Source organism: Halomonas litopenaei (assembly GCF_003045775.1).
Lineage (GTDB): Bacteria > Pseudomonadota > Gammaproteobacteria > Pseudomonadales > Halomonadaceae > Halomonas > Halomonas litopenaei.
This window is the reverse complement of the sequence record NZ_PXNS01000005.1, coordinates 1-114,204: the sequence shown is the minus strand read 5'-3', so window position 1 is coordinate 114,204 and position 114,204 is coordinate 1. Positions and strand designations below refer to the sequence as shown.

The following is a 114,204-nucleotide window of genomic DNA, read 5'->3' as shown; positions in this document are numbered from 1 at the left end:
ACGACATGGGCTGCCAGGCGCTGATGATCGAACGCCTCGAGCGCCTGGGCTTCAACATCGAGTCGCTGCCCTTCGGCGAAGTGGAAAACTTCTGGGCGGTGCACGGTCACCACGGCCCGGTGCTGGCCTTCGCCGGCCACACCGACGTGGTACCCACCGGACCCGAGCACCAGTGGCAGACCCCGCCCTTTGCCCCGATCATCGATGACGACGGCATGCTGCGCGGTCGCGGCGCCGCCGACATGAAAGGCAGTCTGGCCGCCATGGTCACGGCGGTGGAGCGCTTTGTCAGCGCCCACCCCGATCACCCCGGACGCATCGCCTTTCTGATCACCGCCGACGAGGAAGGCCCGGCGGTGGATGGCACTCGTGCGGTGGTCGAGCACCTGCGCGAGCGCAACGAACGCCTCGACTACTGCATCGTCGGCGAGCCCTCTTCCACCGAGCGCCTGGGCGACGTGATCAAGAACGGCCGGCGCGGCTCGCTGGGCGGCGTACTCAAGGTCCGCGGCATCCAGGGCCACGTGGCCTATCCTCACCTGGCGCGTAACCCGATTCACCAGATCGCACCGGCGCTGGACGCCCTCGCCAACGAACACTGGGATGCCGGCAACGACTGCTTTCCTGCCACCAGCTTCCAGATCTCGAACCTGCGCGCCGGCACCGGTGCCACCAATGTGATCCCGGGCGAGGTCGAGGCCACCTTCAACTTCCGTTTCTCCACCGAGACCACCGATGCCGAGTTGCGCGAGCGCACCGAGGCCATCCTGCGAGGCTTCGACCTGGACTTCGAGATCGACTGGACGCTCAACGGCCAGCCCTTCCTGACCCGCGAAGGGGCGCTGGTCGACGCCGCCGTGGCCGGCGTCCGCGACGTCACCGGCACCACCCCGGTGCTGTCCACCTCCGGCGGTACTTCCGACGGTCGCTTCATCGCCACGCTAGGCGCCCAGGTGGTGGAACTTGGCCCGCTCAACGCCACCATCCACAAGGTCGACGAGCGCGTGCGCGCCGCAGACCTGGATGACCTGAGCCGGGTCTACGAAGCCATCCTGACGCGGCTGTTCGCCGACGCAAGGAGCTGAAGTGATGACCGAGCGCTACCCGGATATCGAGATCTATCTTGGCGAGGCCAGCGCCGAGCGCATCGGCGAGTGGCTCGGCGCCACCCTGAATGCCCCGCCGCTGACCCCCTGCGGCAAGCTCAAGTGGCGCACCGAAGGTCACCTCGATGGTGCCGACATTCCCGTGTTGCTGGTCGGCAAGGCCGCCGATGGCTTCGCCAGCCTTTGGCTCGACAGCGGCCAGTCCCCCTGGCCCACCGACGCCGACTTCGCCAGGGCCGCCGCCCTGGCGCTGGACTGCGAGGTGCGCTGCTCGCTGGGCGGCTGGCAGCCCGGCGACGACCCCGACCGCTTCCTGCAGGTGTTACCCGACGGCAGCGAATCGGCCATCGACTGGCCCGACTCGGGACACTGACGAGGCACTCCCAGTTTGGCCCTGAGCCGGGCACTGAAACGGGCGCAGAGGCAGACCCGCGGCGCCACAAACGACAACGCCCCGCACTAGGCGGGGCGTCGTGGCAATGGCGAGAGCATCGCGCTCAGGTGATGACGGTGACGTCGTCGGCCTGCAGGCCGCGCTCGTTCTCGATCACGTAGTAGCGTACTCTCTGGCCTTCGGCCAGGGTGCGATGGCCCCGGCCGCGGATGGCACGGAAGTGAACAAAGACGTCCTCGCCCCCGTCACGGGTGATGAAGCCGTAGCCCTTGTTGACATTGAACCACTTGACCTCGCCGATCTCGCGATCGTCATCCTCGACCTCGGCCAGGTTGACCAGCCTTGGCGTCAGGGCATTGAGGGCCAGGGTGGCTACCAGCAACACGCCAAAGACCGCTCCGGCAGCGGCAAGGTAGCCATGCAGCAGTGCCTCCTCGGCGATGGCGCCGTGCAACTCCTCGACGGACAGCCCGGTCACCAGGCTGACGGCAAGAGCAATCAGCAGCGGTGCAGGCGCGGCCAACAGCAGACTGATCACACAACAACGAACGAATACCCTTTTTTTCATGGACGTGAAAAACTCTCTTCTTATGGTGAAAACAGGTGGAATGACCATGGGATCCGCGGCCATGCACGATACACAGACGAGATCCTTCCGCCACGACTTCTCGAAAAAAGCCCAAGGCAGGCAGTTGACACGATGAACAGTGACACACCGCAACATGAGTCTATCACGGGTATTGACAAGTCGTCCGCCGATCTAGCAAAGCGTGTCGAAGAACTGGAGAGCCGTCTGGCCTACCAGGAACACTGGCTGGACAGCCTGGACGCCACCATCGCCGGCCAGGAGCGCCGAATGATGGAGCTGGAACGCATCAATCGCCTGATGCAGGAAAGGCTACGCGAACTGGCGGCCAGCAACGACCGCGGACTGGGCGATGCCCCCGGCCCCGAGGACGAGTTGCCGCCACACTATTGAGGCCCGGCCCGGCGGACAGGACAGTACTGCTCCGCCGCTGCCCCCCCCCCCCGGCGGATGCCATCAACAAGAACACCGCCAGGCAAATGCCTGGCGATGTTTTTTGTATCAGATCGATATCGATAGTGCCGGCGGAGGCAGTGATATCGCGCCTGACGATAGCGTCAGTCGAGGCTGTCCAGGTAGCGCTCCACGTCCAGCGCCGCCATGCAGCCGCTGCCAGCGGAGGTGATCGCCTGACGATAGACGTGATCCATGACGTCGCCGGCGGCGAACACACCGGGCACGCTGGTGGCGGTGGCGTTGCCCTCGAGGCCTGACTTGACCTTGATATAGCCGCCTGCCATCTCGAGCTGGCCCTCGAAGATGCCGGTGTTGGGGCTATGACCGATGGCGATGAACACGCCGGGTGCAGTGATCTCGCGGGTCGAACCGTCCTCGACCGCCTTGAGCCGCGCACCGGTGACCCCGGTGTTGTCCCCCAGCACCTCGTCCAGGGTGTGGTTCCAGATCAGTTCGACGTTGCCGTTCTCGGCTTTCTCGAACAGCTTGTCCTGCAGAATCTTCTCCGCCCTGAGGCTGTCGCGGCGGTGCACCAGGGTGACCTTGGAGGCGATATTGGACAGGTAAAGCGCCTCTTCCACGGCGGTGTTGCCGCCGCCCACCACGATCACTTCCTGGTTGCGATAGAAGAAGCCATCGCAGGTGGCGCAGGCCGATACGCCTTGGCCCATGAACTGCTGCTCCGAGGGCAGCCCCAGGTAGCGCGCACTGGCCCCGGTAGCGATGATCAGGGCGTCGCAGGTGTAGGTGCCGTTGTCGCCCTTCAAGGTGAAGGGACGTTCGCGCAGTTCCACCTCGTGGATATGGTCGAACAGCACCTCGGTATCGAATCGCTCGGCGTGACGGCGCATGCGCTCCATCAGCTCCGGCCCCTGGACGCCGGCGTCGTCACCTGGCCAGTTGTCCACGTCGGTGGTGGTGGTCAACTGACCGCCTGTCTGCATGCCGGTGATCAACAGCGGCTTGAGATTGGCCCGCGCAGCGTAGACCGCCGCACTGTAGCCGGCAGGCCCCGAGCCCAGGATGATCAGACGTTCGTGGCGCACTTCGCTCATGGCTACCTCACAAGACTAACTTGACTAAGCCGGGGGCTCCCCTGGGGGGCCGCGACGCTAAAGGAAAATGGATTCGATGATGACGGCGACGCAGCGTCGTCATGAGCCAATCCACCCGAAACTCGGGTCAACAGGATGCTGTCTGCCGCGCAAGGGTCTGTCGCGACTGGCCAGCACACCAGCATGCCGAGGATATACGCAACGGGGCGGCCAGGCCGCCCCGTCGTGACACTGCTCGGGCTGTCCCGAGTCGGCTCACCTGGCGGTGAGCGCTGGCAGCGTCTTACAGCTCGCTGGAGTGAGTACCCAGGTACTTGGCGACACCTTCAGCGGTATCCTTCATGCCTTCCTGGCCTTCGTCCCAGCCAGCCGGGCAGACTTCGCCGTGCTTCTGGTGGTGCTGCAGGGCCTTGACCATACGCACCATCTCATCGACGTTGCGGCCCAGCGGCAGGTTGTTGACCACCTGATGCTGCACCACGCCATCCTCGTCGATCAGGAAGGAGGCGCGCAGGGCGACACCGGCTTCCGGATGCTCGATGCCGTACGCCTGGGTGATCTCGTGCTTGACGTCGGCCACGATCGGGAAGCCGACCTCACCGATACCACCGGCGTCCGGGCTGGTCTTGCGCCAGGCGTAGTGGGTGAACTGGGAATCGATGGAGACACCGATCACCTCGACACCCAGATCCTTGAACTGCGCCAGACGGTTGTCATGGGCGATGATCTCGGACGGGCACACGAAGGTGAAGTCCAGCGGCCAGAAGAACAGCACGCGCAGCTTGCCGTTGCTGTCGGACAGCTTGAAGTTCTCGACGATTTCGCCGTTGCCGGTGACGGCGGCGGCTTCGAAATCGGGAGCTTGACGTCCTACCAGTACGCTCATGAAAGTCTCCTTGGAGTAGTGAAACGTGAGGGTTCAAGAATCAGGGGCAAATACCGGATGTCACCCTAGGCCAGCGAACCACACCGGGCCAATCGACCTGGGCCATCGACCCGATAGTCGCCGGCTATTGTCACCCGACGGCGATGACGTCGCAATGACGCCGTCATCGACATCCGCCAGGCTCGAATGAGATCGTTACGCGGCCCACAGCGGCGCATGACACTTCCATCACATGAGCCCTGTCACATGACCTCGTCATCATCGCCGGCGGCCACCGAGACGATATCCTCGGTCACCGCATCCACCTCGATACGGTAGTGGATCGGCGCACAGCACTGGGGGCAGTCTTCCCAGGTCTCGTGGCTGCCCTGGGAGGTGTCCACCACCAGCTCGATATGGGCATCGCAGTAGGGGCAATCAAGCGGCCAGCTCGGCAGCGTCTGTTCGTGCACGATGCACCTCCCCTCTGGTCGCGATCGACGTGAACCTTCACCATGGGGGTGACCCGACAGCCTTTCAAGGCGTGATCCGGCATCCGTTTACACGTCAACGGTTGAAGAACACAACTATGATGACCAAGTACCACTACTAGTACCACCAAGGGATCGATATTGGCCCCGCGCCGATCCCAGCGAACCTGGACCGTTCGATTCAATGCCTCAGGAGGACAGCATGAGTAGCGATTCCCTACCGGATACCCGTCGCACGCTAGATGTAGGCGGGACTCAGTACGACTTCTACAGCCTGGCCCAGGCTGCCGAGGACCTTGGCGATATTCAGCGTCTGCCGATGACGCTCAAGGTACTGCTGGAAAACCAGCTACGCTTTGCCGACGATGAGAGCGTGTCCAGAGACGACCTTCAGGCGCTGGTGGACTGGCAGAAGGAAGGCCGCTCGGACCGCGAGATCGGCTACCGTCCCGCCCGCGTGCTGATGCAGGACTTCACCGGCGTGCCGGGGGTGGTCGACCTGGCCTCGATGCGTGCCGCGGTGGAGAAACTCGGTGAGCAACCGTCGAAGATCAACCCGCTGTCACCGGTCGATCTGGTCATCGACCACTCGGTGATGGTCGACAAGTACGGCGACCCGTCCGCCTTCAAGGACAACGTGGCGCTGGAGATGGAGCGCAACCGCGAGCGCTACGAGTTCCTGCGCTGGGGCCAGCAGGCCTTCGACAACTTCCGCGTGGTGCCGCCGGGCACCGGCATCTGCCACCAGGTCAACCTGGAGTACCTGGGCAAGACGGTGTGGACCCGGGAAGAGGACGGCAAGACCCTGGCCTACCCGGATACCCTGGTCGGCACCGACTCCCACACCACCATGATCAACGGCCTCGGCGTACTCGGCTGGGGTGTCGGCGGTATCGAGGCCGAGGCCGCCATGCTCGGCCAACCGGTGTCGATGCTGATCCCCGAGGTCATCGGCTTCAAGCTGACCGGCAAGCTCAGAGAAGGCATCACCGCCACCGACCTGGTACTCACCGTCACCGAGATGCTGCGCAAGAAAGGCGTGGTCGGGAAGTTCGTCGAGTTCTACGGCGACGGCCTCAAGGACCTGCCCCTGGCCGACCGCGCCACCATCGCCAACATGGCCCCGGAGTACGGCGCCACCTGCGGCTTCTTCCCGGTGGACGACGAGACCTTGAACTACATGCGTCTGTCCGGCCGCGACGACGACCAGATCGCCCTGGTCGAGGCCTACTCCAAGGAGCAGGGCCTGTGGCGCGAACCCGGCCACGAGCCGATCTTCAGCGACACCCTGGGACTCGACATGGGTGACGTCGAGGCCAGCCTCGCCGGTCCCAAGCGGCCCCAGGACCGTGTCGCCCTGAGCCAGCTCGCCACCACCTTCGAAAAACTGATGGAGGACGAGGGCAAGTCGGCCAAGGACAGCCGCGACGACAAGATGGGCTCCGAGGGCGGCCAGACCGCGGTCGGCGTCGAGCGCAGCTATCGTCACGCCGACAGCCAGGACGTCAACTACAAGGGCGAGGACTTCAGCCTGGACCCCGGCGCGGTGGTCATCGCTGCCATCACCTCGTGCACCAACACCTCGAACCCCAGCGTGATGATGGCTGCAGGCCTCTTGGCCCGCAAGGCCAAGGAGAAGGGCCTGGCGACCAAGCCCTGGGTCAAGACCTCGCTGGCTCCCGGCTCCAAGGTGGTCACCGAATACCTGGCCGCCGCCGGCCTGCAGGACGACCTCAACGCCCTGGGCTTCAATCTGGTGGGCTATGGCTGCACCACCTGCATCGGCAACTCGGGCCCGCTGCCCGAGCCGATCGAGGATGCGGTCAAGACCGGCGACCTGACGGTGGCCTCGGTACTGTCCGGCAACCGCAACTTCGAAGGCCGGGTGCACCCGCTGGTGAAGACCAACTGGTTGGCCTCACCGCCCCTGGTGGTGGCCTTCGCCCTGGCCGGCAATGTGCGCTGCGACCTGGACAATGACCCCATCGGTGAAGGTAGCGACGGCGAGCCGGTCTACCTCAAGGACATCTGGCCCACCCAGGCCGAGGTCGCCGAGGCGGTGGAGAAGGTCAACACCGAGATGTTCCGCAAGGAATACGCCGCGGTGTTCGACGGCGACGAGGTGTGGAAGGCCATCAAGGTGCCGGAAAGCGAGGTCTACGAGTGGGACGACAACTCGACCTACATCCAGCACCCGCCCTTCTTCGAGGGCATGGGCAAGGAGCCGTCCAAGGTCGAGGACGTCAAGGACGCCCATGTACTGGCCATGCTCGGCGACAGCGTGACCACCGACCACATCTCGCCGGCCGGCGCGATCAAGCCCGACAGCCCGGCGGGCCGCTACCTGCAGGAGAACGGCGTCAAGCCGGTGGACTTCAACTCCTACGGCTCGCGGCGCGGCAACCACGAGGTGATGATGCGCGGCACCTTCGCCAACGTGCGCATCCAGAACGAGATGCTCGATGGCGTGGTCGGTGGCGAGACTCGCCACGTGCCCAGCGGCGAACAGATGGCGATCTACGACGCCGCCATGAAGTACCAGGAGGAAGGCACCCCCCTGGTGGTGGTGGCCGGCAAGGAGTACGGCACCGGCTCCTCCCGCGACTGGGCGGCCAAGGGCACCCTGCTGCTCGGCGTGCGCGCCGTGCTGGCAGAGTCCTACGAGCGCATCCACCGCTCCAACCTGATCGGCATGGGCGTGGTACCGCTGCAGTTCCCCGAAGGAGAGGATCGCAAGTCACTCGGCATGACCGGCGACGAGACGGTCTCCATCGAGGGCCTCGACAGCCTCGAGCCGGGCGGCAAGGTCAAGGTGACCATCAAGGGCGACAAGGGTGAGAAGACCCTCGACGCCCTGTGTCGCATCGACACCGCCAACGAGCTCGAGTACTACCGCCACGGCGGCATCCTGCACTATGTGCTGCGCAAGATGATCGGCGCCGCCTGATCACCCGGCGGGCCCAGGCCCGCCACACAGACGGCCGGCGCATCGCACTGGCCGTCACACCGAGACCTCGCCCACCGGCGAGGTCTTTTTTTGTGCGAATCTTGTTTTCTACTCCATCTACAGACCCTTCAGCGCAGCGCTTGAGCGACCGCATCTATTGCTACCCGCCTGTGTTGCTACCCGACTGCGCCTCACGCCAGCAAATAAAAACCCCGCCTTGTGGCGGGGTTCAGTGATCGCTTGAGCGCGCAGACGCCTAGAAGGCGCGGCGACGATAGTCGCGATAGTTGGGCATCCAGCAGCTCTTTTCGATGTCGCGGCGCAGCTTGGTACCGTCGCTCTTGAGCGCCACGCCCTCGTGCTGGGCCTGGGCCGCCACGTCGAAGGCGATCGACTTGGAGATATCGCGGATGCGCGACAGCGCCGGCAGCATGGCACCCTCGCCCTCCTTGACGATCGGTGCCTCCCGGGCCAGAGCCCGTGAGGCCGCCATCAGCATCGCATCGGTGACGCGGCGTGCACCGCTTGCCACCACCCCGAGGCCGATCCCCGGGAAGATGTAGGCGTTGTTGCACTGGGCGATGGGAATGCGACGACCATTGATCTCGACCGGGGCGAAGGGACTGCCGGTGGCCACCAGGGCGTCGCCGTTGGTCCACTCGAGCACGTCGGAGGGGATCGCTTCGGCCCGAGAAGTGGGGTTGGACAGCGGCATGATCAGCGGCATCTTGCAGTTGGCGTGCATCGCCTTGACCACCGCCTCGGTGAAGATACCCTTCTGGCCACAGACGCCGAGCAGCACCGTCGGCTGAACCTGCTTGACCACCTCGAGCAGGTCCTGACCTTCCCAGCCCTCGACCATACCGGCCGGGTGGGCAAGGCGGCGCTGGAAGTCACGCAGCCAGGTCTGGTCGTCCGTCACCAGGCCCTCGCGATCGACCATGTAGACCCGCTCGCGGGCCTGGGACTCGGTCAGGCCTTCGGCCATCATCGCCACCACCACCATCTCGGCGATGCCGCAGCCGGCGGAGCCGGCGCCGACGAACACTACCCGCTGACGGGCCATGCCCTCTCCACGTGCCTGGCAGGCCGCCATCAGTGTGCCGACGCAGACCGCAGCGGTGCCCTGGACGTCATCATTGAAGCAGCATAGCTCGTCGCGATAGCGCTCCAGCAGCGGCATGGCGTTGGCCTGGGCAAAGTCCTCGAACTGCAGCAGTACCTTGGGCCAGCGCCGCTTCACCGCCTGCATGAAGGCATCGATGAACTCGTCGTATTCTTCCTGGCTGATACGCGGGTGGCGCCAGCCCATGTAGCGCGGGTCGTCCAGCAACTGCTGGTTGTTGGTACCGACGTCGAGCATTATCGGCAGAGTATTGGCCGGGCTGATGCCGCCACAGGCGGTGTACAGCGACAGCTTGCCAATGGGGATGCCCATGCCGCCGATGCCCTGGTCACCGAGGCCGAGGATGCGCTCGCCGTCGGTGACCACGATCACCTTGACGTTGTCCTTGGTGGCGCTGCGCAGGATGTCGTCCATGTACTCGCGGTCGGGGTAGGAGATGAACAGCCCCCGGTGGTTGCGATAGATATTGGAGAACTCCTCACAGGCCTTGCCGACCGTGGGGGTGTAGATGATCGGCAGCATCTCCTCGAGATGCTCGGAGACGAGGCGGAAGAACAGCGTCTCGTTGTCGTCCTGGATCGCCCGCAGGTAGATATGGCGGTCCAGGTCATTCTGGCACTGCTGGTACTGGTGATAGGCACGCTCGACCTGTTCGTCGATGGTCTCGACGTTCTGCGGCAAGAGGCCGATCAGGTTGAACTGCAGGCGCTCCTTCTGGGTGAAGGCGCTGCCCTTGTTGAGCAGCGGCATCTCCAGCAGAGAGGGTCCAGCGTAGGGAATATAGAGGGGACGCTTGGGTTCTGTGCTCATCTCTCGTCTCGTTTGGTGACTCGGTCAAGGGACTCTGGCGAGTCCGGGCACTCTTCTCGGTACCCTTGGGGAAACACTGACGACATCGCCCGTGCGCGATGCACCGGGCTCAGGCGGCGCCTGCCTGACAAGGCGTTATACCATTCTTCCTTTGTGCCCACTCTAGCACGCCGTCGAGAAAGCCCCGCAAAAGCGGGCCCTCAACGCAGGGCCCATGCGCACTTTAGCTCAGACAAGAGCGACTCGACGATGAGACGCGTAGGAAACGGCTCAAACGAAGCGACCAAGCCCCGCGGCGACACGCAGTCGATCCATCAGCGGAGCAGCCTCGGCACGAGCACGCTCGGCCCCTTGAAGCAGCACCGTCTCGATATGGCCCGGATCTTCCATCAGCGCCTGGTAACGCTCACGCGGGGCGCGCAGCTGTTCGTTGAGGTGTTCGAAGACCCGGTTCTTGGCGTCCCCCCAGCCGATGCCCGCGGCGTAGTCATCACGCATGGCCTGGGTTTCCTCGGCGCTGGCGAAGGCCGAATAGATCTGGAACAGGGTGCAGGTGTCGGGATCCTTGGGCTCGCCGGGCTCCAGCGAGTTGGTCTTGATCTTGCGCACCAGCTTGAGCAGCTTCTTTTCCGGCACGAACAGCGGGATGGTGTTGTTGTAGCTCTTGGACATCTTGCGACCGTCGAGGCCACCCAATACCTGGACCCGCTCGTCCACCACCGCCTCGGGCAGGGTGAAGAAGTCACCCTTGTAGAGATGATTGAAGCGCCCGGCCATGTCTCGGGCCATCTCGATATGCTGGATCTGGTCGCGTCCCACCGGCACCTTGTTGGCCTGGAACATCAGGATGTCGGCGGCCATCAGCACCGGATAGCCGAACAGACCCATGGTGACACCCTTGTCCGGATCCTGGTTGCCGGCTTCGTCGTTCTCCGCCACCGCCGCCTTGTAGGCGTGGGCGCGGTTCATCAGGCCCTTGGCACAGACGCAGGACAGCATCCAGGTCAGCTCGGGAATCTCGGGGATATCGGACTGGCGATAGAAGATGGCGTTGTCGGTGTCCAGCCCCAGCGCCATCCAGGTCGCGGCGATCTCGAGGCGCGACTGCTGGACCCGCTGCGGGTCCTGACACTTGATCAGCGCGTGCAGATCGGCGAGGAAGTAGTAGGACTGCACGTTGGGATCGAGGCTGGCCTCGATCGCCGGCTTGATGGCCCCGACGTAGTTGCCCAGATGGGGGGTACCGGTGGTGGTGATACCGGTCAGCACCCGGGTCTTGTCGGAAGCGGTGGTCGTTGCGGACATGGACGGCACTCTAGTATCGGCAAATGCCCGCTATGGTAACGCCAAGGCCTGTGGATGGCGACCGGGGCGACAGCGCCGCCCCGGCCGACCCTTGGCCAATCACATCAGCCGAGCACACTCTCCACGCTGATCACCGGCAGCGAGAAGGCCTCCCCTACGGCTGCGTAGGTGAGCTGGCCGTCATGGACATTGAGACCGGCGGCGAAGTGACGATCCTCACCGAGCGCCCGACGCCAGCCCTTGTCGGCCAGCGCCACCACAAACGGCTGGGTGGCGTTGGTCAGGGCCTGGGTCGAGGTGCGCGCCACCGCACCCGGCATGTTGGCGACACAATAGTGCACGACGCCGTCCACCACGTAGGTCGGCTCGGCATGGGTGGTGGGCCTGGAGGTCTCGAAGCAACCGCCCTGATCGATGGCCACGTCCACCAGCACCGCCCCCGGCTTCATTTCCGACAGCATGGCGCGGTTGATCAGCTTGGGCGCCGCCGCCCCCGGGACCAGCACCGCCCCGATGATCAGGTCCGATTCGCGCACCGCTTCTTCCAGTGCGTCGGCGCAGGAAAACACCGTCTTCATGCGCCCCTGGTAGCGATCATCCAGGGTCTCGAGGCGCGGGATCGACTTGTCCAGCACGCTGACATCGGCGCCCAGCCCCAACGCCATGCGGGCGGCGTTCTCGCCGACCACGCCACCGCCGATCACGGTAACCTTGGCAGGCGGCACCCCAGGCACCCCGGGCAGCAATACACCCGCACCGCCCTGGGCCTTTTCGAGACTGTGGGCACCGGCCTGCACGGCCATGCGTCCGGCCACGGTGCTCATCGGCGCCAACAGGGGTAGTCCGCCCTGAGGCGCGGTGATGGTCTCGTAGGCGATGCAGGTCGCGCCGCTGTCCAGAAGCCCCTTGGTCAGGGTTTCTTCGGCGGCCAGATGCAGGTAGGTGAACAGGGTGTGCTGGGGGCGCAGCCGGGCCACCTCTTCGGGCTGGGGCTCCTTGACCTTGAGGATCAACTCGGCGCCATCGAACAGCGCGTCCACGTCGGCCTCGATGGTGGCACCGGCAGCTTGATAGGCCTCGTCGGCAAAACCGGCGCCCTCACCCGCACCGGCCTGCACAACCACCGCGTGGCCACGCTCGGTCAGCTCCCGCGCACCACTGGGGGTCAGGGCGACGCGGTACTCATGGTTCTTGATTTCCTTGGGGACGGCGATCTGCATGGCGACTCTCCCATCGATTCGTACAACAGATTTTTTATCGTCACCCACAGTGAAGCACAGGAATTTTTTGCCAATAAACCCCCGGCGAAAAAACGGAAAGATCAGAAAACTTCACCCTCAAAGACCTTTGAACTTTCTTCCCAGGCCCCTAAAAACAGCAAGACACACCAGGGCGTGACGCCTTGCGGGCAACACGCCGAGGAACAAGACCTCAAAGGTGAAGAGCGTCATCGGGGGAACCAGCGCCGCTGATCGTGGTGACGTCCCCCCACCTTGGCCCCGCAGCGGGTGAGCCAGCACCCCCGGCCGCCTGGTGCTGCGTCTCGCCGCCCAGAGGCCATCCGCCTATCCTCGAACCAGAGCGCCGGGCTAGAAAGAGTTCTGGATCCGCCTATAGCCTTCCACCAGGCTATTGTTGGTGCGGGCCACGTCTTCGGAAAAGGCAGAGTCCTGAACCGTTACGCGGGACAGGGTGTCCAGATCGGTCCCGGGGCCAATCCGCTCGGTGGACGGCACATAGAAGTCGTCGGGAAGGTCGCAACCATCCACCACGGCGTTATGGCGCACCACCGCGCCCTTGCCGATGGTGCAGTTGAACAGCACGCTGTTGAAACCGATAAAGGCGCTCTCTCCTACCACGCAGGGACCGTGCACGATGGCCCGATGCGCAATCGACGTACGCTGACCGATGGTTACCGCCGCGCCGGACTTGGAGTGGATGACGACACCGTCCTGGATATTGGAGTGGGCGCCGATGATCATCGGCTCCATCTTGCCATCGGCATCGACCTCATCGGCGCGAATGACCGCGTAGGGGCCGATGAAGACATTCTCCTCGACGATCACCCGCCCACAGAGAATGGCCGTGGGATCGACAAAGGCGCTGGGGTGGACAACCGGCAAATCGCCGTAGGGATTCTTGCGAATCATTCATGCTTCCTTGATTGAGATTCCTGCAAATCAGATAGTGATCGTCGCCCGGCGTGGTCGGCATGGGCGAATCTCGATACGACATACGCCACCGCCTTCGCTGAGTCGGTTGGATCATCCGTGGACAAGCCCACCGCGCAGGCACTCGTCCGGACTCAGCATCCTGGGGCGGTCATCACGGTCACAAGAGGTGGATGCCTACAGGCGCCGCTACTTCCGCGTCCTGGCGAAGTGATGTTCTCTCTGTTCCTGGCGCTGCTTGGCTTCGAGACACAGACGCGCCGTGGGCCGGTGCAACAGCCGTGGCAGGCCGATGGGAACGCCGGTCTCCTCGCAGTAGCCGTACTCACCCGTCTCGACGCGCTTCAAGGCGCTGGCAATATTGCCCAGCAAGCGGGTTTCTCTGTCGGCCTGGCGAAGCTGCAGCTGAAGCTCTTCCTCCTGGGCTGCCTGATCCAGGTCGTCACTCGACCTTTCGCGGGCCGACATGCGCAGGCGAACCTCCTGCAACCGCTCTTCGACCAGCGCCCGTTCCTGCAGCAACCGGCGTCGAAAGAACGCCAGTTGCTCACCGTTCATGTAGTCGTCGTCCGGCATCTCGAGAAGATGCGCTGCGTCATCCATCGTTGGCATCTCACCGCTCCTCCCGCCACGCCGATTGCACAAGGCGTCTGAGACCATCACACTCGCATAAATGTTATGTTATAACATTTCTTTGAGGTGGCACAATACACCCGCAAATCCTGCCTCCCAGGGTCACCTCGCTGAGGCGGTCGTTGACCACGTCGCCATCCACGTCCACCAGGCTGGCCCTCCCGCCTCTACCTCGTGGTCCAAAGTGCTGCAGTTCTTCCATGAACCCAGGGAGTCTTTAGACGCATTCAGGAACAAAGTGCGACCTATCACACCCAGGGTCAGGACAAAAAAGCTGCCAGTATTGAGATTCGCCAACTCGACACCCAGGGTGTCAGAAAATTGCCGGAAGGGGTGGAGGCCAGCTGTGTACGCTCAGGTCGGTGTGGTCAGGTCCCTGTCGTCAGGACGTTATCGTCAGCTTTCCGCGACCAGGGCGCCGCCGTAGGCGCTGACGAATTCGGGAGGAAGACGGCGGGGACGGCCGCTTGAGAGAGCGATGCAGGCGTAGCGGGTACGTGCACGCAGCAGGGTGACACCATCCTGCGGGCGTATCAGTTGAAAGCGGCGGGTCAGGGTCAGGCGCGAATCGCAGGCGACGATCCAGGTGGCCATGGCCAGGCGTTCGCCCTCGAAACCCGGCGCCAGATAGTCGAGTTCGTGACGGTGCACCGCCATGGCGCGATCCAGCGCCCGGTAGTGTTCCAGGGTCAGACCCAGCTGGCCGGAGTGCTCCCAGCTGGCCTGTTCCACCCAGCGCAGGTACTGGGCGTTGTTGACGTGGCCATAGTGGTCGATGGCCTCGGGCGCCACCAGGATGTCGATCACGAAGGGCCGGGGCAGATCCCAGTCGAAGGCACCGTGTTCAGCGGTCATGATCGTCCTCCTTGCGGCCACCGCAGTTCCAGCAGGTATCGAAGGCCCCTTCGAGCTCCTCGCCGCAGGCCCGGCAGCGCCAGGCGCTGTCCGGCGCTGGCTCCTCGAGCGCCTGTTTCACCAGCGCTTCGGCTCGCTCACGGTTGTGCTCGGCGACCCACACCTGGGGCTCGCACTCCAGCGGCGGCAGCTCCCCGGCGCCACCGCCGAGGGTCATGTTGCGCAGTTCGCAGGGGATCCCGGCGGCGTCGAGCAGGTTGCGCACGTGGCCCACCAGCAGGGCGTTGCCGTGGGCAAAGATCAGGGTCCAGGGAACCTCGGTCATGGTGTCTTCCTTGGCGCGGGCTTGCCCAGGCACGATGTGACACTTCCATCGCCCGAGGCAAGCCCCTGCGCCTTTTTCGGCCCAGCGTGTTCGGCCCAGCCTGTTCAGCCACGGCGAGTCACGTCGCGCCTATCTAGCTCATGCCTTGTTCAATCGCGCCTTGCTCAGTCGCGAAAGACGCGCACACCGAGCGCCTTGAGGTAGGCGGTTTCGGGAATCGCCGGGTGCACCGGGTGATCAGGTCCCTGGTGGCCCTGGAAAAGGATCTGTCCCTGTCGATCCTGGTGACGTACCGCACCGCGCACCACGTCGACCAGGCGATCCTGTGCCAGGTGCATGGAGCAGGAGGCGGACAGCAGCAGGCCGTCGCGGCCCAGCAGGCGCATGGCGTCGCGATTGAGTCGGGCGTAGGCACGCTCGCCGTTGGCGATATCCTTGCGCCTCTTGATGAAGGCCGGCGGATCGAGCACGATCACGTCGAACTTCTCGCCGTCGGCCTTGAGCGCCGCCAGCGCCTCGAAGGCGTCGCCGTGACCCACAGCGACCCGCTCGTGCTGGCCGTTGAGCGCGGCGTTCTCGGCGACGCGATCCAGCGCCGACTCGCTGGCATCCACGCACAGCACTTCGCTGGCGCCATGGGCCGCCGCCTGCACGCCCCAGCCACCGACGTAGCTGAACAGGTCCAGCACCCGCTTGCCGGCCACCCGCTGATTGAGCCAGGCGCGATTGATGCGGTGGTCGTAGAACCAGCCGGTCTTCTGGCCGTCGAGCACGGGGGCGGCGAACTGCACGCCGTTCTCTTCCAGCAGCACCTGCTCCGGCAGCTCGCCCTTGACCACCTCTACCACCTCGCTGAGGCCTTCCTGACGACGACCACTGGTGTCGTTGCGCAGCACCACACAGGCAGGGGACAGCACCTTGTCGAGTGCGTCGAGCAGCTCGTCCTTCACCGCTTCCATGCCGGCGGTGTTGAGCTGGACTACCAGCACCTCGGCGTAGCGGTCGATGACCAGCCCCGGCAGCAGATCGGCCTCGCCATGGACCAGGCGGTAGAAGGGCTTGTCGAACAGGCTCTGGCGCAGCGCCAGGGCCTGATTCAGGCGATGTACCAGCAGCGAGCGATCCAGCCGCATGCTCGGGTCACGCGAGACGATGCGGGCGCAGATCAGCGAGTTGGGATTGACGTAGGCCAGACCCATGGGCTTGCCATTGGCGGCCTCGACGATGACCTGCTCACCGACTTCGAGCCCCTTGAGCGGCGTCTCGGCGATGTCGATCTCGTTGGAATACAGCCACAGGTGGCCGGACTTGAGGCGACGATCGGCGTTCTTTTTCAGGCGCAGCGGACGAGTCACGGTGATCACTCTCTCTACGGAAACTAAATGAATAATTGGGCGAGCCCTTCAAGCATCGACAGGACTAACGTTGGCAACGAGGGCAAAACACACTGGCACGCTGCCCCAGAGTCACGTGCTTCAGCTCACCGCCACAACGGCGGCAGGGTGCGCCGGCACGCCCATAGACGTTGAGGCGCTGGGCGAAGTAGCCGGGTTCGCCGGTGCCGCTGACGAAGTCGCGCAGGGTGGTGCCGCCCTGGGTGATGGCCGCGGCCAGCACCTCCTTGGCGGCGGCGGCCAGGCGATCGTAGCGCTCGCGTCCGATGCGACCGGCAGCCCGGCGCGGATCGATACCGGCCAGAAACAGCGCTTCGCTGGCGTAGATGTTGCCCACCCCGACGACCACGGCGTTGTCCATCAAGAACGGCTTCACCGCCGCCTGGCGCCCCCGCGACAGGGCGTACAGCCGGGCGCCGTCGAAGGCCTGCGACAACGGCTCGGGGCCTAGCCGCGACAAGCGGGTATCGTGGGCCTCGTCGTCCCGGAGCCAGTCGACGAAGCCGAAACGACGCGGGTCGTGATAGCGCAGGATGACGCCGTCCTCGAGCACCAGGTCCACATGGTCGTGCTTCCTGGGCAGCTCACCGAGGCGGGCAATACGCAGGCTACCGGACATGCCCAGGTGCCACAGCAGGGTGCCCTTTTCGCGCACTCTGCCGTCGTCCGGCCGGGACGCGGCCGTGCCGGTGCCCTCGGTGCTGGCGACCGTCTCGCCGTTCTCGACGCTCTCACCGCCCTCGCCACACAGCACCGGCAGCAGCAGGTACTTGGCGCGACGGCGAATCTCGCCGAAGCGGGCGCCGATCAGACGATCGGCGAGATCCTCAGGCACCGGCACCCGCAGGCGCGACTGGCGCACCAGCACCTCACGGATCTCGCGCCCTTGTACGTGGGGGGCGATGCCGCGTCGGGTGGTCTCGACTTCGGGAAGCTCGGGCATGGCACACCTGGGGCCTGGAGTTAGAGCGGCGAGCAGCGAGCGACATCACGCCATCGCCCAGGGCCGCTGACAGGGACATACGCAAGAACCCGACCTCGGGGCCGGGTTCTCGGTGACAGGCGACAACTCGCCTGCGGTGGAAGCGAGATCAAGCCTTACTTGATCTTGGCTTCCTTGTACATCACGTGCTTGCGAACCACCGGATCGAACTTCTTCATTTCCATCTTGTCCGGAGTGTTACGCTTGTTCTTGTCGGTGGTGTAGAAGTGGCCGGTACCGGCGCTGGACACCAGACGAATCTTGTCACGCATGAGACTTCTCCCAGTTTGCCGCCTGGTACGCGTCGTGCACACCAGGCCAGTCATTCAAGTCGGCGGAGGCCGTTCGCTCAGGCGAACCAGTGGGCTCCCGAGGACGTCATCCTTAGATGGCGTCGCCGCGCTTACGGATATCGCTGAGCACCTCTTCGATGCCCTTCTTGTCGATGATGCGCATGCCCTTGGAGGAAACACGCAGGGTCACGAAACGCTTTTCGGACTCGACCCAGAAGCGATGGCTGTGAAGGTTCGGCAAGAAACGACGACGGGTCTTGCGCTGGGAGTGTGAAACGTTGTTACCAGTCACCGGGCGCTTGCCGGTAACCTGACATACTTTGGACATGAGAGCCTCCAACCGCGTGGCGAGTTGTTCAAAACCTGTCGGGCAAACCGGGAAGGGCGAGAACCGAAGGGATGTGTCGCAGACTGGCCGCGCGGTGCCGGCGAAAGTCCGCATTCATCATGCCCTCAGCAACCTCGAGCCCTGTCATGAGCCCCGTGCTTTTGACCCAAGGGAATTCAAAGGGTGCACTTTATACCAGACCCTGCCTCCATGGGCAAGGGATACACCAACGTTCGCCAGGTCGCTCGCTCACGGCCCGTGTCGAGGTGCTCGAAACGGCTCCGCTGCGTCGACGGCGATGACGTGACGTGTTCGGGTAGAGAGTCGCCCGGCCAGGACGCGATAGGATCGAGACGATCCTCGCCCCGCCTGGGCCAGCTCTCTTTGCGCGCGGCGCATTATACCCAACCTCGCTCGGCAAATGACACCACTTCTGCGTCTCCCACCACAAAATGATCCAGTACACGGATATCGAACAGGCCCAGCGCCTCTTTCAGGCGATCGGTGATACGCCGGTCGGCATCACTGGGCTCGGCCACCCCGGAGGGATGGTTGTGGCACAGGATCAAGGCGCCCGCCCCCAGCGCCAGGGCACGTTTGGCCACCTCACGCGGGTACACCGAGGCGCTGTCCAGGGTGCCGCGAAACAGCACCTCGAAGCGGATCACCCGATGCTGGGCGTCGAGAAACAGTGCGGCGAAGGCCTCGTGGTCCAGATGACGAAGCTGAGCGGAAAGAAAGGTCCTGACCCGCGCGGGAGAATTCAGCGCCTGACCCCGCTCCAGATGGCTCGCCAGATGACGGCGCGACATCTCCTGGGCGGCCTGCAGCTGAACGAAGGTGGCAAGCCCCAGGCCACGCTGGGCACAGACCTCCTGCTGATGCGCCTCGAGCAGGGCACGCAGTCCGCCGAAGGCACCCAGTACGTCCCGTGCCAGGTCCACCGCGGAGCGTCCTGCCACCCCGACCCGCAGCACAATCGCCAGCAGCTCGGCGTCGGATAGCGCGGTGGGCCCCAGCGCCAGCAGCTTCTCGCGAGGGCGTTCGCCCTCTGGCCAGTCTCGTATCGACATCCCTGTCTCCTGCTCCGTTTCTCGTCACGCCCTGTCGTCACATCCTCTCGACACGCTCTGTCATCACACCCAGCCACCACATCCTCTTCTCACACCCAGCCGCCACATCCTCTTCTCACACCCTCTTGTCACATCCTACCCTCACGCCCTGTCGGCGAGCGCCGACATACCCGTTGAGTCTAGTGCGGTCTGCCTGATCTGGAGCCAGGGTGCGCGGCTACGCATGATCCGGTACCGGTGGTAAGGTAGAGGGCTGACTCTGGCTGCGGACTTTTTTCATGTTGCACGCTCCCTCCTCTTCCGGTTGCGGCCTGACCGGCTCAGGCCCCGGCGGCCTTCGCCCCGGGCAGCGAGTTGTGCTGGGCATCAGCGCCGGTATTGCCGCCTACAAGAGCGCCTCTCTGGCCCGACTGCTGGTGCAGGCGGGTTGCGAGGTGCAGGTAGTGATGACAGAGGGAGCCCAGGCCTTCATCACGCCGCTGACGCTGCAGGCGCTGACCGGACGCGCGGTACGCACCTCGCTGCTGGACCCCGACGCCGAGCTCGGCATGGGTCATATCGAACTCGCCCGCTGGGCCGATCTTATTCTGATCGCCCCCGCCACCGCCGACCTGATGGCGCGCCTGGCCCAGGGCATGGCCGACGATCTGTTGACCACCGCTTGCCTGGCCAGCGACGCCCGGCGGATGCTGGCCCCGGCGATGAACCAGGCCATGTGGCGCCATCCGGCGACCCAGCGCAACGCCGCCCGGCTGGTCGAGGATGGATGGGCCCTGCTGGGGCCCGACCAGGGCGACCAGGCCTGTGGCGACGTCGGCCCGGGACGCATGATGGAACCGGAGGCCATTCTCGGCGCCCTGCTGGATGCCGGCTCTCCCTCCACGCCCCGGACAGCGACAGGCGTCGTGGGAGAGAAAGGCGAAGCAGTGCCCCCGGACGCAGACCTTCATGTGGTGATCACCGCCGGCCCCACCCGGGAGCCGCTGGATCCGGTGCGCTACCTGTCCAATCACAGCTCCGGCAAGATGGGTTTCGCCCTGGCCGAAGCAGCCCGGGACAGTGGCGCCCGTGTCACCCTGATCGCCGGTCCCGTCAGTCTGCCGACACCCCCGGGCGTTGCCCGCCACGACATAGAAACCGCGGAAGAACTGCTCGCCGCAGCCGAAGGGCTGATGGATGGCTGCGACATCTTCATCGGCTGCGCGGCGGTGGCGGACTATCGCGCCGAGGCCCCGGCAGAACACAAGATAAAGAAGCGCGATGACGACGACGGTCTTACCCTGAAGCTGGTCAAGAATCCCGACATCATCGCCACCCTGGCTGCCCGCGATCCGCGTCCGCTGATGGTCGGCTTCGCCGCTGAGACCCGCGACGTGGTGCGCTACGCCGAGGGCAAGCTCGCGCGCAAGGGGCTCGACATGATCGTCGCCAACGACGTCTCCCGGGAGGGACTCGGCTTCGGCTCGGACCGCAATGCCGCAACCCTGGTGTGGCGCGACGGCGAGTCTCTCGCCCGCCGCGAAGAGACCGACCAGGACAAGGCCAGCCTGGCCCAGGCCATCATCGCCCAGGCCCGAGCCTGCCTCGAGGCGCGACGTCAGACGGTGCGGCCGAACCCGCGCTGAGCCACGACACCACTTATTTATCAGGAAGCCTGTCTGGCTGCCCAAGACCAAGGACCTTTCATGCACGACACTGCCTCGCGCCCTCGCCTCGCCGTCAAGATCCTCGATGAACGGATCAAGGAGCGCATGCCCCGCTACGCCACCGACGGCTCGGCCGGGATGGACCTTCACGCCCTGCTCGACGCGCCGCTGACGCTGGCCCCCGGGGATTGCGAACTGGTCCGCACCGGGCTCTCGATCCATATCGCCGATCCGGGCCTGGCCGGCATGATCCTGCCCCGCTCGGGGCTTGGCCACAAACACGGCATCGTGCTCGGCAACCTGGTCGGCCTGATCGACTCCGACTACCAGGGCGAACTGATGGTGTCGGTGTGGAACCGATCGACCACCGCCTTCACCCTCGAGCCCTTCGAACGTCTGGCCCAGTACGTGCTGGTACCGGTGGTCCAGGCCGAGCTGGAAGTGGTCGAGGACTTTTCCGAGAGCCTTCGCGGCGGCGGCGGTTTCGGCAGCTCCGGACGCCACTGACGCCCCAGGTTCGACTACCCGTTCATTCAAGCGCCACGTCAAAAGGACAGGACCCTCACATGACTCAAGTCCCCTCCACGATCTTTCGTGCCTACGATATTCGAGGCGTCGTCGACGAGACTCTGACCGAAGCCGGGGTCGAGGCGATCGGCCAGGCCATCGGCAGCGAAGCCCAGGCCCGCGGCGAATCCCGTGTGGTGGTGGCCCGCGACGGGCGACTCTCCGGCCCGCGCCTGATCAAGGCCCTGACACGCGGCCTCACCGCCAGCGGCTGTGACGTGGTCGACATCGGCATGGTGCCGACGCCGGTGCTGTACTTTGCCACCCACACCCTGGAAGGCACCCGCTCCGGGGTCATGCTGACCGGCAGCCACAACCCGCCGGACTACAACGGCCTGAAGATGGTGCTGGGGGGCGAGACGCTCTCTGGCGAGGCGATCACCGCGCTCTACACTCGCCTTCAGAACGGCGATCTGCGCGAAGGCCAGGGCCAGGTGTCCGAGCACGATGTGCGTGACGCCTACCTGAAGCGCATCCTCGAAGACGTCTCGCTGTCGGGCTCGATCAAGGCGGTGGTGGACTGCGGCAACGGTGTGGCCGGTGAACTGGGCCCGCGCCTGGTCGAACAGCTCGGTGCCGACACCGTGCCGCTGTTCGAGGACATCGACGGCAACTTCCCCAACCACCACCCGGACCCCGGCAAGCCGGAGAACCTCAAGGACCTGATCCACGCGGTGGCCGAGCACGGCGCCGACATCGGTCTGGCCTTCGACGGTGACGGCGACCGCCTCGGCGTGATCACCCCCAAGGGGCGCCTGATCTACCCCGACCACCTGCTGATGGCGTTCGCCGAGGACATGCTCGGTCGCAATCCGGACGCCCGGGTGATCTTCGACGTCAAGTGCACCGGCAAGCTGATCGAGGTGATCGAGAAGGCCGGCGGCACGCCGGAGATGTGGCGCACCGGCCACTCCCTGATCAAGGCACGGATGAAGGAAACCGGCGCCCTGCTGGCCGGCGAGATGAGCGGCCATATCTTCTTCAAGGAACGCTGGTACGGCTTCGACGACGGCCTTTATGGTGCCGCCCGCCTGCTCGAGATCCTGTCGCGCTTCGACGGCGACGCCGACACCTTCTTCGATCGCTATCCGCAGAACCTGAGCACCCCGGAGATCAACATCGAGGTCACCGACGAGACCAAGTTCGACCTGGTCGCGCGCCTGGCCCGGGAAGGTGACTTCGGTGACGAAGGCGTCAAGACCACCCTGGACGGCATCCGCGTGGACTACCCGGATGGCTGGGGTCTGTGCCGCGCGTCCAATACCACACCGATGCTGGTGCTGCGCTTCGAGGGTAACGACGCCGCCGCGCTAGAGCGCATTCGCGATCGCTTCGCCGAGGCGCTGGCCGACGTGGACGCCTCGCTCACCCTACCCAACTGACGTGCAGGAGACATGACGCCCATGAGCGAACAGGCACGCGATCCGCGCCTGGTGGTGGAGGTCCTCTCCGAGGCCCTCCCCTATATCCAGAAATTTTCCGGCAAGACCGTGGTGGTCAAGTATGGCGGCAACGCCATGACCGAGGACGCCCTGATCGACTCCTTCGCCCGGGACATGGTGCTGATGAAGGAAGTCGGCATCAATCCGGTGGTGGTCCACGGCGGCGGCCCCCAGATCGGTGATCTGCTGGCCAAGCTCAACATCGAGTCGCGCTTTGTCGGTGGCATGCGTGTCACCGACGCCGAGACCATGGACGTGGTCGAGATGGTGCTCGGCGGACTGGTCAACAAGGATATCGTCAACCAGATCAATCAGTGCGGCGGCAAGGCCATCGGCCTGACCGGCAAGGATGGCGCCCAGATCCGCGCGCGCCAGCTCAAGGTCGAGCACCAGAGCCCTGAAATGACGGCGCCCGAGATCATCGACATCGGCCATGTGGGCGAAGTGGAACACGTCTCCACCGACCTGATCGAAATGCTCGCCGCCCGGGATTTCATTCCCGTGATCGCCCCCATCGGGGTCGACGGCGAGGGTCGCAGCTACAATATCAATGCGGATCTGGTGGCCGGCAAGGTGGCCGAGGCACTCGGCGCCGAGAAGCTGATGCTGCTGACCAACGTGGCCGGGTTGATGAACCGCGACGGTGAGGTGATGACGGGACTTTCCACCGCTCAGGTCGACGAATTGATCGCCGACGGCACCATCCACGGTGGTATGCTGCCGAAGATCCGCTGCGCCCTCGACGCGGTCAAGGACGGGGTCGTCAGCGCCCATATCGTCGATGGCCGGGTGCCCCACGCCACCCTGCTGGAGATCTTCACCAACGCGGGTGTCGGCACCCTGATCACCAACGAATCGCCCAACTGAAGCACCCGTACCAGGGCGATACGAAAGCGACACGATAGCGACGCAAGGAAGTGCGAACCGGGCACAAGCTCCGGACGCAAGGGAACTCGCCCGCCGGCGCCCCGGCGGGCCATCAACGACAAAAGAATTCGATATCATGACGCAGGAAAAGACCCCAAGTCGGCGGGACCAGATACTGCAGGCGCTGGCCCTGATGCTGGAAGAAGACAGCGGCAAGCGCATCACCATCGCCGCCCTGGCGCGCCAGGTCGGCGTCTCGGAGGCAGCGCTCTACCGCCACTTCCCGAGCAAGGCCAGGATGTACGAGGGCCTGATCAGCTTTATCGAGGAGACCCTGTTCGAGCGCATCACGCGCATCCTCGACGAGCAGCAGGAGGCGCTGCCGCGCTGCCATCAGATCATGACCCTGGTGCTGGCCTTCACCGAAAAGAACCCGGGCCTGTCGCGGCTGTTGGGCGGCGACGTGCTGACCGGCGAGACGGCGCGACTGAGGCAGCGTATCCACCAGCTGTTCGAGCGGCTGGATACCCAGTTCAAGCAGGTACTACGCGAGGCGGAGCTGCGCGAGGGTCGCCGGCTGGCGATGCCGGCCAGCGCCGGCGCCAACCTGCTGACCGCCCAGATCGAGGGACGCATCGCCCAGTACGTGCGCAGCGACTACCGCCACCGCCCCACCGAGCACTGGGAAGACCAGTGGCCGGCACTGTCGTCACACCTGCTGAGAGACAGCGCCATCCCCGCCTGAGCAAACGACGCCCGCGTGGCAGGTCACGTGGCAAGCTGCAAGACAAGGTGTCGATGGGGGAGTCAGCTCCCCCATCCCTTCGCTGCCCCTTCGGCGCCGCTCGCTGGCACGATCGACAGCGGCCTTTCGCTCGCTACCAGCTGCCGGTGTTCTCCATCGAGGCCCAGGGCTCGGCGGGTTCCAGGGCGTCGCCCTTCTGCAGCAGTTCCACCGAAATGCCGTCCGGGCTCCTGACGAAGGCCATATGGCCGTCACGGGGGGGCCGGTTGATGGTCACACCGTTGTCCATGAGCTTCTGACACAGGGCGTAGATGTCATCGACGCGATAGGCCAGGTGGCCAAAGTTGCGTCCGCCCTGGTACTCCTCCGGGTCCCAGTTCCAGGTCAGCTCGAGCTCCGGCGCGTTGAGCTGGCTCGAGCGCTCCTCGTCCTCTGGCGCCGCCAGGAACACCAGGGTAAAGCGTCCCTTGTCGTTGTCTTTGCGACGCACCTCCTTGAGGCCCAGCAGGTCGCAATAGAAGTGCAGAGAGGCGTCGAGGTCGCTGACACGCACCATGGTGTGTAGAAATTGCATTCGGGTCTCCTCGGAGTTCAGGGGTAGGCCGCGTCTGCTGCGCGAGCTTAAGGGTAACGGGCCACTACCTTGGCGCGGCCATCGTCGACTGTAAAGCCGAGCACCGCGTAGTCATCGAGGCGACCGGTCTCCATCCCGGGCGAGCCGTGGGGCATGCCCGGCACCGCCAGACCATCGATGTCCGGCGACGCCTCCAGCAGCCAGGCCACCTGCTCGGCGGGGACATGGCCCTCGATCAGGTAACGCCTGCCGGCATCATTGGTCAGGGTAGCGGTATGACAGGACGCCAACGCCTGGGGAACCCCCAGGCGCTGCTTGATCGACGCCATGTCGGGGCTGTCGTGAAGACGCACCTCGAAGCCGGCCTCACGCATGTGCTCGGCCCAGGCGCTGCAGCAGCCGCAGTGAGGATCCTTGTGCATGTCCAGGCCGGCGGCCAGTGCAAGCGGGCTGAAGACACCCATGAGAGCGGCACCCAGGGCGCGAGAAAGACGTGTCATCGCGTATGATCTCCTGACGGAAAAAGAGAAGGACAGGCCTCAGGATCGCAGAATCGCGCCATCAAGGGTATGCCGAGTCGGTACCCTTTTGTCGTAGCGCAGGTCGGTCCCAGGGAATCGAGACACCTTACCAACAAGAGCAAGCCGCATGAGCGAGTACTGCGACCTGGCCCCGGGGCATCCGCTGCACGGGCCCTACCATGACAGCGAATACGGGTTCCCGATCCGAGGCGAGTCCGACCTGTTCGAGCGCCTGGCACTCGAGATCAATCAGGCCGGTCTGTCGTGGCTTACGGTGCTGAAGAAGCGCGAGGGCTTCAAGCGCGCCTTCGACGGCTTCGACGTCGATCGGGTCGCCGCCTACGACGACGACGATCGGGCACGTCTGCTGGCCGACGCCGACATCATTCGTCACCGCCTGAAGATCGAGGCGGTGATCCACAACGCCCGGGTGATCCAGGCCATGCGGGAGTCCCACGGCGGCTTTCAGGCCTGGCTGGATGCCCACCACCCGCGTGAACACGCGGACTGGGTGAAGCTGTTCAAGCGTCACTTTCGCTTTACCGGCCCGGAGATCGTCAAGGAGTTCCTGATGAGCGCGGGCTACCTGGCCGGCGCCCACCGTGACGACTGCCCGGTGCAGGCCCGAGTACTGGCGGCGGCGCCACCATGGACTCGCTGACCCAGGCCGCCCTCGGCGCGGCCCTGGGAGGCGCGGTTCTGGGCCGTCACCTGGGCCGCAAGTCATTGCTCGCCGGCGCGGTGGTCGGCAGCCTGCCGGACCTGGACGTGCTGATCGACTACGGCGACGCCGTGGCCAACGTCACCTACCACCGTGGCTTCAGTCATTCGCTCTTCGTATTGACGGGGCTCTCGCTGGTGCTGGCCGGGCTAGCTCAGCGACTGGCCGAGCGACTGGCCGAGCGTCGGGCCAGACGCCCTGCACAGGGACTGGGCTTGAGCTTAAGCCCGGCCCAGGGCCTGGGCTTGCAACACCTTGGCTTGTTGCGCTGGTGGCTGTTCTTCTGGCTGTGCCTGGTGACCCATCCGCTGCTGGACTCGCTGACCACCTACGGCACCCAGCTGTGGTGGCCACTCGAGGTCACCGCGCCCAGCGCTACCCCGCTGGTGTTCATCATCGACCCGGCCTACACCCTGGCCTTGCTGGTCGCTCTGGTGATCGCACTGTGGCGTGGCCATCGGCCAGCGACCTTGCAACGCGCCGCCAGCTGGGGCCTGGTGATCTCGACGCTGTACCTGCTGCTGGCGCTGGGCGCGCGCGGCTGGGTCGATGCCAGGGCCGACGAGGCGCTCGACCGAGTGGACATAGCCGAGGCACCGCGCCTGATCCAGCCGGCGCCCTTCTCGATCCTGCTGTGGCGGGTCACCGCCGTGGACGGCGATCGCCACGCCGAGACGCTGATCGGCCTGCTCGACGGAGATACCCGCCCGGTCGTCGAACTGTTTCGACGCGGTACCGAACTCGAGGCTGCCGCCCTGGCGCTCGACAGCGGTCGCCGCCTGGCCTGGTTCGCTGGCCCCTTTGTGCGCTACGAGGTGGAGCGCAAGGGAGACGCCGAACGTCTGCTGGCCACCGACCTGCGCCTGGGCTTTCCCGGCTTCCATCCGTTTCGCTTCGCACTGGCGCAACACCAGGATGGCGACTGGCGCGCCCTGGAACCGACCCAGCAACTGCCGATGAGCGCAAGCCAGCGCCCCATGGGGCAATTGTTCGAGCGCATGCTGTCACCACAGCCCGCGCTGTGTGTCGCTGACTTCGTCGATTCCCGCTGGCAGCTGGGCGCAGGCGACGACTGCGACGCTCGCTGACACCCGGCCGGGTGTCGGCCTCTTCCCTGAGCAACGATCACCATACGCAAGCCGCCGTGGCCAGGGCCACGGCGGCTTGCGAATCAGTGTCTTCAGACGTCGGGCGCGGCTTACAGCCTGGCGATCAGCGCCTCGATCTCGGCGTGGGCAGTGGTGAGGGCCGCTTCCTTGTGTTCGTCACCCATGCTGAGCCCTTCGGCAAACACCGTCTCGACCTCATTGATGCCGATCAGGCCCAGCATATGGCGCAGGTGCGGTGTCTGGGTATCCAGAGCACTACCGGCGTACTGACCGCCGCGAGCGCCCAGCACGATGGCACGCTTGCCCTCGAGCAGCCCCACCGGGCCATTCTCGGTGTAGCGGAAGCTCTTGCCCGCGCGCAGGATACGGTCGAACCAGGCCTTGAGCTGGGAGGGAATGCCCAGGTTATAAAGCGGCACGGCGAGCACCAGCACGTCGTGGGCCTCGAGCTCGGCGAGACGCTCATCGGAGCGCGTCGCCAGCTCGCGCTGTGCCTCGCTGCGCTCTGCGTCCGCCACCTGCCAGCTGGACAGCTCGTCGAGGCCCAGGTGTGGCAGGTCGTCGGCGACCACGTCGCGATGGGTGATCTCGATATCGTCACGCTGGCGCGCCAGGCGCTCGAAGTGGCGTGCCAGCTGGGTGGACTGGCCCTGGTCGGCGAGGATGGATGAGGTGACAAGCAGTACGCGGGTCATGGCGAGTTCCTGTGGAAGATGATGTCTGCGCACAGTTTACCGCCAACAAAATCGACGAAAAGCGAATAAATCTCGGAATATCTTTCGATAAAAACGAATAAAGCGCCGCTCGGCGCTTTATTCGCGTGTGCTGGCTACACAAGCCAAGGACGCTTTCGTCGGCTTGCCAAGCGCGTCCACGTCGCCCCCCGTCAGGGCGCGATGCCCTGCCCACACCCCTGCAGCTGACGTCCGTTGACGTTCAAGGTGACCTGGGCCGGCCAGGGCGTGCCCGCCATATCATCGAAGCAGGCACCGGCCTCGATGCGCAACTCGAAGGGCGCATCGGCGCGGCCGCTTTCCAGGATCACTCGACCGGCACCGTTGTCCAGGGTGGTGACGCGATAGGGCAGGCTCACTTCACGCTCGCCGTAGTCCAGACTCATGTCGATGCGCGGCACGTCATTGGCCAGTTCGAGGTGCCAGCCTGGCTCGTTGCCCCGGGCCAGGAACATCACCCCGGGCTTGTCGCTGCGCCGTAGGGAGTCGCGGCGGGTACGGGCCTCGCACTCGAGCCGACCGCGGGAGCTCTTGATCACCGCCCGATCACCAATGATATGGGCGCTGAGTTCCCCTCGCTGGTAACGCTCGCCCTGGTCCACCACCGCCTGGGGCAACTGCTCGGCACCGTGGGTGGTCCACAACCTGAGCGAATCCTCCTGGGTCGCCGAGACCATGTCCTGACTCGGCGAACAGCGCCAGCCAACGAAGGTAGCGCCATCACCGACAAAGTAGGCAGAGGGCAGCAGCGGCGCCTTCTGCTCCACCGGCGCATCGGTAAAGGAACCGCGCCGCTCCGCGCGATCGGTCTGCTCGCTGGCAGGACCGGGAGCGCTGGTAGTGGCGCACCCCACCAGTCCACTCAGCATCACGACAAGGAGGGGTGAGACGACAGCGGGACGACACATGACAGGCTCCTTCGATCACGACATCAGTACGATTCCGTGGCCCCGCCAGGTGCCGTCTGGCGTGTCCCTGTCGGGGCCTACTGGCGAAGCTTACCAGCCACATCGTCAAAAGGCGCGGCTCTGCCACCATGGGATCGCCCCCTCGCACAATCGACGAACTTTCAACCGCGCTTCCCGGCGTCATGGGCCCTCTAGTGCGGCTCGGTCGTCAGGCGTGGCGTCGACGCAGCTCCTTGGCGGCCTGGACCATATTGGCCAGCGCCGGTGTCACCTCCTCCCACTGACGGGTCTTGAGGCCGCAGTCCGGGTTGACCCACAGCCGCTCCAGCGAGATGCGCTCGGCGGCCTTTTCCATCAGCGCCACCATCCAGTCCACCTCGGGCAGGTTCGGTGAATGGATGTCGTAGACCCCCGGTCCGATCTCGTTGGGATAGTCGAAGTCACGGAAGGCGTCGAGCAACTCCATGTCGGAGCGCGAGGTCTCGATGGTGATGACGTCGGCGTCCAGCTCGGCGATGGAGGCGATGATGTCGTTGAACTCGGAGTAGCACATGTGGGTGTGGATCTGGGTCGCGTCCGCTACACAGCTGGCCGACAGGCGGAACGCCTCCACCGCCCAGTCCAGATACTCCTGCCACTCGGCCTTGCGCAGCGGCAGACCTTCCCGCAGCGCCGGCTCGTCGATCTGGATGGCGCGAATGCCCGCCGCCTCCAGGTCACACACCTCGTCACGCAGTGCCAGGGCGATCTGGCGGCAGGTGGTCGCGCGAGGCTGGTCATCGCGCACGAAGGCCCACTGCAGCATGGTCACCGGGCCGGTCAGCATGCCCATCATCGGCGCCCCGGTCAGCGACTGGGCGTAGCGGCTCCACTCCACCGTCATCGGTGCAGGACGGCTCACGTCGCCGAACAGGATCGGTGGCTTGACGCAGCGTGACCCATAGCTCTGTACCCAGCCGAAGCGGGTGAAGGCGTAACCGTCGAGCTGCTCACCGAAGTACTCGACCATGTCGTTACGCTCGGCCTCGCCGTGGACCAGCATGTCCAAGCCCAGCTCTTCCTGCAGCCGCACCGCCTGGGCGATCTCCTCGCGCATCCTGGTGTGGTAGTCGTCAGCGGACAGGCGTCCTGCCTTGTGGTCACGACGGGCAGCGCGAATCTCAGCGGTCTGGGGGAAGGAGCCGATGGTGGTGGTCGGAAACAGCGGCAGTCCGAGGGCGCGACGCTGCTGCTCGGCGCGCTGCAGATAGGGGCTCGGGCGCTGGCTGTCGGCCTCGCCAAGCGCCGCCAGGCGTGCACCGACCTCGGGACGATGAATGCGTGGCGACTCACGCCGCGAGGCAATCGCCTGCACGCAAGCCGCCAGCAGCGCCTCGTCTTCGGGTCGCACCCGGCCAGCGAGCAGTCTTGCCAGGGTCACGGTCTCGTCGAGCTTCTGGCGAGCGAAGGCCAGCCAGCTTCTGAACTCGGCGTCGAGCTCGGTCTCGCGCTCCAGGTCCACCGGCACATGCAGCAGCGAGCAGCTGGGGGCGATCCACAGACGCTCGCCCAGACGGCTGGCGGCGTTGGTCCACTGATCGCGCAGGGCAGCCAGGTCGGCGCGCCAGATGTTGCGTCCGTCGATGACGCCCAGCGACAGCACCTTGTGAGGCAGCAGACGGTCGACCACCGTCTCGACCTCCTGTGGGGCACGCACGGCGTCCAGGTGCAGCCCCGCCACCGGCAGATTGACCGCCAGGGTCAGGTTGTCGCCGAGGCCGCCGAAGTAGTTGGCCACCAGCAGCTTGACCCCCGACCCCTGCAGATGATGGTAGGCACGTTCGAAGGCTACCTTCCAGTCGCCGGGCAGGTCCTGGGCCAGGGCCGGCTCGTCGAGCTGCACCCACTCCACACCCAGCTTGGCGAGTCTGGCGAACACCTCGGCGTAGACCGCCAGCACACCATCGAGCAGCGCCAGACGATCGAAGGACGACTCGCCCCGCTCCTTGCCGAGCCACAGCCAGGTCAGCGGCCCGACCAGCGCCACCTTGACCGCGTGCCCCTGCTGCTGCGCCTCGACGACCTCGTCGAACAGCCGCGTGCTGGCCAGGCGGAAGTCCTGACCCTGGTGCAGTTCCGGTACCAGATAGTGGTAGTTGGTATCGAAGTACTTGGTCATCTCGCAGGCGGCAGCGGGTTCTCCGCTGGGTGCGCGGCCCCGGGCCATGCGAAAGGCGGTGTCCAGATCGACTTCACCACGCTCGAGCTCGGCCTTGGCAGCAAAACGCGCCGGCACGGCACCCAGCAGCAGCGACACGTTTAACACCTGGTCATAGAAGGCGAAGTCGCCCACCGTCACCAGGTCCAGTCCCGCCTCGCGCTGATCCTGCCAGTGACGCTTGCGCAACTCGCGACCGGTCGCCTCCAGGCTGGCCCGATCGGCGTCGCCCTTCCAGTAGGCTTCGGTGGCGCGCTTGAGCTCGCGGTCGGCACCGATGCGGGGATACCCCAGAATATGAGAAAAAGTCATGGTGATTCACCTTGATCATGAATGATACGACGAAGTGTCGCTGGCATCCGAAGGGTGAATCAAACTAAACTTCTTAATCTTTACTATGAAAGAAGCTCACGATAATGCTCGAACTCCGTCATCTGCGCACTCTGATAGCGCTGCGCGACGCCGGCTCCCTGGTGGAGGCCGCCGAACGGGTCCACCTGACCCAGTCGGCGCTGTCCCACCAGCTCAAGGATCTGGAGGAGCGTCTGGGCGGGCCACTGTTCCTGCGCAAGACCCGGCCGGTGGAGTTCACCCGGGCCGGGCTGCGCCTCTTGAACCTGGCCGAACAGATCCTGCCCCAGGTGCGCATGGCCGAGCGTGACCTGGCGCGCCTGGCCGGCAACGAGCAGGGCCGCCTGCACATGGCGATCGAGTGTCATAGCTGCTTTCAGTGGCTGATGCCCACCGTGGATCACTTCCGCGACCATTGGCCGGAGGTCGAGATCGACATCCCCGGCGGCCACCACTTCGATCCGCTGCCGGCGCTGGCCCGCGAGCAGCTCGATCTGGTGATCACCGCCGACCCCCAACCCCTGCCCGGCGTTCACTACGAGCCGCTGTTTCGCTACGAAGGCCTGCTCGCCGTGGCGCGTCAGCATGCCCTGGCCGGGCGCTCCCACGTCTCGCCCCAGGATCTGGCCGACCTGACCCTGATCACCTACCCGGTGGAACGTTCGCGTCTGGATGTGTTCACCCAGTTCCTCGACCCGGCCGGCGTCACCCCCAGGGAGGTGCGCACCGCCGAACTGACGATCATGATGATGCAACTGGTGGCCAGCGGTCGCGGAGTCTGTGCGCTGCCCAATTGGGCACTGACCGAGTACCTGGAGCGGGACTACGTCAAGGCCGTCGCGCTGGGCGAGGATGGTGTCTGGAGCACGCTCTTCGCCGCCATCCGCGAAGACACCCGGGAAGCCCCCTGGATGGTGGACTTTCTGCGCACCGCGCGGGAGACGTCCTTTGCGGTGCTGGAAGGGATCAAGCCGGCCTGAGCAGGAAACATCGTCGAGGCGCTGAACGAATCAGGACCGCCCGAAACAGGGGCCGTTCACCGGCATTCAGGTTGGCCCGCGGGCAGATTCTCAGACCCGGCGGGGGATGATCAGCGAGAAGCGCGCGCCCTTCAGGCCGGGACTCTCGTCCACGCTGACGGTGCCGCCGTGCCAGGCCATCACCTTCTGCACGATGGACAGCCCCAGCCCGTAGCCGCCGGAGCGGCGGGTTCGGCTGTCGTCCAGGCGGGCGAAGGGCTTGAAGATATCCTGGCGCGCCTCCGGCGGCACCCCTTCCCCATCGTCCTCCACGTCGACCCGCACCTGGTTGGGTTCGTCGAGCAGGCTGACCTTGACCCGGGTGCGGGCGTGGCGGCAGGCGTTGGCCACCAGGTTCTGGGTGGCCCGTTGCAGATAGCGGGAATCGGCGTGGACCTCGATCTCCGGCCCCGCGGTCAGACGCACGTCAAGATTGCCGTGCAATGGCATCAGGGAGTCGATCACCCGCTCGCAGATGTCACGCAGCTCCACCGGTTCGGGGGAAGCTTCGACACCATGGATGGTCTCGCTATCGAGGCGCGCATAGGTGAGGATTTCGTCGATCAGATCGTCGAGTTCATCGATGTCGCTGTCGACCCCCTGCAACTGGCGCCTGACCAGGGCATCCTCGGACATGTCCTCGACCATCTGCACCGCAAAGCGAATCCTCGCCACCGGCGTCCTGAGTTCGTGGGACACTGCCCGGATCATGTCCTGCTGGGCCCGCAACAACGACTGCACCTGGGAGGCCATGCCGTTGAAGGCCATGCCGACACGCCCGAGAAAGTCGCCGCTCTCGACCTTGACCCGGGTATCGAGGCGACCGCTGGCAAGCCGGGTGGCGGCCATCTCAAGTCGCGCCATGCGCGCCTCGATACCCCGCACGATCAGGTAGATGACGATCGCCAGTGCGCCCATCAGCAGCACCAGCATCGACGCCAACAGCGCCGGCGGAAGCGCCTCGTAGCTGGCCATCGGCCCTACCGTCAGCCAGAAGGGGGCTTCGCCAGGCGGCGTCACCTGCATGAACAGCACCACCGACCAGTGCTCGGGCAGTAGCTGCATCATCACCTCGCCACCGGCCAGGCGGTTGCGCTGACGTGGCTCGAGGATATCCGGAGGGGACTGGCTGATCGATACCGGCAGGTCGCCGCGGGTCATGCTGTCGATGCTCGCCTGGCGCTCCCCCGCCGGCAGGCTGGCGAGCCATTCCCCGCTGAGCTGGGTCAGGCCCCGCAACTGGCGCTCCGACATGCCGGACAGCGACACCTGCAGGACCGCGCCACCGGCGGGCATCAGCCGCCAGAAGCGCCACTCATGGGGACTGTCACGCCCGACCAGCACGCCGCCGCGCTGCAGTCGAAGACGGGTGAAGTAGCTCGGCGACAGCGACGACAGGGGCACGATCGACATCGACATGTCCAGCGCCTCGGACTTCTCGGCCATCCACTCACGCCGCTCGCCCCGCGGCATGCTGTCGATCATCGTCGCCAACAGGTGCATGGGCGCCTCGGCCAGCTGTTCGCGATAGTGCTCGATGCGCACCTTGTCGATCAGCGTCATGCCCACCATCGCCACGCCGAGCGCCAGCACCAGGGTCGCCGCCAGCATGACGTAGACCCGCAGGAAGGTACTGTCGGCCAGAGCGCGACGCATGGGTTCAGCTGTCCTTCACGAACAGATAGCCCTTGCTCCTGACCGTCTTGATGCGGTGCGGATGATGGGGGTCATCGCCTATCTTGGGCCGAATCCGCGACACCCGCACGTCGATGGAGCGGTCCTGGCCGTCGTAGCGGATGCCGCGCAACTGGGAAAAGATTTCTTCGCGGGTCAGCACCCGACCGGCGTGGCTGGCCAGCAGCCACAAAAGGTCGAACTCGGCGCTGGTCAGATCGATACGCTCGCCCTTGAGCCAGGCCTCGCGGGTGGCGTTGTCGATTTCCAGGTCCTGGAACGTCAAGCGGCTTTCGCCACTGACCTCGGCTCCGTCGAGACGACGCAGCAGGGCACGCATGCGTGCCAGCAGTACCCTCGGCTGCACCGGCTTCGGCACATAATCGTCGGCGCCCATCTCGAGCCCCAGGACCTGATCCATGTCGTCAGTCCGCGCGGTCAGCATCAGGATCGGACCACCGTAGTCGCTGCGAACACGACGACAGATCGACAGGCCATCCTCGCCCGGCAGCATCAGATCCAGAATCACCAGATCCGGCTGCAGCGACAGAATACGATCGACGCCGCGACCGCCGTCATCCTCCAGGCTCACTCGGAAGCCGTTGGCTTCGAGGTAGTCCCGCGTCAGACCAGCGAGACGCTCATCATCTTCGATGATAAGTACGTGATCCTGTTCTCGTTGCTCTGAACGTTCTTCCATAGGGGGTCTCATTCCTTTTGGCGAATGCCGGGCATTATCCAACCTGGCCGAATGACTGGTGCTGAGCAATGTCACACGCGATAACACAAGGATACCCGAATTTTGCGCTGTCGCCTGCCCTCGCCCTGATGCGCATCAAGGCCGCCACCACGGCGCCCACGCCGGTTGTGCCCAGTTGCCCCCTTGATGACCACACCTCATCCACAGACTTATCCACTTGATGACGGGCAAGAAGCACACTATCTTGTGTCCGAATATCCAGAGAGACACCACATCATGTGTCTCTAGCAATATCACAGAAGCCTGTCAACTGCCTCTTTCTCGCAGTTGGTCACGCCTGTTTTCACGACTTTTCTACCTCATAGGGAGCCTCGGCGCCATGGATACCCTCGCTAGCCCGGACCGACCGTCCGTCTCCGTCACCGCCCCCGACACGCTGCGCGTGATCAAGCGCACCGGGGACGTGGTGCCCTTCGACGCCGGCAAGATCGCCGTGGCCATCAGCAAGGCATTCATCGCCGTCGAGGGGGACAATGCCGCCACCTCTAGCCGGGTCCGTGACTTCGTCAAGGAATCCGCCGAGGCCATCGAGCAGACCTTTGCCCGTCGCCTGGCCGACGGTGGCACCGTGCACATCGAGGATATTCAGGACCAGGTAGAGCTGGCGCTGATGCGCAGCGGCGAGCAGAAGGTCGCACGCGCCTACGTGCTTTACCGCGAGGAACACGCCCGCGCCCGCGAGGAAAGCGGCATCGAGAAGCCGCACCCGACCCTCAACGTCACCGCCGCCGACGGCAGCCGTCGTCCGCTGGACCTGGGGCGTATCGAGACCCTGGTGTTCGACGCCTGCGAAGGCCTCGAGAACGTCGACCCCAACAAGATCGTCCAGGACTCGCTGAAGAACCTGTACGACGGTGTGACCATCGATGGCGTGTCCCAGGCGCTGATGATGACCGCTCGCACGCTGGTCGAGAAGGACCCGAACTACACCTACGTCACCGCTCGTCTGCTGCAGGACAACCTGCGCCGCGAGGCGCTGTCATTCCTCGACGTGGCCGAGGACGCCACCTACGGCGACATGGCCGAGCTCTACAAGCCGGCCTTCGTGCGCTACGTCGAGCGCGGCATCGAGTTCGAACAGCTCGACCCCGAGCTTGCCAACTTCGACCTGGAACGTCTGGGCGAGGCGCTCGACCACAGCCGCGACAACCAGTTCACCTACCTGGGCCTGCAGACCCTGTACGACCGCTACTTCATCCACCGCGATGACGTGCGCTACGAGCTGCCCCAGGTGATGTTCATGCGCGTGGCCATGGGCCTTGCGCTGAACGAGGACGACCGCGAGACGCGGGCCATCGAGTTCTACGAGCTGCTCTCCAGCTTCGACTACATGGCCTCCACCCCGACCCTGTTCAACGCGGGCACCGTGCGCAGCCAGCTCTCCAGCTGCTACCTGACCACCGTGCCGGATGACCTCGAGAGCATCTACGGCGCGATCCGCGACAACGCCATGCTGTCCAAGTGGGCCGGCGGCCTCGGCAACGACTGGACCCCGGTGCGTGCGCTGGGCTCCTACATCAAGGGCACCAACGGCAAGTCCCAGGGTGTGGTCCCCTTCCTCAAGGTGGTCAACGACACCGCCGTCGCGGTCAACCAGGGCGGCAAGCGCAAGGGTGCCGTCTGCGCCTACCTCGAGACCTGGCACCTGGATGTCGAGGAATTCCTCGAGCTGCGCAAGAACACCGGCGATGACCGTCGTCGTACCCATGACATGAACACCGCCAACTGGGTGCCGGACCTGTTCATGAAGCGGGTGTTCAATGACGAGGAGTGGACCCTGTTCTCGCCGTCCACCTGCCCGGACCTGCATGACCTGTACGGCGTGGCCTTCGAGAAGCGCTATGCCGAGTACGAGGAGATGACCCGCAACGGTCAGCTCAAGCTGTTCAAGCGGGTCAAGGCCAAGGACCTGTGGCGCAAGATGCTGTCGATGCTGTTCGAGACCGGCCATCCCTGGATCACCTTCAAGGATGCCTGCAACATTCGCAGCCCCCAGAGCCACGCCGGCGTGGTCCACAGCTCCAACCTGTGCACCGAGATCACCCTCAACACCTCGCCCGACGAGATCGCGGTGTGCAACCTGGGCTCGATCAACCTGGCGCAGCACGTGGTCGACGGCGAGCTCGACAACGACAAGCTCAAGAAGACCGTGCGCACCGCGGTGCGGATGCTCGACAACGTCATCGACATCAACTATTACGCGGTGCCCCAGGCGCGCAACTCCAACTTCAAGCACCGCCCGGTGGGCCTGGGCCTGATGGGCTTCCAGGACGCGCTGTACGCCCAGGGCATCGCCTACGCCAGCGGCGAGGCGGTGGCCTTTGCCGACCGCTCCATGGAGCTGATCAGCTACCACGCCATCGAGGCCTCCAGCGACCTGGCCGCCGAGCGCGGACGCTACGAGAGCTTCGAGGGCTCGCTGTGGAGCCAGGGCGTGCTGCCGATCGACTCTGTCGACAAGCTCAAGGCCGAGCGTGGCGAGCAGTACATCGAGGTCGACACCAGCCAGACCCAGGACTGGGATCGCATCCGTGACAAGGTGCGCAGCCAGGGCATGCGCAACTCCAACGTGATGGCCATCGCCCCCACCGCGACCATCTCGAACATCTGCGGCGTGACCCAGTCGATCGAGCCGACCTATCAGAACCTGTTCGTGAAATCGAACCTGTCCGGCGAGTTCACCGTGGTCAACTCCTGGATGGTCAACGACCTCAAGGAACGCGGCCTGTGGGACGAGGTCATGATCAACGACCTCAAGTACTACGACGGCAGCGTCCAGCCCATCGACCGCATCCCGGACGACCTCAAGGCCAAGTACGCCACCGCCTTCGAGGTCGAGCCCAAGTGGTTGGTCGAAGCCGCCGCACGGCGCCAGAAGTGGATCGACCAGGCCCAGTCGCTGAACCTCTACATCCAGGGCGTGTCCGGCAAGAAGCTCGACGTGACCTACCGCATGGCGTGGTTCCGTGGCCTCAAGACCACCTACTACCTGCGCGCCCTCGGCGCCACCTCGGTGGAGAAGTCCACGGTGGACCGCGGCAAGCTCAACGCCGTCTCCAACGGTACCGCACCCCAGGCGTCTGCACCGGCGGCGGCACCCGCAGCCGAGGAGCCCCGCGGCATCGACGACTTCCTCAAGGGCAAGGGTGGCCAGCGTCCACCGTCCGCCGGGGAAATCGACGAGCTGGGCTGCGAGGCCTGCCAGTAACACCGGCGACAACGCCATGACGGACGTGCGGGCCAGGCCCGCACACCTCGCCCCGGCACCGCCGGGGCCACCAGACAACCCCACGCCGACGCCAGGCGCGTCGGCCGATCAGATGATCGGGAGACCGCAACAATGCTGAACTGGGACGAGTTCCACGAGGACGACACCGCCACCGCAGAAGTACCCGAGCCGAAGAAGGCACCCGAGCCGACCCCGGCTCCGGCTGCCGAGGCAACGGATGAGGTGCGCGAAAGCGCCGGCAACTACCAGGCTGCCGACCAGGACCGCATGGCCCGGGCACGCAAGTCGCTGGAAGAACTCGACGTGGCCGCCGGCCTCGAGGAACTCGAGATGGGCGCCGCCCGGATCGAGGTCGACGACAAGAAGATGATCAACGCCCGTGCGGACCTGAACCAGCTGGTGCCGTTCAAGTACGAGTGGGCCTGGCAGAAGTACCTGGACGGCAGTGCCAACCACTGGATGCCCCAGGAAGTGAACATGAACGCGGACATCGCGCTGTGGAAGAGCAACGACGGCCTGACCGCCGACGAGCGCCGCATCGTCGAACGTTCTCTGGGCTACTTCTCCACCGCCGACTCGCTGGTCGCCAACAACCTGGTGCTGGCGCTGTATCGCCTGATCACCAACCCGGAGTGCCGCCAGTACCTGCTGCGCCAGGCCTTCGAGGAAGCGATCCACACCCACGCCTACCAGTACTGCGTGGAGTCGCTGGGCATGGATGAGGGCGAAGTCTTCAACATGTACCGCGAGGTCCCGTCGGTCGCCGCCAAGTCCGCCTGGAGCCTCAAGCACACCCAGTCGCTGGCCCGTCCTAACTTCCAGACCGGCACCGTCGAGACCGACCAGGAGCTGCTGCGTAACCTGATCGCCTTCTACTGTGTCACTGAAGGCATCTTCTTCTACTGCGGTTTCAGCCAGATCCTGTCCATGGGCCGGCGCAACAAGATGACCGGCGTGGCCGAGCAGTTCCAGTACATCCTGCGCGACGAGTCGATGCACCTGAACTTCGGTGTCGACATGATCAACCAGATCAAGATCGAGAACCCGAACCTGTGGACCCCGGAGTTCCAGGACGAGGTCACCCAGATGATCCTCGAGGGTACCGAGCTCGAGATCAGCTACGCCCGCGACACCATGCCCCGCGGCGTGCTGGGCATGAACGCGGCGATCATGGAGGAGTACCTGCACTTCATCTGCAACCGTCGCCTGGCCCAGATCGGCCTGAAGGAGCAGTTCCCGGGTGCCCAGAACCCCTTCCCGTGGATGAGCGAAATCATCGATCTGCGCAAGGAGAAGAACTTCTTCGAGACCCGCGTCACCGAGTATCAGGTCGGCGGCGCGCTGAGCTGGGATTGATCGAGACGACGCCCGGGCCTGACGGCTCGGGCGTCTTTCCTTCACTCCACCGACAACCCCACCAGGGAATGGCGACACCACCAATGTTCTGACGTGATTTCAGGAGGGCAACAGCATGGCTGTTTCCAATGGAAGACCCCAGCAGCATGACACCCGCGCCTGGCAGTCCGCCCTGGACCAGGCTCTGGCCGCCCACGGCGGCGAACGCGCCCTGGCCCGCTACGACCACCTAGCCCACGCCTTTCCTTCCCCCGAGTACGATCCCCGCGACGAGCACCACCCGCACCTCAACCTGGACGCCTTGAAGCGCTGGGCGCTATATCGCGGCTGGCGGGCGCAGCCCGATACCGACCGCATGAGCACGGCCAGTACCCCACCGATCTGCTTTACCCGCTTGTCGCGCCATCGCGTCAGGAGTCATTGACGACGGCCTCACTGGCATAAAAATGCGCAAGGCCCGTCACCGGGCCTTGCGTGTATCGAGCGCTCTGCCGGCGTCGTCGGCGTCTTCAGGCAAGCCCTAGCGGCTGACCAGCAACCTCGCCTTGGGCTCCACCCTGATCACATCCTGCAGCGCACTGCGCATGGCCTCGCCGGAGCAGGCCGCCGCGCGGCAGAACTGCAGCGCGATTTCATCATCGTGGGCCCTTCCGACCAGGGCGTCGCGGCAGCCGTCGTCACACAGCCGCTCGGCGAGATCCTCGGGGTTCACCCCTCGGGGCAGTCGAAAACGTAGTTCGAAATCGTGTTCTTTCATGACTGGCGTCCTCCTTGAAGACCGACGTTATTGTCGAACGCCGAGGCCAGTTTGAAAGACGCGCTTGAGGCTCCCTATTGTCCCAAGGATACAGTCGCCCGGCTGGGTATCAGTCCGACGCCCGGGACGACCTTCTACGCCCAATCCAGCCGCTGCCGATCAGCATCCCAAGGGTGATTAGCACCGCCGCCCCGGCAAGCCACAGGGTAGGCGCGGCGAAGCCGGTCACCACCAGCACCAGGGTCGACAGCAGCGGCGTGAAGTAGGCCAGCAGACCCAGCAGCCGCAGGTCCCCCTGCTTGACCCCGATATCCCAGGTAAAGAAGGCGCTGCCCACCGGTCCCAGGCCGAGAGCGATGACACCGAACCAGTCGCTGCCCTGGGGCCAGCGGCCGGGTTCGAAGGCCAGATGACACGCTGCCGCCAGTATCGCGGTGACCAGACAGAAGCCCCCCACCGCGGCGGTGGGTACCGTGCGGGTGGCCCGGGACAGCACCGAATAGCCACTCCAGACGAAGGCACAGGCGAAGGCGGCGGCGTAGCCCAGGAGGCTACCGCCGGCGTCGACGTCTCCGCCGATCAACAGCACCGCCCCGCCGAAACCGAGCAGGCTACCGACCACGTGAAACCCGCGCAGGCGCTCACCGGGTAGCAGAGCGACAAACAGCACGATCAACAGCGGCCAGAGATAGCTGATCAGGCCGGCGTTGGCCGGCGGCGCGTTCTGCTGGGCGATAAAATAGAGGGCGTGGTAGCCGAACAGCCCGCCGACGCCCAGCGCCCAGACAAGTGGCGGCTGGCGCATCGGCGCCAGCACCGCCTCGCCGCGAAGGCACTGATAGACCACAAAGCACACAAAGGCTACGCCGAACGCCAGGGCGGTGAGCAGAAACGGTGGCACGGGCCCCGACAACTGGGTAAAGAGGGCCAGCATGGCCCAATTGAGCACCGTGGTGGCACCGATCCAGGTGGCGCGCCTACGCGAGATGTCGACCGCATCGGAGGATGCCCCCGCCTGGGCAGAGGAAGAAGATGAAGAATAGGAAGAGCGCATAAAGACCTCCAGAGCACCGAGGTCTCGAGTATGGGCCAGCCGCCCACACTAGGTCTTGTACGATTCTGACCTGTTGTGCGTGGCGGTTGCGGCTTGACGCCGCCAGGCGCCGGGAGAAACGTCATGGGCCTCGCGGAAGACGCGGGAAAAGTGGGCGGCGTCGTGGAACCCGCAGACCAGCGCGACCTCGCTGAGGGCCATGGCCGAGCCGGAACGAGTCCGGGTGACCAGCAATTGTCGCGCCAGGGCCAGCCGCTCACGACGCAGCCAGACCGCCGGCGGCACTCCGAGCAGCTCACGAAACTGACGGGCGAAGACCGCCTCGGACAGGTGGCACAGCGCCGCCATCTCCTTGACGCGCCAGGGGTGGGCCAGCTCGCCGCGTAGCCTTGGCAGCAGCTGGAGCAGACGCAGACGCGGCGCCGGGAGCGGCCTGCCGCGCCCTTCATCCAGCGCGTGCTGCAGGCGGGAAAGCCACCGGGCCAGCGCCTCGACGCCGGCGCCCGGGGCGGGCGCGGCCTCGACCAGGCTCGCCGGCGCGCGATAGCCCCTCGCTCGCTCGTTTTCGAAGATCCCCTCCACCCCCAGGGCCTGGCACCAGGCCACCGGCAGGTCGAGCACCAGAATGTCGTTGGCCCCCGGCGCGAGATAGTGGTGGGTCTCGCCGCTGGGGACCGGGGCCAGTACGCCCGGCCCTACGCGCAGACCACGTCCGCCAACGTCCAGTTCCACCATGCCGCCGCGGCCCAGCAACAGCTGCTGAAAGTCGTGGCGGTCACTCAATACTCGGTCTGGATAGTGTCGGCATTCGATCAGGGGGGCGTGGGCGCTCATCGGTCTAGCCCCGCACTCGCTGCGCAGGCAATGGTCGCTTCCCTTGATGCAGGTCAAATGTGATTTGATGACAAAAGATATATGCTCTCATTTACAACCTCATCAGGCTCTGGTAGTGATGAGGACTATCGGAGGTCCTCTCCATGGAACATGCAGGAGGTCCGTCATGGCGACATCCAAGAGTGTCATCAAGCGAGTCTACGTTCCCACCCACGTCAAGACGCTGCCCAATGGCGAGCGCGTCAAGATCCCCGGCCACTATAAACAAAAGGCGCCCGGCGACTGAACAGAGCGCCAGCCTCTGTCCTGCACCAGTCAGATCGAGGACGGCTCCCTGCACACCCGCCACCAGCCAAGCCCCACGGGTACCCCGTAAAGCAGCGCATGGACCAGCAACTCTTCGCCCAGGGCGTAGCCGTGCGACAGCCCGACGCTCAGGTTCCAGGCGCATATCGCCAGCCAGGCGAGGCTGAATATCCACATGGCGGTGTGCTGTCGCGGCTTGGGACAGCGCCACAGCAACACCAGGACCACGACCACCCCGACGACGACAATCAACATGGTTCTCATGGGTGCCCCCTGCGTAACCTGCAATGTTGTTTTTCAGCATAGCCATGGCCGGGCGCGGCGGGACCGACGCCCGCCCTCGCTCACTTTGTGCCACCCCCTTGGGGCAAAGCCTCGGGCGCTGCGTACACCACCAGTTCGGCGGCCTGGTCTGAAGGCGCTGCATCTCGCGGCAGGACAAGCGCCACCACGTTCGCCTCGCTCCTGCCCTGGTGAGTAAGTTGGCTTGCTCCCCGCGCCCCCTCGACCATTCGCTGGCGCCACAATGCCCGACCATCATCCAGAGCGAAGGCGTAGAGCGCGACTGACCTTGTCTGGTCCGCGACGACCACCGCTGCATCGCCGGAACTACCCGCGAGCATCATCGGAGTGGACAGGTTCGCCGTTCCGACAGGCAGCGAAAGCTCGAACGGCAAGCGCAACTCCTGGGGCAATTCGACGTCGAGGTCACCGACGGTGCGACGCCAGACGATCGCCGAGCTATCGCTACCATCACTATCATCACTACCATCACTGCCGCGCAGAGCGTAAAGCGCGGACAGCTCGACCTTGACCAGCTCCCCCCAGGGAGGCGTACGGCAGGATAGCCAGGGATGACGAGGGTCGGCACCACGGGAGCCGACGCTGGCGTAGAGCGCTTGCCCATCCGGGCCGAGCCTCAGCGCCACACGGGGTGACACCAAGGGTAGCGTCGGTCGGATCAGCCGCTCCAGCGACGCCGGCAAGGTGACTGGCCCAGCGCTGTCCCTGGCCCGCAGGCGAATACGGCAAAGCAGTTGATCCACCGGCGAAAGTCCCCACATGTCGCGTTCGCGCAGTGCCTTCGGGTCAGAGGGCGGGGTTCGCCAGGTCTCTGCCGACAGCGGCGGTGGTGGCATCAGGTCGAGCGACGCCAGGGTCTCCCCGCTGGGCATGTCCAGCATCAACAGCCGGCCCTCGCTCGTCGCCACCACCGCGGCCTGGGGTCTATCGTCCAGGCTGACCATGACAACGTCCTTTGCTGCCGTCGACGCTGTGATCGCCGCATCGACAGGCATCGCCCCCTCGCCGGGCGTGGGGGCAAGATCCAGCGCTCGCGTCCATAGCGGTTCGCCGGTGGTCACCTCCAGCGCCGTCACCCGGCCTCCAGGGCCCTGCTCACTCTCATCTCGGACGTTGTCCGGGCGGCGCTCGGCCCCAGAGGCAGCAGGGTCAGCAGGGTCAGTAGGGGCAGCCACCATCAGCAGGCCCTGGGTCTCATCGACGGCGACGATGCGAAGGTTGTCGGCGCCTGGCGTCTCGGGCCGCCAGCGCCAGATGCGATCGCCGGTGGCGATGTCCAGCGCCACCACCTCGGGGCCGAACCCCGTCAGCAGTACCAGTCGCGAGGTGACCTGGATGCCTGCGGCTCCCTTCAGCACCTCGGCGGATGTATCGGCACTCATGTCAGCCACTTCGGCCACGTCAGCCACGTCAGCCACTTCGGCCAGGTCGACCTGGCCGTCGGTGCCGAAACTCTCGCAGTGTCTGCCGGTGTCGGCATCCAGCGCCAGCAAGCGCCGATCTCGGGTGACTACGAACAGCCGCTGCGGACAGACCAGATCGCTTTCCGCGACCCCCTCTTCCCCGGCACCTTCATGGGTCGTCGACATTTCCAGGGGATCCGGCTCGCCCTCCCCGGGGGTCGGCGCAAAGACGCCCTCGACCATATCCTGCGTTCGCTCAGCGGCATCGTGATAGGCAAGCGTGCGACAGGGCCCCAGCGGCTCGATATTGTCCGCGTTGCCCTTTTCGTCGCTGTTCGGGTGCGACCAAAGACGCTCGCCGGTAGCGACCATGCGAGCTTCGATACCGCTCGAGGTGCAGACAATCAATCGGTCGTCGATGATGACCAGAGGGAAGGCGGTGGCCAAGTGGTTCTCTGTCTCTGTCTCTGTCTCTGTCTCTGCCTCCGCCCTCTCCTGCTCCAGCTCGAGACGCCATAGCGCGTCGAGGCCAGTGGCGGACTCACCCTGGGGGTTTGCCGGGGCCTTGGGCACCGAGGAGCCAGGACTCTCGGGACGCGAAGACAAGGACGGTTCGACAGCAGGGAGAAAGGCCAGCAACAGCAGCAAGGACAAGCAAGAGAGCGTCATCAATCCCAGCGCCTGCCTGCAGCAGGCGTAGGCACCGCGGGCGAACCAGGGCAACAGCAGCACCAGCCCCAGCAATGCCGGCAGGCCCAGACGCGGCAGCAGGCGCCAGGCGTCCAGCCCCACTTCCCACAGTGCCCAGCCAAGGGTTGCTCCAAGCAGTAAAGCGTAAAGCCCCGGGGCGAGGCGCCATCGTGCCATCAGGCCGCATCCCGTCAGCGCCAGCCCCCCCGCCGCCAGCACGTAGTACGCCGAGCCACCCAGCGCCAGCAGGTAGCCCCCGGCGGCCAGTGCAACCAACGCTGTCGCCAGCACCAACAGGCCAAGCAGTCGTGCTGGCCACCTTGCGGCACGCCTGTCATCCATCGCCTTACCTCCGGCATCCTTGACTTCGAGTCGGGCCAGCTCGACGCTCTTGCCCATCCTGCCGCTCACGCCGCGCTTGCCCTTTTGGCCGCTCTCGACACTATTGCCGCTCTTGCCGCTCTTGCTACTGGGGCGCAGCTCCATGCTACAAGGGTTAGACTACCCTTCGGTACGGGGCGGCCCTGACCGCCTGGAACAGGATAGAAGCTGCCAGATGCCACTGCGACTCCCGCAGCGTCGCTCAGTGCCGAATCGCGCTGTCGACCTTCCCGCCTCCCGCAATAGTGACACCATAGACTCTTCATCCATGCACCAGGGGACACCTCCATGAATCTCTACGGCGATACACGCTCGGGAAACTGCTACAAGATCAAGCTGCTGGCATCGCTGCTGGACATTCGCATGGTGTGGATAGGCATCGACATCCTGGCCGGGGACACCCGCGAAGAAGACTTCCTGGGCCGCAACCCCAACGGCAAGATCCCCCTGCTCGAGCTGGATGATGGACGCTTTCTGGCGGAATCCAACGCTATCCTCCACTACCTGGCCAGCGGCAGTGAGTGGCTGCCCGAGGATCGTTACCGCCATGCCAAGGTGCTGCAGTGGCAATACTTCGAACAGTACAGTCATGAGCCCTACATCGCCGTGGCGCGCTTCATCTCGCTCTACCTCGGATTGCCGGAGGACCGGCGGGCCGAATTCGATGCCAAGCAACAAGGCGGCTACAAGGCGCTCGGCGTCATGGAGCGTCAGCTGGAGGCTACGCCCTTTCTGGTGGGCGAGCACCCCACCATCGCCGACATCTCGCTCTACGCCTACACCCATGTGGCCCACGAAGGCGGCTTCGATCTCGGCGCCTTTCCCGGCATTCGTGCCTGGATCCAACGTATCCAGGCACTGCCAGGCTATGTCGCCCTCGGTGAGGACAGCCTCTCGTCCGAATGAGCAGAAGCCCCCGCTGCGGCCCACGGCGCTAAAGGTGCCGTGACGCCGGGGGCTGTCCAGCACCGCGAACCAGCCCCGGCACCAGCACACCGCAGCAAAGCTCCGCCTCAGAGCCCTGCATCAACGCCCTGTAACAGAGCCCTCCTGCAACAGAGCCCCGCCCCAGCGCCCACGCTGCTATCGGCATAACATGCATGCCGGTGACATCAGGTATGCTATGGGGCCCACCCACGAGCCGCCCTGGAGACCCGACCTTGGCCACCGCGCTGCTTCTCAACGTCTTGATCTTTCTCACTGCGGCGGTGCTGGTGGTCCCGATCATCAAACGCCTTGGCCTGGGGGAAGTGCTCGGCTACCTGATCGCCGGCGTGCTGATTGGCCCCTCGGCCCTCGGCCTGGTACCGGACGCAGAAGGGGTACTGCAGTTCTCGCAAGTCGGTATCGTCTTTCTGCTGTTCGTCATCGGCCTGGAGCTGAAACCGGCGCGGCTCAAGCTGATGCGCAAGGCGGTGTTCGGCTTTGGCAGCCTGCAGGTGGCCATCACTACCCTGGTGCTGGGCCTGACCGCCCTGGCACTGGGCCTTCCGCCGGTGGCGGCGGCGGTGGTGGGCTTCAGTCTGGGGCTTTGCTCTACGCCACTGGTACTGCACCTGCTGGGCGAGCGCCAGGAACTCAACAGCCGCCACGGACGCCATGCCTTTGCGCTGCTGCTGTTCCAGGACATGGCGGCCATTCCGGTACTGGCGGTGATTCCGATCCTTGCCGCCGACTCGCTGGTCAGCGGCGGCATGACTGCGGTGCTCAAGGAAGTCGCCATCGCCGTCGCCGCCTTCACCGGTCTGATCTTTGGCGGGCGCAAGCTGCTGCCGCCGCTGTTCCGCCTGGCCGCGGCCACCGACAGCCGCGAAGTGTTCGCCGGCATGTCGTTGCTGGTACTGATCGGTGCCGCCCTGCTGATGGAGCTCGCCGGACTGTCCATGGCACTTGGCGCCTTTATCGCCGGTATCCTGCTGGCCGATTCCGAGTATCGCCACAGCATCGAGGCCGACATCGAACCGTTTCGCGGTCTGCTGCTGGGGCTATTCTTCATGGCGGTGGGCATGACCGCCAAGGTCGGTCTGCTGACACAGTCCCCTGGGCTGGTGCTGGGGCTGACCGCACTGCTGCTGCTGGCCAAGGGCGCCAGCCTGATGATCGCCGCTCGGGTCTACCGCTGCGGCTGGCGCGAGACCACCACCCTCGGTGTGCTGTTGTCACAGGGCGGAGAATTCGCCTTCGTGCTGTTGACCGCCGCGGGTTCCGCCGCCTTGCTGGCGCAGGACCTCGTGCACGTTCTGGTGCTGGTAGTGTCGCTGTCCATGGCCGCCACCCCGATCCTGTTTCTGGGCCACGAACGGCTGGTGCGGCCATTGTTCAAGAAGCCTCGGCCCAAGCGCGACTTCGATGCCATGGGCGATGATTCGCCACGCATCATTCTGGTCGGCTTCGGTCGCTTCGGCCAGATCATGGGGCGTGCGCTTCAAGGGCTCGAGATCCCCTACACCGTCCTCGACATCAATGCCGACCACGTCGACTTCGTGCGTCGCTACGGCAACAAGGTGTACTACGGCGACGCTACCCGACTGGACCTGCTGGATGCCGCCGGCGCGCGTCATGCCCAGGTGCTGGTGGTCGCGGTCGGCGATCCGGATATCTCGATGCGCATCATCCATCGCGCCAGCAAGCGCTTCCCTCACCTCAAGATCTATGCACGTGCCCGAGATCGTCACCATGCCCAGCTGCTGATGCGTGCCAAGGTCGGCTTTATCCTTCGTGAGCTGCTGCCGGCGAGCCTGGAAATGACCCGTGAGGTGCTGATCGGGCTCGGTGTGCCCCGCGACCAGGCCCAGCACACCATCGACACCTTCCGCCCCCACGACGAGGAGACCCTGCGGCGTCAGCTCGAGGTCTTCGGCAACGAGAAGAAGCAGATGCAGACGGTGCGACAGGCGGCCAAGGAGCTCGAGACCCTGTTCGAGGCCGACGAGGACATCCTGACCCGGGTCGAGGAAATCCCCCGGCGCCAAGCCTCGGATAGCGACGACACCAAGCGCTCGGCCAACGAGTCCTGACCTCCGGCCCTAGTGCTAGAACCTCCGGCCCTCATGTCAGAAGTCGCTTGCCCTGCCATTCACCGGCCACGTCGACGGCCAGTCTGCCCAGGCAAGGGCAGAGAACGGACAAGGGCAGCGACAGGTCAGACACAGGGACGACGTCAGCGCCGGGCCGTTTCCCACCAGCGGGGCAGCCTCGCCTGCACCTCCGGTCTGGCGAAGCGATCGTCCAGCAATACCAGGGTGCCGGTATCCTGGGGCCCGCGAATGACCCGCCCGGCCGCCTGGACCACCTTGATCAGCCCGGGAATACGATAGGCGTAGTCGTCACCGCGACCGAAGCGTTGCTCGAGGCGTGTCTTCAGCGCCTCCTGGCGGGCATCGCTGGGGGGTAGCCCCAGGGTGGCGACAAAGGCACCGATCAAACGCTCGCCGGGCAGGTCGACGCCTTCGGCGAAGGCGCCTCCGAGTACCGCGAAGGCGATTCCCTCACCCCCTGGCACAAAGTCCTCCAGAAAGGCCTCCCGCTCCGCCTCGCTCATGGCGCGTCGCTGGGCGCGCTGAGGAATGTCGGGATGGGCCTCGGCCAGGGCTTCTCGCACCTGCTCCAGGTAGGCGAAGCTCGAGAAGAACGCCAGATAGTGGCCGGGACGTCGACGGTACTGCTCGCTCATGACGTCGAGTATTCCCGGCAGGGATCGCTTCCGATCGCGGTAGCGGGTAGACAGCTGCGCGCACACCCGCACCTCGAGCTGCTCGGCGACAAAAGGCGACGCGACCTCGGACCATACCGTGTCCTCGGCTAGCCCCAGCAGGTCGATCTGATAGCGTGGTGGCGCCAGGGTCGCGGAAAACAGCACGCTTGCGTGAGCCGCGGCGAAACGGGGCCGCAGGAAGTCGGCGGGCACCTGGTTGACGATGGCCAGTCGTGCCCGCCCGCGCCCGTGACGGGTGAGCTCGCACAGCGAATGATCACCGAAACGCTCCGCCAGCCGAACGAAGGCCAACGCCTCGAACAGGCAGTCGGTCAGCGCCGGCTGGGTGTCCTCCGGATGCTCGCCCAGGTGGTCGCCGATGGCACCACAGAGTCCCTGAAGGGAGCCGATCAACTCCGCCGGCAAGGCGTCGAGGGCAAACCAGCGTGGCGCTTCGCGACTGCCCGGGTCCTCTCCGCCGTGCTGACGCACCAGTGCCTGCCACTGCTTGATCACCCTGGCCAGAGGCTGGCGCAGCGCCCCCGGCGCCTCCTTTTGCAAACGAGCAAGACGGCGCTGGTCGAGGCTCGCCGAGTACATGCCACGGGCACGCTCGATCAGGTTGTGGGCTTCGTCCACCAGCACACCCAGGCGCCACTGTCGCGCCTGGGCCAAGCCGTGCAACAGCGCGCTCGAGTCGAAATAGTGATTGACGTCGCCGACCACCAGATCGCACCAGCGAGCCATCTCCTGGCCCAGGTAGTAGGGGCAGACGCGATGCTCAAGCGCCACCTGCCTGAGTCCGTCACGATCCAGCCAGCCCTGCTCCACTGCCGCCTGCCTCGCCTCGGGCAGTCGGTCGTAGAAGCCCTCAGCCAGAGGACAGCTATCTCCGTGGCAGGCCAGCTGAGGATGCTCGCAGGCCTTGTCCCGAGCGATCAGCTCCAGCGTGCGCAGCTTGCGCTGTGGGCCAGGGTCGAGCTGCGCCAGTGCCGCCAGCGCCAGCTGTCGGCCGGTGGTCTTCATGGTCAGAAAGGCGGCGCGGTCCAGCGCCTGGCGGGGCATCGCTTTGAGCAGCGGGAACAGGCTCCCCAGGGTCTTGCCGATGCCAGTCGGCGCCTCGATCAGCAGATCCCGGCCAGTGGCGACGGCCTTGTAGGTGGTCTCGGCCATCTCGCGCTGCCCAGGCCTGAACGCCGGGTAGGGAAACGTCAGACGGTCCAGCGCTTCATCTCGCCGCCGGCGATGTGAGGCTTCGGCCAGCGCCCAGGCTCGATAGGCGCGACAGGCCGACTCAAGCTCCTGCCACAGCGTGGCGGCCTCGGCCTCGACGCTCAGGCAAGTCTCGCGACCGCTGACCAGATCCAGATAGACCAGCGCCAGGGTAATCCGCTCGCGCCCTTGCTGGTGGCACCAAAGTGCGCCGTAGGCCCGCACCTGGGCCCAGTGCAACGCGCGCTGATTGTCGGCCATGCGCTCCAGGCGTCCCCGGTGGGTCTTGATCTCTTCGAGTCGCCCACCGTTCTCGGCCACACCGTCGATGCGCCCCTGGACCTTGAGTCCCTCGAGGGTGGCGACCACCATCACCTCACTGCGGTAGCCTTCGCCACGTCGGGCCACGACGCGGGCATGGCCCTCTATCCCTTCCCGCGAGCTGGGGGCCGGGGTGAAGCGGTGATCCAGATCACCGCGTCTACCGGTGAACTCGCACAGTTCGCGCACGCCGACGCGGAGAGAGACCGACTCGGCCGTGTCCGAGGTAGCTGTCTCGGCATCGTCAGACGATGAAAACCCCTCAGCCATCGGACCACCTCACGTGGCACACCGACACCGGAATGCCGTGGCACTGGAAGTGCTCAAGCCAACGTCGCTGGTTGTCCTGCAGCCGGTCACCTGGCGCCTTGACCTCGATCAGACGATAGCGGGGCTGGCCCTGCCCAGCATCGGGAAAGAACTGGATCAGGTCCGGCCAGCCAGATCGGTTGGCCTTGAGATCCTCGAGAAGGCGCTCGAACAGCACCGCCAGGTGTTCAGGCGCAATACAGTGAAGTGCCAGTTCCAGCAAGGCTTCGTCGAGCACTTCCCAGTAGACGAAGGGGTTGGCCAGCCCCTGCTTGTCGCGCCAGCGGGCCCTGATACGCTCGCGGTAGTCGCCGCTCGCCAGCGCCTCCAGGCAGGCATCGAAGCGATCACGCCGCCGCGATACGAAGTCTGGCCGATACAGATCCGCCGGCCCTCGATGAAAGGGATGAAAGAAGGCTCCCGGCAAGGGGGCGAAGATGACGTCCCAGCAGAGCAGCCCGAAGAGCCCGGCGAAGAGGTGATTCTCGACGTAGAAGGCTGGGGCCTCATCCCGGGCCAGGTGATCACGCAGCGCCAGCTCCACCGAGCCACTGGCCGCCAGCGATTGTGGCGGCAAGCTCAGGCTCCAGCTCTTCGGCGGCGCCTGTGCTGCCGGCTTGAGCACCGGCAGACCCAGGCGGCGCTGCAATCGCGGCACCAGCCGGGCAAGCGCCTGGCGCTCGGCGTCGTCCAGCGGTGCCTCGAGCGCCTGGGTCGCCAGCGTCAACGCCTGGTGATGCTCGCCCTCTCGCTCCAGCAGGCGCAGTCGACGCACCCGCGCTTCGCCCGGGCCAGCAAAGGAGAAGATCTCCAGCGCCAGCGCCGCCTGCCCCTCTCGCTGGGCCTGCTGACCCAGACGCAGCAGCAGGCGAGACCGCCGCGCCGCGAGCCAGGGGTTGTCGTCGGGCAACCTCGGTACTGCCGACCAGATATCAGCCACGGCTTCGCCGTCGTCGAATCGCTCTCGCAGCCGATGTAGGCAGAGGTAGGCATCCACCTCCTGACGCTGCTGAAACCCCCGCGATGCGGGATCGAGACTCACCCGTTCATAGCGCATATGGCCAAGCTCGGCCATCACGAAATCGGACCAGCTCTGGCGCAGATTGCCGAAGAACATCAGGCGCAGTCGATCACACACCGACATTACCGACACCCGCACCAGGGTCTCGTCGGACTCAGGCCACCAGACGCTCCAGCGCCGCGGCGTGAACTGGCCGTCCAGCGCCTCGCACAGACGCGACTTGGAGACCGAGGTGGGCAGACCGCAAGCGGACACAGTTTCGGCGAAGACCCGTCGAGCCTCGGGCAGGCGCAACTGTGCAAGCAGGTCATCGAGACTCAGCACGGGATCAAGCTCCACCAGCTGCGCCGCCGCCAGTCGACTCAGCGCCTGCTCGAGATCATCGACCTCGGTGTAGACCAGGCGACTTGTGCGAAACAGCTCGCCCTTGCGCGAGACCATGCGGACCAGCAACGCCTGGGCTGCCTCCGGCAGCTCGCCGAAGGCCATGATAAAGCGCTGTTCTGGCTCTGCCAGCAGGTCGGCGTGGCGTGCCATCACCCAGTCGAGCACAAACTGAAAGTGACGCAGATAGTAGAGAGGATCGTCGCGCAGGTCGGCGGGTAGCGTGGGCGACTTGGGATTCATGCAGGCATTTTACCAGTGGTTCGCTGCGCTCCCAAGGAAGTTACCGACGCGCGCCCGGGTATTCGTCAGGCGGCAAACGGCTTTGCTGCTAAGCATTGATGAGCATTATGTGGATAAAGCCATTTCAGCAAAAGCCGAATCTTGCATGCCAGTCTATGCTGGTGACACTGTCGAACAAGGCCATGACCAACGAGCCTGCTGCCGGCCTGCCGCCTGATCGGACTCGGTGAAACACGTCGAGCTCTGTGGAGCTGGTCGATGTCGATGACGGCATCGACAAAGCTCGCCGATACAGCCCGACGATGAAGCCATCGAAAAAGCTCGTCGACGAAGCGAGGCCAGTGAAGCGACCTATCGGTCAAGCCATGAACACGCTGCAAGTTCCTGCCGGCCAGCGCCGGCGATCTCGTCTCTAGAGGAAGTGATCCATGCCCCAGCAGAAGACCGCCATCATCACCGGCTCCACCAGCGGTATCGGTCTCGGTATCGCCGAAGGCTTCGCCAAGGCGGGCATCAACCTGGTCATCAACGGTATCGAGGCCGCCGCGGACGTGGAGGCCACTCGCGCCAGTCTCGAAAAGCACGGCGTCAAGGTCGTCTATGACAACGCCAACATGATGGACCCCGGCGAGATCAGCGCCATGCACAAGCGGGCCGAGGCAGAATTCGGCAGCGTGGACATCATCGTCAACAACGCCGGTATTCAGCATGTGGCACCGGTGGACGAGTTCCCCGAGGACAAGTGGAACGCGATCATCGCCATCAACATGAATTCCGCTTTTCACCTGACCAAGGCCGCCTTGCCTGGCATGAAGGCACGTGGCTGGGGGCGAGTGATCAACATCGCGTCCGCCCATGCTCTGGTGGCATCGCCTTTCAAGTCGGCCTATGTGGCCGCAAAGCACGGCGTTCTGGGACTGACCAAGACCGTGGCGCTGGAAGTCGCCGAACACGGCATCACCGTCAATGCCATCTGCCCGGGATACGTGCTGACGCCTCTGGTCGAGAAGCAGATTCCCGACACCGCCAAGGCACGCGGTATCTCCGAGGACTCGGTCATTCGCGACGTCTTGCTCGCCAACCAGCCGACCCGCCAATTTGTCACCACCGAACAACTGGCGGCCACGGCGCTGTTCCTGTGTTCGGACGGCGCCGCCTCCATGACGGGAATCGCCCTGCCGGTCGATGGCGGCTGGACAGCACACTGAAGCACCGTTCGACAGGGTGAAGCATGCGGCGAACCTGCCGCCGACGCCGCTGCTGCCGCACTTTTCCCGGCAAGGGAAGACGGCCTCACGGACGACCGCACCAAGATGACAGGAGAGCTTGATGGCCAAGCCACCCAAGAAAATAAGTCTGGCACTTCAGGGTGGAGGCGCTCACGGCGCCTTTACCTGGGGGGTCCTCGATGCCCTGCTCGACGACCCATGCATCGAGATCGAGGCCATTTCCGGCACCTCCGCTGGCGCCATGAACGCTGTCGTTCTGGCCGATGGTCTGGTCCAGGGCGGGCGAGAGGCTGGGCGCGAAAAACTGGAAACGTTCTGGCGTGCCGTGTCCCAGTCGGCGCGCTTCAGCATTCTGCAGCGCACCCCCTGGGATCGTCTTAGCGGAAACTGGAGCCTCGACTACTCGCCGGGCCACGTGTACTTCGACCTGATGACGCGATTCTTCTCGCCGAGCCAGTTCAACCCCATGAAGTACAACCCCCTGCGGGACATCATCGTCGAGCAGGTCGACTTCGACAATGTGTGTGGCTGCGACCAGATGAAGGTCTTCGTGGCCGCGACCAACGCCGAGACCGGGCGCGTCAAGATCTTCGATCGCGCCGAACTCACCCCCGACATGGTGATGGCGTCGGCCTGCCTGCCCTTCCTGTTCGAAGCGGTCGAAGTCGACGGCGTGCCCTACTGGGACGGCGGCTATTCCGGTAACCCTCCGCTGTTTCCCTTCTATCACACCACCGAGTCCCGGGACATTCTGATCGTCCAGGTCAATCCGGTGGAGCGTGAGGGGTCGCCGACCAGCGCCCAGGAGATCCTCAATCGCACCAACGAGATCACCTTCAACGCCAGTCTGCTCAAGGAGTTGAGGGCGCTTGCCTTCGTCAAGCGACTGATCCACGAAGGCCACCTCGACCCCAAGAACTATCGCGACATGCTGGTCCATATCATCGATAGCCAGGACCTGCTGAAACCCCTCGGGGCCTCATCGAAGCTCAACGCCGAGTGGGACTTCCTGTGCCATCTGCGAGATCTCGGCCGCAAACGCGCCCAGGACTGGATCGAGCAACACTACGACGACATCGGCAAGCAGGACAGCGTCGACCTGAGAGCCATGTTCGAGGGCACCCACTGATCGGCAACGGGTCCCGATAGGCGTTATGGCATAGCGGTGCCGGTAAGGTTGCAGGCCCGGCACCGACCAAGCTGAGCAAACGGATCAGTCCGACAAGAAGTGATGACTCAGCAAGATAAAACAGTCGTATGTTTCAAACGATATAGAGATTGGTAGCGGCAAAAAAATGGCTTGTCTTCCTGCTGCTGCCGATTACGGAAAGGCCGACACGGAACGCGATTATCCCGACCACTATCGTCGCCATGAGGATGCTGGAAAATGAGTTCCACCGCCGTTTCACCCAACATGGAGAAGGGACTCGCCTTCTTCCGTAAGCACAATCCCGCCGCCGCACAAGCGTTGGAGGAAAAGCTCGGTGACTTCGCCCCCGACCTGATGCGCCTGGTCGCCGAATTCCCCTTTGGCGAAATGTACGGTCGTGATGGCCTGGACCCCAAGCTGCGCCAGAGCGCCACGCTCTCGGCACTGGCCTGTGGAGGCCACGAGAATCAGCTACGCATCCATATCGGCATCGCACGCTCACTAGGCTTCACCCGTGACGAGCTGGTCGAACTGTTCATGCAGCTGGCGCCCTATGCCGGCTTCCCGGTCACCATCAATGCGGTGCTGGCCGTCAAAGACATCTACCCCGATACCTGAAGATCACCACGGTGATACACGCCCCACCAAACCCAACGCTGCGCAAGAAGGAATTACGCCATGTTTGAACATCAGAAAAATCCGCCGATGGAACCCGTTGACGAGGTCGATACCACACTGGCCTACATCGACCTTGCGGACGTCAAGCTGCCGGCAGGCGCTGCACCGCTCGAGCAACGTCACCTGCGCTTCCGCCGCGTCGACGTGGCACCAGGTGGCATCGTGCCTTACCACTCCCACGAAAACCGCCCGGCTATCCTGTTCGTGTTCCAGGGCGAGATCGTCGAGTACAACTCCAAGCATGAGCAGCCGCGCGTTCACAAGGCGCCGTCGATCATCGCCGAGTTCAACGAGATCTGGCACTGGTGGAAGAATGAGACAGACGGTGACGTCATCATCTACGCCGCGGACCTGGCCGAGACCGAGAAGTGCGCCGAAGGCGAGTGCTGATCGACAGACCGAAAGCATGCTCGGCGATGTCCTTCGCCCCGCCGCAAGGCGGTAATACATCGGTAAAGCAATAATCAACCGATATCAGCAGAAGCCGCGGCCACTCATCGCCGAGTGCCGCGGCTTTTTTATGCCAGAGCGAAGCCGCAGGTTATGCAAACGCGCCGCGTGATTTCCGAAGCGTTAGCGCTGCCTCGCGACCCTGACCTGCCCCAGGAACCGCAATCTACGCTTGTCGCCAGGTTGGCGTTGCGAGCGCACAGGAAGACGTGCTCCTCATTGCTCCTCGAGTTCTCCTGCCAGCCACTGGAGTTGCTCGGCCACCGGTACCTCACGACAGTGGCGTCGATTCTGGCCCGCCCACAGCGGAGAAAAGTCACCGCTGCAACGGGACTCGTGGGCCGCGCGCAGCTCGCACAGGGCGCTGGCAGCCAGCGGAAAGTCGGGTACCTCATCCGACAGCGGCCCCAGCTCGCGCATGGCACGATTGACGATCCCGCGGGCGGGCCGACCGGAGAAGACATTGGTGATGTCGGTGGAGGCTTCATCATCCTGCAGCGCCCTGCGGTGGACGGCCCTCACCGATGCCTCGGGGCAGCACAGCAGTGCGGTACCGATCTGGACCGCCTGGGCGCCCAGATCCAGTGCCTGCCGGACCCCCTGGGGGTCGCCGATCCCTCCGGTCGCCACCACCGGCAACGAGATAGCCTCGACCACCCGGGGCAGCAATGACGCCAGCGGCAACTGAAGACTCAGGTCGTCACTCAAGAAATGTCCCCGGTGCCCCCCTGCTTCAAGGCCCTGGGCGATCACCACGTCGGCGCCATGGGCTTCCAGCCACCGGGCCTCATCCACCGTGGTGGCGGTAGACAGCACCAGCGCACCGCAGGCCTTCACCCGCTCGACCAGTTGTGCCTCAGGTAGACCGAAATGAAAGCTCACCACGGCGGGACGGTGGCGCTCGACGATGGCACAGGCATCGCTGTCGAACGGCCGTCTAGTAGGCGTGTCACTTGGAGGTGGCGGCGCGATTCCCAACTCTTCATGGTAAGGGGCCAGCAACGCTCGCCACTTCTCCAGTCGACTCGGTTGAGGCTCGGGCGACGCATGGCTGAAGAAGTTGACGTTGACCGGGCCTTGTCCTTCCACCGCTGCAAGGGCCTGATCCAGCGCCTCGAGGGCCAGCATGCCGGCAGGCAGGCCTCCCAGGCCTCCGGCTGCGGTGACCGCAAGCGCCAGTGTCTCGTCCTGGGCGCCGGCCATGGGAGCCTGGAGGATGGGCCACTTCAGCCGCAATCGAGAGAGCGCGGTCATGGTTGAATCTCCTTGTGTGGAGCGGCGTCGGCTCTCGGTGACGAGGAGCCGCGCGCCTGCAATTCCAGGATATCGCCACGGATGGCAATGTCGAAGCGTCCGAGAAAGCTCATGCCCAGCAGCGCCGTCTCACCTTCCATGCCCGGGCTGATGGAGCCATCGACCCGAGTCGCCGACAGGCCGCCCAGGGTAACGCTGTCGAGGCGTGTCAGGGTGCCTTGTGCACGACCATTGGCGGTATGAAACCAGGCGCTGCCGAGGTCCGGCAACGACAGTCTTGCCGCCAGATCTCCCGGCAGAGCGACACGGGTAGCGCCGGTGTCGACAAGGAAGGTCACCGGCGTGCCATTGATACTGCCGGGCGCAACGAAGTGTCCGCCAGGCCCGCGCTTGAGCCTCAACGGCTCGCCCTCGGCCACCTGATTCAGGTTGGCATTGGGGTTCAGGCGCTGCTCCAGCCAGGACGTCGCCCACCAGCCACCGAGCCCCATGAACAGCACCCAGAACAACAGCATCATGGCGAGCCCGGGGCCACGTGTCCCCTGTCGCTGGGTCATCGGTTTCTCCTCACGGGCGGTTTCGTCCTCCTCGCGCCGGGACGACGAAGGCAGCATGGCGAAGGCGCCAGGTGAACGCTGTACTGGTGTCTGTACGCGGCATCGTCCGCGCCAACCACCACCAGGGAAGGTTCATGATGACAGTTTATGCGTCCGCTCTCCATGACCGGCGCCAGCCTGGCGCCGCCGTCGCCCTTGGCCTCCTCGTCGCCTCGATCTGGCTTATCGCCTCGCCGGCACTGGCCAGCGCCGACAACGATGACGAGGCGGCCTCCACCGGCCTGGACAATGTCACCAAACAGGTCTTCGAGATGCCAAGCTACACCACCGTCGGCGGTGACACCATCGCCCCGGTCAGAGTCGGCTGGGAGGCCTATGGCGAGCTTAACGAGGCAGGCGATAACGCCATCCTGATCACCCACTTCTTCTCCGGCACCAGTCACGCCGCCGGCCGCTATGACGGTGAAGAGACCCCGGGCTACTGGGATGCCATCATCGGCCCCGGCAAGCCGCTCGACACCGACCGCTATTACGTCGTGTCGTCGGACACCCTGGTCAACCTCAACGCCGGCGACCCCAGAGTCACCACCACCGGCCCTGCCAGTCACAACCCCGACACCGGCGAGCCCTGGGGCACCGACTTCCCGTTGGTGACCATTCGCGACTTCGTCAATGTGCAGAAGGCCTTGCTGGATGATCTCGGTATCCAGCGCTTGCACGCGGTGATGGGTGCCTCCATGGGGGCGCTGCAGGCTTACGAGTGGGCCAGCGCCTATCCCGAGCGGGTCGAACGCCTGATTCCGGTGATCGGTGCGGGCGTGGCCGATCCCTGGCTGATCGCCAGCCTGGACGCCTGGGCCGCCCCCATCACGCTGGACCCCAACTGGCGCGGCGGTGACTACTACGGACAGACGCCACCGCTCGACGGTCTACGCGAGTCGTTGAAGCTGATCACCCTGCAGGCCAACCACTGGCGTTGGGCGGACGCCACCTTCGACCGCGACTGGGCCGACGCCAACACCTCACCGATGAGCTCACTGGAAGCCCAGTACGAGGTCGAGGCGACCCTGGACAGCGTCGCCGAACAGCGGGCTGCCACCGCCGACGCCAACCATCTGCTGTACCTGGTCAAGGCCAACCAGGCCTTCATGACTGGCCATGGCGACAGCCTGGAGGCGGGCCTGGCCGCCATCGAGGCCCCGACCCTGATGCTCTACAGCGAAGACGACCTGGTGTTCTCGCCCCAGAAGGTTCGCGAGACCGCCGCACTGATCGAGGCCGACGGCACCCCGGTGACCCTCGAGGCCCTGGAGGGTGACCGCGGCCACATCGACGGCGTGGTGAACATCCAGCAGGCCGAAAAACAGTTGCGTGACTTCCTCGAGGCACCGATTCCCTGAACGCTCGCCGACGCCGACCAGGCACCGGGGCCTGATTGGCGGCCCTGGCGCCTTTCCAGCACCGGCGCGATGGCCTCGGTCGTGTATCTCCGCCAAGGCTGGACCTGTCGGGCTCGGCGTGCTGGGATAACGCCTGGACCGCCCCACGCCAACTGGCACCATCACAACGGGTGCTGTTGCAACGACAATGAAGACAAGGAGTTCGACAGTGAGCGACGACGCCACCCTCAAGGTCAGCGAGCTGGACGCCGGCCTGATCTATCGACTGTTCTCCGGAGCCATCGCTCCGCGTCCCATCGCCTGGGTGTCGACCCTGAGCGAGAGCGGTCACGCCAATCTGGCGCCCTTCTCGTTTTTCAATGTGGCCAGCGTCGATCCCCCCGTGCTGGCGTTTTCTCCATTGCTCAACGGCGAAGGCGCCACCAAGGACACCATCGCCAACCTCAAGCAGGTCGGCGAGTGCATCGTGCATATCGGTGGTGAGGCGCTGGCCGAGGCGCTCAACGCCACCAGCGCAAGCCTGCCGCCCGAGGGAGACGAGTTCGACCATGCCGGGTTGACCAAGGCCAGCCTGGGAGACCTGCGGGTACCGCGTATTCAGGAGGCACCGGTTGCCTTCGGCTGTCGCCTTCACGATATCCTGCACTTCGGCGACCGTCCGCTGTCAGGCAACCTGGTACTGGCCGAGGTGACCGTCATCCACGCCGATCCCCGGGTGTGGAACGGTCGACACGTCAGCTGCGACGCCCTGGCCCCGATCGGGCGCATGGCCGGCAGCGACTACGCACGCTGCACCGACCTGTTCTCACTGGAACGTCCGAAGTAACGAACCCTGGGGCGCCCCGGCAACCCCTGACGGCGCCTGCAACGGCCCAATGCAGCTCTCGATGAAGCTCGGGTCGCCCGGGTCGTTGCTCAAGCCGCAAGCAGCGAACGCGTCACCAGGTAGCCGCCCATGGCCAGCAGGCCAAGCAGAAACACCTGGCGAAAGCGCGCCTCGGATAGCCGGCGTCTGAGCCAGGCGCCCCACCACATGCCAAGACTCGCCGGCAGCAGCGCCAGGCTCGACGCCAGCAGCAGGTCGGTGGAGAGCAAGTCCCTCTCGCCGAGTGCCAGCGCCAGGCTCAGGGTCGACAGGCTGAACAACAGCCCCATGGCCTGAACCAGGGCGTCCCGTGACAGACCGATGGCCTGCAGAAAGGGCACCCCGGGGAAGACGCTGGAGCCTGTCAGCCCGGTCAGGACGCCATTCATCGCGCCGACGGCGCCGGCCTGGACCGGGCTTCCCGAGAAGCGCAGCCGTCGCCCGCTCAGATTCATCAGTGCGTAGAGCATCAGCAACAGCCCCAGCAGCAACGACAGCCAGTGAGCCTCGACGCTGGCCAGCACCCATACCCCCGGCCAGACCGCCAGCACCGCCGCCAACAGAAACAACCAGAGCCGACGGCATAGCGCCAGCAGATGCCCTCCCACCAGGGCCTGCCAGACGTTGGTGACCACCGTGGGCACCAGCATCAGCGCCATGGCCAGAGGCAGCCCCAGGGTCGCGGTCAACAGCGCCAGCAGTACCGTGGGCATGCCCATGCCGAGCACTCCCTTGACCAGTCCTGCCAGGACGAAGATGGCCGACAAAAGGATCAGAGTATCGGGTGCGAACAGCGCGTCCGGCAGCATTCAAACGTCCTCGGAGCGGGTCTCTCGGCCAAGGTCCTCGATAGCGTTCCCTCGGCCCAGGTGGTTCAGTGCGTATCGTCCAGCCTGGCTTCCCACTCCCCTGCCACCCGCTGGCCGCGGCGCTGATTGACGCCAGCGCAGATCACGATGGCGATGATGAAGAAGGCAGCGCACAACAGGATCGAAGCCTTGAGCCCCACCGCCGCCTGCAGCAGTCCCAGGCCGACGATACCGATGACCCCCGCCAGCTTGTTGGCCAACCCCCAGAACCCGAAGAACTCGGCCGCCTTCTGGCGGGGCGAGAACAGGCCTACCAGGACCCGGCTGGCCGACTGGCTGGAGCCGAGGCTGAGGCCCGCCAGGCAGCCGACCACCAGAAACAGTTGCTCGGCCTGCCAGTCGAGTCCCCAGGTAGCGTTTAGCCAGGCGGTGACCTCGGGGGTGGCCCAGATGGCCAGGATCGCCAGCACCCACAGCACCAGAGTCATCAGATAGGTCACCAGGGTACCGATGCGGTCCTGGATAAAGCCAAATCCGAGAGCCCCTGCCGCGGCGGTGATCTGGACGATGATGAACATCAGGTTGCGGGTGCTTTCCTGCCAGCCGATGACCTGGGCGCCATAGATGAAGGCGAAGGCGATGATGATGTAGACACCGGCCATGGAGAACAGCACCGAGGTCAGAAACAGACCCAGGTCACGGAACCGACGCAGCTCGTGCAGGGTGGTCGATACCCGCTGCCAGGCGATGCGGGCGAAGGGCTGGCGATGGGGCTGTGGTTCCGCGCGCTCCTTGAGCCAGACGAAGGTTGGTATCGCCGCCAACAGGAAGAAGCCCGCGGCAAAGGGCCCGACCCAACGGATCCGCTCGAAGTTATCCGCGGTGGCCTCGCCCAGTATGGCCAGGGTGAAGCCCGCCGCCACCAGTCCGCCGACATAGCCCAGCGCCCAGCCGAAACCGGAGATGGCGCCGAGCTTCTCTGGCGGCCCAAGCCCAGGAAGAAAGGCCGCGATAAAGGACTCGCCCATGGAGTAGGCGTAGTTGGACAGGATGATCAACACAAAGCCCAGCGCCACGTAGCCCGGCTCGACAAAGTACAGCATGGCGGTGGTGGCGATGGTGGCCAGATAGCTGGCAAACAGGAAGCGCTTCTTTTCGGCGCGGTAGTCCATCACCGCACCACACAGCGGGCCGGTCACCACCACCAGCAGAAAGCTCAGCGCCAGCGCCAGGCTCCACAGCAGGTTGGCCAGGCGAAAGTCGTCGCCTCGGTCGCCGACGATCACCGTGGTGAAGAGTTCACCGAACACCACGGTGATGATCAGCAGGGTGTAGGCCTGATTGGCGAAGTCGAACATCGCCCAGCCGAAGATCTCGCGACGGCTCGCCCTGTCGCCGCCCCTTGGAGTCGTCATGCTCACGCTCATGCTGCCGTCCCGTTGGCAAAGGAGTCCAAGATAGCAGCCCGACTCGCCCCAGCGCCACGTCACGCCGAGCCCGGCAGACCCTCGGGACGACCACTGACACCAATAACGAAGTGATACAGTGTTGGCTTCAGACTTTCGACCCAGCGAGCCTCATGACTCCCATCGACTACCTGGCATCCAGCGCGGCCCAGGCCTGGCACCAACGACTGGCTGGCCTGATTCAGGGTGCCGATCGCAGCGACCTTCCGCGACAGCTGGAGCAGGCACTCGCCGAGCTGGTGCCCATGGACACCCTGATCCTGCATGCCTACCAGGGCCGAGGCCGTCCGCGAGTGGTCCATGACAACTATCCCCCCGAACGCCGCCAGCGCGACATCGACCCTTATCTGAGTCGCGTCTACCTGCTCGACCCGATGTTCCAGGCCATCGAGTCTGGTCAGGATAACGGTACCCATCGACTTCGCGATCTGGCGCCGGACCGTTTCGAGAGCAGCGAGTACTACCACCACTACTATCGCGGCCTGGGACTCAAGGATGAGATCGGACTCTTCGCACGGGTCAGCGACGACACCGTGATGGTGCTGTCCCTCGGCTTCCGTACCCAGTCACCACCGCTGACTCGGCGCACCGTACAGGCGCTACGCCACCTGACGCCCATCGTCGAAGCCCTGCTTCAGCGGTTCTGGAGCTGGCAACGCAGTGCCTTCGAACCGCAACACCAGGAGGTCGAGCCCGTCGACGCCGCCTTCTCGAGCTTTGGCCAGGGTGTGCTCACCCGCCGCGAGCAGGATATCGTGCGCCTGCTGCTCGCGGGCCACTCGGCCAAGTCGGCGGCGCGAGAGCTCGGCATCAGCGACGGCACCGTCAAGGTCCACCGCAAGCACGTCTATCAGCGCCTGCAGGTCACGAGTCAGGCCGAGCTGTTTCGCGCCTTTCTCGATCACGTAGCGCTGATCTCCCGCCAGCAGCGTGACTGACGCACCCGCTCAGAAGCGGTAGGAGAGATACAACCGCCCCTCCCAGATATCCAGGTCATCATGGCCGATGCTGAGATAGCCGGCGCTGGCCTCGAGCAGGGTGGCCTCGCCGACAAACCAGCGGGCGCCAGTGCGCAGGGTACCCGTCAGGTCAGAAGGGTCCTCCCACTCCAGATCCTCGTTGAGGTAGCGCCCGTCGTTGGGCTGCTCGAAGGCCCAGTCCACCCCCAGTTCGGCGTAGGGCATGATCAGACCCGCGTGGTCAGTGTGGTAGATACGGCTAAGCTCACCACTGACCGACGCTACGCCGGTGCTGTAGGAGTCGCCGGGCACTTCCACCTCCACCGGTATCCCCAGGATCTTGCCGTCCAGGTCATAGTCGTCGCTGCGCTCACGGGAGTAGAACAGCGAGACGGTGGGACGCAACAGGGCCTCCCCCCAGCGGTACTGACCGTGGGCATTGAGCGCGCCGCCGAAGCTACGGGTGTCGAAGCTGCCTTCCAGGGTCGCCAGTTCGGTGTCATTGTCACCCCAGCGCCAGATCAGTGATGCGTCCAACGCCCAGCGCTCGGACAGTCGATAGGCGACATAGGGCGAGATGCTGAAGCCATCGCTGTCGCTGTCCCAGGCGCCGCCAAAGTTGTCAGAGCGGCTCGAGTCGACGCTGAAACTGCCCCCCGCCACCGTCTGCTCCGACACCCAGCGGTCGACACCCACCGCCACTACCTGGGCCTCGCCATCCAGATCCTGGCCATCACGGTCATCGGAGATATCGGTATAACGAGCATCCACCCAGGTGTTCCAGGGAGAGACCGGCTCTCCCTGACGCCCTGCGGTGATCGGCACCTGTTCCATCAAGGTGGCCTCCAGCGCGTTCCGGGTTCTTGCCTGGGCGTGCTGGCGCAGCAGGTTCTCGGGGCAGGTCACCACCGGCAGGGTACCGTCGGCCAGCGGTGCGCCCCCGAGCCTGGGGTCGTGACGAGGGTCGATGCAGCGGTTAGCCGGCAGCGGCACCCGCCCGGCATACCACTCGGCCGCGTCGACACGGCCAACGATCTGGCCCTGGGGCATCGATGGCAAAGAGGGTGTCAGACCCGACGGCGGACGCTGTTCAGGCGGTACGACGCCGATGGGAGGTGTCACCCCGGAAGGTGGCCTGACATCCGGAGGCACGACACCGATGGGGGGCGCTACCTCGCCCGGCCGCGCAACGTTCGGAGGAAGGCTCCATTGCCCCAGGGTGGGCCGCCCCGGCGTCACCCCCACCGGCGGACGTTCGGGGGCGGGCACCGTACCTATCGGCGGCGTTACCCCGGTCGGCGGCCGGAAGCCCGGAGGCACCGTGCCTATCGGCGGCGTCACCCCGGTGGGTGGCCTGAAGTCCGGAGGCACCGTGCCTATCGGTGGCGTTACCCCGGTGGGTGGTCTGAAGTCCGGTGGCACCGTACCTATCGGAGGCGTCACTCCGGTGGGCGGCCTGAAGTCCGGCGGCACCGTGCCTATCGGCGGCGTCACCCCGGTCGGGGGTCGGAAGCCTGGCGGCACCGTGCCTATCGGTGGCGTCACCCCGGTCGGGGGTCGGAAGCCTGGCGGCACCGTCCCTATCGGCGGCGTCACTCCGGTGGGCGGCCGGAAGTTCGGTGGCACCGTCCCTACCGGCGGCGTCACCCCGGTGGGTGGCCGGAAGCCTGGCGGCACCGTACCTATCGGCGGCGTCACCCCGGTGGGTGGCCCGAAGCCTGGAGGTACCGTGCCCACCGGCGGCGTCACCCCGGTGGGCGGTCGGAAGCCCGGAGGCACCGTACCTATCGGCGGCGTCACCCCGCCAGGGCGGGAAAAATCAGGAAAGATCTTGCCGATGGGAGGGGTAATGCCCGGACGCTCCGGCATCGGGATCTGCCCGGCCGGCGGCAATGTGAAGCCACCCTTCTGGTTCTGGGTATCCAGCAGACAATCCTTGTTGCCCCCCAGATCCAGAAGCTTGTGCACACCACCGTTGCCGTTGGATACCACTGGCGACAGGGTCAGGTGCAGGCCGCCGGCATTGCGCGTCCACTCATCGACGCTCTGCTTTCCCTGCGCCGCCTCCAGCCCGAAGTCGCCCGGCGAGGTCCCCGACAACCACACCGAGCGCGAACCATCGTTGGTGACACCGACAAAAGCCAGCCCTCCCGAGGCGCCACAGTTGGCGGCGATAGCGGGTAACGGGGCCGACATCAGAAAGGCGACAAGGGTGCCCAGGGCACGACGAGTAAAGGGTGGTGCTGGCAACATGGCAAAGTATCCGGACTGACCATTCAGCATCCGCCGCGCCAGAATCTGGGCCACCTCTTCCGGCACCTGCGGATCATTACGGCACAGCCTACACCAACGTCGGAGGATCGCTACGTCTGCCTCAAGTCTCGGTAGTGCCGTTTCGCGCCCCCCTCTCTCAATCATGAGGTAGATCAAGGTCATGGCAACCTGAGTCGATCATAGGCTACCCCATCGGTGATACCGGCACTGCCGCCGCCTGGCGGCCCGAGGAGACCTACCCTCATAAGGATATGTCATCGACAGGGGCAGTCTGGCGAGACTGGAGACCTTCCCAAGGAGGTTTCCAATGACAACACCCGACACTCGCCTCTCGTCCCGCCCCTCGACTCCCGTCGCCGACACGGCTCCGGTTCCGGCCCCGGCCCCAGTCCCAACAACATTGGATGCCGAGACCCTGTGGCGCCAGGATCGGGACCACTTCGTCCATCCCTTCACCGACTTCAGCGTCTTCCACGACAAGGGCTGCGAGCTGATCACCGATGCCGAGGGCATCCACGTTCAGGACATTCACGGCAACCGCTTTATCGACGGCATCGCCGGGCTGTGGTGCGTCAACGTTGGCCACGGTCGCGCCGAGATCGGCCAGGCCATGGCCGAACAGGCCACCCGCATGGCCTACTTCTCGACCTTCAACAATCTGTCCAACGCACCGGCTACGCGGCTGGCCGCCAAGCTCGCCGAACTGGCCCCGGCCCACCTCAACCATGTCTTCTACAGCTGCGGAGGCTCCACCGCCAACGACGCCACCATCCGCCTGGTGCACTACTACTTCAACCGCCTGGGCAAGCCGAACAAGAAGCGTATCCTGTCGCGCCACAACGCCTACCACGGCACCACCTACCTGGCCGCGAGCCTGACCGGCATCGAGAGCAACAACTGGGAATTCGACACCCTCGATGGTCTGGTCACCCATCTAAGCGAGGCCAACCTCTATCGTCGCCCCGAAGGCATGGATGAAGCACAGTACTGTGATCATCTGGTCGCGGAACTCGAGGCCACCATCGCCGAGATCGGCGCCGACAATATCGCCGCCTTCATCGCCGAGCCGATCATGGGAGCCGGCGGCGTACTGGTGGCCCCCCGGGGCTATCACGCCCGCATGCAGGAGGTGCTGCGCGCCCACGACATCCTGTATATCGCCGACGAGGTGGTCACCGGCTTCGGTCGCCTCGGCCACATCTTCGCCTCGGAAGCGGTATTCGACACCCAGCCCGACGTCATCAACCTGGCCAAGGGCCTGTCCTCGGGCTATGCCCCGCTCGGCGCGACCCTGATCTCCGACCGCCTCTACGAGGTGCTGGGCACGCCCCAGGGCAAGGGCGGAGTACTCAGCACCGGCTTCACCTACTCCGGACATCCGGTCAGCTGCGCCGCGGCGCTCAAGAATATCGAGATCCTCGAGAGAGAAGAGCTTTGCGCCAACGTCCGCGAGGTCGGCCCCTATCTGGAGCAGGCACTGGCGACGCTGTCACGACATCCCACCGTCGGCGACGTGCGCGGCAGCCACTTCATGATGTGCATCGAGAACGTGGCAGACAAGGACACCAAGGCGCTGTTTCCGGTGGACGCGCGTGTCGGCGATCGGGTGGCCTTCGAGGCCCAGCAGCGCGGACTGATCATTCGTCCGGTGGGGCATCTCAACGTGATCTCGCCGCCCCTGATCTGGACCCGCGACACCGTCGACGAGGCCGTCGCCATCCTCGACGAGGCGCTTGCCGCCACCGCCGAGTCCCTGCGTCGCGACGGCTATCTCTAGCCACGAACCCTCCTGCAACACGAGGCCGCGCTTTTTTGCCGCGCGGCCAGCGCAGGGCTCGCCCCTGCGCGATAGCTTCCGTCCAATAACAACCGTCGCCACAGGCGATACAAGGAGCTTGCATGGAAACCTACGGCGTCTGGAGCCTGGTTCCCACCCTGGTGGTGCTGGTCACCGCCATCATCACTCGTCGCACCATCGAATCACTGCTTGCCGGCTGCCTGGTCGGGCTCTTGATGATCGCCCCCAGCGAGGTCGTCACCCGCGGGTCGGACATCCTGCTCACGGTCCTCGGCAATGACACCGTCACCTGGATCATCCTGGTCTGCGGCCTGTTCGGCAGCCTGATCGCTCTGCTGGTCAAGACCGGCGGCGTGCTGAGCTTCGGTGACGCCATGACCAAACGACTGCACAGTCGTCGCCAGAGCCTGCTGACCACCTGGGTGCTGGGGCTGGTGATCTTCGTCGACGACTACCTCAACGCCCTGACCATCAGCGCCTCGATGAAGAAGATCACCGATCGCTTCGGCGTCTCCCGCGAAAAGCTGGCCTATCTGGTGGATTCCACCGCCGCCCCGGTGTGCATCCTGGTGCCCTTCTCGACCTGGGCGGTGTTCTTCGCCGGCCTGCTCGAGGACAACAACGTCGCCGACAACGGCATGTCGCTGTACATCTCGGCGATCCCGTACATGGCCTACGCCTGGGTGGCGGCGGCCCTGGTGCCCTTGGTCGCGCTGGGCTGGCTGCCTGACATCGGCCCGATGAAGACCGCTGAGGCCCGTGCCAAGGCCGGCCAGCCGGTGCCCGATGGCGGCGAGGAGCACGCGCTGCAGATCGACACCAACTACGATGGCCAGAGCCCGCATCTGCTCAACTTCCTGCTGCCCATCGCCAGCCTGATCGTCGCCACCTGGTACTTCGATATCGACATCCTGCGCGGGGTCATCGTTGCCCTGGCCGTCACCCTGGTGCTGATCGCCGTCCAGCGTCTGCTGAGTTTCAATGACACCTTCGATACCGCCCTGGAAGGCTTCAAGGCGATGATCATGCCGCTGGGCACCCTGGTCGCCGGCTTCTCGCTCAAGGAGGTCAACGACGTCCTGGGCCTCACCGAGGTGGTGATCCAGGCGGTACAGCCGCTGATGACCGCCGGCCTGCTGCCCGCCGTGGTATTCGTCACCATGGCCTTCCTGGCCTTTGCCACCGGCTCCTTCTGGGGGCTGTTCGCGGTGGCCATGCCTATCGTGCTGCCGTTGGCGATCAGCATGGACGCCAATATGCCGCTGGTGGTCGGCGCCTTGATCTCGGCCAGCGCCTTCGGTAGCCACGCCTGCTTCTACGGGGACTCCACGGTGCTGTCGGCCCAGGGTAGCGGTTGCAGCCCCATGGCCCACGCCCTGACCCAGATCCCCTACGTGTTGATCGCCGCGGCCCTGGCCACCGGCGTGTTCCTGCTGATCGGATTCTTGTGAGAGCCTCCATGAACCAGACACACCATTCGTCTTCACCGACCCCGGCCCCTATCGCGTCCCCTATCGCGTCGCGTTCCGCCGGCAGCGACGCGCACAGTCCCGCCCGACTTGGCTGGTCCATGCCGGCGGAATTCGCCCCTCACGACGCCTGCTGGATGCTGTGGCCCCAGCGCCCGGATACCTGGCGCCTGGGAGCCAAGCCCGCCCAACAGGCCTTCGTCGCGGTGGCCAGCGCTATCGCCGAGAGCGAGACCGTCTACGTGGGCGTCAACGACGATCAGTACGAAAACGCCCGTTATCAGCTTCCGGAATCGATTCGTGTGGTCGAACTATCCAGCAACGACGCCTGGATGCGTGACGTGGGCCCGACCTTTCTGACCCACCCCGAACATGGCCTGGCGGTGGTGGACTGGGAATTCAACGCCTGGGGCGGACTCAAGGGCGGACTCTACTTTCCCTGGGACAAGGACCGCCGGATTCGCCCCAAGATCGCCGAAATGCTGGGCATCCCCCGCTTCGATGCCGGTATCGTGCTGGAAGGCGGTGCCATTCACGTCGACGGCGAGGGCACCCTGATCACCACCGAGGAGTGCCTGCTCAACCCCAACCGCAACCCGGGTCTGGATCGCGCCGCCATGGAGGCGCGCCTGAGCGAGCAGCTGGGCATCAGCAAGGTCATCTGGCTTCCCCGGGGCTGCTACCTCGATGAAACCGACGGCCACGTCGACAATCTCTGCTGCTTTGTGGGCCCCGCCGAAGTTGCCTTGACCTGGTGCGACGACGCCGCGGACCCGGAGTACCAGATCTGCCGCGACGCCCTGGCGGTGCTGGAAGCCAGTACCGATGCCTGCGGTCGACCGTTCACCGTGCACCGCCTGCCCCAGCCCGGCCCACTGTTTATCGGCGAAGACGAGGCCAGCGGCATCGACCGCCTGTCCAGCTCGCACCCACGCCAGCCCGGGGACCGCATGGCGGCCTCCTACGTCAACTTTTACATCGGCAATCGAGTGGTGGTCATGCCCCTGCTGGATGAACGCCGCGACAACGAGGCTCGCGACATTCTTGCGAGGCTTTTTCCCGAGCGTCGGGTGATCGGCGTGCCCGCCCGAGAGATCCTGCTCGGCGGCGGCAACGTCCACTGCATTACCCAACAACAGCCGAGGGATCCAAGACGTACCTGACAGGCGGGAGTCGTCGCCGGTGACGACACGGCACCAGAAAATGTCTGCTGGAAGCGACACCGCATCGGAGAATCAAGGGGTTGTGCTCGGCTCTCTTGGCCAATAGGCTCGATATGGCACATAACAGCATAGGAGAAACATCATGAGGAAGGGTTCCATCAAGACACTCTCCAGCCTGCTGCTGGCCACTTTCATGACCTTGGGCCTCGCCGCCTGCGGCACCGGCACCGGTGAACGCGCCGCCAGTGGCGCTGGCGTGGGTGCCGCCGTAGGTGCCGGCGCCGCCGCCGCCACCGGTGGTGACGTCGCCGAAGGCGCCGTGATCGGCGGTGGCGTAGGCGCGGCCACCGGCGCCGCCACCGATGAGGACGACGTCGACCTGGACAACTAAGGTCCTGGGCCTGGGGCGAGGCGAGGGTGCCTCGTTCCAGACCTGCTCGACGCACAGGAACACCGCCGGCTTGCCGGCGGTGTTCTTGTATCTGGCCGGTCGGGTATCTCGCCCGGGTCTGGCCGGTCGAGTATCTCGCCTGGGTCTGGCCAGTCGGGTATCTCGCCTGGGTCTGGCCGGTCGGGTATCTCGCCTGGGTCTGGCCGGCCGGGTATCTGAGCTGTCGTGTGTCTGGCCTGGTTCGACCAAGCGGGGTTCGGCTAAACGGGGGTCGGCCAAGCGGGCGCGGCTCCCACAATTGGCGCCAATTGGCGACAATTGCTGCATATTTGCTTCACTTGCTCCTTTCTGTGCCGTTGTTACTGTTAGGGTCATCCCCCAGCATGAGGACGACGACATGAAACTTCTGAAGATGACCGGGCTGAGCGCTACTGCCCTGACCATGGCCCTGGCACTGTCGGCCTGCGGTACCGGTACCGGAGAACGGGCGCTGAGTGGCGCGGGGGTCGGTGCAGCGGTAGGTGCCGGCGCGGCGGCGATCACCGGCGGCGACGTGGGCAAGGGCGCGGTCATCGGCGGCGGCGTGGGTGCGGCGACCGGTGCTGCCACCGATTCCCGGGACATCAACCTCAGTCGCTAAGTCCAGGCCCGAGGCGTCCAGGCAGCTTTCGACCCCGCCCCGATCCGAGCCAAGATGCCGCCCTCAGCGGCAGACCCGACCGCCCACGCCGAGATGAAAGTGATCGGCGTGGGCGGCATTGTAGTCAGGCCCCAGCACGGTGCCGAAGACCTTGCAGGCGCGCTGCCCCACTTCCTTCAGGAAACGTCCTTCGGCTCCCTTGCCCCAGTGGCCCGACAAGCTGACGCGACGACCGTCCTCGAGTTCGAAGGCGGCCACATCCAGGGCCTCGGCACTGGCATGCTGGCTGCGACGTCCCTCGGCCCGACCATAGATATTGCGGCAGGCGAAGCTGCCGAAGTGTTCGATCTGGGCCACGTCCACGCCAAGGTGGGCGCGCGCAGCGGCGTTGAGCTCATGACGCTCGAACACCGCCCAGGCCACCGCCAGCGGGCAGCGTGTCATCACGCTCGGCTGCATGCGCGACTGGCCACCGGCGTAGCGCACCAGATTGGAAAGCTCACACTGGCCCCGGGTGACGTCATCCAGTGGGGTATATCGCTGGGGCGGGTCCGCCGCCAGCACCGCACGGCAGGCCTCGGGGTCATCCGCCAGCCGCGCCAGCTTCCAGCCGAGGAAAGGACCAGGCGGCGTCTCGATCGATATCGGTGTCCAGGGCAACCAGCGATCCGGTATTGCGATCATCCCCTTGTCCAGGGCAACGCCCAACACCAGCAGCATGATCAACAGCCACTGCCCCATATAGTTCCTTCCTGTGCCCGACCCTTTCTGTGCCCGACCCTTCCTGCGCCCGACCCTTGGCCACGGTTCATCCCACGACCGAGGCGTCGAGTACGATCAGGGGTCCACCAACATGGATAGCGCCAGAGCGACGATACCGACCGTCACGGCGGTTACCACCGCCAGGATGACGATACGGTCCAGCCAGCGATCGAAGGTGACCCAGTTGAATGTCAGCCGCCTGCGACGAGACGGAGGCCCGCGGCGGGTCGCGCCGCGGGCAGGGGGTGAAGACATGGCCGAGATCCTTCCGACGATACCCTGAGCTTACGTCCTGGCACTCTTCCTGACTACCAATGCATCGTAGATACTGCATTTTGCGCCAAGTTTCGTTTGACGGTGCTCGCCCGGGGTCACAGATCGCCGGTGCCGGTCGACGTCACCTCAGTGGTTGATGCGCCGGTTGACCACGTTGGGGGCCCGCCGCAGACGCTCCTCCTCGGCCAGGTTGCCGGCCTCGAACGGATCCGCGCCCACCGGGGTCTCGCCATGCTGACGGTACAGCTGTGACAGCATGTTGCGGCGATCCGCCTGCAGCTCCTTGACCAGCACGAACATCATCCCGAACAGGATGAACGAGAACGGCAGGGCCGCCAGCACGGCGGCGGACTGCAGTCCCTTGAGCCCACCTGCAACGATCAGCGTCAGACAGATGGCGGCAATCAACAGCCCCCAGCAGATCCGCTTGTACAGCGGCGGAGCGATGGAGCCATGGTCGGTCATCTGGGCGACGATAAAGGAGGCGGAGTCTGCCGAGGTGACCAGAAAGATGAAGATCAGGATCATGGCGAGCACCGACAGCACCGTGGAAAACGGCATCAGGTCGAACATCTCGAACAGTGCCACGGTGATATTGTCCTGGGTGGCGGCGGCCAGGCCGGCATCACCGCCCAGCTCCATATGCAGGGCCGCCCCGCCGAACACCCCGATCCACAGACACGCCAGCAGCGGCGGCACCACCAGCACACCGAGTACGTACTCGCGAATGGTCCGTCCCCGCGAGACCCGAGCCACGAAGGTGCCGACAAAGGGCGACCAGGCGATCACCCACGCCCAGTAGAAGATGGTCCAGCTGGAAGCCCAGGGGTCATCGTTGTAGGGCGACATCTTGAGGCTCATGCCGATGAAGTTCTGCAGGTAGTCGCCGATGCCCAGGGTGATGGTCTCGAGGATCTTGACCGTGGGGCCGGTGAACAGCACGTACAGCATCATCGCGATGCACAGCGCCATATTGAGGTTGGACAATCGCTTGATGCCCTTGTCGAGCCCCGACCAGGTCGAGGCCATGTACGCCACGAACATCACCCCGAGGATGCCCGCCTGCCAAAGGCCGCTTTCCGGCAGTCCGAAGACCGCATTGAGGCCACCATTGACCTGCAGTACCCCGAGCCCCAGCGAGGTCGCCACCCCCATCACCGTGGCGACCACGGCGAAGATGTCGAGCCAGTCGGTGTAGGGGCGCAGCGCCGGGCGCTTGGCGGTCATCGACGACAGCACCGAGGAGACCAGCCCGGCCTGGTCCTTGCGAAACTGGAAGTAGGCGATGATCAGCCCGACCAGCGAGAATGCCGCCCACTGGTGCACCCCCCAGTTGAAGTAGCTCATCTGGATGGCGTAGCGCGCCGCTTCCACGCTTTCGGCGGGGACCGCGCCATAGGGAGGCTCGGCGAAGTGGGTCATGGGCTCGGCCATGCCGTAGAACACCAGACCGACGCCGAAGCCGGCCGCCAGCAACATGCTGATCCAGGAAAAGGTGCCGTAGGTGGGGGTGCTATCCTGGGGCCCCAGGCGCACCTTGCCGTACTTGCTCATCGCCAGCGCCACCAGAAAGATGACGAAGGCGAACACCGCCATCAGGTAGAACCAGCCAAAGTAGTGGGTCACCTGGCTCAGCGCGGTGTTGGCGGCGTCACCGAAGGCGTCGGGGAAACTGGCGCCCACGGCGACCAGGGCGATGATGATAAGGGCAGATAGACGAAAGACGCGATCCTTGCCAGACAGCGGCAGGCGCTCCTGCAGCGCTCGACCGTTCATGGACACTCCTTGCCAGACGGCGGTCATGATGTGAGGGGCGTAGCACCCTAACAAAAGTCGGACTCTCCATCACGGTAGGCGAATATTCGATTCGGCACAAAAAATTGCCGGCACCCTGGGGTACCGGAAATAGTGCCGGCAATAGTGTCGGAAATAGTGCCTCCAATAGCGCCGTCAGTTGACGACATAGCAGAAGGCCCGCCATGGGGCGGGCCTTCTGGTTTCCTGCGGTCAGGTCTGGCTCCGCCTGTCCTTTACCAGCCTGCTTTTTACCGGCCGCCCGTCCAGCAGGGGCCAGTCCAGCCGGGGCTATCACAGACGGGCTATCGAGGCCCGGCCGCCACCACGTGGTTACTGCGGTTTCGGTGTGGCCATCGCCTCGCTGGAGCCACCCTCCTCACTGTCATCCATTTTCAGCGCTTCCTCGGGGGGCTCCATTCCTTCGGTCTTGGCCTGGTCACGCGCCTCGAAGGCGTCTGCACCGACCGGCATCTCGCGGTAGTGCTGATAGAGACCGTCGAGCATCAGCTTGCGATCCTTGCGCAGCTCTCTCACCAGCACGATCACCATCATGTAGAGGATGAAGGTGAACGGCAGCGCCGACAGTACCGATGCCGACTGCAGTCCCTTGAGGCCGCCAGCGGCGATCAGCGTCAGGCAGATGGCGGCGATCAGCACACCCCACAGCACCCGCTTGTAGAGGGGAGGATTGATCGAGCCGTTGTCGGTCATCTGGGCAACGATATAGGACGCCGAGTCTGCCGAGGTCACCAGGAAGATGAAGATCAGCATCATTGCCATCACCGACAAGAGTCCCGAGAAGGGCATCAGATCGAACATCTCGAACAGCGCCACGGTGATGTTGTCCTGGGTCGCCTGGGCCAGGCCGAGGCCCTCGTTGGCCAGTTCCATATGGATGGCGGTGCCACCGAACACGCCCAGCCACAGGCAGGCCAGCAGTGGCGGCACGAACAGCACGCCGAACACGTACTCCTTGATGGTGCGCCCCTTGGAGATACGCGCCACGAAGGTACCGACAAAGGGCGACCAGGCGATGACCCAGGCCCAGTAGAAGATGGTCCAGTTCTGGGCCCAGGGATTATCGTTGTAGGGCGACATGCGCAGGCTCATCACGAAGAAGTTCTGCAGGTAGTCGCCCAGTCCCAGGGTGATGGTCTCCAGCAGCTTGATGGTGGGGCCGGTGGCCAGCACGTAGACCATCATGGCGATACACATGATCATGTTGAGGTTGGACAGTCGCTTGATCCCCTTGTCCAGGCCCGACCAGGTGGACGCCATGTAGGCCAGGAACATGCAGAACAGGATGATGAACTGCCACAGGCCGTTCTCCGGGATGCCGAACACCGCGTGCAGGCCGCCGTTGGTCTGCAGCACGCCCAGCCCCAGCGAGGTCGCTACCCCCATCACCGTAGCCACCACGGCAAAGACGTCCAGGGCGCCGTTGAACTTGCGCAGCCCCGGTCGCTTGGCGGTCAGCGGACGCAGCACCACGGACACCAGGCCCGCCTGCTCCTTGCGAAACTGGTAGTAGGCGATGATCAAGCCCACCAGGGCGAAGGCCGCCCACTGATGAATCCCCCAGTTGAAGAAGCTGTACTGAATCGCGTAGCGGGCCGACTCCGCGCTTTCCGGCGTCATGTCGGCGTAGGGTGGTGCAATATAGTGGGTCATGGGCTCGGCCATGCCGTAGAACACCAGGCCAACCCCGAAGCCGGCCGCCAGCAGCATGCTGACCCAGGAAAAGAAGCCGTATTCTGGCTTGCCGTCCTGCGGCCCCAGGCGCACCTTGCCGTACTTGCTCACGGCAAGGCCGAGCAGAAATACCACGATGCCGGTGACCGACAGCAGATAGAACCAGCCAAAATAGTGGGACACGCCACCCAGGGCGCGACTGGCGACTTCGCCGAAACCTTCAGGGAACATGGCCCCCAGGGCCACCAGGATCAGGATGATGATCGCGGAGACGTAAAAGACCCGCTGTCCTTCATTGCGTTGCATATCGCCTTCCTTTTGTTCGACTGCTTGTTGGAAGGCCTGTGCAGCGCCGCTCCGGCGAAGACCACGCTCGGACGCTCCTTATCGAACGCTTCTGCCCGGGCATTCGCCGAGCAGCCTTTGCAGACCCGTACTTTGATAACAGTTAGGTTGTTATCTATCATCCCCGGGCAGCCCACCGATCCGGCTTGGCACTAAGCTGACACTGGACTGCCACTGGAGAGTCGAAGCACCGATGAGGCACCTCGGTGACATCATAGTGAAGTTCGCCACCAAGACAGCGGAATCCACCACCCGCCAGTCGGCGCAGCAAAACATCCGCCAAATTCGTCGCCTCAGGTACGAATTTTCCCGGCCAAAAGCCCGGCCCAAAAGAAGGAGAGCCCCATGGCCCGTCTCGACACTACGCCCCTTTCGGTCCTGGACCTGGCGCCGATCCGGGATGGAGGCACCGTCGCCGACAGCTTCCACGACAGCGTTGCCCTGGCCCGCCTGAGCGAATCGCTTGGCTTCACCCGCTACTGGCTGGCCGAACATCATGGGCTGGAGGGGATCGCCAGCGCGGCGACCTCGGTACTGATCGGACACCTGGCGGAGAAGACCTCACGCATCCGCGTGGGCAGCGGCGGCATCATAATGCCAGATCATACTGGATAAGCGGATTCAGAAAATAAAGACAATGTCAACATTTATTTGACAGACTAGCGCGCAATCTATATGCCTTTATTTTCTATAGGTATTCGATTTTCATCTCAAAACCTTCCAATCTTTCACACCTAATAACTACAGAATCGCCAGGCTTCGCTTTTTCCACATCCACGTTAGGGTTGAGCTTCACTGGTCCAAAGGTTCTTTTAATATCCGGTAGAGGAACCAAATCGTTAAAAACTTCAAGAGCTACACCGCTCTGCGTTATTGAAACTTCGCCTCCATCTTCTTTTTCAAATGATTCCTTGAGAAACCCGTCTAACTTTTTATTCAAAGTCAACGTAAACGAAGGGTCTCCTCGCAACTCATCACTTCCGAATATCCCTGGCTTATCAAAAAGACCTGAATACATAACTAACTCATCAAGGTCTTCACCAGAGTAAGTGATATTGCTATCAAATTTCACTTTCTTGTCAGACGCTCTAGCCAATTTCATTGCGCTTTTCGAATACAAGAGAAAACTGACAATTTCTTTTACGAAGTCAAATCCCGAGACATCCAAATCGTCACTTGTAGCAAGTCGCTCTCCCTGCACTTCGATAGCGAATGAAAAGAGCCATCCTTTAAGCATTCTATCAAAAAGTGTGTATAGCTTTACTAAATAGGGAAGTCTAGCAACATCCATCCCTTCCCATAGGGAGAAATCACAGTCAAAAGAGAGGCTTGCCTTACTTTCGTTTCTTGGAATTCCTGTATTCCCTCGCACATGGAAAAGCCCACTAAACGTTTTGGCATCAAAATTTATAATCTCTGTCCCCGGCGTCAAGTGACCATGGGCGTCATCAAACATCTCAACAACATTTGACTCGGGGCACTTAACGTACATTTTAATAACTGCTGGAAATCTGATGGGGCTTATACTTACGACACCCCCTTGGGAAAGTATCTTATCGAAAAGTTTTGAATCATTTGAAATAATATGACTTGCTGGAATATCAAAGCCCTCGCCTCGACTAACTAAAGCCTGATGCTTTCCACTAAAGTCATAAGACGAATCAGAAACCAACTGAAAACTAACAGAAACCTTCGAAGACTTTGGCTCAATCTTGAATATCGACTTTCCATCAACGTGGCTTACAGTAACGCCAAATCGTTCGTCAAGGCTTTCTAAAGAAGATGCCGTGGCCTTGTGAACATTGTGTATTGAAGTTGCTAAAAATCCTGTCGGTTTACCTGTAAACAAGCTCTCTATTTGGTTCACAGCATCATCATTAGACGGAAGCCTCATCCCAAGCTCTTCTTTTGCCCTAGCTTCGCTCTCGGCCTTCCATTCTCTTAGGAGTTCTGCGGGGTAGTCACTAGGACTTCTATCAATCTTGTAACTACAGGTGCTACACAACCATATTCCGTTGTCAAAACTAGACCTCTCGGCAGAGCTCATGGTGGCAAGATAACGAGGACCGTTTGGGGATGCAGCATATATATGAGCAGCAACACCAATATTGTTAACGCCATTTTTCCCATCGCCGGGGGAGCTTGTCGGCACTCGACAGACAGGGTTTGAGCAACGATGACCTACTCTATCCCTGAGCATCCTAACGACATTCGCTTTAAAATTATCTCTTTTATGACTTTTTTCTACCATTGAATGCCCCCTACTCATTCTGTCGTTAGCAATGGTTGCATCGCGCCTTCGCTTAACCATCTAAACTGGCCAAGCGGTCTCAGGCTCTAAACTGACTAACTCACTCATAACCCGTATCGTACCCAGCCCTTGATTTTAATTATGGATAAGGACAGACTGAGACCAAGTCACTCTACCGGGTCTTCTACATTTTCCCGCCTTTTGCATTTTCCATTCTCCGTTGGGTTTGCATGCTTATACCTAACGTTTCAGAAAGACGTTGCTTATCCCTAAATTTTACAGGAAACATATATGTATGCTGTATAATATTTTCTTTCAGTATCCGCTTACATGTAGGATTAGAACGAAATTCTTTTTGCAGGCTTGTTATTCTCTTAAAGTCTAGTCGCTTATGAAAGTGGAGGTGCATGGATTGGTTTATCAGCTTTATCGCTGGTGTTCCGTTTTTCTCTTCTACAATCCTACAAATTTCTTCAACTTCAATGCCACCCATTGAATTAGAGACTTTCCTAAGAACTCCAAATATAACTCCATATGTAAGAAGCATATAAGTATGTTTTGCTTCTTTTTCCAAGTCTTTATCACTTACCCTCGGGTTCTCTTTGAGAACATGCTCTATGATTTTTATAACTTCATCTTTTGACGAGTCTGATATACTAAGAAAATAAGAAAGAAACCGTAGTCCGGTGTGAAAGCCTTCCTCCACAATGTCCACCAAGGTGCTTTTAGGAAGTGAAGCAGATCTATTTCTAACGATCTGCCCAATAATTTCTATTCCTTTAAAAGCTTTATTCACTCTCGCAAGAGTATCGCTAGGTTCTAAATTGTCTATCTCATTTTCAAATTTTACTGTATCTTGCTCTAACCTATCCAGTTCTTGAGCTTTCTTCTCACGCTCATCTTCAATTCTTCTCTGTTCAAGAATTAGCTCAGGAATATCCTCAAGAAAACTCTCCATAAAGCTAAGAGAGCTACGTTCAAGTGTTGCAGCATCCTGCTCTTGGAACAGCTCCATCATACATATTTGTATCTCATCTAAAATCCACGCATCTTTTGTGTGATGCGTGATAAAAACAATTATATTGGCACAGTCTTCTTTATGTAGATTTTCAAGCAAATATATAAACCTGCTTTTCACATTGCGACTTTTATTGTATTGCTCAGAAATATACTTGGCAGCGAAGAAATAATAGATATACGGGTACTTAAACTTGAAACCTTTTTCATTTTTTGTCAATATACTACAACGAAGAAGTCGTGAAACCACATCTTCTTCATTGACAGCCAAGTATATTTCTGAATATTGCCGGAAAAAGTTTTTTAATTTATCGTCATTCAACTCCCCGCTATTTTCAAACTGAGCCCACGCAAACTCAGTCATGACATTCATATACTTGTCTATGTCTTTAGTCGTTATATCGGCTTTTTCAAGTGCCTGATATACCAGATGTTGGTAGCAATGACCAAAAGAAGTTAAATCTATTTGCTGAGTCGTATATGCTTCAAATATCTGCATCAAGCTCAATAGGTAGATAGGCTTAGGTGGAACAACACTTCGCCTAACCAAAGAGTCAATTTTAGATTTCAGATCATCTACACTATAGAAGAGGTCGGCCTCATCGATCTCTTTGTCTCTTCCTACCGAAACCCACTTCTCAATTAGTTTTTCACGCTTATAGTTTCCAAAGGGCAGTATCTCTTTCACTGAAAACCCAGCTAAACCATCAATGTCAGGCATGACGTATTGGAAAGAGTCGGAGGCCAGAACTATACATGTTCCAAATTCAGATTGTATACCATCTAGCAAAAGATTCTGATGCCGTTTGTTCAGGGCGATGCTAGACATGTTATCGACTATTAGAACTCTTTCTTCATAGCTTATCTCTGACAAGTCACAAATATCTTCATATTGTTTCCTCAAAGCCTCGCTACAAAGATCAAAAACATTACTTTCATTGATTCCGTCTGCATCAATAAATATAGGTTTTTTCCTGTATTTCAGCGAATCCTTGTACAGTGACTTTGCGAAAGCAGTCTTTCCCGACTGTTCCTCCCCAAGAACAACTGTATAACCTTTTTTCTTAAAGAGGCTGGATGCGGGAGTTTCGACAAAGCTATCATCATCTGTATCCATACTCCTTAAGTCTGGATACACATAGATATCATCTAAAAACAAAACATCAGCAGCTCTATTTTTAAAGACTACTTCAGTGTCATTCAGCCATTGAGAGAACTCTCTTCGACTGGCATAGTCTAGCTTAGGCGCAGGTATTTCAACATGCTCTACTTCTCTTACAGCTCTTTTAATTTCTTCTACTACTTCAAGGAAAGCGCCATCTTTGTCTTCACATTGACTAATCCATTTTCCTTCAGGAACTTTATTTAGGCCATCAAAAAGAGCACCTTCTGTGTCGCAGGGTCTAGCTAATATAGGAATAACCCTTGCTCTACCCGCCCTATGCAATTCTACTGCAAGCTTCATTTCTTCAGCATTACAATATTCCGAACTAATAAAATCCGGGCTAATCAATAACAATATAACAGAAGCTTGATTTACATTTTCATCAATCACTCCTGATCTTACGTCACCAGCAAGAATATCTCTATCATGCCATGTTTCAATTATTTTCCTATGAACCAATCCACTAAGATGAGCAATAAGCTGCTCTTTGTAAGAGTCATCTTTTCTATTGTAGATAATAACGACTTTTTTCATGCTTGCTCTCACTCTTCCCTGCTTTTATTTTCCTACTGCTTTTTCTGAACAACTCTTTTAATAGAATTAGTTATGTCTAAAAAAGCAGAATCTCGATCACTCCACAATGTTACGGGTTTTCCATCAGTAGGTACTGCCATTAACTTTGAGAATGGTGCATCCTTCCAATCACAGGGTCGTATTATGACTGGGATCACCGTTGATTCCCCTTTCCCGTGCCTTTCCATAGCAACAGTCATTTCTATGTCATAGCAATAATCCGAAGCTATGAAATCAGGGCTTATCAATAACAGAATAACATCGCTATTATGTATATTTTCATCAATCTCTCTATCAATTTCCTCACCGGCGTCAATTGCTCGATCATGCCACGCCGTGATTACGCCTCTTTTTTTCAGAATCGAGAGTTGAGCCTCTAATGCATCTCTGAAGCTTTCATCACGATGCGAATAAGAGAAGAACACTTTCTTCATCTTCTATTCCTATGACCTTTTAATTTACACATATTGACAAGACACTGCAAATGCTTACAAAACCCTCTTACTCCTAATCATACATAATTGATGCTGCTCCGTCTGCGTAGCTTTTAGCACCACAGGAAGACGCATTATTGAATCTGAACTCCACTGTCTCAGTTGTCGCTATGGATATGGGCAGTATGCTGCCGAACCATCCACCGCTGGTGATCGCCGAACAGTTCGGCACCCTGGAGACGCTCTATCCGGGCCGCATTGATCTGGGACTGGGCCGGGCACCGGGCTCGGACGCGGCCACCATGGCGGCGATGCGCCGCGATCCACACGCTGGCGTCGAGGACTTCCCCCAGCGTCTGGCCGAACTGGAAGGCTTTCTTGGCGATGCCCGACCGGAGCAGCGGGTCCGGGCGGTGCCCGGCCAGGGCACCCGAGTACCGATCTGGCTGTTGGGCTCGAGTCTGTACAGCGCCCAGCTAGCCGCCCACAAGGGGCTGCCCTTTGCCTTCGCCGCCCAGTTCGCCCCGGCCCAGCTCGACGAAGCGCTGGCCATCTATCGCCGCGACTTCCGCCCCTCCGAGGTGCTCGCGGCGCCCTACGCCATGGTCGGTCTGCCGGTGCTGGCCGCCGCCACGGACGAGCGCGCCGACTACCTCGCCAGCACCGCCCGACAGAAGTTTCTGGGCCTGATTCGCGGCCAGCGCGGACGCGCCCGGCCACCGGTGGCGACGCTGGACTGGACCCCCATGGAGCGCGCCCAGGTGGAAGGGTTTCTTGGCGCCGCGGTGATCGGCAGCCCGGCGACGGTGCGCGACGGTCTGGAGCGCCTGCTCGAACGCACCCAGGCCGATGAGCTGATGATCAACACCGACACCTATGCCCTGGAGGATCGCCTCGAGAGCTACCGCCTGGTCGCTGAGGTATGGCAAGGCTGAGCCCCGCCAGGCAACGTGGCGCGACGGGGCCTCAACGCGGAGGCTGAGCCTTGGGCGTACGCCATTCGGGCTCGCGCTCGAGCCAGTCGGGTGCGGCCTGCTCGAAGGCATGAGCCCAGCGCAGCAGGTCGCGATCACGGCGATGGGGAGCGATGAGCTGGACGCCCATGGCCTGGCCGTGCGGGTTGAAGCCTGCGGGCAGATTGATCACCGGGCACCCCGACAGGGAGCCGGCGATCACCACCTCCATCCAGCGATGGTAGGTGTCCATCGTTCGCCCGGCGATCTGCCCGGGCCAGGGTGTGTCGACGTCGAAGGCAAATACCTGGGCGCTGGGCAGGGCCAGCGCATCGAAGCGCTCGAACAGTCCGAGCAGGCAGGCGTACCAGGCACTGCGCTCGACGTTGGCGCGGTGCACATCCAGCGCCGTTCGGCCCATGCCCTGCTCGACCTCCCAGCAGGCCTCGGGCTTGAGCTGGCAACGACGGCTATCGTCGGTCCAGACCTCTGACAGACTGCCCGCCACCGCCCACTGGCGCAGCACCAGCCAGCTTTGCCACAGCCGCTCGGGTGACATCTCCGGCACCACCGGCTCGACCCGGGCACCGAGGCGCTCGAACACCGACAGCGCCCCCTGGCAGACGTCCAGCACGCCCTCTTCCATCGCCAGGTAACCCTGCCAGTCGCCGAGCCAGCCGATACGCAGGCCCGACGCCGCGTCAAGGTCATCGAACGGATCGGCGAGACGCTCGGGCTCATCGGCGAGTGACAGGGGAGCGCGGGGGTGGGCCCCGGCCTGGGTCGCCAGCAGCCTGGCAAGGTCGCCGACGCTGCGCGCCATGGGCCCTTCGGTGGCCAACTGGTGGCCGAAGATATCAGGGCCAGGACCATGGGGAACGCGACCGAAGGAAGGCCTCATCCCGAACAGGTTGTGGTAGGCGGCGGGGTTTCGCAAAGACCCCATCATGTCGCTGCCATCGGCCACCGGCAGCATGCGCATGGCCAGGGCGGCAGCGGCCCCGCCGCTGGAGCCACCGGCGCACAGGGCGGGATCGAAGGCGTTGCGGGTCGCGCCGAAGACGCGGTTGTAGGTCTGGGAACCGAGGCCAAACTCCGGCGTGTTGGTCTTGCCGACAAAGATGGCGCCGGCCTCGCGCATCCGCCTGACCATGATGCCGTCCTGCTGTGGCACCTGACCCTTGAACAAGGGCGAGCCCATCGAGGTCGGCAGGTCACGCGTGGCCGAAAGGTCCTTGATCGCCTGGGGAATGCCGTGGAGCCAGCCGCGAGAGCGCCCCGCCGCCAGTTCGCGGTCGTACTCCCCGGCCTCTTCCATCAGCACCTCGTGGTCACGGCGAGAGACGATGGCGTTGACCACCGGGTTGGCCGCGTCGATCTGTGCCAGGTAGGCGTCCATCACCTCGCGGCAACTAAGCTCTCGTGCATGGATCGCCCGGGACAGCGCAAGCGCTCCCAGCGCCAGGATCTCGCGCTGGGCAGGGCTGGTGGCGCCCTCGCCCACGGACGGAGCAGAGGATGAAGCGCCGGGCGGTGAGGTGGGCGAATCAGACGGTAAAGGTGACGATGGCGGTGGAATAGGCATGGCGTCCTCGCTGCACGGCATTGAGACGAGCGGGCTGGCCCGACTCTTTCCAACGCTAGCGGGCGGAGCCTCAGCTGTCACTTATGCAAGAGCCTCAGCTGTCATCCATGCAAGAGCCTCCGCTGTCATCCATGCAGACGATCGAGGGCGACCAGCCAGCCCAGGTAGACCTCGCCATAGCGCTTGACCCGACCTGCGTCGGGCTCGGCCCGGGAGCCTTCATCCAGCTGCACCAGCGCCTGACACAGCTCGTCCAGCTCGCCCTCCCTGGCACACCAGGCCGCCTGGATGGCGCCGCCAAGAGCGGCGGCATCGGTCACCCGGGGGCACACCACCTCGGTGGCGGTGATGTCCGCCACCATCTGGCGCCAGGCGGCGCTGTGGGCGCCGCCGCCGATCAGCCGAATCTGGCGTGCCTGGTCAGCCAGCGGCCCCATCAGGTCAAGGCCGTAGCGCAGACAGAAGGTGGCGCCCTCCACCACCGCGCGACACAGATGGGCGGGGCTGGTATTGCGGCTGGTCAGGCCGAGAAAGGAGGCGCTGGCCTCGGGCAGGCTCGGTACCCGTTCGCCGTTGAAGAACGGCAAGACCGTCACGCCATCGGCGCCGACAGGCGCCTGGACCAGGGCCTGGTTGAACCCCGCCAGGTCGAGACCGAACAGCTCACGCACGCGATTGGTGGCCGAGGTGGTGTTCATGGTGCAGACCAGCGGCAGCCAGCCCGCGTGGCTGGCGCAGAAGTTGGCGACCATGGCGGAATCGGCCAGCACCGGGTGATCGGAGTGGGCGCAGACGGTGCCCGAGGTGCCAAGGCTCATGGTTACCTTGCCCGGCACGATGTTGCCGGTGCCGATGGCGCCGAGCATATTGTCTCCGCCGCCGCTGGCGACCGCGACTCCTGGGGAAAGCCCCAGCTCCCGGGCCAGCACCGGCCGGACCTGCCCTGCCGTGTCGCGGGAATCGATCAGTCTTGGCAGCACCCGGGCCGGGTCCAGCTCAGGGGCGATCCACTGCCACACCTCAGGACTCCAGCGCCGTGAGCGACTATCGAAATAACCGGTACCCGAGGCGTCTCCCGCCTCGCTGACACGCTCGCCGGTCAACCACAGATTGAGGTAGTCGTGGGGTAACAGCACGCCATCCACGCGATCATAGATGTCGCGATGATGCTCGCGCAGCCAGGCCACCTTGGAGGCGGTGTAGCCGGTCTGAGGCACCAGGCCGAGCCGCGCCAGGCAGCCCTCTTCCCCGCCCAGAGCGCCGATCAGGGCCTGGTTGTGGGCATGGGTCTCGGTATCGCACCACAGCTTGGCCGGGTACAGCACCTGATCCCTGGCATCCAGCGCCACCATGCCATGCTGCTGGCCGGAGACACCGATGCCGCGGATATCACCGGCGCTGACACCGGCCGACGCGATCGCCGCGTGGAAGGCGCCGATAAAGGCCTCGATCCACTGTGCCGGGTCCTGCTCGCGCCGCCCCCTGGCGCCCTCGATCATGCGGTGGGGTCGACTGGCCTCGCCAATGGTGGCGCCACGCGCCAGATCCACCACCACCACCTTGGTGCTCTGGGTGCCACAATCCACACCGAGATACATGAAAAGATTCCTCGTTGGCGCATCGACACGGTGCGTCGAAGCCGACGCGCTCAGCGGTGGGTCAGGACGCCAGCGCCTCCAGGGTCGCCCTGGCGCCCTTGTCCTGCAACAGCTTCAGCGCCTCGACGTAGGCCACCACGAAGCGCGGCGAGTCGGCGAGATCCCCGAACAGCTCACGGTTCTCGATAAAGGCGGTGGGGTGCTCGCGCTGGGAACCGGCGAGCTCGGTCAGCCGATCCTTCCAGCGATCGACGATCACGATGGGCTGGCCCTGCTCGTCCACGCCTTCGGCGTAGCGCGCCCAGCTTGCCACCACCGCGGCAGAACGCTTGAGTTCGCCGCCGTGTTCGAGCTGGTGACGAATGACCGGCAACAGCCACTTCGGGATTCGGTCCGAGCTTTCAGCACAAAGCCGCGATAGCGTGTCTCTCACCTCGGGATTGGCGAAGCGCTCGATCAGGGTGTGCCGGTACTGATAGAGATCGACGCCAGGGACCGGAGGCAGTGTCGGGCTGCCCTCCTCGGCCATGTAGCCAAGCAGGAAGTCGATGAACAGCGGATCCTGACAGACCTCATGGGCGTAACGATAGCCGGCCAGATAGCCGACATAGCAAAGCGCCTGGTGGCCTGCGTTGAGCAACCTGAGCTTCATCAGCTCGTAGGGCTCGACGTCCTCGACCAGCTGCACGCCGACCTCATCAAACGCCGGTCGGTCACTGGCAAAATGATCCTCCAGCACCCATTGGGTGAAGGGTTCGCAGATCACCGGCCAGGCGTCTTCCAGTCCGAAGCGCTCGGAAAGCTCCTCGATGTCGCCCGGCGTGGTCATCGGTGTGATGCGATCTACCATTGAACTGGGGAAAGGCACTTCCGCCTCGACGTACTGCCCGAGCGCGCGATCACGAGCGTAGGCAAAGGCCGTGAACATGCGCCTCGCCACCTCGCCGTTGCCCGGGATGTTGTCGCAGGACATCACCGTGAAGGGCGGGATGCCGCGCTCGCGCCGGCGCTCGATCGCCGCCACGATCAAGCCAAAACTGGTACGCGGACGCTCGGGGTTGCACAGGTCATACACCACCTCGGCGGCATCGAGATCGAACTCGCCGGTGACCGGGTGGACGTTGTAGCCGCCCTCGGTCACCGTCAACGAGACGATCCGGATGCTCGGGTCCGACAGTGTCTCTATCACCGCCTCGGGGTCGTCCGGCGCGAAGCGGTAATCGATGATCGAACCGATGACGCGGGGTTCCAGCGCGCCATCGGGATGCTTGACCACCAGGGTATAGAGGTGGTCCTGGCTGGCCAGCGCCTCCTGCATGCGCTTGTCGCCTGGCATCACGCCGATGCCGACGATACCCCAGTCATGGGCCTGCCCGGCTTCCATCAGACGATCCAGGTACATGGCCTGATGGGCCCGATGAAAACCGCCGACGCCGAAATGGGCGATGCCCGGTGTCAGCGCCCGACGATCGTAGCTGGGCACCGAGATATGCGGAGCGAGGCCAGCCAGTTCCGCGTTGCAAAGTCGTGTCATGAAGGCTCTCCGCCAGATGAACAATGAGAAAGCAGAGCCGCTTTCCAAAAATGGGATTGGCTAGTGCCAGTGGAGATCGGCGGTGATCGAGCGGGTCTTGATCAGGCGCGCGTTGAGCATGTCCTTGTCCCGGGTCTTGGCGATGGCCCCGGCCTGGTCCTGGCCCATGCCGAGCCAGCGCTCGATCAATCGCTGCTCGAGCACCGTATCGGCGACCTCGAGAAACAGGCTGAAGTCGAAGTAGTCCGCCAGCGCCGGCCAGGGCCCGTGATCCAGCAGCAGGTAGTTGCCCTCGACGATCAGCACCCGATGACCGGGCGTGATCACCCGGGCGCCCGCACGCGCCAGGTCCAGCGGTCGGTCGAATACCGGTACGGCCACGTCCCGGTCGGCTCGCTTCAGCCGCGCCAGGTCATGGCGCAGGCCATCCACATCGAAGGTTTCCGGCGCGCCCTTGATGGGCAGCAGCCCCTGCGATTCCAGCACGCCGTTGTCGAAGTGATAGCCATCCATGGGCACCACCTCGGCGACGCCGGGTTGCCGCTCGTTGAGCTGACGCGCCAGCCAGGCGGAGCGAAAGGACTTGCCGGCCCCCGGCGGGCCGGCCAGAGCAACGATATAGCGCGCCCTGCCCTCGCTGCGCGTCAGTAGTTCGTCAGCGATCGCTTCCATGGTGGGGGTCATCTGTCACCTCGCTCGTGCCCGTGGCTCAACTCATCCAATTGCCGCCATCGACGTTCAGGGTCTGGGCGATGACATAGTCGCTGTCGGCGCTGGCCAGAAACACCGCAGCGCCGGCGTAATCGTCCGGTCGCCCCATGCGGCCACAGGGCACCGCCTCGCCGACCAGTCGCTTCTTCTCGCCGAGGGGGCGTCCCTCGTAGCGGGCGAACAGGGCGTCGACCTCGTCCCACATGGGGGTATCGACCACCCCCGGGGCGATAGCGTTGACACGGATACCGTGGCGAATCAGGTCCAGCGCGCAGGACTGGGTCAGACTGATCACCGCCGCCTTGGTGGCGCAATAGGTGCTGACCAGAGGCTCGCCACGCCGCCCGGCCTGGGAGGCCATATTGATGACGACACCGCCACGTTTCGCCTCGACCATGGCCCTGGCCACCGCCTGCAGGGTGAAGAACAGCCCCTTGACGTTGACCGCGAACTGGCGCTCGAAGTCGGCCTCATCCACCTCGAGCACCGGCGCCATGCCAAATACCGCCGCATTATTGACCAGCACGTCGATAGCGCAAAAACGTTTCTCTACCTTTCGAACCATAGCAGTGATGGCGGTGTTGTCGCGGACATCCAGCGCAGTACCCATCGCACGCTCACGGTCGAAACCTTCCAGCGCCTCGTCGATGGCCTCGCTGTCGACATCCGCGATCACCACGCGCGCGCCCTCCTCGGCGTAACGCCGGGCGATGGCGAGCCCGATCCCGCGTGCACCACCGGTGATCACGGCGGTCTTGTCCTGGAGCTTGCCCGCCACCGGGCCAACAGAGCCGTCTTTCATACGCTGGCCTGCTGACGCTGCTGCCAGTTGGACACCAGGGCGGGCAATTGCGCCATATGGGTCATCACCTGCCACACACCGAGTTGGCTGAGCCGTTCGGCTTGATCGGCGGGCAGATGGCTTGCCCCGACGAAGCCGATGACCGTCATGCCGGCGGCCAGGGCGGCGCTGGCACCGGCGATGGAGTCCTCGACCACCAGGCAGGCACCAGGGCTGACCCCCAGGGTCTCGGCGGCCAGCAGGTAGACGCCGGGATCGGGCTTGGGCTTGTCGACCTGCTCGGCACAGAAGATCGGCGCCGTGCCCAGCACCTGATCCAGACCAGTGCGCGACAACGAGGCGACGACCCGCTGACGACGACTGTTGGAGACCACCGCCTTGGCACCCGGAATCGCCGACAGCGCCTGCGCCACGCCATCGATGGCGGTGAGTTCGCGAGCGAGGCGGGCTTCGATCTCGTCGTCGAGCAGGGCCAGCGCGTCCTTGGGCAGCGCGTGGGCGCTCTGGCCGTCGAGAAGTTCGAGAATCGCCGCGGTGGTGCGGCCCAGGGCTTCATTCAGGGCCGCCTCGACGTCGAGGTCGGGTAGCCACTCGGCCAGCCGCTCGGCCAGGGTCGCCTCGGCGATCACCTCACTGTCCACCAGCACGCCATCGCAGTCGAAAATCAGGGTCGTCATGGTCGCTCCTCAGGCTTCCGCGGTACTGGCGGCACGATTGTCCTGGCGGGTCAGGGATGCCAGCGGGTGACGCTCCAGACTTGCCAGCGCCAGACCCTGCTCACCGAACAGATGTGCCCGGCCCGGCTCGAAGCCGAAGCGGATCTCGTCTCCCACCCGGTGGGTCACGTCGCCATCCACCATCAGCGTCAGCAAGTCGCCGTCCATCTCCACGTACAGCGAGGTCTGTCCGCCCAGCCGCTCGATCACGCTGACGCTGGCCTTCAGCGGTCCCTGGTCGTCGAGCATCAGATGTTCGGGACGGATGCCGAGCTCCAGCGCTTGCCCCTGGGCCACCTCGTCGCCTTCCACCGGCACCTTGACGGTATCGCCGCCCGGCACACGCACCTCGACCCCCTGGGCGTCGCCGGCAACGGCCTCGACCTTCAGGAAGTTCATCTTGGGCGAGCCGATGAACCCCGCCACGAAACGATTGCGCGGATGGTGATACAGCTCCATCGGCGAGCCGACCTGTTCCACCACGCCGCCCTGGAGCACCACGATCTTGTCGGCCATGGTCATGGCCTCGATCTGGTCGTGGGTCACATAGATCATGGTCGCCTTGAGCTCTTCGTGCAGACGCGCCAGTTCGATGCGCATCTGTACCCGAAGCGCCGCGTCCAGGTTGGACAATGGCTCGTCGAACAGGAAGATGCTGGGGTTGCGCACGATGGCGCGGCCGATCGCCACACGCTGGCGCTGACCGCCGGAAAGCGCCTTGGGCTTGCGCTCGAGCAGCGGCTCCAGCTGCAGGATCTTCGCCGCGTCCAGCACTTTCTGGCGGCGTTCCTGCTGGGACACCTCCGCCAGCTTGAGGCTGAAGCCCATGTTGTCCTCCACCGTCATGTGGGGGTACAGCGCATAGCTCTGGAACACCATGGCCAGCCCCCGCTCCGCCGGCCCCAGGTCATTGACCCGCTGGCCGTCGATGACGATATCGCCGTCACTGGTGCTTTCGAGTCCCGCGATCATCCGCAAAAGGGTCGACTTGCCGCAGCCGGACGGGCCGACGAAGACCACGAATTCCTGGTCCTTGACCTCCAGATCGACGCCCTTGATGACGTGGGTGTCGCCGAAGCTCTTGACCACCTGGTTGAGTGTCAGTGTTGCCATCTTGTTGTCCTCGAAGTTCTGTCAGGGGCGCCTCGGCGCCGCCTAGAATATCTGTCTGCCGGTGCGTCGTTCACCGCGCCGAAGATCGGTTTTTTCATCGCGCCGAAGCTCGGTCACTTCACCGCGCCCAAGGTCAGGCCACGGACCATTTGTTTCTGGGCTTGTGAAGAGCGCCAGCCGAAGTTTCTCGTCGATCAGTTCGCTCACTTCACCGCGCCGAAGGTCAGACCACGGACCATTTGTTTCTGGGCTTGTGAAGAGCGCCAGCCGAAGCTTCTCGTCGATCAGTTCGCTCACTTCACCGCGCCGAAGGTCAGACCACGGACCATTTGCTTTTGCGTGAGCCACCCAAAAATCAGGATCGGCGCGATGGCCATGGTCGAGGCCGCCGACAGCTTGGCCCAGAACAGTCCCTCGGGGCTGGAGAAGGAAGCGATGTAAGCGGTCAACGGCGCCGCCTGAGAGGTGGTCAGGTTCAGGCTCCAGAAGGCCTCGTTCCAGCTCAGGATCACCGACAGCAATCCAGTGGAAGCGATCCCCGGCAGGGTCAGCGGCAGCAGCAGATACCACACCTCCTGGAAGGTGCTGGCACCGTCCATGCGGCCCGCTTCCAGAATCTCCCTGGGCAGGTCCTTGAAGAAGGTGTAAAGCATCCACACCACGATCGGCAGGTTCATCAAGGTGTAGACGATGGTCAGGCCGATTCGGGTATCGAGCAGGCCGAAGTCGCGAAACAGCAGATAGATCGGTACCAGCACACCCACCGAGGGCAGCATCTTGGTGGACAGCATCCACAGCAGGGTGCCCTTGGTGCGCTTGGTCGGCAAAAAGGCCATGGCATAGGCCGAGGGCACCGCGATCAACAGCGCCAGCAGGGTCGAACCAAAGGAAACGACAACGCTGTTCCAGGCGAATTTGAGATAGTCGGCCCGCTCCTGTACCTCGACATAGCTTTCCAGCGTCGGGGTGAAGATCAGACTGGGATCGGCGATGGCCTCGGCTTCGGTCTTGAAGCCGGTGACGATCATCCAGAAGATCGGAAAGAAGATGATCAGGGCCACGCCCCAGCCCAGCAGGGTGATGCCGAACTTGCGCCTGCGCTGGGCGCGCAGGGCCGAGGCACCTCGCCCGGCGTCGGCGACCGGCGCCTTGACGCTGTCGCCGGTGGTAGTGGTGGTGGTCATGTGGTGCACCTCGTCAACTTGTTGTTGGTCGATGGGTCGTCAGCGGCCGCAAGGCGCTACTGCTCGAGGTTCTTGGCCACCATGCGCACCAGGAAGATGGCGACGATGTTGGCCAGGATGATGGCGATGACGCCGCCGGCGGAGGCGGTGCCCACGTCGAAGTCGAGCAGCGCGCGGATGTAGATCAGGTAGGCCAGGTTGGTGGTGGCCAGCCCCGGTCCGCCCGAGGTGGTGACGAAGATTTCGGCAAAGATCGTCAGCAGGAAGATCATCTCGATCATCACCACCACGCTGATGGCACGCTTCAGGTGCGGCAGGGTGATGTAGAAGAAGATCGCCACCGGGCCCGCACCATCCATGCGCGCAGCCTCGACCTGGTCGTCGTCCAGCGACTGCATCGCGGTCAGCAGGATCAGCAGCGCAAAGGGCAGCCACTGCCAGGACACGATGATGATGATCGAGGTCAGCGGCAGGCTCGAGAACCAGTCCACCGCCGGCAGCCCCAGGCTCTCGGCGAGCCAGGCGAATACGCCGTTGGCCGGGTGCATCATCATGTTCTTCCACACCAGGGCGCTGACCGTGGGCATCACGAAGAACGGCGAGATCGCCAGCACTCGGGCGACGCCGCGCCCCATGAAGTCCTGCTGGAACAGCACCGCCAGAAGGGTGCCACCGACCACGGTGATGGCCAGTACCCAGCCCACCAGCAGCAGGGTGGTGCCCATCGCCGACCACAGCGCCGGGTCGGTCAGCAGGTATTCGTAGTTCTCGAAACCGGCAAAGCCGGTCATGCTCGGCATCAACAGGTTGTAGCGCTGAAACGAGAACCAGACGGTCATCGCCAGCGGCACGATCATCCACAGCAGCAGCAGAGTAACGGCCGGCGCCTGCAGCGAGAGGGTACGAAGCCCTCCGACGGTGCGCCCGGAAGTACGGTTCTTGTTCATGGGGGATCACGCTTGGTCAGGCCTGCAGGGTAAGTCCGCAGGCGATCGGAGCCAGGGGCCGACCGTGGGAGGCCGGCCCGCGAACGAGCTTCAGTCGGTGTAGCCGGCGCGCTTCATGGTGCGCTCGGTGGCCCGCTGGGCGGCGGACAACGCCTGCTCGACGCTGGTCTCGCCGGTCAGGGCCGAGGCCACCATCTGGCCGACCTGGGTGCCGATGGCCTGGAACTCGGGGATGCCGACGAACTGGACGCCCACGTAGGGGTTCGGCTCGAGGCTCGAGTCGAGCGGGTCGGCCTTGCTGATGGCGTCGACCACGAAGCTGGCGAAGGGCGCGGCCTCGATGTACTCGGCGTTGTCGTAGGTGGACTGGCGGGTGCCGGGGGGCACGCTGGTCCAGCCTTCACGCTCGCCGACCAGCGCCACGTACTCCGGGGAGGTGGCCCAGGTCACGAACTGACGAGCCGCATCCTTGGCATCCGAAGAAGCGGGGATGGCCAGCGCCCAGGCCCACAGCCAGTGAGAGCCCTTGGGGGTCTCGGCCACCGGCGCCGGGGCGAAGCCAAGCTGGTCGGCGACCTGGGACTCATCGGCATCGAACAGCTTGCCCGCCGCCGAGGTGGCGTCCACCCACATGGCACAGTTGCCGCGCGAGAACAGCGCCAGGTTTTCGTTGAAGCCGTTGGAGCTGGCACCGGCCGGACCGTAGTTATCGAGCAGGTCGACGTAGAAGGCGACCGCCTCCTGCCAGGCCGGGCTGTCGATCTGGGCGTTCCAGTCCATGTCGAACCAGCGACCGCCGAAGGTGTTGGTCAAGGTCGAGACGAAGGCCATGTTCTCGCCCCAGCCCGGCTTGCCACGCAGACAGATGCCGGCCACTTCGCCGTCGTCGTCGTGCAGGGCTTCTGCCCAGTTGCGCACCTGGCTCCAGGTGGGCTGCTCGGGCATCTCGATACCGGCCTCGGCGAACAGATCCTTGCGGTAGTAGAGCATCGAGCTTTCGGCGTAGAACGGCAGCGCGTAGAGGCTGCCTTCGTGGCTCAGGCCATCGCGCACGGGTCCCAGCAGGTCATCAACCTGATAGCTCTCGGGCAGATCATCCAGCGGCTCGAGCCAGCCTCGCTCGGCCCAGATCGGAGCCTCGTAACTGCCGATGGTCATGACGTCGAACTGGCCACCCTGGGTGGCGATATCCGTGGTCATGCGCTGACGCAGCACGTTCTCTTCCAGTACCACCCAGTCGAGGGTGATGTCCGGATGCGCCTTCTCGAACGCTTCGGTCAGGCTCTGCATGATCACCATGTCGTTGTTGTTGACGGTGGCCACGGTGATGGTCTCGGCCTGGGCGGCTGACGCGCCCAGCGACAGCACCAGCGCGCTTGCCGGCACCAGCGGCCTGGACAGCGCCGCGCAAAGAGGACGGAGGGTGTAAGACGGCTTCATGGCGCACTCCTGATCGTTACCCGCTTGGCGGGGATATTGTTGTACCGCCGACGCGAATCCTCGGACTCGTCGTGGTGGTCGGGCCTTGCGTGCATCCGAGCAAGCCAACGCTGCGGATACCTCACCCAAAAAATGATCAATCAAATCACTTGATGATCAAATGATCGGACACAGCCACGCAAAACGCAAAGCCGATAGCTTTAGACTTTAGCGGTACACGGACGCCTTTCAGCCCCTGCCCCGGCAACCACTCATCGACGTAGATCAGCCAAACGTCTGGCCTTCGCCGAGCTCGCACAAAACAGCAAATATTAGATATTCAGCCTCTTCATTACCTTGTTGTTTAAAGGCTTTTCATACTCCCATGGTAGTTTCCCGCTCCTGGCTTCAGCCTGGCCTCTTACCTCGAGAATCCGTTGTAACAGGCAGTACTTTCTTTAAAATCAATCGACTACCCCAACCCTCTCCTTGTTTTCCATATATAGAAATCTTATTCCCTATATGGAATAAAATTGACGCTCTCAGACCCGCCTCCTAGGCTTCGATCGATCGCTGATCCGGCAGTTCGATGCGTCCTTTGCGGCACTTCTGCAGATCCACCGCGCGACCTGTCATTTATTTCCCTGCCTTCTCGTCCGGTGCCCCGGGGCCCTTGCGTGAAGCGCCGGCCAGGGCCTCGCCGAGCATGCCTGCAGGCCCCACGCCACCACGCATGCCACGCCAATCGATCCTGGATCGAGGGAGCCACAACAATGACAGACCACGCTGCTCTGCCTCCGGCCATCGCCAACAAGTCCAATCGCAAGCGCTACTTCCAGTTCAGTCTGATGCTGCTGGCGGCCGGGTCCATCTATCCCCTGCTCTACCTGCGCCAGAATTTCGAAACACCGATCCTCGAGGTCTTCAACATCACCTCGAGTGAACTCGGTAACTTCTATTCCATGCTGGGTGTCGTGTTCTTCCTGTGCTACCTGCCCAGCGGCTGGCTCGCCGACAAGTTCTCTCCCCGCCTGCTGGTGACGGTCTCCATGGCCGGCACTGGGCTGCTCGGACTACTGTTCGCGACCATCCCTTCCGGCGTCATGCTGACGATGGTGTTTCTCGGCTGGGGACTGACCTCGGGGCTGACCTTCTGGTCGGCGATGCTGAAGGGGGTGAAGATGCTGGCCAAGAAAGACGAGCAGGGCCGCTTCTTCGGTATCCTCGATGGCGGGCGCGGACTGATCGAGGCGATCCTGGCGACCATTGCGATCAGCCTGTTCGCGTATTACCTCAACGACCAGCAGGACAACACCACCGAGGCGCTCAAGGTGGTGGTCTACATGTATTCGTTCACCTGTCTGGTGATCGCCGCCTTGACCTTCATCTTCTTCACTCGCCATGACGGCTCAGAGATACGCGTCAAGAAGATCAAGACCAGCGGCAATGTACTCGCCGACCTCAAGCATCTGGCGTCGATTCCGGCGCTGTGGCTGGTTGCGCTTATCATCCTGTGCGGCTACCAGCTGTTCTGGGCGACCTATTCCTTCTCGGCCTATGTCCAGGAGGGATATGGCGTCACCGCCGTCGCCGCCGGCGCCATCACCGTGGCCAAGCTGTGGATGCGCCCTATCGGCGGCATCACCGCCGGCTTTCTCGGTGACCGCTTCGGCAAGACCAATGTGCTGGCACTGCTGTTTCTAGGCGCCACCGCCTTTCTGGCCACCTTGATCCTGATGCCGACCTCGGTAGGCACGGTGGCCTTGCTGGCGGTGGTGCTGATGATAGGTGTGCTCACCTATGCGTTGCGCGGACTGTACTGGGCGATACTCGACGACTGCGATATTTCCATGGAGGTGGCGGGACTGGCCATCGGCGTAATCTCGCTGCTCGCTTACACCCCGGACATCTTCCTGCCGCAGATCTACGGCTTCCTGTCGGCACGCTTCGAGGCGGTCACCGCCTACCAGTTGTACTTCGGCTACATCGCCTGCATGGGCATCGTCGGGATGCTGGCATCGCTCAAGCTCAAGGCGATCACCGCACGCAAGGAGCAGCAGTTGCAGCACCAGCAGGCGTGAAGGCATGAAGGCAAACAGGCCAGATCCACACGAAGTGACGAAGAAGCGCGTCAGACAACACCCTCGCGCCCCGGCGAGCCGCCGGGGCGCGAGGGTGTCAGGAAGGGGGCCAGGCAAAGGCGCTCGACGATACAGCAGCCGTGCTGCCTAGATTTGCGAGGAAAGGCGCTCGACGATATAGCGCGCCGCCTGATCGTCGGTGATCAGACTGGTCAGCCAGCCGCCGCGCAGCGCGGCCAGGATGGCCGGCCCCTTGTCGCGGCCACCGGCCACCGCCACCATCGCCTGACGCTTCAGCGTGGTCAGCGGCAGGCTGGTCACTCGCTGACTGGTGGAGCAGTCGATCAACCGGCCATCGGCATCCATCGGCCAGCCCACCAGCTCTCCCACGGCGTCCAGCGCCAGCAGCTCGTCGAGTTCCGACTCGCTGATGAAATGATCCTGAAACAGCGTCGCCTGGCGATCGATCCGCCCTACCCCGACGAAGGCCGCGCTGGCCTGCTCGGCCACCTCGCCGATGGCGCGAAACAGCGGCTGTGCCGCCAGCGCCCGCTTCTCCTCGACCGAACTGGCGACCACCGGCGTCGGCAGCAGGTAGCGCTCGCCACCGGTCTTGTCCGCCGCCACCATGACCCCGTCGTAGCGGTTGGACGAGCCGTCCCTGGCCACGTTACCGACCAGCGAGACGAAGCGATGACGTGGACGGTCGATCCGGCTCAGGGCCTCCACGGTCGCACGAATCGAGCGGCCGGAGCCCAGCGACAGGGTCTGCGGCTCGCTGCGCTCGATGATGCGTGACAGACGCTCGGCGCCGGCCACCGCCAGGTAGGGGGTACTGTCCTCGGCGGTGGCGGACGCAGGCACCACGTCGCAGTAGTCCAGTTCGAAGCGTTCACGGATGGCCTGGGACAGTGCGGTGCAGTGGGCCACGGGGTGGTCGATATGGACCTTGACCAGGCCTTCCTGCCTGGCCAGCGCCAGCAGTCGCTGCACGCCCGGCCGGGAGACCCCAAGCTGTGCGGCGATCTCATCCTGCGTCTGTCCACCCACATAGGAAAGCCAGGCGGCTCGTGCGGCCTGGTCCAGCTTGACCTCGAACTTGTCCACGCATCGTCTCTCTGGCTGATCGAACAGCCTGCATCATCGCAAGCAAGGGACACCGGCACAACGCAGGCTTACTCGGCCGGCGCCTTTTCCAGCAAGCCGCCGGGCAGCGTGACGCTTACCCTCAGTCCACCGAGCGCCGCGCGATCCAGGGTCATCGTACCGCCGTACAGTGACACCAGTTCCTCGACGATGGAAAGCCCCAGCCCACTGCCGGGGCGGCGCTCATCCAGACGCACGCCGCGCTTGAGCACCGCCTCACGCTCTTGCGCGCTCATGCCCGGACCGTCATCTTCCAGACGCAGGCGCGCGCTGTCGCCTTCGAGCCAGAGATCGAGCTCGACCCGGGTACGCGCCCAGTCGATGGCATTCTCCAGCAGGTTGCCGGTCAGCTCCTGCAGATCGTTGGGATCGATGCGCAGCGCCAGCCCATCCGCCACGCGGGTCTCGAGACGGATACCGCGACGCGTTGCCAGCCGAGACAGGCCGTCCAGCACCGGCGCCAGCACTCTGGCCAGACGTACCCTGGCGGCCAGGGCGGCGCTGCCGACGGCGCTGGCACGAGCCAGGTGGTGGCGCACGGCAGCATCGATACGCCCTAGCTCCTGGCGCATCCTGGCTCGCTCGGTCTCGGGAAGGCGTTCCGCCTGGGTCATCAATACGCTGACCGGCGTCTTGAGCGCGTGGGCCAGATTGCCGGCGGTGGCGCGACCGCGCTCGATCAGCCGCCGGTCATGGTCGAGCACCTCGTTCATGGTCACCGCCAGTTCCGCGAGCTCGGTCGGCAGCCGAGTATCGAGGCGCTCCCGCTGGCCGCCCTTGACCGCCGCCAGATCCGCGTGAAGCGACCTCAAGGGCGCCAGCCCCCAGCGGATCTGCAGCGCCAGACCGGTCAGCAACAGCACGCCGAGCCCAAGCAGCGACAGCCATAGCAGCCATTCGAAGCGTGCCACCTCGGCATCGAGCTCCTGACGGCTGACCGCCAGGCTGACGTGAACGGGGTGGGGATGCCCCGACAGCCTGAGGGAACGCTCGACCAGCCTCAGCCGCTGCCCACGAGGCCCTTCGATGGTGCGCCAGACGGTGTCCGGGGAGGCGGTGATCGGCAGGCGCTGATCCCACAGCGAACGCGAGCCCCGGGAAAGGCGCTCGCCGTCGCTGATCTGCCAGTACCAACCGGAGAACACCTGATCGAAGCGCGCATCGCCGAGACTGTCGTTGACCACCAGGGCACCGCTCTGGGGGTCTCGATCCAGGGCCGCCAGCAGCACCCGGTGCATCGACGACAGGCGTTCGTCGAACGAGGCCGAGGCGGATTCGCGAAAGCTGTAGGACAGCCCACCGCCGACCAGCGGCAGGATCACCAGCACCAGCACCAGCGACGCCAGCAGCAGCCGCCGGGTCAGCGAACCGCGCGGCGGCGTCACGGCGCATCCTCTCCCGCCGGGGTCACCAGGCGATAGCCCTCGCCGCGTCGTGTCTCGATCCGCTCACTGCCGAGCTTGCGCCGCAGGCGACTGATCTGGACGTCGATCACGTTGGAATCGGGTTCATGGTCACGGTCGTAGACGTGCTCGGCCAGCTCGGCGCGACTGACCACCCGCTCGCGGGCGTGCATCAGGTAGGACAACAACCGTGACTCCTGGGCCGTCAGCGCCACCGGCCTGCCGGCCAGCGTCACGGCCCCCGTGTGGGTGTCGAAGCTGAGCGCCCCGGCGCTGAGCACCGGGTGGGCGTGGCCGTGACTGCGGCGCACCAGGGCCCGCAGCCGAAACATGACTTCGGCGGTCTCGAAGGGTTTGGTGACGTAGTCGTCGGCCCCGGCAGAAAAGCCCGCAGCCTTGTCGGACCAGCGCTCTCGCGCGGTCAGCACCAGTACCGGCAGGTCGATGTCGTCGTCGCGCCACTGGGCCAGCCAGCGCGTGCCATCGCCATCCGGCAGTCCCAGGTCGAGCACGACTGCGTCGTAGCGCTCGGTGCGCAGCAGAAAATCCGCCTCGCCTCCGGTCGCCGCGACTTCCACCAGCAGCCCGCCTTCCTCGAGGGAGGCGGCGAGCGCTTCGCTCAACGCCTGGTCATCCTCGACCAGCAGAATCTTCATGCCACGCCTCCTCCGGCGTCATCCCTGTATTGCGGTGATCCCCGCGGGCTAGTCGGCGTCGCGCGGCGCTGGGCGCTGCATGGCATCGATGCCGACCCCTTCGATGCTCAACAGCTCACCACTGCCCGCGTCGAACTCGAACTCCACGACCTGTCCCTGGGCGCCGACCAGTTCGATCTCGTAGAGGATTCTGCCGTCGTCACGTTCGAGCTCCACTTCGAGCACCTGCCCGTCGTAGCGCTCATCGAGCCAGTCCAGCAGCGTCGGCAACGCCACCAGCCGGCCCTCACGCACCTCCTGGTGCAAGTCACGCCAGTCGTCATCCGCGCGGGCAAAACCGATTCCCAGCGACTCGCTCGCCAGTGCCGCGAGGCTGACGTTGTCGCTCGGGCGCGGGGCCTGGGCCAGGCTCGCGGCCATCACAGACGTGCATAGCAAGAAAAGTGTCTTGGAGGTCATGAGGCGAAGTCTGACCCACTGCAGATGAATGAAAGATGAACGATCTCGTCAGGCTGGCGACAGGTCCCCCCTGTCAGGATGGTCCCACTCGCCGAGATCACCAAGCACACGGTGAGCTTACCTCAACAGCGAATGGAGTCCCCAGCATGAACAAGACTGTCACCCTGAGCCTGGCCGCCCTGACCTTGAGCGGTACCCTCGCCACCACCGCCATGGCCGACGATGAAGCCGTCAACCGCGAGGAGATCGACCGCCTGCTGGCCAGCACCGGGGAGTACGGTTTCACCCACTACGATGAGCTGGGTATCGACGACGGCGATCGTTTCGAGGCGGAAGGCTGGCGCGACGACGGCTGGCGCCTGGACGTCGACATGGACCTGCGTGACGGCAGCCTGCTGGGCGAACAGCGGCGCCAGAGCGAGATCCCGACCTGGAGCCTCAGCGGCGACGATGTCGGCAAGGCGCTGGACGCCGCCCAGTCGGCCGGCCTGGAACTGTTCAGCTCGCTGGATGTCGACCGTACAGGTGATATCGAGATCGAAGGCTACGACGCCCAGCACCAGGAGCTCGAGGTCCGCCTCGATCGCCATACCCTTGACGTGACCGGAGTCCAGCATGACGACTGATCATTCCTTCAGCACCGACGACTACCAGCACAACGCCGCCTGGAGGGCGGCGTCCCGTTGGCAGCAACGCGCTCGCCAGGCACGCCCCACCCGCCGGATGGGTGGCTTCAAGCTGGCTCTCGCCACCCTGGTCGGCGCCGTCACCCTGGTGCTGGCCACCATGATGGCCCTGGTGCTGAGCCTGGTGGGACTGGCGCTGATGCCGCTGGTGCGTCACCGCATGAAGAAGCGCATGGAGGCCTACCGCGCCGATCATGCCGACGACATCACGCCGGGGGCGACCACCCGAGCCTCCGGTCAGGACGATGCCCGCGTGTGGGAAGGCCAGTATGAGGTCAAGTGAAGCACCCGGCGGGCGATGCAGTGACGAGTGCGCGTCACTCGCGCGGATCGCCTCCCGGCAGCCGTTCGGGACCGGGCTCGGGCACCTGATCAGACCCGCCTGCCCGGTCTTCGCGGTCGACCTGCCCGCTTGACGGGGCGTCGCTGCTGCCATCGAGTGCCCCCCTCAGGGCCACCACCTCGGCCTTGAGCTCCCGCACCTCGCGGTGCAATTCTCGCAGCATGTCGCGATTGACCCGATGCAGCCGTTCGGACTCGTCCTCCTGATCATCGATGAACAGTGAACCGACGTAGGCCGCGAAGCTACCGAACAGACCCACACCGGCCACCATCAACAGCGCCGCCACCACCCGTCCCAGCGACGTCACCGGATAGTAATCGCCGTACCCCACCGTGGTGACGGTGACGAAGGCCCACCACAGCGCCTCTTCGGCGGTATCGATGGCACTTTCCGGGTTGGGGCCTTCCACCACCAGGATCACCACCGAGCCGAAGATCAACAGCAGTACCGTGGCCGAGGCCACCGAGGCGAAGATGCCCTTGGCCTTGTTGCGAAACAGCAGGTTCCAGATCAGGTGTACCGACTTGATCGCGCGCAGCATGCGGATGATCTGCACTACGCGCACCAGACGGCCAGCCATCAAGAAGCTCACCGGGATACTCGCCAGCAGATCGATCCAGCCCCAGCGCATAAAGCGCCACTTGCTTTCCGCACGGTGAAAACGGATGCAGAAGTCGGCAAAGAAGAAGCCGCAGACCACCAGGTCCAGCTTGAAAATCAGGTCATCGACCTCCGGCGGCAGGTCATTCAGCTCCTGCACCGCCATGGCACCAAGCACGTAAAAGGAGAGGATCAGAATCAGGATCTGAAATGGGGTCAAGCTCTCTTGTTTCATGGGGTTCGACATCGACCGGGAAGCAGAATCACGACCTTACGCGATGCACCGGAAGCTGCCTAGCGGCAGGACACGCCCCGAGCCCTCACCAGGTCAACGTCGACCCCATTGCACCTTTCCCTGTCGATGCCCCGATGTCGGTATTGCCCCTGACCGAGAGCCGCTTTTCCCTCGCAGGTCCCTCGCCGGCAGATACCTCTATGACGCTACTCCAGGGGTTCGTAGGGCAGCCCCACGTAGTTTTCGGCGATGGTGGTCAGGCCCGCTGTCGAGCCGGTCAGATAATCGAGCTCCGCTAATTGCATGCGCGCCTCGAAGTCTTCCTCGTCGCTGAAACGATGCAGCATCGACGTCATCCACCAGGAGAAGCGCTCGGCCTTCCAGATACGCTTGAGGCACACCTCGGAGTAGCGCGGGATCAGATCGCTGCGCCCTTCGTTAAACACCTTCACCAGCAGGCGATACAGGGTGTTGACGTCACTCGCCGCCAGGTTCAGCCCCTTGGCACCGGTGGGCGGCACGATATGGGCGGCGTCCCCCACCAGAAACAGGCGACCGTACTGCATCGGCTCGACCACGAAGCTGCGCAGTGGTGCGATGCTCTTTTCGATCGAAGGTCCCGTCACCAGAGTCTCGGCCACGTCTTCCGGCAGGCGCCGTTTCAGTTCGTCCCAAAAACGCTCATCGGACCAGTCCTCGACCTTCTCATCGAGGCCCACCTGCACGTAGTAGCGGCTGCGATTCTCCGACCGCATGCTGCACAGGGCGAAGCCCCGCTCGTGGCGTGCGTAGATCAGCTCATCGGTCACCGGTGGCGTATCGGACAACAGCCCCAACCAGCCAAACGGATAGACCCGCTCGAAGGTCTTCAGACGCTCCTGCGGGATCGATTGGCGTGACACGCCGTGGTATCCATCGCACCCCGCCACATAGGCACAGCGCAGACGGTACCCCTTGCCTTCATGCTGAAAGGTGAGGGAGGGCGACTCGCTCTCCAGATCATGGGGGGTGACGTCGCTGGCCTCGTAGTAGCTGATACCGCCTTCTCGCTCGCGTGCTTCCATCAGGTCCCGGGTGACTTCGGTCTGGCCGTACACCATCACCTGCTTGCCATCGGTGTGCCCCGCAAGGTCGACGCGTACCCGGCGGTTGTCGAAGGCAAGCTCAAAGCCGTCGTGGGGCAGGCCCTCGGCATCCATGCGTTCGCTGACGCCGGCTTCACGCAGCAGGTCGACCATGCCCTGCTCGAGCACCCCGGCACGAATACGTCCCAGCACATAGTCGCCGCTCTTGCGTTCGACGATCACATTGTCGATCCCGGCCCGGCTGAGCAGTTGCCCCAGCAGCAGTCCGGAGGGCCCGGCCCCGATGATGGCGACCTGGGTCGTGAGTTCACTATCGATACGCTCGGGGGAAGATGTTGTCGTCATGGTGGCTACCTCGTCAGCGGAACGTTATGGTTATGCCTTGTATTTTTCGCTGAAACACCACCCCAGATAAGGCATATTCCTCGCCACAAACTGGACTTTTCGCGGAATCTACCCTGACATTTGTCGTAGTCACGCTCAATCACCTCCCCGGCAACCGCCAGGAGCGCAGACCATGAACCCCGAGACCCCGTCCACCACGATATCGTCAGCGGTTCCCACCTTTACCCTTTACGGGGAAACCGGTAGCTGGCCGACCCCCGACCTGCTGCACTGCGAGTCCATCGCCGAACGCAGTCGGCTTCACGATTGGCGCATCCATCCTCACCGCCACGTCGACCTGACTCACCTGCTGCTGCTGTACGCGGGCGAGGTCGAACTGCAACTGGAAGACAGCCGACAACGGCGGGCCGCCCCGCTGCTGATCCTGGTGCCTGCGCTCACCATTCACGGGTTTGCCTTCGCTCCGAACATCCAGGGCCACATCCTGACCCTGGCGGCACCGCTGGTCAGCCACCTCGAGCAGGTACTGCCGGACGCCAGCAGGGTCTGGCGCAGCGCGGGAGTCACTGCACTAGCCGACGCCAGACACCGACTGCAGGCATTGGTGGAACATATCGACGGGGAATACCGACGGCCGGCGCGGGACCGCGACGTGCTGCTCGACGCCTTGATCCAGGCGCTGACGGTGGAAGCGGCTCGCCTGGCGACGCATCCGGCCACCCGGGCCAGGTCTGCCGTGAGCACCGATCCCGGCCACGGTCACCTGGCCCGTTACCAGGCACTGATCGAGCGGCGCTTTCGCCAGCAGCCGAGCATCGAGGAAATGTCGCGCGAGCTGGACATCAGCGCGGCCCACCTCAACGTCCTGTGCCGGCGCCTGGCGGACCAAAGCGCACTGTCGGTGCTGCACCAGCGTCTGCTGCTCGAAGCCAAGCGCGAGTTGACCTATACCAACCTGACCATCGCCCAGATCGCCGATGGCCTGGGATTTTCCGAGCCCGCCTACTTCACCCGCTTCTTCAAGCGGCTCAGCGGAGTGGCTCCCCGCGACTTCCGCCGCCGCCAGTTCCATCGTCAAGGCGACGGATCGCCAAGCTCGCCCTAGGCGCTGTCCGAAAAGTCGACGAGCGAAGGTTAGACAAGGCAAAAATCGGTGAGAAAGCGCAGTTTACGGGGTGTAAATGAGCATGTTGATCCGATTTTTAACGCCGTATTACCGAGCGCAGGCACTTTTCAGACAAGCCCTAGACCAGATCCCGGGGGAAGACCTCATCCCAGCTTCGCGAGAAGATTCGAGTATCGCCCTGCCAGGCGTCCAGGGTGGCACGCACCCGAAAGCTGTCGGCGTCGCTGGTCAGCCGAGTGCGGGTCAGGGTGTGGATCTCCCAGTCCCCCCGGCGGAAGGTACGTTGCCACTCGGTCCAGCCGGTAACACTGTCGTAGTTGCCGTAGGAGTAGCTGTAGCGCTCGGTCACCGAGCCGGAGATGTCCAGCGCGATATCGTCCAGCCGGTAGCTGCCCTCGTCGTGGAACACCTCCAGTGTGGTCTGGTCATTGGCCAGATCTCGGATCACCTTCCAACTTTCCTGGGAAGGCTGCAGCAGCGTCTTGGCCAGCGGTGGTGCCCCTTCCGGCTCCTCGAAGGGGCGCAGCGCCGCTTCTTCCGCCGGCCTGGGGACCCTGGTCGGCAGCACCAGGCGACAGGCACCAGGCCACAGTGTCAGGCGTACCGGCCTTGGCGCAGGCCATACCAACGGCCAGTAGCTGGTCGAGATCGCCAGCCGGATGGCGTGCCCCGCCGGAAACTGCTGGGCAATATGCTTGAGACACACCGTCACGCGGTAGCGGCGCCCCGGCACCAGAGGCTCCGGGTGTTCGTCGCTGTCACGATGGGTCAGGTTGAGCACCCCATAGGACACCCGTGTCGCCTTGTCGTCCTCGGCGATATCGACAAGACGCAGCGCCACCATCGCCACCGGCTGGTCGGCGGACAGTTCCAGCTGCACCGATGGGGCACCACAGATTTCCAGATCCTGCTCGAGCCGGGGCGTCTGGAAAATCAGGGCGCCGCCGTCCTCGTCACGCTGGTCGTGAGGCAGATCCGGCGGTGCATTGTAGGAACACCACTTGCCGGCATACAGGCCCACCGACAGCGGCGAGCGGATATCCAGGCTCTCGTCGTCATCGCCGTCCTTCGCGTCGGTGCCGTCCTCGCCACGCAGGTCATGTCCGCTGGTCAGCCGCCAGCTCCGGGACATGATGTGGGGAGAGGGCCAGCTCGGCTCGGCGACCCAGCGACCGGGACGAGCGCTGTAGCGCGCCGATGGCGGCATCGATTGCTGCATCCAGACCCTCAGCATCGGTTCGTCCATGATCCCGGTATCCTGGTCCTTCAGCCAGTGGTCCCACCACCGTAGCCCTTCCTGCAGGAAGCCGATGGCCGGCCCCGGTACCCCGAGGTGGGGGTACTTGTGAGCCCAGGGGCCCACCAGCCCCTTGCGTGGCGAGGTCAAACCGGCCAGCAGCCGGAAGACGGCGTTGCAGTAACCATCCGCCCAGCCGCTGATGGCGTACACCGGCACCTGGATACGGCTGTAGTCCTCGCACACCGAGCCATGTTTCCAGTAGTCATCACGTCGCTGGTGCTGAAGCCAGCGCGAAAGCCAGAGGCCGCTGCCGTCCAGGCGATCGAGCCACATCCTGAACCAGTCGCCACCCACCAGCGCCGGGTCGGGCGGGATGGCATTGCCATCGAACATGGTCGACGCCCAGGAAAGATTGTCGGCCAGCAGGCAGCCACCCATATGGTGGATATCATCGGCGTAGCGGTCATCGGTAAAACAGATGGTGATGACCGCCTTGAGCTGCGGTGGGCGCATGGCGGCGATCTGCAGGCCGTTGAAGCCCCCCCAGGAAATACCGACCATGCCGACACTTCCCGTACACCAGGGCTGGCGTTCCAGCCACTCGAGTACCGCCACCCCGTCGTCCAGTTCCTGCTGCAGGTACTCGTCGGTCAGTACGCCATCGGATTCGCCGGTGCCTCGGATATCGACGCGAACCCCGGCATAGCCATGCCCGGCCCAGTAAGGATGCACCTGAGCGTCTCGCTCCGCGGTCAGGTCACGCTTGCGATAAGGCAGGTACTCGAGGATCGCCGGCACCGGATCATCGTCGGCGTCGACCGGCCGCCAGATACGGGCAGCCAGCCGCGTGCCGTCGGCCAGTGGAATCCAGGTTTCCTGCTCCATCACCTTGCGCGGAAAATCGCTGACCACCCGCATCGTCGCTCCTTGCACTGGCTTCAAGCTCACCCTGTCGAGATCGCCCTGTCCATACCGCTCTGCCGAGATCGCCCTACCCCTGCAACCTGGCCACTCCAGCGCTCTCGGTGACGCTCGGTACAGCGGCGGCGCGCCGACTCAACTATCGATATCGCCGAATGCGAAGGTCAGTCGGGCCGCCAGTTGCTGATAGCGACGAAGCAGCGTCTGATAGTCGTCGCCCCCCATCCAAATATAGGCCAATGCAAAGCTGTAGCTATCCTGTTCTGGCAGGCTCGACAGACGCTGCCCCTCCTCCACCTGCAGACTGATCACCGTGCCGGGGTAGTCCTGTTCGAGTTGTGCGAGGGTCTGCGCCGAGGGAACCCGTTCGACGGTGGCGTCATGGAAGAACACGCGGTAGAAGAACTTGGCCGCGACCGCGTAGGCGCCCTCCCGGTGGGGCAGTCTCGGACGCTGCCCCAGCGCCAGGTCCACCGTCACCTGCTGATGGCTGAGCCCGTCGACCTTCTCGAACAGGTCGCAATGTGACTGGGAAATGCGTGTGTTGATCTCGAGCAGCCAGATGCGATCCTGGAGTTCGTCCCAGAAAAACTCGACGTTGAACGCGGATTGATCGAAGCCGGTGCGGGTCATGACCAGGCGGGTGGCGTCGATCATCTGCTGCTGAACCCTTTGTGGCAGGGCCGAGGGGTACAGATAGTGGAAGAAGCTCAACACCCCTGGGTAGCGAATCGAGTCGACCACACCATAGACCACGACCTCGCCATCGTGGACGTAGCCTTCCAGCGTGCATTGCCAGCCGCCGATGATTTCCTCGGCCATGCAGTAATGGCCATCGATCGCCGCGATCTCCGGAGGCAGGTTGGCCTGATCCAGCACGCTGTTGAACGGCTCGGCGATGGAACCGATCTCCGCCTTCAGACGGTCAATGGCAAGCGCAAAGTCTTCCGGCGTCTCGATGCGAAAACCGAGCCGTGAGCCCGACGACTTGATCGGCTTGACGAAGAAGGGAAAGGACAGCCCCGCCGCACCGATCTGACCCAACGCCGCCTCGTCGAAGGGGTCGAAGGCGGTGAACCCGGGGATGTACTGCGGCACCACCTCGCGCTGAACGCAACGGCTCCAGTACTTGTGCTCACACTTCAGCAAGCTTTCCAGCGACGTCGATCGGGTACCGAATCGCTTGCACAGGATCGGCAGCATCGTGGATACCGGAAAATCCATATAGCCGATGATCGCGTCTATCGGCCTGCCGAATCGGTCCAGGGTCTGGCCGGCTTCCTCGAGCATCGCGGGAATATCGAATTCTTCGGTGTCATAGACCGCCTCCGGCGCAATAATTCGGTGAAAGCGCCATTCTTCGGCACCCTTCAAGCGCAGCAGACGCTCATGATTGTCATCGTTCAGCCCCACCACAAAAATATTGCGCGCACTCACGTCAAGCCCTCGCGTCATTACGATGGTGTCACGCTGCAAGCTTAGTGAAACGCGCCTCCCACAAAGGCTCATATTGGACTAGAGCGTCATATCAGAAACCTCATCCAACCGACATTAAATGCATCAAAAAAGCCCGCCGTATGGCGGGCTTGGGGTGAGCTGAGCGTAATACTGGCCGCCGCGTCGATGCCGACTACAGCAAAAAGAGGGTGCTCAAGGTCGGGAACAACAGCAACAGAGCCAGGCGCACAAAGTCAGACACGATAAAGGGAGAGACGCCTCGGAAGATCTCTCCCAGTCCCACATGGGGCGCCATGGCCTTGATCACGAAGACGTTCATCCCCACCGGCGGCGTGATCAGCCCCAACTCGACCGTCAGCACCGTGACGATGCCAAACCACACCGGGTCGATACCCAGGCTCTGAATGATCGGGAACACCACCGGCACCGTGATCACCAGCATGGCGATCGAGTCCATGAACATGCCGAGCAGGAAGTACATGGCCAGGATGCACAGCACGACAACGAAGGGCGTCAGCTCCATGGCAAACAGACTGTCGCTGATGGAGAACGAGATGCGCGAGAGCGAAATGAAGTAGCCCAGCGCCTCGGCACCGACCAGCATGAAGAACACCACCGCCGACAGCGCCAGGGTCTCCTGGACCGCAGACCACAGCTCCCGTGCACGCAGCCCCTTGACCAGGGCGTAGATCAGGGTGGCAAAGGCACCGACACTGGCCCCCTCGGTGGGAGTGAAGATGCCCAGGTAGATGCCCAGGATCATGACCAGGAAGACCGCGAAGAAGGGCACCAGCCCGCCGAGCGAGGCGAGCTTCTCGCCCCAGCTCGTCGCTTCCCCTGCCACCGCCAGTTCCGGCTTGACCCGCATGACCACGCTGACGGTCAGGGCGTACAGCACCAGTCCCAGGAGCCCGGGCACCAGACCCGCCATGAACATGTCACCCACCGACTGCTCGGTCAGGATGGCATAGATCAGCAGGGCGATACTGGGCGGAATCATGATGCCTAGGGTGCCGCCCGCGGCCAGCGCCCCGGTGGCCAGGCCACGATGGTAGCCGTATCGCTCCATCTCCGGCAGGGCCACCCGGGTCATGGTGCTGGCGGTGGCCAGAGAAGATCCGGAAATCGCCGAAAAGACGCCACAGGAGCCGACGGCGGCGATCGCCAGGCCGCCCTTCCAGCCACCGCAGATCACCCGAGCCGACTGGAAAAGCTTGCCGGCCATGCCAGAATGCGCCGCCAGCACGCCCATCAGGATGAACATCGGAATCGCGCTGAAGCTGTAGTTGGACAACACCTCCACCGGCACCGACTTCAACATCGATACCGCCGCGCCTAGATCGATGATCGTGGCAAAACCACCGACACCGACCAGCAGCATCGCCAGAGCTACCGGCACCCGCAGGATCATCAACACCAGCAACAGCAGCAGCCCGAACCCGCCGATCGTCTCAGTCGCCATGGGACACCTCCGCACTCTGGCCGAACAGCGCCCCCAGGAGCGCGTGCAGCAGGCTGCGCAACGCCAGCAGAGCACTGAGCACTGCAGCGACAAGATAGATCGGCCCGAGCGAGATCCTCAGGTCCTGGGTGACCTCGCCGTACTCGACAGCGGCGTGGGCCGCACCCACCAGGCCCGTCGCCAGCACCCCGCCAAGCACCGCAAAGCCCAGCAGATAGACGCCATGCAGGCGCGCTGCGATGGACGCAGGAAGACGGTGGGAAAAGGCCTCGACCACCACCTGGCTCTTCTCCACGCTGGCCGACATGGCCGCCAGCAAGGCAAACAGCATCAGGTAGCTGACCAGTTCGACGCTACCGAAGACCTGAAAGGAGATAGCGCCATCGGTCAGACGCTGCAGGTAGCGTGTCACCACGTCGGCGATGGTCACCGCCAGCATCAGTATCAGACAGCCGCCCGCCACCCAGCGACAGACCAGGGCCAGCCAACGGCTGGCCCCTTCCAGAAAGGGTTGCATGGCGTCACTCCGTCCCGGCGCAGCTTTCACGTGCCGCCAGCGCCGCCTGATAGACGTCATGCGCCTGGCTCAAGCCGCGCTCCTCGAGTCCGCTCAGGTAATCCTCGATGCCCTGCTGGAGCGGCGGCGCCCAGTCGGCGTTGTCGAGGGGCGCATCGACCACCCGAATGGTGTGGCCGGCGTCCACCGCTTCCTGCCGCCCCACCTCGTCGATGGCGTGGAACACCTCCCCCGCATTGAGTGCCCACTGCATGCCGGAGTTGGCATCGATGACCGCCTGCTGCTCCGGCGTCAGCCGATCGTAGGCACGCTGGCTCATGGTCGCCACAAAGATCAGCGAATAGAACGGCACTTGGGTGTGGTATTCGACCAGTTCGTTGATACGAAATCCCTTCATGCCTTCCCAGGGAAAGCTCAAGCCATCGAGCACGCCCCGCTGCATGGAGGTATAGATATCCGGGGCGGGCATGCCTACCGGGCTTGCCCCCATGTTTTCGAGGATATCGCCTGCCACCGCGGTCGGGCGACGGATTCGCAGCCCTTCCAGATCAGCCGGTACCTGGACGTCGGTATCCACGGTATGGATGTAACCGGGACCGGTGGTGAACATGAACAACACGCGAGTGTCGTCGTACTCTCCTCCCAGGCCGCCATCGTCGTGCAGGGTCTGCAGAATGCATGAACCCTGTATCGCAGAATCGGCCACCCCGGGGAGCTCGACGATCTGCGACAGCGGGAAGCGCCCGGCGGTATAGCCCTGAGCGGTGGCACCGATATCGGCGATGCCGTTTACGGTCGCCTCATAGATGTCGTCAGCCTTGGCCAGGGTACCGGAGGGAAAGACCTGAACACGCAGATCACCGCCGGAGTCTTCCTCCACCGCCTTGGCCCACTGCTCGAAGATCTCGGTATTGATACCAGAGGCACCAGGCCAGAAGTGGGCCATGCGCAGCGTGGTCGCCGCTTGAACCGAGGCACAGGAAAGGGCCGTCAGGGATGCGGCCATCAGGCACGCGAGGGGGGTCTTCATGGGGATCCTCCGGACTTTATCGTTATCGGCGACGCGCGCTCATTATTGGTCTCTCGCTCGACACCGTTTCCGGCAACTCGACCAGCGGCGCTCGTTCGCATAGTGAACTTCTGTTCGTTTTTTTCAGTTCAAAAGATAAACTACCTGGCCACACAACGAAAAGCGACTTTGGTCTAGCGGAAGGCCTCCACCGACGGGAACCAGGCTCTCTTCACCAGAGTGGTGCCAAGGATGCGACTTCTCTAGAATTGTGCTTAAACGATAAAGATGCTCTTTCGAGCCACCACTCCCTTCTCGCCTCGCCGTTCAAGGATGAACCTGATGACCTCTCGCCCGGCCGCCGCCCTGCTGCTGCTCCCGCTGACAACGCCTGTCACCGCACAGACTGCCGCAACCGACGACCGCGCCGTCGAGTTGCAGCAACCCGTGTTGACGGTGTCGGCGCCGCGCCTGGAGCGCGAGCTACTCACCACCCCGATGGCTGTCTCGATGGTCGATGAAGACGACATCCATCAAGGTCAGCAGCGGGTCCGTCTCGATGAATCCCTGGTTCGAGTGCCTGGGGTGTTCATCCAGAATCGCGACAACTTCGCCCAGGGTGCTCGTGTCTCCATCAGGGGCTTTGGTGCCCGCGCTCCCTTCGGTGTGCGCGGCATCACCATATTGGTGGACGGTATTCCCTACACCCTCCCCGATGGCCAGGCCCAGCTCGATGCCATCGACCTGGACAACGCAGAACAGATCGAGGTCATCAGGGGACCGGCGGCGGTTCAGTACGGCAATGCCGCCGGTGGTGTCATTTCGGTCACAACGGCGGACGGGCGTGACGAAGGTGACGACTCGACGACGATACGTGCCGGTATCGGTAGCGACGGCTACAACAAGCAATCCCTTTCCACCGGCGGCGAGCACGACGGCTGGGCCTACCACCTGGGTGCCTCGCGACTGGAACTGGCCGGCTATCGGGATCACAGCCGCACCGAGAAGCGCTTGCTGAACGCCAGCCTGTCACGGGATATGGGCGATCAACGCCGTCTCACCGCCATCATCAACCTGCTCGACAACCCCCGTTCCGAAGATCCTGGTGGTCTGACCCAGGACCAGGTCGATGAAGATCGCCGACAGGCGGGCCGCTTCACCGAGGACTACGACACCGGCCAGAAGGTGGACCAGCAGGTCGTGGGATTGCAGTACGAGGATCTTGGCTTCGGCCCCGGGGAGCTCTACCTCAAGGGATTTACCACCTGGCGAGACTTCGAACAGCAATTGCCCTATCCGGGCGACAGCTTGATCGACTACCGACGTCACCACTTCGGTGGCAGCGCCGAATATCACCAACGCTTCAACCTCGCCGGCATGACGCTGGACAGCATGGTGGGTATCGACGGCGCTCGCCAGGAAGACGACCGCCATCGCCGCGATGTAGCCTTCGATGGCAGCGTGACGGGAGAAGTGGCCGACGAGACCCAGACGGCGACCAGCCTGGGTATCTTCGCCCAGGGCGACCTTGCCCTGAATGAGCACTGGACACTGTCGGCCGGCGGACGCTTCGATCGCATCGACATGGAAATCGATGACGACTACGACAACGATGGCGACCAGAGCGGTGAACGCACCTTCCACGAAACCAATGGAAGCCTGGGAATCAGCTACCGCTTCCATCCCTTGCACCAGGTCTACGCCAACACCTCCACCGCCTTCGAGACACCGACCTTCTCGGAGTTTGCCAATCCCGCAGGTGGTGGCTTCAACCCCGACGTCGAGCCCCAGGAGAGCTGGAGCCGTGAGCTCGGGGTGCGCGGCACCCTGCCCACCGGACTGGATTACGACGTCACCCTGTTCTCGATCGACGTCGACGATGAACTGGTCCCCTACGAGATCGATGGCAGCGATCGTACCTTCTACGAAAACCTTGGCGACACCAGCCGCGACGGGCTCGAAGTCGCGCTAGGATGGCAGCCCTCGGCGCGTCTGGAGCTCAATACCGCCCTGACCCTGGCACGCTACGAGTTCGACCAGGTTTCCGGTAGTGACCTGGACGGCAACCGTCTGCCCGGGCTTCCGGAGACAACCTGGGTCAACCAGCTCACCTGGTACGGGACAGGTAGCCAGGACACCCGTTACTTTGCCACCCTGGAAACCCAGTATGTGGGCGACATGGTCGCGGACAATGCCAACCGGGTAGACGTCGACAGCTACTGGCTGGTCAACCTTCGTGCGGGTGACGGCTGGCGACTGGGCGGCAACCAGATACTGTCGACCTACCTCGGCATCCGCAATCTGTTTGACGAAGACCACTATGCCAATGTCCGCATCAATGCCAGCAACGACCGCTATTTCGAACCGGCGCCGGACCGTTCCTTCTATGCAGGCGTAGAACTATCATTTTGATGTAAGCACAACTTTTTCGCCGAACTGTTGTGATTCGGGAATCAGCGCCGAGCGAGAGTCGCTCTACCCCAGCATCTCTTGAGCCAGATCAAGCACATCGACTTAAACCCTTGAGACGATGAAACGATCCTTGGCAAAAGGAGGCGCAGCACTCGCTGGCCAACCTCCCATGATCATTCGACGCTCATCCGAGACACCCGCGCGCCTCTGGTCCGGCGGCACGACGCGGGAGCTGTTTATCGCTCCCGTTGACAGTGACTATGCCGACCGGAACTTTCAGGTCCGCCTGAGCACCGCCACGGTAGAGTCCGAAGAGTGCCTGTTCACCCCTCTGGCAGGCTACGAACGACACCTCATGGTATTGGAAGGCGAGGCCCACCTTGAGCATCAAGGGCACCGCTCCAGGGACCTCAGGCGCTTCGAAGTCGACACCTTTGACGGCGCCTGGCAAACCCTGAGCCAGGGGCTCTATCGCGACTTCAACCTGATGGTGAGATACGGCAGTCGCGGCTACCTCACACACCAGCTGCTGAGCGAACAGGAAACCCTGCACCTGTCACCGGAACCCGCACTACTTCGAGCCTGGTACCTGATCAGTGGTCGTGTGGAACTCGTCTCCAGCGAGGTACTCGCGGCCGGTGATCTTCTGGTCATCGAACCCGGCGACCGCCTGGGCCTGAGTTCGCTGCAAGCGAGCCAACTGGTCGTCTCCACCATCGCGTTCTAGGCACAGAGCCGCGACAGCCGTCTTGCTGAAACTTGCCTGAAACCAAAGAAGCCCGCCTCCTCTCGGAAGCGGGCTTCTTCGTGATACATGCCTGATCTGTTCACGACAGGGTAGTCGCATGGGGGTGAGTCACCCCAGGGTTTGCAGCGAAGCTGCAAGGGGGGACGAACGACGCGAGCCTGCGAGCGGCCGGACCGCACGCAGTGCGGCCCCACATATAAAGAGGGGGGTCTTCCCATGCATATGAAAAAGCCCGATTATCTCTCGATAACCGGGCTTCTTCTGAATAAATGCCTGACGATGACCTACTCTCGCATGGGGAGACCCCACACTACCATCG

Annotated in this window: 100 protein-coding genes and 2 pseudogenes (1 of these 102 only partly in view); 38 read left to right on the top strand and 64 right to left on the bottom strand. The window is 63.7% G+C overall.

The window, feature by feature from the left end; translation table 11 throughout:
* Together dapE and C6W88_RS09345 are read left to right on the top strand one after the other, a co-directional pair.
* Nucleotides 1-1,085, top strand: the 3' portion of a protein-coding gene (gene dapE / locus C6W88_RS09350) for a succinyl-diaminopimelate desuccinylase (protein WP_045991192.1). It extends 112 nt beyond the left edge of the window; the window shows 1,085 of its 1,197 coding nt (coding positions 113-1,197); its start codon lies off the left edge, out of view; the stop codon is at nt 1,083-1,085.
* A gap of 4 nt (nt 1,086-1,089) precedes the next feature.
* Entirely contained in the window at nt 1,090-1,479 is a 390-nt protein-coding gene (locus tag C6W88_RS09345; protein WP_045991193.1) for a hypothetical protein, read from the top strand.
* A 124-nt stretch (nt 1,480-1,603) separates the two neighbouring features.
* Here the strand turns inward: C6W88_RS09345 and C6W88_RS21975 are convergent, their stop codons facing one another.
* The gene (locus tag C6W88_RS21975; protein WP_045991194.1) at nt 1,604-2,068 is read right to left on the bottom strand and encodes a cold-shock protein; all 465 of its coding nucleotides are present in this window, start codon (nt 2,066-2,068) and stop codon (nt 1,604-1,606) included.
* A 132-nt stretch (nt 2,069-2,200) separates the two neighbouring features.
* On the opposite strand from C6W88_RS21975, the gene C6W88_RS09335 reads away from it, so the two are divergent.
* Nucleotides 2,201-2,479 (top strand): SlyX family protein, encoded by a 279-nt coding sequence (locus C6W88_RS09335; protein WP_181248591.1) that lies wholly within the window; start codon nt 2,201-2,203, stop codon nt 2,477-2,479.
* A gap of 164 nt (nt 2,480-2,643) precedes the next feature.
* Here C6W88_RS09335 and trxB read toward each other — a convergent pair whose 3' ends face one another.
* From trxB to C6W88_RS09320, 3 genes are all read right to left on the bottom strand, one after another.
* Complete coding sequence (gene trxB / locus C6W88_RS09330) at nt 2,644-3,597, bottom strand: thioredoxin-disulfide reductase (RefSeq protein ID WP_045991195.1); 954 nt, start codon at nt 3,595-3,597, stop codon at nt 2,644-2,646.
* A 283-nt stretch (nt 3,598-3,880) separates the two neighbouring features.
* Nucleotides 3,881-4,483 (bottom strand): peroxiredoxin, encoded by a 603-nt coding sequence (locus C6W88_RS09325; RefSeq protein ID WP_045991196.1) that lies wholly within the window; start codon nt 4,481-4,483, stop codon nt 3,881-3,883.
* A 242-nt stretch (nt 4,484-4,725) separates the two neighbouring features.
* Nucleotides 4,726-4,935, bottom strand: coding sequence for a zinc ribbon domain-containing protein (locus tag C6W88_RS09320; RefSeq protein ID WP_108132278.1), 210 nt, complete (start codon nt 4,933-4,935; stop codon nt 4,726-4,728).
* 220 nt (nt 4,936-5,155) lie between these two features.
* On the opposite strand from C6W88_RS09320, the gene acnA reads away from it, so the two are divergent.
* Entirely contained in the window at nt 5,156-7,900 is a 2,745-nt protein-coding gene (acnA, locus tag C6W88_RS09315) for an aconitate hydratase AcnA (RefSeq protein ID WP_045991198.1), read from the top strand.
* 256 nt (nt 7,901-8,156) lie between these two features.
* On the opposite strand, the gene C6W88_RS09310 is transcribed toward acnA, so the two are convergent.
* The 3 genes from C6W88_RS09310 to ald all read right to left on the bottom strand — a co-directional run bounded on the left by C6W88_RS09310 (nt 8,157) and on the right by ald (nt 12,361).
* Entirely contained in the window at nt 8,157-9,836 is a 1,680-nt protein-coding gene (locus tag C6W88_RS09310) for an NAD-dependent malic enzyme (RefSeq protein WP_108132277.1), read from the bottom strand.
* 270 nt (nt 9,837-10,106) lie between these two features.
* Nucleotides 10,107-11,141 carry a tryptophan--tRNA ligase gene (gene trpS, locus C6W88_RS09305; protein WP_045991200.1) on the bottom strand — a complete coding sequence of 345 codons (1,035 nt, stop codon included), beginning with the start codon at nt 11,139-11,141 and terminating at the stop codon, nt 10,107-10,109.
* A 104-nt stretch (nt 11,142-11,245) separates the two neighbouring features.
* Nucleotides 11,246-12,361, bottom strand: a complete 1,116-nt coding sequence (gene ald, locus C6W88_RS09300) for an alanine dehydrogenase (RefSeq protein ID WP_045991201.1) — start codon at nt 12,359-12,361, stop codon at nt 11,246-11,248.
* Between ald and C6W88_RS21355 the strand changes: the two genes are divergently transcribed.
* A complete protein-coding gene (locus C6W88_RS21355) occupies nt 12,326-12,613 on the top strand; it encodes a hypothetical protein (RefSeq protein ID WP_146164647.1) in 288 nt (95 codons plus the stop codon). The two genes, ald and C6W88_RS21355, sit on opposite strands and share 36 nt — an antisense overlap.
* Nucleotides 12,614-12,730: 117 nt before the next feature.
* Here C6W88_RS21355 and C6W88_RS09295 read toward each other — a convergent pair whose 3' ends face one another.
* The 9 genes from C6W88_RS09295 to radC all read right to left on the bottom strand — a co-directional run bounded on the left by C6W88_RS09295 (nt 12,731) and on the right by radC (nt 19,195).
* Nucleotides 12,731-13,291: a gamma carbonic anhydrase family protein gene (locus C6W88_RS09295; protein WP_108132276.1), complete on the bottom strand. Its 561-nt coding sequence runs from the start codon at nt 13,289-13,291 to the stop codon at nt 12,731-12,733.
* Between the two features lie 210 nt (nt 13,292-13,501).
* A complete protein-coding gene (locus tag C6W88_RS09290; protein ID WP_108132275.1) occupies nt 13,502-13,924 on the bottom strand; it encodes a TraR/DksA C4-type zinc finger protein in 423 nt (140 codons plus the stop codon).
* A 417-nt stretch (nt 13,925-14,341) separates the two neighbouring features.
* The gene (locus C6W88_RS09285; RefSeq protein WP_045991208.1) at nt 14,342-14,800 is read right to left on the bottom strand and encodes an acyl-CoA thioesterase; all 459 of its coding nucleotides are present in this window, start codon (nt 14,798-14,800) and stop codon (nt 14,342-14,344) included.
* The gene (locus C6W88_RS09280) at nt 14,790-15,125 is read right to left on the bottom strand and encodes a putative signal transducing protein (protein ID WP_108132274.1); all 336 of its coding nucleotides are present in this window, start codon (nt 15,123-15,125) and stop codon (nt 14,790-14,792) included. Before C6W88_RS09280 ends, C6W88_RS09285 begins: the two co-directional genes overlap by 11 nt.
* Before the next feature lie 164 nt (nt 15,126-15,289).
* The gene (locus C6W88_RS09275) at nt 15,290-16,480 is read right to left on the bottom strand and encodes a class I SAM-dependent rRNA methyltransferase (protein WP_045991285.1); all 1,191 of its coding nucleotides are present in this window, start codon (nt 16,478-16,480) and stop codon (nt 15,290-15,292) included.
* Nucleotides 16,481-16,544: 64 nt separating this feature from the next.
* Nucleotides 16,545-17,462 carry a bifunctional DNA-formamidopyrimidine glycosylase/DNA-(apurinic or apyrimidinic site) lyase gene (gene mutM / locus C6W88_RS09270; RefSeq protein WP_108132273.1) on the bottom strand — a complete coding sequence of 306 codons (918 nt, stop codon included), beginning with the start codon at nt 17,460-17,462 and terminating at the stop codon, nt 16,545-16,547.
* Nucleotides 17,463-17,617: 155 nt separating this feature from the next.
* A complete protein-coding gene (rpmG, locus tag C6W88_RS09265) occupies nt 17,618-17,773 on the bottom strand; it encodes a 50S ribosomal protein L33 (protein WP_016856547.1) in 156 nt (51 codons plus the stop codon).
* A 112-nt stretch (nt 17,774-17,885) separates the two neighbouring features.
* Nucleotides 17,886-18,122: a 50S ribosomal protein L28 gene (gene rpmB, locus C6W88_RS09260; RefSeq protein ID WP_045991211.1), complete on the bottom strand. Its 237-nt coding sequence runs from the start codon at nt 18,120-18,122 to the stop codon at nt 17,886-17,888.
* A 398-nt stretch (nt 18,123-18,520) separates the two neighbouring features.
* Entirely contained in the window at nt 18,521-19,195 is a 675-nt protein-coding gene (radC, locus tag C6W88_RS09255) for a RadC family protein (RefSeq protein WP_108132272.1), read from the bottom strand.
* Nucleotides 19,196-19,473: 278 nt separating this feature from the next.
* Here radC and coaBC point away from each other — a divergent pair, with 278 nt between their 5' ends.
* The 5 genes from coaBC (at nt 19,474) to slmA (ending at nt 24,462) form a co-directional block, all read left to right on the top strand.
* Nucleotides 19,474-20,820, top strand: coding sequence for a bifunctional phosphopantothenoylcysteine decarboxylase/phosphopantothenate--cysteine ligase CoaBC (gene coaBC / locus C6W88_RS09250; RefSeq protein WP_108132271.1), 1,347 nt, complete (start codon nt 19,474-19,476; stop codon nt 20,818-20,820).
* 60 nt (nt 20,821-20,880) lie between these two features.
* Nucleotides 20,881-21,348, top strand: a complete 468-nt coding sequence (dut, locus tag C6W88_RS09245; protein WP_045991213.1) for a dUTP diphosphatase — start codon at nt 20,881-20,883, stop codon at nt 21,346-21,348.
* 59 nt (nt 21,349-21,407) lie between these two features.
* Nucleotides 21,408-22,790, top strand: a complete 1,383-nt coding sequence (locus C6W88_RS09240) for a phosphomannomutase/phosphoglucomutase (RefSeq protein ID WP_108132270.1) — start codon at nt 21,408-21,410, stop codon at nt 22,788-22,790.
* Nucleotides 22,791-22,811: 21 nt separating this feature from the next.
* Nucleotides 22,812-23,717 carry an acetylglutamate kinase gene (gene argB, locus C6W88_RS09235; protein WP_045991215.1) on the top strand — a complete coding sequence of 302 codons (906 nt, stop codon included), beginning with the start codon at nt 22,812-22,814 and terminating at the stop codon, nt 23,715-23,717.
* Between the two features lie 136 nt (nt 23,718-23,853).
* Nucleotides 23,854-24,462 carry a nucleoid occlusion factor SlmA gene (slmA, locus tag C6W88_RS09230; RefSeq protein WP_045991216.1) on the top strand — a complete coding sequence of 203 codons (609 nt, stop codon included), beginning with the start codon at nt 23,854-23,856 and terminating at the stop codon, nt 24,460-24,462.
* 133 nt (nt 24,463-24,595) lie between these two features.
* Here the strand turns inward: slmA and C6W88_RS09225 are convergent, their stop codons facing one another.
* Both C6W88_RS09225 and C6W88_RS09220 read right to left on the bottom strand, forming a co-directional pair.
* Entirely contained in the window at nt 24,596-25,036 is a 441-nt protein-coding gene (locus C6W88_RS09225) for a VOC family protein (RefSeq protein ID WP_045991217.1), read from the bottom strand.
* A gap of 47 nt (nt 25,037-25,083) precedes the next feature.
* A complete protein-coding gene (locus C6W88_RS09220) occupies nt 25,084-25,536 on the bottom strand; it encodes a DUF411 domain-containing protein (RefSeq protein ID WP_108132269.1) in 453 nt (150 codons plus the stop codon).
* Between the two features lie 148 nt (nt 25,537-25,684).
* Between C6W88_RS09220 and C6W88_RS09215 the strand changes: the two genes are divergently transcribed.
* Both C6W88_RS09215 and C6W88_RS09210 read left to right on the top strand, forming a co-directional pair.
* Entirely contained in the window at nt 25,685-26,218 is a 534-nt protein-coding gene (locus tag C6W88_RS09215; protein ID WP_045991219.1) for a DNA-3-methyladenine glycosylase I, read from the top strand.
* Complete coding sequence (locus C6W88_RS09210; protein ID WP_108132268.1) at nt 26,206-27,366, top strand: metal-dependent hydrolase; 1,161 nt, start codon at nt 26,206-26,208, stop codon at nt 27,364-27,366. The genes C6W88_RS09215 and C6W88_RS09210 overlap by 13 nt, the downstream gene beginning before the upstream one ends.
* Before the next feature lie 110 nt (nt 27,367-27,476).
* Here C6W88_RS09210 and C6W88_RS09205 read toward each other — a convergent pair whose 3' ends face one another.
* The 3 genes from C6W88_RS09205 to metE form a co-directional block, all read right to left on the bottom strand.
* On the bottom strand, nt 27,477-28,082 hold the full coding sequence (locus tag C6W88_RS09205) for an FMN-dependent NADH-azoreductase (protein WP_108132267.1): 606 nt from the start codon (nt 28,080-28,082) through the stop codon (nt 27,477-27,479).
* 191 nt (nt 28,083-28,273) lie between these two features.
* Complete coding sequence (locus C6W88_RS09200) at nt 28,274-29,029, bottom strand: COG3650 family protein (protein WP_108132266.1); 756 nt, start codon at nt 29,027-29,029, stop codon at nt 28,274-28,276.
* A 208-nt stretch (nt 29,030-29,237) separates the two neighbouring features.
* Nucleotides 29,238-31,538: a 5-methyltetrahydropteroyltriglutamate--homocysteine S-methyltransferase gene (metE, locus tag C6W88_RS09195; protein WP_108132265.1), complete on the bottom strand. Its 2,301-nt coding sequence runs from the start codon at nt 31,536-31,538 to the stop codon at nt 29,238-29,240.
* Between the two features lie 104 nt (nt 31,539-31,642).
* On the opposite strand from metE, the gene C6W88_RS09190 reads away from it, so the two are divergent.
* Complete coding sequence (locus C6W88_RS09190) at nt 31,643-32,557, top strand: LysR family transcriptional regulator (RefSeq protein ID WP_045991224.1); 915 nt, start codon at nt 31,643-31,645, stop codon at nt 32,555-32,557.
* Nucleotides 32,558-32,647: 90 nt separating this feature from the next.
* Here the strand turns inward: C6W88_RS09190 and C6W88_RS09185 are convergent, their stop codons facing one another.
* Both C6W88_RS09185 and C6W88_RS09180 read right to left on the bottom strand, forming a co-directional pair.
* Nucleotides 32,648-34,252, bottom strand: a complete 1,605-nt coding sequence (locus tag C6W88_RS09185) for an ATP-binding protein (RefSeq protein ID WP_108132264.1) — start codon at nt 34,250-34,252, stop codon at nt 32,648-32,650.
* 4 nt (nt 34,253-34,256) lie between these two features.
* Complete coding sequence (locus tag C6W88_RS09180) at nt 34,257-34,970, bottom strand: winged helix-turn-helix domain-containing protein (RefSeq protein WP_083970186.1); 714 nt, start codon at nt 34,968-34,970, stop codon at nt 34,257-34,259.
* 379 nt (nt 34,971-35,349) lie between these two features.
* On the opposite strand from C6W88_RS09180, the gene C6W88_RS09175 reads away from it, so the two are divergent.
* The 3 genes from C6W88_RS09175 (at nt 35,350) to C6W88_RS09165 (ending at nt 40,039) form a co-directional block, all read left to right on the top strand.
* Nucleotides 35,350-38,238, top strand: coding sequence for a ribonucleoside-diphosphate reductase subunit alpha (locus tag C6W88_RS09175; RefSeq protein WP_108132263.1), 2,889 nt, complete (start codon nt 35,350-35,352; stop codon nt 38,236-38,238).
* 132 nt (nt 38,239-38,370) lie between these two features.
* The gene (locus C6W88_RS09170) at nt 38,371-39,615 is read left to right on the top strand and encodes a ribonucleotide-diphosphate reductase subunit beta (protein ID WP_108132262.1); all 1,245 of its coding nucleotides are present in this window, start codon (nt 38,371-38,373) and stop codon (nt 39,613-39,615) included.
* 115 nt (nt 39,616-39,730) lie between these two features.
* On the top strand, nt 39,731-40,039 hold the full coding sequence (locus tag C6W88_RS09165; RefSeq protein ID WP_108132261.1) for a hypothetical protein: 309 nt from the start codon (nt 39,731-39,733) through the stop codon (nt 40,037-40,039).
* 96 nt (nt 40,040-40,135) lie between these two features.
* Here C6W88_RS09165 and C6W88_RS09160 read toward each other — a convergent pair whose 3' ends face one another.
* The 5 genes from C6W88_RS09160 to C6W88_RS09140 form a co-directional block, all read right to left on the bottom strand.
* Nucleotides 40,136-40,372, bottom strand: a complete 237-nt coding sequence (locus C6W88_RS09160) for a hypothetical protein (protein ID WP_045991287.1) — start codon at nt 40,370-40,372, stop codon at nt 40,136-40,138.
* Nucleotides 40,373-40,481: 109 nt separating this feature from the next.
* Nucleotides 40,482-41,426 (bottom strand): aromatic amino acid exporter YddG, encoded by a 945-nt coding sequence (gene yddG / locus C6W88_RS09155; RefSeq protein WP_181248590.1) that lies wholly within the window; start codon nt 41,424-41,426, stop codon nt 40,482-40,484.
* 48 nt (nt 41,427-41,474) lie between these two features.
* Nucleotides 41,475-42,260, bottom strand: a complete 786-nt coding sequence (locus C6W88_RS09150) for an AraC family transcriptional regulator (RefSeq protein WP_108132260.1) — start codon at nt 42,258-42,260, stop codon at nt 41,475-41,477.
* A 315-nt stretch (nt 42,261-42,575) separates the two neighbouring features.
* Complete coding sequence (locus tag C6W88_RS09145; protein ID WP_045991231.1) at nt 42,576-42,830, bottom strand: hypothetical protein; 255 nt, start codon at nt 42,828-42,830, stop codon at nt 42,576-42,578.
* An 80-nt stretch (nt 42,831-42,910) separates the two neighbouring features.
* Nucleotides 42,911-45,373, bottom strand: coding sequence for a BamB-related PQQ repeat family beta-propellar protein (locus tag C6W88_RS09140; RefSeq protein WP_181248589.1), 2,463 nt, complete (start codon nt 45,371-45,373; stop codon nt 42,911-42,913).
* A 258-nt stretch (nt 45,374-45,631) separates the two neighbouring features.
* On the opposite strand from C6W88_RS09140, the gene C6W88_RS09135 reads away from it, so the two are divergent.
* Both C6W88_RS09135 and C6W88_RS09130 read left to right on the top strand, forming a co-directional pair.
* Nucleotides 45,632-46,249: a glutathione S-transferase family protein gene (locus C6W88_RS09135; protein WP_108132258.1), complete on the top strand. Its 618-nt coding sequence runs from the start codon at nt 45,632-45,634 to the stop codon at nt 46,247-46,249.
* Between the two features lie 254 nt (nt 46,250-46,503).
* Nucleotides 46,504-48,360, top strand: coding sequence for a monovalent cation:proton antiporter-2 (CPA2) family protein (locus tag C6W88_RS09130; protein ID WP_108132257.1), 1,857 nt, complete (start codon nt 46,504-46,506; stop codon nt 48,358-48,360).
* Between the two features lie 143 nt (nt 48,361-48,503).
* On the opposite strand, the gene C6W88_RS09125 is transcribed toward C6W88_RS09130, so the two are convergent.
* Complete coding sequence (locus tag C6W88_RS09125) at nt 48,504-50,840, bottom strand: ATP-dependent DNA helicase (protein WP_108132256.1); 2,337 nt, start codon at nt 50,838-50,840, stop codon at nt 48,504-48,506.
* Nucleotides 50,833-52,527 carry a VRR-NUC domain-containing protein gene (locus tag C6W88_RS09120; RefSeq protein ID WP_108132255.1) on the bottom strand — a complete coding sequence of 565 codons (1,695 nt, stop codon included), beginning with the start codon at nt 52,525-52,527 and terminating at the stop codon, nt 50,833-50,835. Before C6W88_RS09120 ends, C6W88_RS09125 begins: the two co-directional genes overlap by 8 nt.
* A gap of 428 nt (nt 52,528-52,955) precedes the next feature.
* Here C6W88_RS09120 and C6W88_RS09115 point away from each other — a divergent pair, with 428 nt between their 5' ends.
* The 4 genes from C6W88_RS09115 (at nt 52,956) to C6W88_RS09100 (ending at nt 55,974) form a co-directional block, all read left to right on the top strand.
* The gene (locus tag C6W88_RS09115) at nt 52,956-53,735 is read left to right on the top strand and encodes a 3-hydroxybutyrate dehydrogenase (RefSeq protein WP_045991236.1); all 780 of its coding nucleotides are present in this window, start codon (nt 52,956-52,958) and stop codon (nt 53,733-53,735) included.
* A gap of 121 nt (nt 53,736-53,856) precedes the next feature.
* Nucleotides 53,857-54,885: a patatin-like phospholipase family protein gene (locus C6W88_RS09110; protein WP_045991237.1), complete on the top strand. Its 1,029-nt coding sequence runs from the start codon at nt 53,857-53,859 to the stop codon at nt 54,883-54,885.
* Nucleotides 54,886-55,143: 258 nt separating this feature from the next.
* Nucleotides 55,144-55,524 (top strand): carboxymuconolactone decarboxylase family protein, encoded by a 381-nt coding sequence (locus C6W88_RS09105; protein WP_052704215.1) that lies wholly within the window; start codon nt 55,144-55,146, stop codon nt 55,522-55,524.
* Nucleotides 55,525-55,584: 60 nt separating this feature from the next.
* Entirely contained in the window at nt 55,585-55,974 is a 390-nt protein-coding gene (locus C6W88_RS09100; RefSeq protein ID WP_052704216.1) for a cupin domain-containing protein, read from the top strand.
* Between the two features lie 276 nt (nt 55,975-56,250).
* Here C6W88_RS09100 and C6W88_RS09095 read toward each other — a convergent pair whose 3' ends face one another.
* Both C6W88_RS09095 and C6W88_RS09090 read right to left on the bottom strand, forming a co-directional pair.
* The gene (locus tag C6W88_RS09095; RefSeq protein WP_108132254.1) at nt 56,251-57,288 is read right to left on the bottom strand and encodes an NAD(P)H-dependent flavin oxidoreductase; all 1,038 of its coding nucleotides are present in this window, start codon (nt 57,286-57,288) and stop codon (nt 56,251-56,253) included.
* A complete protein-coding gene (locus C6W88_RS09090; protein WP_108132253.1) occupies nt 57,285-57,845 on the bottom strand; it encodes a retropepsin-like aspartic protease family protein in 561 nt (186 codons plus the stop codon). Before C6W88_RS09090 ends, C6W88_RS09095 begins: the two co-directional genes overlap by 4 nt.
* Nucleotides 57,846-57,979: 134 nt before the next feature.
* Here C6W88_RS09090 and C6W88_RS09085 point away from each other — a divergent pair, with 134 nt between their 5' ends.
* Together C6W88_RS09085 and C6W88_RS09080 are read left to right on the top strand one after the other, a co-directional pair.
* Entirely contained in the window at nt 57,980-59,245 is a 1,266-nt protein-coding gene (locus tag C6W88_RS09085) for an E22 family MetX-like putative esterase (RefSeq protein ID WP_231498597.1), read from the top strand.
* 208 nt (nt 59,246-59,453) lie between these two features.
* Nucleotides 59,454-60,071: a flavin reductase family protein gene (locus C6W88_RS09080; RefSeq protein ID WP_231498596.1), complete on the top strand. Its 618-nt coding sequence runs from the start codon at nt 59,454-59,456 to the stop codon at nt 60,069-60,071.
* A gap of 89 nt (nt 60,072-60,160) precedes the next feature.
* Here C6W88_RS09080 and C6W88_RS09075 read toward each other — a convergent pair whose 3' ends face one another.
* Both C6W88_RS09075 and C6W88_RS09070 read right to left on the bottom strand, forming a co-directional pair.
* The gene (locus tag C6W88_RS09075; protein WP_045991241.1) at nt 60,161-60,919 is read right to left on the bottom strand and encodes a sulfite exporter TauE/SafE family protein; all 759 of its coding nucleotides are present in this window, start codon (nt 60,917-60,919) and stop codon (nt 60,161-60,163) included.
* Nucleotides 60,920-60,984: 65 nt separating this feature from the next.
* The gene (locus C6W88_RS09070) at nt 60,985-62,334 is read right to left on the bottom strand and encodes an MFS transporter (protein ID WP_231498595.1); all 1,350 of its coding nucleotides are present in this window, start codon (nt 62,332-62,334) and stop codon (nt 60,985-60,987) included.
* A gap of 164 nt (nt 62,335-62,498) precedes the next feature.
* Here C6W88_RS09070 and C6W88_RS09065 point away from each other — a divergent pair, with 164 nt between their 5' ends.
* Nucleotides 62,499-63,323 (top strand): helix-turn-helix transcriptional regulator, encoded by an 825-nt coding sequence (locus C6W88_RS09065; RefSeq protein ID WP_108132251.1) that lies wholly within the window; start codon nt 62,499-62,501, stop codon nt 63,321-63,323.
* A 9-nt stretch (nt 63,324-63,332) separates the two neighbouring features.
* Here the strand turns inward: C6W88_RS09065 and C6W88_RS21350 are convergent, their stop codons facing one another.
* Nucleotides 63,333-65,651, bottom strand: coding sequence for an autotransporter outer membrane beta-barrel domain-containing protein (locus tag C6W88_RS21350; protein WP_146164646.1), 2,319 nt, complete (start codon nt 65,649-65,651; stop codon nt 63,333-63,335).
* Between the two features lie 274 nt (nt 65,652-65,925).
* Between C6W88_RS21350 and C6W88_RS09055 the strand changes: the two genes are divergently transcribed.
* The 5 genes from C6W88_RS09055 (at nt 65,926) to C6W88_RS09035 (ending at nt 71,079) form a co-directional block, all read left to right on the top strand.
* Nucleotides 65,926-67,395 carry an aminotransferase gene (locus tag C6W88_RS09055; RefSeq protein WP_108132249.1) on the top strand — a complete coding sequence of 490 codons (1,470 nt, stop codon included), beginning with the start codon at nt 65,926-65,928 and terminating at the stop codon, nt 67,393-67,395.
* A gap of 122 nt (nt 67,396-67,517) precedes the next feature.
* Complete coding sequence (locus C6W88_RS09050) at nt 67,518-68,867, top strand: Na+/H+ antiporter NhaC family protein (RefSeq protein WP_108132248.1); 1,350 nt, start codon at nt 67,518-67,520, stop codon at nt 68,865-68,867.
* An 8-nt stretch (nt 68,868-68,875) separates the two neighbouring features.
* On the top strand, nt 68,876-70,048 hold the full coding sequence (gene aguA, locus C6W88_RS09045) for an agmatine deiminase (RefSeq protein WP_108132247.1): 1,173 nt from the start codon (nt 68,876-68,878) through the stop codon (nt 70,046-70,048).
* Nucleotides 70,049-70,190: 142 nt separating this feature from the next.
* Entirely contained in the window at nt 70,191-70,439 is a 249-nt protein-coding gene (locus tag C6W88_RS09040) for a YMGG-like glycine zipper-containing protein (RefSeq protein ID WP_045991247.1), read from the top strand.
* A gap of 397 nt (nt 70,440-70,836) precedes the next feature.
* On the top strand, nt 70,837-71,079 hold the full coding sequence (locus C6W88_RS09035) for a YMGG-like glycine zipper-containing protein (RefSeq protein ID WP_108132246.1): 243 nt from the start codon (nt 70,837-70,839) through the stop codon (nt 71,077-71,079).
* A 63-nt stretch (nt 71,080-71,142) separates the two neighbouring features.
* Here C6W88_RS09035 and C6W88_RS09030 read toward each other — a convergent pair whose 3' ends face one another.
* The 4 genes from C6W88_RS09030 to C6W88_RS09015 all read right to left on the bottom strand — a co-directional run bounded on the left by C6W88_RS09030 (nt 71,143) and on the right by C6W88_RS09015 (nt 75,912).
* A complete protein-coding gene (locus C6W88_RS09030; protein ID WP_045991249.1) occupies nt 71,143-71,820 on the bottom strand; it encodes an extensin-like domain-containing protein in 678 nt (225 codons plus the stop codon).
* A 96-nt stretch (nt 71,821-71,916) separates the two neighbouring features.
* Nucleotides 71,917-72,096 (bottom strand): hypothetical protein, encoded by a 180-nt coding sequence (locus tag C6W88_RS09025; protein WP_108132245.1) that lies wholly within the window; start codon nt 72,094-72,096, stop codon nt 71,917-71,919.
* A 147-nt stretch (nt 72,097-72,243) separates the two neighbouring features.
* Nucleotides 72,244-73,893 carry a BCCT family transporter gene (locus C6W88_RS09020; RefSeq protein WP_045991251.1) on the bottom strand — a complete coding sequence of 550 codons (1,650 nt, stop codon included), beginning with the start codon at nt 73,891-73,893 and terminating at the stop codon, nt 72,244-72,246.
* Between the two features lie 351 nt (nt 73,894-74,244).
* Nucleotides 74,245-75,912, bottom strand: coding sequence for a BCCT family transporter (locus C6W88_RS09015; protein WP_083970190.1), 1,668 nt, complete (start codon nt 75,910-75,912; stop codon nt 74,245-74,247).
* A 384-nt stretch (nt 75,913-76,296) separates the two neighbouring features.
* On the opposite strand from C6W88_RS09015, the pseudogene C6W88_RS09010 reads away from it, so the two are divergent.
* Nucleotides 76,297-76,557: pseudogene (locus C6W88_RS09010) on the top strand (LLM class flavin-dependent oxidoreductase); the annotation flags it as partial.
* Nucleotides 76,558-76,639: 82 nt separating this feature from the next.
* Here C6W88_RS09010 and C6W88_RS21345 read toward each other — a convergent pair.
* The 3 genes from C6W88_RS21345 to C6W88_RS09000 all read right to left on the bottom strand — a co-directional run bounded on the left by C6W88_RS21345 (nt 76,640) and on the right by C6W88_RS09000 (nt 81,391).
* Entirely contained in the window at nt 76,640-78,202 is a 1,563-nt protein-coding gene (locus C6W88_RS21345; RefSeq protein ID WP_146164645.1) for a hypothetical protein, read from the bottom strand.
* A 184-nt stretch (nt 78,203-78,386) separates the two neighbouring features.
* The gene (locus tag C6W88_RS09005) at nt 78,387-80,918 is read right to left on the bottom strand and encodes a toll/interleukin-1 receptor domain-containing protein (RefSeq protein WP_108132243.1); all 2,532 of its coding nucleotides are present in this window, start codon (nt 80,916-80,918) and stop codon (nt 78,387-78,389) included.
* A gap of 32 nt (nt 80,919-80,950) precedes the next feature.
* Entirely contained in the window at nt 80,951-81,391 is a 441-nt protein-coding gene (locus C6W88_RS09000) for a toll/interleukin-1 receptor domain-containing protein (RefSeq protein WP_108132242.1), read from the bottom strand.
* A 179-nt stretch (nt 81,392-81,570) separates the two neighbouring features.
* Here C6W88_RS09000 and C6W88_RS08995 point away from each other — a divergent pair.
* Nucleotides 81,571-82,326: pseudogene (locus C6W88_RS08995) on the top strand (LLM class flavin-dependent oxidoreductase); the annotation flags it as partial.
* A gap of 31 nt (nt 82,327-82,357) precedes the next feature.
* Here C6W88_RS08995 and C6W88_RS08990 read toward each other — a convergent pair.
* The 11 genes from C6W88_RS08990 to C6W88_RS08945 form a co-directional block, all read right to left on the bottom strand.
* Nucleotides 82,358-83,929, bottom strand: coding sequence for an amidase (locus C6W88_RS08990; RefSeq protein ID WP_108132534.1), 1,572 nt, complete (start codon nt 83,927-83,929; stop codon nt 82,358-82,360).
* A 125-nt stretch (nt 83,930-84,054) separates the two neighbouring features.
* Nucleotides 84,055-85,527: a xylulokinase gene (gene xylB / locus C6W88_RS08985; RefSeq protein ID WP_108132240.1), complete on the bottom strand. Its 1,473-nt coding sequence runs from the start codon at nt 85,525-85,527 to the stop codon at nt 84,055-84,057.
* A gap of 61 nt (nt 85,528-85,588) precedes the next feature.
* Nucleotides 85,589-87,061: a mannitol dehydrogenase family protein gene (locus tag C6W88_RS08980; protein ID WP_108132239.1), complete on the bottom strand. Its 1,473-nt coding sequence runs from the start codon at nt 87,059-87,061 to the stop codon at nt 85,589-85,591.
* 60 nt (nt 87,062-87,121) lie between these two features.
* Nucleotides 87,122-87,745, bottom strand: a complete 624-nt coding sequence (locus tag C6W88_RS08975) for a nucleoside triphosphate hydrolase (RefSeq protein ID WP_108132238.1) — start codon at nt 87,743-87,745, stop codon at nt 87,122-87,124.
* A 25-nt stretch (nt 87,746-87,770) separates the two neighbouring features.
* A complete protein-coding gene (locus C6W88_RS08970; RefSeq protein ID WP_108132237.1) occupies nt 87,771-88,574 on the bottom strand; it encodes an L-iditol 2-dehydrogenase in 804 nt (267 codons plus the stop codon).
* Nucleotides 88,571-89,251, bottom strand: a complete 681-nt coding sequence (locus C6W88_RS08965; protein ID WP_108132236.1) for an HAD family hydrolase — start codon at nt 89,249-89,251, stop codon at nt 88,571-88,573. The genes C6W88_RS08970 and C6W88_RS08965 overlap by 4 nt, the downstream gene beginning before the upstream one ends.
* A 9-nt stretch (nt 89,252-89,260) precedes the next feature.
* Nucleotides 89,261-90,403 (bottom strand): ABC transporter ATP-binding protein, encoded by a 1,143-nt coding sequence (locus tag C6W88_RS08960; protein ID WP_108132235.1) that lies wholly within the window; start codon nt 90,401-90,403, stop codon nt 89,261-89,263.
* A 42-nt stretch (nt 90,404-90,445) separates the two neighbouring features.
* Complete coding sequence (locus tag C6W88_RS21340; RefSeq protein ID WP_146164644.1) at nt 90,446-90,700, bottom strand: hypothetical protein; 255 nt, start codon at nt 90,698-90,700, stop codon at nt 90,446-90,448.
* The gene (locus C6W88_RS08955) at nt 90,697-91,587 is read right to left on the bottom strand and encodes a carbohydrate ABC transporter permease (RefSeq protein WP_045991260.1); all 891 of its coding nucleotides are present in this window, start codon (nt 91,585-91,587) and stop codon (nt 90,697-90,699) included. Before C6W88_RS08955 ends, C6W88_RS21340 begins: the two co-directional genes overlap by 4 nt.
* A gap of 56 nt (nt 91,588-91,643) precedes the next feature.
* On the bottom strand, nt 91,644-92,534 hold the full coding sequence (locus C6W88_RS08950; protein ID WP_045991261.1) for a carbohydrate ABC transporter permease: 891 nt from the start codon (nt 92,532-92,534) through the stop codon (nt 91,644-91,646).
* A gap of 90 nt (nt 92,535-92,624) precedes the next feature.
* The gene (locus C6W88_RS08945) at nt 92,625-93,974 is read right to left on the bottom strand and encodes an ABC transporter substrate-binding protein (protein WP_108132234.1); all 1,350 of its coding nucleotides are present in this window, start codon (nt 93,972-93,974) and stop codon (nt 92,625-92,627) included.
* 752 nt (nt 93,975-94,726) lie between these two features.
* Between C6W88_RS08945 and C6W88_RS08940 the strand changes: the two genes are divergently transcribed.
* Nucleotides 94,727-96,034: an MFS transporter gene (locus C6W88_RS08940; protein ID WP_108132233.1), complete on the top strand. Its 1,308-nt coding sequence runs from the start codon at nt 94,727-94,729 to the stop codon at nt 96,032-96,034.
* A 147-nt stretch (nt 96,035-96,181) separates the two neighbouring features.
* Here the strand turns inward: C6W88_RS08940 and C6W88_RS08935 are convergent, their stop codons facing one another.
* The 4 genes from C6W88_RS08935 to C6W88_RS08920 form a co-directional block, all read right to left on the bottom strand.
* Nucleotides 96,182-97,141 carry a sugar-binding transcriptional regulator gene (locus tag C6W88_RS08935; protein WP_045994626.1) on the bottom strand — a complete coding sequence of 320 codons (960 nt, stop codon included), beginning with the start codon at nt 97,139-97,141 and terminating at the stop codon, nt 96,182-96,184.
* Nucleotides 97,142-97,209: 68 nt separating this feature from the next.
* Nucleotides 97,210-98,565, bottom strand: a complete 1,356-nt coding sequence (locus tag C6W88_RS08930; RefSeq protein WP_108132232.1) for a sensor histidine kinase — start codon at nt 98,563-98,565, stop codon at nt 97,210-97,212.
* Complete coding sequence (locus C6W88_RS08925; protein ID WP_045994628.1) at nt 98,562-99,239, bottom strand: winged helix-turn-helix domain-containing protein; 678 nt, start codon at nt 99,237-99,239, stop codon at nt 98,562-98,564. The genes C6W88_RS08930 and C6W88_RS08925 overlap by 4 nt, the downstream gene beginning before the upstream one ends.
* Nucleotides 99,240-99,287: 48 nt before the next feature.
* Nucleotides 99,288-99,677 (bottom strand): PepSY domain-containing protein, encoded by a 390-nt coding sequence (locus tag C6W88_RS08920; RefSeq protein ID WP_231498594.1) that lies wholly within the window; start codon nt 99,675-99,677, stop codon nt 99,288-99,290.
* Nucleotides 99,678-99,844: 167 nt separating this feature from the next.
* On the opposite strand from C6W88_RS08920, the gene C6W88_RS08915 reads away from it, so the two are divergent.
* Nucleotides 99,845-100,324 (top strand): PepSY domain-containing protein, encoded by a 480-nt coding sequence (locus tag C6W88_RS08915; RefSeq protein ID WP_181248588.1) that lies wholly within the window; start codon nt 99,845-99,847, stop codon nt 100,322-100,324.
* Nucleotides 100,314-100,667: a hypothetical protein gene (locus C6W88_RS08910; RefSeq protein WP_108132229.1), complete on the top strand. Its 354-nt coding sequence runs from the start codon at nt 100,314-100,316 to the stop codon at nt 100,665-100,667. Before C6W88_RS08915 ends, C6W88_RS08910 begins: the two co-directional genes overlap by 11 nt.
* Before the next feature lie 34 nt (nt 100,668-100,701).
* On the opposite strand, the gene C6W88_RS08905 is transcribed toward C6W88_RS08910, so the two are convergent.
* The gene (locus C6W88_RS08905) at nt 100,702-101,547 is read right to left on the bottom strand and encodes an ion transporter (protein WP_231498593.1); all 846 of its coding nucleotides are present in this window, start codon (nt 101,545-101,547) and stop codon (nt 100,702-100,704) included.
* A gap of 221 nt (nt 101,548-101,768) precedes the next feature.
* Nucleotides 101,769-102,992: a 4-hydroxybenzoate 3-monooxygenase gene (pobA, locus tag C6W88_RS08900; protein ID WP_108132227.1), complete on the bottom strand. Its 1,224-nt coding sequence runs from the start codon at nt 102,990-102,992 to the stop codon at nt 101,769-101,771.
* Between the two features lie 172 nt (nt 102,993-103,164).
* Here pobA and C6W88_RS08895 point away from each other — a divergent pair, with 172 nt between their 5' ends.
* Entirely contained in the window at nt 103,165-104,097 is a 933-nt protein-coding gene (locus C6W88_RS08895; protein WP_108132226.1) for a helix-turn-helix domain-containing protein, read from the top strand.
* Between the two features lie 139 nt (nt 104,098-104,236).
* Here C6W88_RS08895 and C6W88_RS08890 read toward each other — a convergent pair whose 3' ends face one another.
* From C6W88_RS08890 to C6W88_RS08870, 5 genes are all read right to left on the bottom strand, one after another.
* Nucleotides 104,237-106,276 (bottom strand): CocE/NonD family hydrolase, encoded by a 2,040-nt coding sequence (locus C6W88_RS08890; protein ID WP_045995305.1) that lies wholly within the window; start codon nt 106,274-106,276, stop codon nt 104,237-104,239.
* A 138-nt stretch (nt 106,277-106,414) separates the two neighbouring features.
* Nucleotides 106,415-107,716 carry an ATP-grasp domain-containing protein gene (locus C6W88_RS08885; RefSeq protein WP_108132225.1) on the bottom strand — a complete coding sequence of 434 codons (1,302 nt, stop codon included), beginning with the start codon at nt 107,714-107,716 and terminating at the stop codon, nt 106,415-106,417.
* A 193-nt stretch (nt 107,717-107,909) separates the two neighbouring features.
* A complete protein-coding gene (locus C6W88_RS08880; RefSeq protein ID WP_108132224.1) occupies nt 107,910-109,199 on the bottom strand; it encodes a TRAP transporter large permease in 1,290 nt (429 codons plus the stop codon).
* Nucleotides 109,189-109,716 (bottom strand): TRAP transporter small permease, encoded by a 528-nt coding sequence (locus tag C6W88_RS08875; protein WP_045995308.1) that lies wholly within the window; start codon nt 109,714-109,716, stop codon nt 109,189-109,191. The genes C6W88_RS08880 and C6W88_RS08875 overlap by 11 nt, the downstream gene beginning before the upstream one ends.
* A gap of 4 nt (nt 109,717-109,720) precedes the next feature.
* Nucleotides 109,721-110,746 (bottom strand): TRAP transporter substrate-binding protein, encoded by a 1,026-nt coding sequence (locus tag C6W88_RS08870; protein WP_108132223.1) that lies wholly within the window; start codon nt 110,744-110,746, stop codon nt 109,721-109,723.
* A gap of 321 nt (nt 110,747-111,067) precedes the next feature.
* Here C6W88_RS08870 and C6W88_RS08865 point away from each other — a divergent pair, with 321 nt between their 5' ends.
* Both C6W88_RS08865 and C6W88_RS08860 read left to right on the top strand, forming a co-directional pair.
* Nucleotides 111,068-113,137 carry a TonB-dependent receptor family protein gene (locus C6W88_RS08865; RefSeq protein WP_108132222.1) on the top strand — a complete coding sequence of 690 codons (2,070 nt, stop codon included), beginning with the start codon at nt 111,068-111,070 and terminating at the stop codon, nt 113,135-113,137.
* A 169-nt stretch (nt 113,138-113,306) separates the two neighbouring features.
* Nucleotides 113,307-113,864, top strand: coding sequence for a HutD/Ves family protein (locus C6W88_RS08860; protein ID WP_181248587.1), 558 nt, complete (start codon nt 113,307-113,309; stop codon nt 113,862-113,864).
* Nucleotides 113,865-114,204: the final 340 nt, after the last annotated feature.

Excerpts from the sequence above, each read along its gene's own strand:
- C6W88_RS09345 (WP_045991193.1), top strand. The coding sequence starts at position 1,090 with ATGACCGAGCGCTACCCGGATATCGAGATCTATCTTGGCGAGGCCAGC.
- C6W88_RS21975 (WP_045991194.1), bottom strand. The coding sequence starts at position 2,068 with ATGAAAAAAAGGGTATTCGTTCGTTGTTGTGTGATCAGTCTGCTGTTG.
- C6W88_RS09335 (WP_181248591.1), top strand. The coding sequence starts at position 2,201 with ATGAACAGTGACACACCGCAACATGAGTCTATCACGGGTATTGACAAG.
- trxB (WP_045991195.1), bottom strand. The coding sequence starts at position 3,597 with ATGAGCGAAGTGCGCCACGAACGTCTGATCATCCTGGGCTCGGGGCCT.
- C6W88_RS09325 (WP_045991196.1), bottom strand. The coding sequence starts at position 4,483 with ATGAGCGTACTGGTAGGACGTCAAGCTCCCGATTTCGAAGCCGCCGCC.
- acnA (WP_045991198.1), top strand. The coding sequence starts at position 5,156 with ATGAGTAGCGATTCCCTACCGGATACCCGTCGCACGCTAGATGTAGGC.
- C6W88_RS09310 (WP_108132277.1), bottom strand. The coding sequence starts at position 9,836 with ATGAGCACAGAACCCAAGCGTCCCCTCTATATTCCCTACGCTGGACCC.
- trpS (WP_045991200.1), bottom strand. The coding sequence starts at position 11,141 with ATGTCCGCAACGACCACCGCTTCCGACAAGACCCGGGTGCTGACCGGT.
- C6W88_RS21355 (WP_146164647.1), top strand. The coding sequence starts at position 12,326 with ATGGTTCTTGATTTCCTTGGGGACGGCGATCTGCATGGCGACTCTCCC.
- ald (WP_045991201.1), bottom strand. The coding sequence starts at position 12,361 with ATGCAGATCGCCGTCCCCAAGGAAATCAAGAACCATGAGTACCGCGTC.
- C6W88_RS09295 (WP_108132276.1), bottom strand. The coding sequence starts at position 13,291 with ATGATTCGCAAGAATCCCTACGGCGATTTGCCGGTTGTCCACCCCAGC.
- C6W88_RS09290 (WP_108132275.1), bottom strand. The coding sequence starts at position 13,924 with ATGCCAACGATGGATGACGCAGCGCATCTTCTCGAGATGCCGGACGAC.
- C6W88_RS09285 (WP_045991208.1), bottom strand. The coding sequence starts at position 14,800 with ATGACCGCTGAACACGGTGCCTTCGACTGGGATCTGCCCCGGCCCTTC.
- C6W88_RS09280 (WP_108132274.1), bottom strand. The coding sequence starts at position 15,125 with ATGACCGAGGTTCCCTGGACCCTGATCTTTGCCCACGGCAACGCCCTG.
- mutM (WP_108132273.1), bottom strand. The coding sequence starts at position 17,462 with ATGCCCGAGCTTCCCGAAGTCGAGACCACCCGACGCGGCATCGCCCCC.
- rpmG (WP_016856547.1), bottom strand. The coding sequence starts at position 17,773 with ATGCGTGACAAGATTCGTCTGGTGTCCAGCGCCGGTACCGGCCACTTC.
- rpmB (WP_045991211.1), bottom strand. The coding sequence starts at position 18,122 with ATGTCCAAAGTATGTCAGGTTACCGGCAAGCGCCCGGTGACTGGTAAC.
- radC (WP_108132272.1), bottom strand. The coding sequence starts at position 19,195 with ATGTCGATACGAGACTGGCCAGAGGGCGAACGCCCTCGCGAGAAGCTG.
- coaBC (WP_108132271.1), top strand. The coding sequence starts at position 19,474 with ATGTTGCACGCTCCCTCCTCTTCCGGTTGCGGCCTGACCGGCTCAGGC.
- dut (WP_045991213.1), top strand. The coding sequence starts at position 20,881 with ATGCACGACACTGCCTCGCGCCCTCGCCTCGCCGTCAAGATCCTCGAT.
- C6W88_RS09240 (WP_108132270.1), top strand. The coding sequence starts at position 21,408 with ATGACTCAAGTCCCCTCCACGATCTTTCGTGCCTACGATATTCGAGGC.
- argB (WP_045991215.1), top strand. The coding sequence starts at position 22,812 with ATGAGCGAACAGGCACGCGATCCGCGCCTGGTGGTGGAGGTCCTCTCC.
- slmA (WP_045991216.1), top strand. The coding sequence starts at position 23,854 with ATGACGCAGGAAAAGACCCCAAGTCGGCGGGACCAGATACTGCAGGCG.
- C6W88_RS09225 (WP_045991217.1), bottom strand. The coding sequence starts at position 25,036 with ATGCAATTTCTACACACCATGGTGCGTGTCAGCGACCTCGACGCCTCT.
- C6W88_RS09220 (WP_108132269.1), bottom strand. The coding sequence starts at position 25,536 with ATGACACGTCTTTCTCGCGCCCTGGGTGCCGCTCTCATGGGTGTCTTC.
- C6W88_RS09215 (WP_045991219.1), top strand. The coding sequence starts at position 25,685 with ATGAGCGAGTACTGCGACCTGGCCCCGGGGCATCCGCTGCACGGGCCC.
- C6W88_RS09210 (WP_108132268.1), top strand. The coding sequence starts at position 26,206 with ATGGACTCGCTGACCCAGGCCGCCCTCGGCGCGGCCCTGGGAGGCGCG.
- C6W88_RS09205 (WP_108132267.1), bottom strand. The coding sequence starts at position 28,082 with ATGACCCGCGTACTGCTTGTCACCTCATCCATCCTCGCCGACCAGGGC.
- C6W88_RS09200 (WP_108132266.1), bottom strand. The coding sequence starts at position 29,029 with ATGTGTCGTCCCGCTGTCGTCTCACCCCTCCTTGTCGTGATGCTGAGT.
- metE (WP_108132265.1), bottom strand. The coding sequence starts at position 31,538 with ATGACTTTTTCTCATATTCTGGGGTATCCCCGCATCGGTGCCGACCGC.
- C6W88_RS09190 (WP_045991224.1), top strand. The coding sequence starts at position 31,643 with ATGCTCGAACTCCGTCATCTGCGCACTCTGATAGCGCTGCGCGACGCC.
- C6W88_RS09185 (WP_108132264.1), bottom strand. The coding sequence starts at position 34,252 with ATGCGTCGCGCTCTGGCCGACAGTACCTTCCTGCGGGTCTACGTCATG.
- C6W88_RS09180 (WP_083970186.1), bottom strand. The coding sequence starts at position 34,970 with ATGGAAGAACGTTCAGAGCAACGAGAACAGGATCACGTACTTATCATC.
- C6W88_RS09175 (WP_108132263.1), top strand. The coding sequence starts at position 35,350 with ATGGATACCCTCGCTAGCCCGGACCGACCGTCCGTCTCCGTCACCGCC.
- C6W88_RS09170 (WP_108132262.1), top strand. The coding sequence starts at position 38,371 with ATGCTGAACTGGGACGAGTTCCACGAGGACGACACCGCCACCGCAGAA.
- C6W88_RS09165 (WP_108132261.1), top strand. The coding sequence starts at position 39,731 with ATGGCTGTTTCCAATGGAAGACCCCAGCAGCATGACACCCGCGCCTGG.
- C6W88_RS09160 (WP_045991287.1), bottom strand. The coding sequence starts at position 40,372 with ATGAAAGAACACGATTTCGAACTACGTTTTCGACTGCCCCGAGGGGTG.
- yddG (WP_181248590.1), bottom strand. The coding sequence starts at position 41,426 with ATGCGCTCTTCCTATTCTTCATCTTCTTCCTCTGCCCAGGCGGGGGCA.
- C6W88_RS09150 (WP_108132260.1), bottom strand. The coding sequence starts at position 42,260 with ATGAGCGCCCACGCCCCCCTGATCGAATGCCGACACTATCCAGACCGA.
- C6W88_RS09145 (WP_045991231.1), bottom strand. The coding sequence starts at position 42,830 with ATGAGAACCATGTTGATTGTCGTCGTCGGGGTGGTCGTGGTCCTGGTG.
- C6W88_RS09135 (WP_108132258.1), top strand. The coding sequence starts at position 45,632 with ATGAATCTCTACGGCGATACACGCTCGGGAAACTGCTACAAGATCAAG.
- C6W88_RS09125 (WP_108132256.1), bottom strand. The coding sequence starts at position 50,840 with ATGGCTGAGGGGTTTTCATCGTCTGACGATGCCGAGACAGCTACCTCG.
- C6W88_RS09120 (WP_108132255.1), bottom strand. The coding sequence starts at position 52,527 with ATGAATCCCAAGTCGCCCACGCTACCCGCCGACCTGCGCGACGATCCT.
- C6W88_RS09115 (WP_045991236.1), top strand. The coding sequence starts at position 52,956 with ATGCCCCAGCAGAAGACCGCCATCATCACCGGCTCCACCAGCGGTATC.
- C6W88_RS09110 (WP_045991237.1), top strand. The coding sequence starts at position 53,857 with ATGGCCAAGCCACCCAAGAAAATAAGTCTGGCACTTCAGGGTGGAGGC.
- C6W88_RS09105 (WP_052704215.1), top strand. The coding sequence starts at position 55,144 with ATGAGTTCCACCGCCGTTTCACCCAACATGGAGAAGGGACTCGCCTTC.
- C6W88_RS09100 (WP_052704216.1), top strand. The coding sequence starts at position 55,585 with ATGTTTGAACATCAGAAAAATCCGCCGATGGAACCCGTTGACGAGGTC.
- C6W88_RS09095 (WP_108132254.1), bottom strand. The coding sequence starts at position 57,288 with ATGACCGCGCTCTCTCGATTGCGGCTGAAGTGGCCCATCCTCCAGGCT.
- C6W88_RS09090 (WP_108132253.1), bottom strand. The coding sequence starts at position 57,845 with ATGACCCAGCGACAGGGGACACGTGGCCCCGGGCTCGCCATGATGCTG.
- C6W88_RS09085 (WP_231498597.1), top strand. The coding sequence starts at position 57,980 with ATGATGACAGTTTATGCGTCCGCTCTCCATGACCGGCGCCAGCCTGGC.
- C6W88_RS09075 (WP_045991241.1), bottom strand. The coding sequence starts at position 60,919 with ATGCTGCCGGACGCGCTGTTCGCACCCGATACTCTGATCCTTTTGTCG.
- C6W88_RS09070 (WP_231498595.1), bottom strand. The coding sequence starts at position 62,334 with ATGACGACTCCAAGGGGCGGCGACAGGGCGAGCCGTCGCGAGATCTTC.
- C6W88_RS09065 (WP_108132251.1), top strand. The coding sequence starts at position 62,499 with ATGACTCCCATCGACTACCTGGCATCCAGCGCGGCCCAGGCCTGGCAC.
- C6W88_RS09055 (WP_108132249.1), top strand. The coding sequence starts at position 65,926 with ATGACAACACCCGACACTCGCCTCTCGTCCCGCCCCTCGACTCCCGTC.
- C6W88_RS09050 (WP_108132248.1), top strand. The coding sequence starts at position 67,518 with ATGGAAACCTACGGCGTCTGGAGCCTGGTTCCCACCCTGGTGGTGCTG.
- aguA (WP_108132247.1), top strand. The coding sequence starts at position 68,876 with ATGAACCAGACACACCATTCGTCTTCACCGACCCCGGCCCCTATCGCG.
- C6W88_RS09040 (WP_045991247.1), top strand. The coding sequence starts at position 70,191 with ATGAGGAAGGGTTCCATCAAGACACTCTCCAGCCTGCTGCTGGCCACT.
- C6W88_RS09035 (WP_108132246.1), top strand. The coding sequence starts at position 70,837 with ATGAAACTTCTGAAGATGACCGGGCTGAGCGCTACTGCCCTGACCATG.
- C6W88_RS09030 (WP_045991249.1), bottom strand. The coding sequence starts at position 71,820 with ATGGGGCAGTGGCTGTTGATCATGCTGCTGGTGTTGGGCGTTGCCCTG.
- C6W88_RS09025 (WP_108132245.1), bottom strand. The coding sequence starts at position 72,096 with ATGTCTTCACCCCCTGCCCGCGGCGCGACCCGCCGCGGGCCTCCGTCT.
- C6W88_RS09020 (WP_045991251.1), bottom strand. The coding sequence starts at position 73,893 with ATGAACGGTCGAGCGCTGCAGGAGCGCCTGCCGCTGTCTGGCAAGGAT.
- C6W88_RS09015 (WP_083970190.1), bottom strand. The coding sequence starts at position 75,912 with ATGCAACGCAATGAAGGACAGCGGGTCTTTTACGTCTCCGCGATCATC.
- C6W88_RS21345 (WP_146164645.1), bottom strand. The coding sequence starts at position 78,202 with ATGGTAGAAAAAAGTCATAAAAGAGATAATTTTAAAGCGAATGTCGTT.
- C6W88_RS09005 (WP_108132243.1), bottom strand. The coding sequence starts at position 80,918 with ATGAAAAAAGTCGTTATTATCTACAATAGAAAAGATGACTCTTACAAA.
- C6W88_RS09000 (WP_108132242.1), bottom strand. The coding sequence starts at position 81,391 with ATGAAGAAAGTGTTCTTCTCTTATTCGCATCGTGATGAAAGCTTCAGA.
- C6W88_RS08990 (WP_108132534.1), bottom strand. The coding sequence starts at position 83,929 with ATGCCTATTCCACCGCCATCGTCACCTTTACCGTCTGATTCGCCCACC.
- xylB (WP_108132240.1), bottom strand. The coding sequence starts at position 85,527 with ATGTATCTCGGTGTGGATTGTGGCACCCAGAGCACCAAGGTGGTGGTG.
- C6W88_RS08980 (WP_108132239.1), bottom strand. The coding sequence starts at position 87,061 with ATGACACGACTTTGCAACGCGGAACTGGCTGGCCTCGCTCCGCATATC.
- C6W88_RS08975 (WP_108132238.1), bottom strand. The coding sequence starts at position 87,745 with ATGACCCCCACCATGGAAGCGATCGCTGACGAACTACTGACGCGCAGC.
- C6W88_RS08970 (WP_108132237.1), bottom strand. The coding sequence starts at position 88,574 with ATGAAAGACGGCTCTGTTGGCCCGGTGGCGGGCAAGCTCCAGGACAAG.
- C6W88_RS08965 (WP_108132236.1), bottom strand. The coding sequence starts at position 89,251 with ATGACGACCCTGATTTTCGACTGCGATGGCGTGCTGGTGGACAGTGAG.
- C6W88_RS08960 (WP_108132235.1), bottom strand. The coding sequence starts at position 90,403 with ATGGCAACACTGACACTCAACCAGGTGGTCAAGAGCTTCGGCGACACC.
- C6W88_RS08955 (WP_045991260.1), bottom strand. The coding sequence starts at position 91,587 with ATGACCACCACCACTACCACCGGCGACAGCGTCAAGGCGCCGGTCGCC.
- C6W88_RS08950 (WP_045991261.1), bottom strand. The coding sequence starts at position 92,534 with ATGAACAAGAACCGTACTTCCGGGCGCACCGTCGGAGGGCTTCGTACC.
- C6W88_RS08945 (WP_108132234.1), bottom strand. The coding sequence starts at position 93,974 with ATGAAGCCGTCTTACACCCTCCGTCCTCTTTGCGCGGCGCTGTCCAGG.
- C6W88_RS08940 (WP_108132233.1), top strand. The coding sequence starts at position 94,727 with ATGACAGACCACGCTGCTCTGCCTCCGGCCATCGCCAACAAGTCCAAT.
- C6W88_RS08925 (WP_045994628.1), bottom strand. The coding sequence starts at position 99,239 with ATGAAGATTCTGCTGGTCGAGGATGACCAGGCGTTGAGCGAAGCGCTC.
- C6W88_RS08915 (WP_181248588.1), top strand. The coding sequence starts at position 99,845 with ATGAACAAGACTGTCACCCTGAGCCTGGCCGCCCTGACCTTGAGCGGT.
- C6W88_RS08910 (WP_108132229.1), top strand. The coding sequence starts at position 100,314 with ATGACGACTGATCATTCCTTCAGCACCGACGACTACCAGCACAACGCC.
- pobA (WP_108132227.1), bottom strand. The coding sequence starts at position 102,992 with ATGACGACAACATCTTCCCCCGAGCGTATCGATAGTGAACTCACGACC.
- C6W88_RS08895 (WP_108132226.1), top strand. The coding sequence starts at position 103,165 with ATGAACCCCGAGACCCCGTCCACCACGATATCGTCAGCGGTTCCCACC.
- C6W88_RS08890 (WP_045995305.1), bottom strand. The coding sequence starts at position 106,276 with ATGCGGGTGGTCAGCGATTTTCCGCGCAAGGTGATGGAGCAGGAAACC.
- C6W88_RS08880 (WP_108132224.1), bottom strand. The coding sequence starts at position 109,199 with ATGGCGACTGAGACGATCGGCGGGTTCGGGCTGCTGCTGTTGCTGGTG.
- C6W88_RS08875 (WP_045995308.1), bottom strand. The coding sequence starts at position 109,716 with ATGCAACCCTTTCTGGAAGGGGCCAGCCGTTGGCTGGCCCTGGTCTGT.
- C6W88_RS08870 (WP_108132223.1), bottom strand. The coding sequence starts at position 110,746 with ATGAAGACCCCCCTCGCGTGCCTGATGGCCGCATCCCTGACGGCCCTT.
- C6W88_RS08865 (WP_108132222.1), top strand. The coding sequence starts at position 111,068 with ATGACCTCTCGCCCGGCCGCCGCCCTGCTGCTGCTCCCGCTGACAACG.
- C6W88_RS08860 (WP_181248587.1), top strand. The coding sequence starts at position 113,307 with ATGATCATTCGACGCTCATCCGAGACACCCGCGCGCCTCTGGTCCGGC.